Genomic DNA, 107,312 nt, shown 5'->3' on the forward strand with positions numbered 1-107,312 from the left:
GATCTGGTTGTGCAGCCCCGAAAGAAAGGCCACCACCTGCGGGTCCAAGCCCAACACCCGCGCGCACTCGGACAGGATCAGAAAGCCTGCCGACACCAGCAGGCACGGCAATATCCACAAGAGCCCTTCGCGAATCGCACGCAACGATTCGGTGCTGGCCAAGGCGGCCAGACGTTGGGTGAAGAAAAGCTTGAAAAGCGTTTGCGCCATGACCCGTCCCTCTGCCCACGCCTGCGTCCCTGGAAGGCAGGGTCGAAAACACCGAGGCTAACGCTACACGTCCTTGCACTACGAGAGAAAGCCTTTTGCCATCTATCCAGGTTTTTTTTACGCTACGGATATGGCCGCCTTAGGGGTTCCCCCGATATCCGGATTTTCAGACCTGAGCCACCCCCGAATCTGCTTCAATGGGTAGCAAAGGAATATTGCCTGCTACGGCAGCAGCCACCCAGGAGACACGCTTGATGCAAGACACGCTTTCACCGCCTGGCGAAAACCACCAACTGGCGCTGGATATATTCCTGGCGCAGCACCCCGAGGTCGCCGCACAACTGGACACGTTGAACCCCCTGGCCGCCCAGGCCAAGGGTGAAACCCAAGCGCAATACCGCGCCGAACGCCTGCATGAAGCCTTCGAAGCGGAGGCCGAACATCAGGGGCTGTTTGCTTGGGAGCTGACCCTCAAGCTGACCACAGACTCTCCCGAAGCGTTTGAAGCACAACGTCTTGAAGTGCACAAGGAAGTGGCGCAAATGGCCGGGCTCAGTTGGGTCGAATACTGCCAGCTGCATGATTTGACAGGGTGACGTCTCAACTAAAGGAACCAACGACGGCGCCCACGCGCCATGGCTTCACGCAATTCGGTGACAGATACGATTCGGCGCTCAGGGTCGGTGCTCAACGCTGAACGTAATGCTGACCAACAATGCGGGGGCAATTGCCGAGGTCTTGGTAACTGCTGGTTACACTGATGATCACCGAGCCGCCGACCATGAGCGAGTTCGTACAGCACGCAGGCGGCACCATACACATCGGTGCTGACCGACAGGTCGCCGCCGGCCATCAGTTCTGGCGCGGCATACGCCGGCGTCCAGGCATGCAGACGGCTACGACTCAAGCCAGGAAGCCCGGCCGCCGTTTTCAGCTCGGAGTGGCCCAGGCCAAAGTCGAACAGCCGCAGCCCCTGCTCACCCAACATAATATTGGCCGGTTTCACATCGCCATGCAGTACGCCTTGCTGATGGCTGTAGGCAAGAGCATCCAAGAGCTGCAAGGCCATCGGTTGCAGTTCGTGCCAAGGCAAGCCACTTGGACACTCCACCAGCAGGTTGTCCAGCGTCATGCCATGCATCAACTCCATGGTAAAGAAGGCGAGCTGGTGAGCGGTGTCGACTTCAAAAGAAAACACGCGTACCACATGTTCATGGCGCAGGCTGCGGGTCAGGGCGAATTCGCTGTACAGCAACAGGTGTGCATCAGGAGACTCCGAAAATGTCTCACTTAGCAGTTTCAATGCCACGCTGGAGTCGGGCTCTCCCAACACGTCATGCAACAGGTCGCGGGCACGATAAACGATACCCATCCCCCCTGTACCCAAGACTCGCTCAAGTTGATAGCGTCCAGCCAGTAACGTCGGTGGGCCGGCCGGCGCGCTCATGGTTGCACCACCACTGCGGTGAGGTCGTCCCCTGCGGGCCCTCGCAACACGTCGCTGAACAACCGGGCCACCACTTGCCTTGGTGTACCCGCATTCATCGCGCGCCCAAGGTCGCTGTAGCTCAGGTTTTGGTACAAGCCGTCACTGCATAAAAGAAACACGTCCCCAGGATGAATACTGAGCTCCAACACCTCAAGGCTCAGCGGCTGACGGGCACCGATTGCACGGGTCAAGGCGCGGGCACCAGGTTGAGCCCGGGCCTGCTCCAGGCTCAACTGCTGCTTATCCATGAGCTGCTGCAGCAAGGAATGGTCCCGCGACAGTTGGTACAGGCGCTGCCCTCGCCAGAGGTAGCAGCGACTATCTCCCGCCCAGATACAGGCAGCTCGACTGCCTTCGAGCAGTAAGGCAACCACGGTGCTGCCCATGATGTCCGGCATGCCACCCTGCCCCAGTCGGCTATCGAGTATCCGCAGGCATCGTCGCACCCCCTCGATACGCTGATCCAAGGTGCCGTGCCCTGACAACGAAGCCAGGCTACTGATGACCCATTGGCTTGCCACGTCCCCCGACCGGTGGCCACCCATGCCATCGGCCACTGCCCAGCAACCGCGTTCAGGGCAGTCGAGGTACGCGTCCTCATTGCGCTCACGCCTCTTGCCGCGCGTGGTTCGTCCGGCGCTACGCCACACTGGCTGGCTCATAGTTGATCCGGCAGGCGAAAACTGTGCCAGGCCGTCATTTGGAAAGGGCTGGGGCTGCGCTGACTGGTCAGCAGGTAGTTGGCACGCAATCCGGCAAGATCGGCTTTGAGTATCTGCCCTGCCCGGCCACTGGCAGGCTCGCTTTGCATCAGCTCCATCAACCGAAACCATGACCAGGCCCCGTTGTTTTTCTCGATACCCATCGGCCTATCAGTGCCGCGCTCCAACACCAGGCTGCTACGAGCGTTGCCCGCTTCGCTGGGCCAATTGAATGTCATCGGTACAATGGGCCCGTGACGGTATTCGAGCTGTTGCTCGCCAATGCGCAGGGTCGCCCGGCTGACTGCCTGATCCAGGCTGTAGGGCGCCAATGTGAAGCGCACGGCCCATTCGCCTTGATCCTCGTTAAAAAAACCCTGCCGGATCACCTGGGCCTTGCTCAGTTGGTCCAGAAACGAGCGCGACAGCGGCAGGCTACGTCCGTCCAGGCCGCGCAACCGATAACGGCCGCCTTCGGCGCTAACAAACGGCCGCAAGTACCCCTCATAAAAACGCGCGATCACGCCCCGGTCTTTGAAAAACGCCTGAAAATCACCCAAAGCAACGTCACTGCCGGCATGCGCAGTGAACGGATACCGCCGCTGGATCGCCTTGACGTAAAAGCCATGGACCTCACTTTGATAACGTTGATTCACGTAGCCGTACGCCCCCTCAAGTAAAAGGCGCCAACTGTCGTCAGCAACGGCTTCCACCCACCCCCTCAGCGGTAGCGGCAGGCGTGCGGCGGCATCACGCACATTACCCAACAGAGGCTGCTGCCCTTCCATGCGCAGTTTCACCATCTTGAATGCTGCCTGCTCCGGCGCACTCTCCCGGTGCAGCGCCGCCAGTTGCAGGTGTAACTCATCGAGCAGGCGCAATGCCTGTGTCAGCTCAGCCCCAGGATTGAGCTGTTCATCAAACAACTGATGCAGAGGTTCGAAGCGGCGCTGTAACGCACGCCGTGCAGAGTCAGGCGGCGCCAACCCAGGCAATTGACTGAGCAGCGGGCTCAACGCGGGCACGCCCACCTCACTCGCCTGCTGGCTTAGCGCCTCAAGCCGATCACCGGTAGATAGCAATCGCGTATTTTCACGCACCTGACGCAACAACTGCACCAGCTCAGACTGGGCGGAGGTGAGGCTTGCAAGCTGGTCGACGCCTTGGTTCAGGCTGTCACTTTCCACCATTCGAACCTGACCGATCGCCTGGCTCCACGTATCGGCATACTCACTGAAATAGCGCTGCTCCAACTCCAGCATCAATCGGCGCAAGTCCGCTGTGCTCAGGTCGGTGCCGGCGCCACGTACCCAGTTATCCTGGACGATCGCATTGACCAGACGAGCGCCCTGTGTCTCAAAGTACTGCACGTATTTTTTAGTGTAGAAACCAGGGATAAGTGACTCGGCGGTGGAGAATGCCCGCCCTTCGGCCAAACGCAGTGGCTCCAGGCCACGAGCCTGTTCTCGCTGTGCACGATAGACCACATCCGCCAGCGACTCGCCGCGCAATTGCAAACGCGCCTGGGCGACCAATCCGTCGCTCAGCGGCACCACGAAGGGTTGTGCAAGCAGGCGCCCAAGGTGCTCGGCCAACCGTTTCTGTACTGATGTCTGGCCTGGGTAACGTGCTGACCACTGACCTGCTACGTGCTCCGCCAACCAGGCGACGTCCCGTCGTTCTCGCAGGTTGAGCATGAGGTAGGCGCGTAGGGTTTCCAATAACCGTTCGCGGTCGTCGAGGCTTGCGTGAACCTGTTGCTCAAGCAACGTTGCCACGTGGGATAACAGTTGCCGGTGCAAAGCCTGTTCATAGGCAGCCTCCAACAACGGGCGACTCACTTCCCCTTGATACAAACCGGCACGGTCCACCCATCGAGCCTCTGCCACCGACGGGAACACCCGCGTCGCCTCCAGGCGACTATCCAGCAGCGCCAGCATTGCCTGAGTGTCGTCTGACCCCGTGTGGTCTGCCCCCTGAGGTTTGACCAGTTCGGCCAGTAGCGCCAAACGCTGGTGATTGACCCAATAACTGTGCGACCACAGCACGCCCATTGCGCCGAAGACCAACACCGCAGCCAACGCCAACAGCCCCTGTCGGCGCCGGATGCGGTGTAGCTCCGGAGCATGCAGCCCAGCGAGGCCCGCTTCGGCGAAAATCACCCGGTGAAACAATCCGTGGGCAAAATGCGTGCGTCGATCCCCAGCCCCGGCGCACGTCAAGTAGAACCCGCGCAAGCCGTTGATTCGCTGATAGCGATGGGCTGAGAAGGCAGACTCGACAAACAGGCACAGCGAGTCCCCGATGTGGGCAACCTGACGCGGGAACTCAAGCAACTGGCCGCGCTGCTCGATGCTCCGCTCCTGGTGCAGACGCTGAATCAGCTCGGCCCCCAATCTTTGCAGCAATGTCTGGAACGCCGCGCGCACTTGGCGCACTTCGGTCCCAGCCTTGCTGGTGACCAGGCACTCCCCCAGCACAGCGTCTGCGCCGTCACCCTGCTGCCCATCGAAGAATTCGGTAAACCCCGCCAACCGATCAGCCTGGGTCAGCACCAGGTAAACCGGTATATCCACCCGCAATGTCTGTTGGATGTCCTGCAAGCGGTTATGCACGTGACGCGCATGCAGTTCCAGATCATGTTCATTGCGGCTCACCAGCGTATCGACCGACAGAGTCACCACCACGCCGTTGAGCGGGTGTGCCCGGCGCCGCGACTTTAGCAAGCCCAACAGCGTCGACCAGCCTGCGGCATCCACTGCACTGTCAGGTTGATCCACGTAGCGACCGGCGGTCTCGACCACCACGGCCTCGTCGGCGAAATGCCAGTCACAGTAGGCAGTCGCGCCAGCCGCCAGGGCCTCGCTTCGATCCAACGCGAACGGCAATCCGCTGGCAGTCAACAAGCACGTCTTGCCACTGCCCTGCTCGCCTAGCACCAGGTACCAAGGCAACTCCTTGCGCCAACGCTCGCCACGATCACCATAACGACGCGAGCTCTTCAGGGTTTGCAGTGCTTCCTTGAAACGCCCCCGTACCTGCCTGCGTTCATCTTCCACCAACCCCAACTGCTGTTGATGCACCTGGTTCTCCGGTCGGTTGAGCCGATCGACGCGCCGACCGCTGACCACCACCATCGCCAGCCCCCACAGCAAAAATAGTGCGCTGATAGTCAGCAGGCGCGCGGTCGCCCCTTGCCAAAAACGATGTTCATCCACCGCCAGCAACGGCCCGAAAAACCACACCAGCAGCGCGCACGCCAAGGTCAGCAACAGGCTCCAGACCCAAACTTTGCGCAGCAGCGTGCCCGCGCTCATGAAGAATGCGTTCATTAATTTTTCCCTGCATTACAAGGGCGGCAGAAAGTTATCCAGCGCCAAGGATTGAAAAGGTTGCAGCGCGGCCAAGCGCTCGTTGCCCAACACCCAGGCGAACCCCACATACATCGCCAGCAAACCGGCAAATCCGAGCACGCTGAACCACGTGGCCCAGGACACGTGCGACCGTGGTAGACCTCCTGGTACGGCGGTCGGCGGCGTGGTCACCGAGAGGCGATCGCCCCTCACATGCCGGATCTGTCGGTGCAGGGCATCACGTACGGTTTCAAGCTGCGTCGTACCCCGCTCCATGACCCTGTATTTGCCCTCAAAACCCATGGACAAACACAGGTAGATCAACTCCAGCATGGCTACGTGCTTGACAGGGTCATGGGATAAACGCTCCAGCAGTTGAAAGAACTTTTCGCCGCCAAATGTCTCGTTGTGAAAACGGCTCAACAGGCTGCTCTTCGCCCAGTCACTGCGGCCACCCCATGCCGTGGTGGCCACCGCTTCGTCGAGGGTGCTGCACAGCACATAGCGCGCTGACATCACCTGCCCTGGGTCTGCGCCCTGATGCAAAGCGTGGGCTTCAAACGCAGTGATCGCAGCAGCGAGTCGATCATTGAGCGCCTGCAGGGGCTCACGACCTGAGCTGACCTTGAGCTGGTTTAGCTGCAACAACAGTTCCCAGGCGGCGTCCACCAGCGGGTTGGGGCCCACGTTGAAGTTCATCGCGCCCTGCAAGCGCGCGGTGTAGATCATGCGATCTTCCAGTTGCTCGAAACGCGGCGGCGATGGCGTATCCGTTAGCGCCGCCTGGGCCGGACTGCGCCCCTCATGGTCGAGCAACACGGTTTTCTCATCCTGCGAATATTCAGTGTCGGTAGTCATGGCGTTCAGTTCCTGATGGCCCAGAAGTGGAGTTCCAGCGCGGCAAATTCGCCGCTGGCATGGAAGGCAAAACCACCCGACTGTTCCAACTGGTGAATGTCACGGGCACTGAGTTCAAGGATGAAATAGGTCTTGCCGGCGTGGAATGGGATCTGTCGCGGCGCTACCGGTAGAGGCTTGATCTTGATGCCTGCCAATTGCAGATTGACCAACTCGCGGATGCGCTCCACCGACCCAATCTTGAGGTGCGCCGGCAAGCGGTGGCGTAGCTCCTCTGAGTCGCACTGGGCAGTGGCAGCCAGGATGAACGTCGCGCTCCCGAGCAATTTGGGGTCACTCATCGGGCACACCAACACCCCATACTGGCGTGGCTCCAACTTCAGCTCGATGGCGTGCTGCTCCAGCACCTGTGACAACACCTTGCGAAGACCTTCCATCAACCCGCGAAAGCTCGCGCCCTGATCGCCATGCTGGTAGCACACCTCTAACTGCGCACGTTTGCTATCGGCAGCGAACGTCGATAATTCGCCAAGGATCGACAGCAGCTCCCGAAACATTGCTTGCGGGCGAATTTGGGGCTGGCCAAGAGAGTGACGCAGGATCAACTCCGCTCGGTTGATCAATTGCAACATCAGAAAGTCGCCGATCTGCGCCCCTGAGGATGCGTTGCCGCCCTGGATACAGGCAGCAATTGCGTCGCCTCGGCTGGCCAGTAGGCTGATTACCTCCTTGATGCACGAAGACACATAACCTGACTCCTGCAGGTAAATGAACGTTGGTACAAAGTCTGTATCCAGCCGTATGCCACTTTCACTGGTGGAGTCCAGTACTTGGGCGACCTGCAATTTGACGTAGAGCGCGTCACTGGGCTGCTCCCCCAGCAGCAGGCGAAAATCGGGGCGCGCGCAGTTGATTTGGCAGCGTGAATCGGCGCCGGCATTACAATCAACCACTTCGATTTCGCGAGAGACGTAACGCGTCAGCACATCAGATTGCTCGAGTGTGCGAGCTTCAATCTGGTTACCGGCGGCCAGCGGCAACGCCAGGTATACCGCTTGCCTACCGGCGTTGGCGGGCACCTGTAACACCAAGGGTTCCATCGCTCCATTGAGCTCGAACAGGCTGCCATCCGGCAACACGCCGCTGGCCTGGTTGACCACGATCTTGCCCAGATTGAGATATTGCACGTCGACTTCCAGCACCAGGAAGCCCCAAGGATCACTGCCTAACAGGCGGGTGCGATTGAGCTGTTGATGGTAGTAGCGGTCATTATGTTGCAAGTGCTGAGGGCGCAGCAGCATGCCTTCCTGCCAGACAACTTTATCGGCGCACATGTTAATCCTCCCTCGCGATGGCATGCGTGCTGGCAGCTCGAATTCCAGTGTGATCGAGCACTAATACGACACGCGTCAGCTGCCGATGGGGCACTGGCAGCACGTACCGCCATTGCACTTGGGGCAAGTCCCGATAGGCCGCCAGCACGCCGACGTAACGACTGTGAGGTTCAACACTGAGCTTGAGTTCACGCCGCTCGCCGGGGCGTAGCTCCAACTCTTCGCTGGCCAGCCAATCCTTGGGCAACGCCTGCTCGCCACGGCCATAAAGACTGAAAAAATCAGCATTTTCGAAGGCCACTGGGTGCCGCAGTTCAAGCAGCTGCACCACAACGGGTGACGGTCGGCCATGGCGGTCGGGGTTGACCTCGTCACTGGCCGCCAGCGTCAGGTCCAGCTTGGTCAAGGCCGAGAACGGAGAAACGCTGCTGCAACCCGCCAAAAGCCCCAGTGCAACCAGCATTGATGTAACAGCGATTCGATACATGAATATCATCCCAGGTAGGCTGTATGCAGGGTCGAAACCAGGCGCAGCTGCTCGTTATAGGCATCGGAAAAGTCGTGACGAAATAACTGCTCAGTTAACGGTTGCTGGCCGATCAAGCGTTGGTAATGGCGCTGGTACGCTCGCCAATGCGCGCCGTCGAAGGTGAAAATGGACGGCTTGGCCTCACGCTCAAAACACAGCAGCAGATGACTTGGCGCAAACGCCGCCAGGGCGCTTCGCACAGTGGCGCGGCAGGCCACGACCAGAGCCAGTTGGTGGGCCTGCATATCACGGCAAGCGTGAGCAACCTCCAATTCAGCGGGCAAATGCCCCGGCTCGGCGGCCCCCAACAAGGCCGCCAACGCAGCTTGGCTATCGGCGGCCCCCCTCAAGACGTGGTGACTGCGTTGCGCAGAGGTGGTCCCGCCCAGGTTCAAGTCACGGGTCAACTCGTCGCAGGTTCGCAGGCTCTGTTGCAGCCCCTCGATACTTTGCTTGAGCAGGCTGGCGGCTTTGATCGCCAGCGCTTCACGACCCTGGGGATCGAGTGAATCAAGGGGCATTCCCAGTGCTGCACCGAACTGCAACCAGAACCCATCGGGAGCCGTCGATACAGGGGTGGCAGGTTGGGTCGCAGGTGACTCACTGACCCGCTGGGCCCATTGAGGTAAAACCAAATGGTCTCGCTCAACCCCTTCAATGCCTATCGAGTGGGCGGATTCACAGAGTCCCGCCTTCAACGCGTCCAGGTCCGCAGATGACTCACTGCGCCGCTGCTCGCGGTCCATTGCGTGCAACGGGTCGGGCCCTAGAAAGAGGTCATCGGGAATCAGCTCGCCAAGAGCGCACGCTTGCCGTACGCGCCCTGTCAGCCGGGCGCGAATACTCACCGAGCCCAACTGGTAGACGTCACCTTCTCCAATCAGGCGCACCTGCCCCCTGCACAAGCGCTCGGGGCTGCCGAGGATGCCAATACCGTTGCTGCTGATATCAGTCAAAAAGTACTGTCCGTCACGATAACTGACCAAGGCGTGATGACTGGACATCAAGCGTTGAGGGTCGGCGATGATCCAGTCACATGCCGCCCCTCGCCCGATTACACCGCCGGCGCCGTCAAACGTCTTGTCGCCCGCAGGCTCACCGCCAGCGCTATCACACACCTCAAGCACTAATTGCATGGCAAGTTATCCTTGTTCAATGGCCGCGACCACTTGCCCGGGAATCCCCCAGGGGGCGGTAGTCAGAGTCGTCAAAGACGTAATTGGCCTTACAGCCGTTCAGCAAACATAAGGCGAGCACCAGGGCTGGCCACGAACGAAGAAACATCAGGTATCTCCCAGAAAAGTGAGGCATCCACATACGGGTCATTCAGCATTCCTCCCGGATCTCGCCCAAGGGGATCTTCAAGCGGGCAAGACGGTAGAGCAGCGTGCGGCGTGCGACGCCCAGCTCCCGAGCGGTGCGGGTTCGATTGCCACGGTTCTTGTGCAGGCAGTCGATCAGGAATACCCGCTCAACCCGCTCCAACCGCTGGCGTAATGTGGCATCCACCTGCACCGCAGTGGGTGCCACCGACAAAGACAGGTGTGCAGGCACAATCACGCCGTCGTCACAGAGCAGCACTGCACGCTCCACCAGGCATTTGAGTTCGCGGACATTGCCTGGAAACCCATGGCTCGAGAGTTGATCAAGGGCGGCGTTTGACCATTCCACGGGGCGCCGGCCAAGTGCGTTGCACGCCGTTTTTGCAAAGTCCCGGGCCAGCAAGAGCACATCGCCTTCGCGCTCACGCAGGGCAGGCAACTGGATAGGGAACTGCGCGAGCCGGTAATACAAGTCTTCTCGGAAGCTGCCTTGGGCAACCATTGCGCCAAGGTCGCGATGGGTCGCGGCGATGATGCGTACATCTACTTTATGGGCCGCACTCGCCCCCAGCGGACGTACCTCACCTTCCTGCAGAACTCGCAGCAGCTTGGCTTGCAGTGCCAGCGGCATATCGCCAATTTCATCCAGCAGCAAGGTGCCGCCGTGTGCCGTGTCGAACAAACCCGTGTGGTGACGTTCGGCGCCGGTGAAAGCACCTTTGCGATAGCCGAACAACTCACTTTCCAGCAAGCCTTCGGGAAATGCTGCGCAGTTCTGCACCACAAACGCTTTGTCGCTGCGCGGCCCTGCAGCATGGATAGCGCGAGCCACGACTTCCTTGCCAGTCCCGGTTTCGCCCCGCAATAGCACGGTGTAAGGCGCGTCTAATACCTTTGCGATCAGGCGGCAGGTCTCATCCATCGCCTTGCTGTTGCCGATCAAACCAAACGCCGTACGAGACTTGACCGGGGCGATGACGTGTAAGGGGCGTTTATTTCGTAAAAGCTCAAGTTGATTCAAGGCAAAGCGGCCCAGGTGAGCCAATGAGGGCGCATAGCCTTGCAACCGTTTCGAATGCTGGCTGGCGCACAGCAGCACGCCGGCAATGTGCGCTTGCCGACTGAACAACGGTATGCATGACAATGATCGCCAGGGCGTTGCCGTCGCGGGTAGGAACCCGCTTTCGTAGAGGCTGCCGGACACATCCTCCAGTTCCAGTGCCCGTTGTTGGCTCAGCACGTAGTGCAACAACTGCTCATGCCGAAAATCGGTACGTAACACCGCCTCACAAGGCGATGCTCCCCCAGGCAAATGCTGGGCAAGCAACTCAAGCCGGCGGGTCGCCTCGTCGTATCGATACAACTGACTGAGTTCACACTGGCTTAGTTCTGCCGCCGCTGTTACACACAAATCTGGCAACGTCGCTTCGTCGCCGTCAACTCCAAGGCGGCTGAACCAGCCCAGTAAAGCATCGGCGTAAACCAAAGGGTTGGGCACGTTAGTAAACGGATGATCCATCATCAGTTGCACTCACAGACCGGCAGCCCATCGAGGCCAAGGCTGACATGCACCTGCGCTAGCGTTTCGCCAGCCGCCATACCCTCCAGCACGCGGTCGACTACTTGCGGCAGCAAACCCGTCTCGATCCATTGATCGATAGACCGCGCACCGCTGTCGCCCGGAGCACAACGTGTGGCCATCTGCGCGACCAATTCAGGGGCGTAGCTAAACCCCAGTCTGCGCTGTTGCAACCGTTGTCCAAGGCGTTCTAGCTTGAGCCTGATCAGGTCATGCAACACCTCACCCGTGACCGGGTAATACGGCAGCACTCGCATCCGCGCCAACAGCGCCGGCTTGAAGTGAGCACGCAACAGCGGGCGAATCGCTTCCTGCAGCACCGATGTATCCGGGCGTTTACCACCTGCGCATAGCTCGTCGATGCATTCAGCGCCCAGGTTGGACGTCATCAAGATCAACGTATTGCGAAAATCGATCTCTCGACCTTCGCCATCATTGGCCAATCCCTTGTCAAAGATCTGGTAGAACAGGCTCAGCACCTCCGGGTCGGCTTTCTCGACCTCGTCGAGCAATACCACCGAATACGGTCGTTGGCGCACGGCTTCTGTGAGTACGCCGCCTTCGCCATAGCCGACATACCCCGGCGGTGCACCAATCAACCGCGACAGCGAGTGTTTTTCCTGGAACTCCGACATATTGAGGATGGTAACGAAGCGCTCGCCGCCATACAGGATGTCGCCCAGGGCCAACGCTGTTTCGGTCTTGCCTACTCCACTCGGCCCCACCAGAAGAAAAACACCCACCGGCGCATCCACCTTGTTGAGTCCGGCAGCGACCGCCCGTTGGTTGCGGTCCAAGGCCTGGATGGCAGGCTCTTGACCGAGTATCCGCGAGCGCAATGCATCGCCAAAACCCAGGGCAGTTTCGTTGTGCTCTACGGCCAGTTGCTCAACGGGGATACCGGTCCATGCGCTGATCACCTGTGCCACCAAGCGTGGGCATACGTCGAGGTTGACCAACGCCTGCTTGTGCTGGTGCATGAGTAGTGCTTCGCGCTGTGTGGCCAAGGCGTGTTCAAGTTCACCAACGCCCTGCCCTGCATGTCGCGCTTCGCGCAATTGCTCGCGCAACGCAAGCACCTGTTCGATCAATACCCGCTGTTCAAGCCAGGATTGCTCAAGGTGTTTCTGCTCACACTCGAGCACCTCCAATCTAAGGTTCAGCGCCTGCAAGGCCTGTGTATCCACGAGCAGCCCCGCCTGCTTGTCACGGTCCAATGCCTGACGCTGCCGCACACCCTCAGCATGTGCCGCATAGAGGTTTTGCAATGCCTCTGGCGCCGTCACACGACTGATTCGTGCACGTGCACACGCGGTGTCCAGCACATCTACTGACTTGTCGGGTAACTGCCGCCCAGCGAGATAACGCGCACTCATCTGCGCAGCCGCGACCAGGGCGTCGTCACGTACGTACACGCCGTGACTGGCTTCATATGCCGGCACCAGGCCACGCAGTATGGCAACCGCTTGTTCTACACTCGGCTCGCCAACACGCACAGGCTGGAAGCGTCGGGCCAGGGCCGGGTCTTTTTCGAAGTACTTCTTGTATTCCGACCAGGTGGTGGCGGCAATGGCACGCAGCTCGCCACGCGCCAGGGCCGGCTTAAGCAGGTTGGCGGCGTCGGACGTACCCGCCAGGGCTCCCGCCCCCACCAACGTATGTGCCTCGTCAATAAACAGGATGACTGGTTTGGGTGAGGTTCGGGCTTCATCCATCACACCCTTAAGGCGTCGTTCGAATTCCCCTTTGATGCTGGCACCGGCCTGAAGCAAGCCCATATCCAGAGCCAGCACCCGCACGTCCTTGAGGGGTTCTGGCACCTGTGAGTTGGCAACCCGCAGGGCAAGGCCTTCGACGATAGCGGTTTTACCCACTCCCGCCTCACCGACAAGAATCGGATTGCTCTTGCGCCGGCGTACCAAGATGTCGATCAACTGGCGGATTTCGTCATCACGGCACAGCACCGGGTCGACGCGACCTTCAGCGGCCTGACGCGTCAGGTCATGGGTAAAGCGCTCCAACCACGACTCATCTACTGGAGTGCTTGGGTTTTCAGGCCCCTGACTCAACACATATTCAAGCACTCGCTGCGTATCCAACTGGCTCAACAACCGTTGGTACCCGCTGCCTGCGTTCTGCAACGGGTGACGCAACAGGGCAAGCAATAACGCTCCGTGCCCGACTTGCGCTTGCCGCAGTTCCAGGTGCGCAACCATCACCGCTTGTTGCAGCCATTGCACAAGCGCCGGGGCAAACACCGGGCTGCGCGACACGCCTGGCTCCCCTTTTAACTGTAGTGTTGCTTGCAGTTCACCGGCCTCAATCTCGGCACCAGCCAACGCCTGTACCAGCAGGCCGTCGTCATGCTCCAGCAGCGTCAGCAACAGGTCTTCCACCATGACTTCACTGCCGCCACGGCCCATGCAACGTTCTGCCGACCGTTCGAGGTCTCGGCGAGCCCCGGCGGTCAATGCCTGGATAAGTTGTTGCAAGTCCACATTCATCATAATTATTTGTCCCTATTGAACGTTGCTGGCGACGATGGCTACACCATCGGCGCACTCATGCGCCAACCAACTGGTCCAGCCCAGACGACAGAGGTTGTGCTGACCAAGGTGCAACGGCCGTATCTCGCCTGCTGCCAGCACCAGGCGCAGGTCATATTCCAACGGGTCGCGCGCCGTCAGTCGTACCAGTGAACACAACGCTTGAAAGTCCGGTCCCGTCGGCAAGAAAGCGTGAAAACGGTGCCAGTCCAAACCTTGCACATGCACCCTAAACTTGCCGCTGCGGTCGGCGACCCTGCTGCCGAGCACTTGGTCGTAGCCGAGTCTGCTGTTGGCACTTCCCAGTCGATTGCGCTGCTGGTCTGCAATCACAACCTTGCGTTCAACCCATTGTTCGATGAACAAGCGGGCGTGCTTGAAGTAGTAACGCAGCACCGTCTCGATCAAGGCGGCCGAGTGCGCCCGCAAGCTCAGTAACCCCAGATAGGGCAGTAACCGCTTGCAGTCCAATTGCGCGGCGCCGCGTATGTCTCGCCCGCCCAAGCCGATCAATGCAAACATCTGCTCTGAAAACGGGTCGCTCGCACCGGCCTGAAAACACACCCGATAGCGGTACTTGCGCCAGATTGGCAACATCAACCGATGCAAGCGGTGGTGAAACAGGTCTAGAAAGTCACAGGTGGGATTGCCATTCACGCCGTCGGCCAACGCTTGCTCACCATAAAACGCCGGCAAAGGCGAACCCGCACCACAAAGGCCCAGCACGTTGAGGCGAAGACGTGCACGCAATCGATCATGCTCAATAAAAAACTCCAACCGATCGATATCGTGCCCAGGGAACCCTAAACCCGGGTTTGCCCGGAACTCCAGCAAGTCATACAGCGCGTCGTCGTCCAGGGACGGATGGGCTTCGCTCAGGCACCTCATGACCTGCAAAACCGCCTGAAAAAGCGAGTACTCACGGATAACGCAGGACAATTTGTTTAAAGCAGGGGCTGTTGGCCCATCCGGGGTGGCCATAGATACACGTCTCCTTGTGTGCTGATGACTCGCAGTTCGTGATAAGCATTGAGGCTGGCGTACAGCGCGAAAAATTCGTTGAGCACCGACGCAAATACAAACACTTCGCCCTGTCCGAGGAAGCCCTGGCAATCCACCGTCAGATCGACCCGCACGCCTCGAAACGGCAACCCGCGGTGCAGTCGATCGACACCCGTATGGTTGATGGACCGCAAGGCATCCAAACGGCACTGGCTGATTTTCTGCGCTTGCCGGTCGTGATAACGAGGCAAGTCATAGGTTTCAAGGATCACCTTCAAGGCATTGATGTCACTGAGCGACAGGTAGTTGAGGGACATGTTGCTGATGAGTCGCCAGAGATAATCCTGGTCAAGGGGCGGCGCAAAACTGGCGGTCGGCACGCTGATATTGCGAAACGACAGGCCCTCAGGCGTCTGCTCGCAAGGCTGGTTGATCGCCCCCACTTGAAGGAGCCTGGGTAGGTTGTGATTGGTGCAGGTCAGCTCGATCGATAACGTTTCCGGTTCACGCCCTGGGAGCGTACCGAAGCCCAGCCAGGTTTCGAGTTCATCCTGCTGCGCCGATAAACGCTGACGAATGCTGTAGCTCGCCCCCCCGGCCTGCTCGCCAATACTGCCGTCATGTTCAAAGGACTCAAACGGCACATACGTCTGATGCCCCAACCCTCCTGGGCGCCAGCCGGTGACGGCGTCTACGGAAAACACACAGGCATGTCCACGGGCGTATTCCCCAGGCATCACCAAATACTCATCCTGCTTGCCATCCAGGCGAACCGGCACTGCATCCAGCTTGAACAGATTGACGATCGGCGTGCAGTAAAGCTTCACATTGTCCAACGTAGGTCGTTGGGCTTCTTGCGATTGGGTATTCAACTCGAACCGTAGCGTCAGGCTGCACACGTGTTCGAGCACTGCGGTGGGAAGCCGGTGCAGAGCATCCAGGCCGTGCACATCGACAAACAGGAATTTTTGGGGAAAAGCGAAGTACTCCTGCAGGTATCGGTAGCCTCGAAAAGTATTCGACGGGTACGGAATCAGCGCCTGCTCTTCGCAGAACCCCACCGGTTGCACCTGATCTGCACCCAGTCGCAGCGACACGGGCTGGCCGTCGACGCCGCTGACCGGCAGGCCATCGCGGCCCAGTGGCAACAATTCAATGCCCTGAAGATGGCGCAACAGGTTCAGATACAACCCCTGGCTGATGTAGCGGTCACCCGCAAAATGCAACCGCAGTTGATCGAACGTCCACTCACTGAAATTGCCCTCAGCGCTCATGTCCAGACGCAGGCACAACAACGTACGCTCGCCCTGGACGCTGTACTCCAACGCACTCAGTTGCAACGGCAGGACCTGGGTGGCATAACAGGTTCGAAAACGGTAGCGCTCGTCATTGACCGCCGCACTGTCGACCGGGGTGTCCCGGGCCACGCTCACACCAGGGCCGACATGCTTTAACGGCTCAAACTGCAACATGCTGAACGCCGGCATCGGCCTCATGTAATTGGGCCACAACAGGTGCATCAAGGAATGAGTCAACTCAGGCAACTCGTCATCCAGCTTTTGACGCAGGCGACCGGTGAGAAAGGCAAAGCCTTCGAGCAGCCGCTCCACATCAGGGTCCTGGCCTGGCGCCCCAAGAAAAGGTGCAAGTGCAGGATTGCGCTCGGCAAAACGTCGCCCAAGTTGCCTCAATGCACTGAGTTCACTTTGGTAGTACCGGTTAAACGACATCAGGCTGCACCTCGACGCGCCCGACACTGCATAGCCTCGCGGTAAATACCACGGCCTGCATGACACCCTCGACCCTCATCCTGGCCTCAATCGCAAAAGCCATGACCAAAGGGTCATGTTCACGAGGCAGTACCCTCACGCGTACATGCTTCAACCGTGGTTCGTACGCTCGAACAAACCGTTCGATCAACACCCGAGATTGGCTCAATGACTCGTGCAGGCTCTGATTCATGTCATTGAGATCAGGCAAGCCATAATCCGGCAACGTCTGGACGCTGCCAGCGCGGATGCTGAGCATTTTGCCTAGATGAGCAGCAACGGATGTCATGCCACAGGCAGGAGCGGCTGATGGGCGCTCCAGGCGTTCAAACAGACTTGAGTGATGGGTTATCCCCTGACCTTTGCTCATTCTTTATCGAGCTTGCCAACCAGGGACAGGGTGAAGTCTGCCCCCATGTACTTGAAGTGCGGGCGTACACTCAGGTTGACGCGGTACCAGCCTGGTTCGCCCTCGACGTCACTGACAACAATACGGGCCGCCCGAAGCGGACGTCGGCCGCGAACTTCGGCGCTGGGGTTCTCCTGGTCAGCGACATACTGACGAATCCACTTATTGAGCTCCAGTTCCAGGTCTGTGCGTTCCTTCCATGAGCCCAGTTGTTCACGCTGCAATACCTTGAGGTAATGGGCCAGCCGATTGACCACCATCATGTAAGGCAGCTGTGTCCCCAGACGGTAGTTCAACTCGGCTTCCTTGCCTTCGGTACTGATGCCGAAGTTCTTCGCTTTCTGTACTGAGCTGGCGGAGAAAAAAGCGGCATTGTCACTGCCCTTGCGCATCGTCAAGGCGATAAAGCCCTCTTGCGCCAACTCATACTCACGACGATCGGATACCAGTACTTCGGTAGGAATCTTGGTTTCGATTTCGCCCATGCTATCGAAGTGATGCAAGGGCAAATCTTCTACGGTGCCGCCGCTTTGGGGGCCAATGATGTTCGGGCACCAGCGAAATCGCGCGAAGCTGTCTGTCAAGCGCGTAGCGAAGGCATAGGCGGTGTTGCCCCACAAGTAGTGCTCATGGCTGTTAACCACGTTTTCCTGATAGGCAAAGGTCTTGACCGGGCACTCAACAGGATCGTAGGGAGTGCGCAACAGGAAGCGTGGTACGGTCAGCGCGATATAGCGAGCGTCTTCGCTCTGGCGAAAGCTTTGCCATTTAGCAAACTGCGGGCCCTCGAAATGGTCCTTGAGATCTTTAAGATCCGGCAGGCCGGTAAAGCTTTCCAGGCCGAAGAAACCCGGCCCGGCAGCCGCAATGAAGGGAGCATGAGCCATGCAGGCCACGCTGGACGCGTACTGCATCAGCTTCACATCGGGTGCGCTGGGGCTCAGGAAATAGTTCGCGATGATTGCGCCCACAGGCTGCCCGCCAAACTGACCGTACTCGGCACTGTAGATGTGTTTATACAGCCCGGATTGGGTCACCTCCGGAGAGTCTTCGAAGTCATCCAGCAGGTCCTGTCGGGAGACACTCAACAGTTCTATCTTGATGTTTTCGCGAAAATTGGTGCGGTCGACCAGTAGCTGCAACCCCTTCCACGCTGCTTCGAGTGCCTGGAAATCCGGGTGGTGCAATATCTCATCCATCTGCTGGCTGAGCTTGGCGTCTATCTCGGCAATCATCCGGTCTACCAACCGCTTCTTGACGGGCTCCCCGTGATTTTGCGGTTTGATCAACTCTTCGATAAACGCTGACACACCGCGCTTGGCAATGCTGTAAGCCTCGTCGTCGGCGTTGAGTAACGTGTGGGCGACAATAGTGTCGAGAATGCTGCTTTCGCCGGCGGGTTGCGCCGTCGCCAGGGCTTGCTGGGTGCTCATCGCATCAGTGTCCTTTTTCTGAAAATGTCAGGCGACGTGCTCGCCCAGTCCTAGTTCCGCCAATACGCGGGCGCGCGCCCCTTCATCGGTCAGGGCGTGTTCGATAGCCTTGCGAAAGCTGGGTGTGTTGCCCAGCGGGCCTTTGAGCGCCATCAGCGCCTCACGCAACGCCATCAGCTTGTGCAGTTCCGGGATTTGCTCGACCAGGCTTGCCGGATTGAAATCCTTCATCGAATTGATGCGCACCTGAATCGTCAGCTCTTCCACGTCCGCGCACTCCTGCAGACGATTTGGGGTGCTCAGCGTCAGGCTCAATGCCTGCTTGGCCAGCACCTCATCAAAGGTGTGCTGGTTGATGGAAATCGGCTTGCGATCTTCCAGCTTGCGCACGTCGTCACGCAGGGTAAAGTCGCCTAATACCAGCAGTTTCAATGGCAGTTCGATTTCCTCCTGAGCGCCGCCTATAGCCGGTTTAAAGGTGATATTGATGCGTTCCTTGGGTGCTACCGACCCTTCTTTGGCCATGGTATTTCTCCTTTTTCGAGTGGCTGGAAAGCCTATTCAAGTACCGCTTCAAGGTCGAAGAGGCACAACCTGCGATGGGTATCTTCCTTGCGCTCGCGCACCGCATGGCTTTGTGGCAGCAGGTCGCAGCAGCGGTACAGAAGTTGTGTCACTTGCAGCGTCAACTCCGGCTCCCATTGCTCCAGGCCTGTGCGTTGCAGTTCGTCAATCAGGTATTCGAGCTGGATCTTCGCGAGCTCATGTTTGCCGGCCTGCACACAGAGGCGAGCCTGGGCCAGCCGCCAATGAAAACGCGCGCGGTCACCCTGGGCGGCCTGCATGCCGTGCTTGAGCTCGCCAACTGCCGCCTTGAGCCCGTCTTTACGCAGCCTGGGCGCAACGCTGAGCAAAGCGGCTTCCCATGGCGCGGCATTGGCATCAACGACTTTTGTGCAAGTTTCGGGTGTTTGCAGGTGGCGGGTGACGTGCAGCGCAATCCAGTCACGGGTAATGTCGTCGGCGAACGGAGTGCCGTCGTGGAAGCGAAATTCCGGAAGGTGGGGCAAACGTTTCAGCAACAGGGCGAAGGTCACTTCCAGCTCGGTCATGGCCGGCTCGGCGTGCAGTGCCTCCAGGCACTGCCAGACCATGCGCACCCCGTCGAGCCAGAACATCGCCCCCGCGAGGCTGGCCTCGAGTTCGAGCATAAGATCAGCGTGATGTCCCTGATCGAAGCGCTCCTGATAACGCTTAAGCTTTTCGGGCGCGGGACCGCGCAAATCTGTGGTCCGTTCGGCATCGGCACCCGGATAGCTGACCAGCGCCAGCCACGCCAGCGTCCGGTTAAGGCGCAGGGCCCGCAGGTCGGTTGCACTCTGACGCAGCCACCATGCGCACAATGGGCGAGCCTGTTCCTGCAATGAGCGCAGTAATTTATGCGCGTCTTTTTCGTTGTTGATCGGCGACTCGGGCTTCAACCGTTGAAGAGTGGCGGGCTTGACTGGGTCACTCACGCCACCCAAGCCCGCGATCGCGGGGTTGCTCTGAGCGGCATGCTCCAGCCGCTGCGCCAACTGCCGGCGAATGGGCAACAATAACGGGGCTTCATCCGCCAAGTGCTCGGACCAGATTTCATCGAGACGCGTCAAGCGTTCAAGCATTACCTCGAACAGGGGTTGCTGGTTCTGGAGCGGCAGATTTTGTACGAATACTTGCTCGATACGTGAAACCAGCCAGCTGAACGCTGCGCCACGCGTGCGAAGTTTTTCAGGATAGACCGTCGACCAATGATGCTCGCAGAAATGAAGTAACAACCCGAGGCCAGCCAGCAAGCCTGGAAAAGATTCTCGCTGCTGCAGCGCCCAGGCCAACCAGACGGCGACACGCAGATCCTTGGATTGCTGGCGTAATAGGTACTCGCTGGTTTCAAGGACTTTGTGCCAATCGGGCTGTGCGTTACCGTGAATCGATTGCGCTTTACCTACCTCCGCTTCCAAGGATTCATATTCGCTTGAAAAGCGTATATCACTGCCCGCAAAACTCATTTGCGAACAGGGCAGCTGTGCAAGTTCAAGGTAATAAGCGCAACGCTTGTCTGAATAAGCCATTCGGCACCGCACAAAGCTGTTCACGACAGGACAAACTAACTAAGCACACTCAAACTGCGCATCAGAATGCCATCTAGTTGTCACGGGATTCGCCGTGACTTGCTGAACCTTAGCTATGCAAACTACATTCGGCAAGCAATGGAGCAATACTTAAGAAGATTCCTACAACCCCATAAAACATAGGCCTGCGCAATATTTTGCGCATTAAAAAGGTACTCTCATCGCTGATATACGCGCTTAACCAGACTCCATCGAAAAAATCAAAGTGAGCAACTTTATGCGCACTTGCGCGCAAAAATATCCGCACATTTTTATCAACCCAAGTGTTAACTTCTAAAACATCCACCCAATACGCATCCACACCCTTGCTTTTATTGACTTGCCTTATTTCAGGCACGCTTTTTGTAATGGCCACTGTTCCAGTCATTACTCTTCTCGGCTGGAACTACCTCTTCAATCAGACAAGGAAACCCGTCATGCCAACACCCGCCTATCTCTCTATAACTGGTGTCAAACAGGGTTTGATTACCGCAGGCACGTTTACTCAGGACTCGGTAGGTAACATTTACCAGGAAGGCCACGAGGACCAGATCCTGGTGCAGGCCTTTTCCCACCAGGTCATCATTCCCCGTGACCCTCAGTCCGGACAGCCCACAGGCCAGAGGGTCCACAAACCGCTGATGATCAGTAAGGTCTTCGACAAATCCTCACCGATGCTATTCAGTGCATTGACCAGCGGCGAGGAAGTCAAATGTCGGTTGGAATGGTTCCGGACTTCGTCTGCGGGCACCCAGGAGCACTACTTCACCATTGAACTGGAAGGGGCAACCCTCGTGGACATCCAATCGCGCATGCCCACCTGCCAGGACCCGAACAACGCCCATTTCACTCACTTGGAAGATGTGCACTTCACTTATCGCAAAATCACATGGACTCATGAAGTGTCCGGCACGTCCGGGTCGGATGACTGGCGCAACCCGGTTTCGGGTTAAGTTGGAATAATGTAAAAACGGCACCAGCAACGGTGCCGTTTTTGCTGACTGGCTAAACCATCGCCAGTGGATGCTTACGCTGGGGGGCACCAAACACCCGGTCGATAGCGTCCAGGTCATGTTCATCCAACACGAGTTTGGCAGCGGCTGCATTGAGCCTCACGTGCTCGGGCGTCACCGCTTTGGGAATGGCGATCACACCCTCTTGGCGCAGCACCCAAGCCAGGGAAACCTGAGCGGCCGTAGCGTCATGGCGCCGGGCGATTTGCTTGAGCGTGGGGCTGGACAACAGTTCGCCACCCTGGGCAATCGGGCAGTACGCCATCAATGGCAAATGGTGCTGTTGCCACCAAGGCAGCAGGTCGAATTCGATACCACGCTCTTCAATGTTGTAGAGCACCTGATTGGTTGCACAGGCCGGGGATGCGAGTTCCTGCAGATCCGCCACGTCGAAATTCGAGACGCCCCAACGGCCGATCTTGCCGGTTTCGCGCAGACGCTCGAACGCTTCGACCGTTTCTTCAAGAGGGTATTGCCCACGCCAGTGCAACAGATACAGGTCGATATGGTCGGTACCCAGACGCTCTAGACTGGCTTCACATGCACGGGGCACGCCCTTGTGGCTGGCATTATGGGGGTAGACCTTGCTCACCAGGAATACCTGGTCGCGGCGGCCGCGAATCGCTTCGCCCACTACGGTTTCGGCGCCCCCTTCGGCGTACATTTCAGCGGTATCGATCAGGGTCATGCCCTCGTCGATGCCTAGTTGCAACGCTGCGACTTCGGCGCGGTGCTGATCGGGATCTTCGCCCATGCGCCAGGTCCCCTGGCCGATGACAGGGACGGGAACGCCCGCCAGATCAATGGTTCGCATGACAACCTCCTGATGAGTTTGCAGTTTAAGAGTGTGGCATTCGCTGGACAGCAGGGTTCAATCGAAGGATGGTTGCATCCTGCCAATTTGCCAGGAAATATCTGCAATGCTGTTTGTCGTCATGCTCGGGGGCAAGCACCCACGGGCTAAAATCGAAGTGCACGATGTGGTGTTCGCTGCTGCGGATACGTTGGACGCCACCTACCCGCAATTGCGTGATGGCTGGTTTGGCAGTGCCAAAGGCCTGCATATCGACGCGTGGATGGCCGTAGACGGGGTCGACGGCTGGAAAGTCGAGCTCAGCCCTCTGGCCCCAGAGGCTGGCGCATATCACTTGTACTTCATCAACCTGGGCGGTTATGAGGCCAGCAGCTTTGGCGAGGCTCACCACTACTTGCTGGTGGTTGCCCGCAATAAACAAGAGGCAAAAAACCTGGGCAAACGACAGATGTTGCGCCACTGGTCCCAAGGCCACACCGACGCTGTACTCGATGTCGACGACTGTTTGCCCATCGACCTGGTGGACGGCCGCTACATTCACTTGGTGCAAGGTGCCCACAGGCCGATCATCCAGCAGAACGACTATATCGTGCTGCCTTGAACCTACCAGCTTCCAGAAGCCCCGCCGCCACCGCTCGAACCGCCACCACCCGACGAACTGCTGCTGGAGCTGGAGCGGCCGGAGCTCGAACGCGACCCCCCGCCTGAACTCGACCCCGCCCCCGTGCCGCTCTGGATAAACACAAACAACGCCGCAAATGAAGCCATGGGGATCGCCACTAACCAGCCCTGGGCCGTACTGCCCAGGAGCATGCCTGCCACGCCATACACCAGCGCAACCGCCAGCAAGCGCAGGAGGAAAAACCGCGGGCTGTTTTTCCAGGACGCCTTGATCAGCAAGAACAGCAACAGGTACAAGCCCAGCACCACTGCGCCGCCCAAGGGATAGCCCAGCCAGTGGATGAGATTGACCTCCACAACGCGGCTCGCCATCAGCACGCCACCGACATACGCCAGCACCCCAAGCACGCAGTAAAACGCCGTACGTGCCAACCACAACGCGCCGAATATGGCCCCGCCGATCAAGGCCGTCAGCGGCACGATCAGCAGGTACACCGGCCATTCCCGGCCCCCACCGTAAATCGCCAGCAGCACTGTAAGTGCCACCGTCGCCATCAACGCACGCCGCCATTTCAGCTTGCCGGCGGCCATCAGCACGCCAACGACAGCGCCGAACACCAACGCCAACAGCACCGCGATGGCGCCTGCGGGAAAGCCCGGTTCAGCCACCTCAGGCAAATCTCCCCCGTCCACCAGCACCACCAGATCCGTCACGCCTTGGGCGATACCCCCTGCGTAATCGCCCTGACGAAATGCCGGCGTGATGTGTTCTTCGATGATGCGATGCGCCAACAAATCCGTGACGGTGCCTTCAAGCCCGTACCCCACTTCGATGCGCACCTTGCGGTCATCCTTGGCCACGACCAGCAGGATGCCGTCATTGACGTCCTTGCGCCCCAGTTTCCAGGCGCGAAATAGTTGGTTGGCGAAGTCTTCGATGCTCGCGCCGCCGGTGCTGGGCACCAGCAACACGGCCACTTGCGAACCTTTGCGCTGCTCAAGGTCGGCGAGCTGGCTCTTAAGGCGGGTTGTAGTGACGCCATCCAGGGTGTTGGTGAGGTCGATCACCCGCTGGTCAAGGGCAACGCCTATCGGCGAAGGGTCCGCGTGGGCGGCACTCAACAGGCCGAAAAAGACCAATGCAAGCAGACTCAAGACCGATTTGCGCACAATCACCGCCATGCTTTGTTACCTGAAGTTTCTTCCTGAAGGCGCCGACTTTACCCCATCAACGCTATAACGCGTGACCCCACGGCGTTGACTATCTAAACTGCCCGCACGCATAGCAAAACGCCACGACCGAGAAACCCATGGACCTACGCCACCGCAACAACGTCAGTGTGATGGGCAACGGGGCCTCGACCCTGGTGTTCTCCCACGGATTCGGCTGCAACCAGGCCATGTGGAATTACCTGGCGCCGGCATTTTGCGAGCGTTTCCGCGTGGTGATGTATGACTTGGTAGGCGCCGGCCAGTCGGACCTCAGTGCATTCGACAAAGCCAAGTACGGCACGCTGGACGGCTACGCACGCGACCTGAACGAGTTGATCGACGCGTTCGCCATCGGGCCGGTCATCCTGGTGAGCCACTCGGTCAGCGCCATGATCGCCGCCCTCGCCGACCGTCAGGCCCCCGGACGCATCGCCGCCCACGTGATGATCGGCCCCTCGCCGCGTTATATCGATGCCGATGGTTATGTGGGCGGCTTCAAGCTCGCCGATATCCAGGACCTGCTCGACACCCTCGACAGCAATTACCTCGGCTGGTCCAGCAGCATGGCCCCAGTGATCATGGGTGCGCCGGGGCAACCGGCCTTGAGCATTGAGCTGACAGACAGCTTTTGCCGCACCGAACCTGCGATCGCCAAGCAATTTGCGCGGGTGACCTTTATGTCCGACAACCGCCAGGATGTGAGCGGCCTTGCCACCCCCGTATTGATCCTGCAATCAAGTGACGACCTGATCGCCCCGGTGGCTGTCGGCGAATACCTGCACAGCGTTTTACCCAACAGCACCTATTGCCTGGTAGACAATGTGGGCCATTGCCCGCACATGAGTGCGCCGCAAGCTTGTGCAGACGCCATGGAAACCTTCCTGGCGCCATGGATCGATGCCCATGCCTGCTGAGTTGTTCGACCGCGCCGCCTGCGCCCTGGCTGCCACGGCGGAGGACGGCACCCTGCTGCAGGTCAATGCACGCTTCAGTGAATGGCTGGGGTTCAGTAGCGCCGAACTGTGCGGGCGACGCTTCCAGGACCTGCTCACCATGGGTGGGCGGATCTTCCACCAGACCCACCTGGCTCCGATGCTGCGCATGCATGGCAGCGTCACCGAAGTGAAGCTCGACATGCTTCACCGCGATGGTCATAAGGTCACGGTGCTGCTCAATGGTCTCAAGCGCGAACGGGTTGGCGGCGCGGTGTACGACCTGGCGCTGTTTGGCACCACCGACCGCGATAAGTACGAGCGCGAGTTGCTCAACGCACGTAATTTTGCCGAAGCACTGCTGCAGGAAAAAACCGCCGCCGAACTGGCCCTCAAGCAGGCCCAGGCCGAATTGAGCGAGGCCTATGCCATCGCCCAGCGGCGTGCGATGTTTGCCGAACAGATGGTGGCGATTGTCAGCCACGACCTGAAAAACCCACTCACGGCGATCCGCATGGCGTCGGACTTTCTCAGCCGTAGCGAACGCACCGCGAAGGAACGTCAGTTGCTCGGGCATATCGGCCAGTCTTCCGAACGCGCCCAACGCATGATCGCCGACCTGCTCGACTTCACCCAAGCCCGCGTGGGCCAAGGCATCACCATCAAGGCCGCCCCGCTGGACCTGCACGCAGTGACCCACCAAGCGGTGGATGAACTGCGCGTGGCCTTCCCCAAGGCCACCCTGGAGCATCACGCCATTGGCAGTGGCGACGCCAGCCTCGATGCTGACCGCGTGCAGCAGATCATCGGCAACCTGGTGGCCAATAGCGTGGCGTACGGCGACCTGCAACGGCCAATCAGCATCACTTCCTGGTTGGGTGATGGGCATTGCGAAGTAGCGGTGCACAACCACGGCGCTGTTATTCCCCAAACCTTGCTGGCTGGGCTGTTTGAGCCTATGACACGGGGCACGGACCAGGGCAGTGAGGTACGCAGTGTTGGATTAGGGTTGTATATCGTGCGGGAGTTGGCGCGTGTGCATGGCGGGGATGTGACGGTGAGCTCCACTGAGCAGGACGGCACAACGTTCAGCGTACGTTTTCTGCCGGTGTAAAATCTTGCAATAAATTCTCAATAACGCCACCATTGAGAATCGTTTTCATTCGCCAGGTGGCGTCAACCGTGTTGATCAGTCCTTCCTCCCACGTAGCCTCGCGCAACGCCGCATTGCACCGCCTGTTTGGTGACCATCACCCTTGGCTGCTGGAACGCCTGCGAATACGCCTGGGATGCCGTGAAGATGCCGCCGACCTGGCGGCGGAAACCTTCGCCCAAGTGGTGGCGATGCCTGATCCCCATGGGATTCGTGAGCCCCGCGCTTTGTTGAGCACCATTGGCAAGCGGCTGGTCTTCGCGCGCTGGCGACGCAACGATATTGAGCGTGCGTACCTGGACGTACTGGCCACGCTACCCGAAGCCGTCGCGCCCTCGCCTCAGGACCACTGGCTGGTCATCGAGGCACTGTTGGAGATCGACCGGCTGCTCGACGGTTTGTCCACCAAGGCTCGTGCGGCGTTCTTGTATAGCCAGCTTGACGGCCGGACCTACGCCTGTATCGCCCGCGAGCTCGGCGTATCGGTAACACGAGTGCACCAATACGTGGTGCAGGGCCTGACCGCCTGCTACCTGGCCAAGTCATGAACAGCCTGTCTCCTGCCGTGGCGCAAGCCATAGAGTGGTATGCGCGCCGCGGCTCGGGGGCTTTCGACGGGCCTGCCCAATCCCAGTTCGAGCAGTGGCTGGACGCCGACCCCAGCCATCGAGACGCGTGGCACCGGCTTACCCGCCAATTGGACCGGGCACTCATGCCATTGGCGCAGCAACAGGGCTCGCGCCAGGCACTGACCAGCGTCAACCATAGCCGTCGACGCCTATTGCGGGGCGCACTGGCCGTGGGCGCCGTGGCAGTGGGCACGCCCTTGCTGAGCCTGCGCGGCGGCCCGTTGCACGAGGGCTGGGGGGCAGATTTGCGCACGGCTACCGCCGAACGTCGACGCTTCAGCCTGGAAGATGGCTCGTCTTTACTGCTCAACGCCCGCAGCGCGGTAGACCTGAGCTTCAGTGCCACCCAAAGAACCGTGCAGCTGTTGCGTGGCGCGGTATCTGCCCAAGTGCATAACGACCCGGCGCGCCCGTTTGTATTGCAGTGCCCTTGGGGCGAGGCGTGGCTCAATGGCGGGCGGTGTGTGCTCAGCGTTCAAGCAAACACCGCTCAGCTCTGGGCGTTGGAGGGTGAATTGGAATTGCGCACTCCCGGCACCCGTCAACGGGTTTTGGCGGGCCAGGGCCTGACATTCGACGGCCATGCCTGGCAACCCATTGCCAAGGGTTACATCGACGAACGCGCTTGGACGCAGGGGTTGCTGCAAGTGTATGACCAGACGCTGGGCCAGGTGATCGACCACCTCAGGCCCTACCATCCGGGGCTGTTGCAGGTTTCAGCCCGCGCGGCCCCACTGCGCATCTCCGGGGTGTTTAGCCTGGATGACAGCCGCCAAGCCCTTGCTGCGCTCAAGGATGTGCTGGCGTTGCAGGTGGTGTCCTACCTGGGTGTATGGACGCGTATCGACCGCGCGTGAATTTATTTTCACGCCCCCCTTAAAAAATCGTTCGCTCGCGCTACAGACCAGACAGAAACGCGCCGAATGCGCCCTGTCCAGAGAGTCCCACCATGCACCCGAACACGTTCTTCCCGCTATTGATCGGCGGTTGCCTGCTCAGTTGCGCCGCCCTGGCTGCCGAACCCGCGCAAGACTTCGACCTGCCCGCCGGCTCGTTGGCAACGACCTTGATCAAGATCGGTCAAGTGAGTGGGCGCCAAGTGCTGTTTATTCCAGCTGATGTCGACGGTCGCCAGGCCCATGCCGTGCGCGGTCACTTCAGTGCACCCGAAGCCGTGAGCAACGCCTTGCAAAATACCGGCTTGCGCGTGCGCATCACCACCAGCGGCGCCTTGAGCGTGCAACCGGCCGGCGGCGAAGGCGTGACCCTGGACGCGATCACGATCGACGGCCGTGCCAGCGTGCAGGCTGGCGATGACAACCAACACTTCGTCGCCCAGCGTTCCAGCGCCGGTACCAAGACCCGTACCGAGTTGGTGAAAATCCCGCAATCGGTGTCGGTGGTCACCCGCGCCGAACTCGACGAGCGCAAGAGCGATAACCTCTCGGACTCGCTCAAATACACCCCTGGCTTCAGCAGCCAGCCCAGCAGTTTCAGCCGCACAGCGGATGACTACACCCTGCGTGGTTTCAATGTGGGCGCCGGTACCGGCGGGATTTTACGCGACGGCATGAAATTGCAGTCCAACCCCTACGACGGCAGCGTCGAGGCCTATGGTCTGGAGCGTATCGAGGTGCTCAAGGGCGCCTCTTCGGTGCTCTACGGCCAACTGTCGCCAGGCGGCATGATCAACACAGTCAGCAAGCGCCCTACGGATACGCCGCTGCACGAAGTCGGGGTTGAAGTGGGCAACTACAACCGTCGCCAATACACCCTCGACCTCGGTGGCCCGTTGGATGAGCAGGGCCAGTTCAGCTATCGCCTGACTGGGCTGTGGCGTGACAGTGACACCCAGGTAGACCACGTTGACGACGACCGCCGCTACATCGCCCCAGCCGTCACCTGGAAGCCCGACGACGACACTTCGCTGACCGTACTGGCCAGCCACCAGGAAACCTACACCGGCTTTTCCCCGCCCATGAGCTATCGCATGAGCACCTACAGCAACACGCCGGGCTACAAGATCGGGCGTAATGATTTCGTGGGCGAGCCGGGTTATGACCATTTCAACAACCGCATGGACACGCTGGGGTACCTGTTCGAGCACCAGTTCAGCGATGCGTTGAAGGTGAACCACAGCTTGCGCTATTTCCAGGCCAACACCGACTGGAGCTACCTGATCCCGGTGGCCATTTCCGGCACGCAGTTGAGCCGTCGCTACAGTGATCGCCAGGAACGTTCCACCGGCTGGACCAGCGACAACAACCTCAGCTACACCTTGGACAGCGGCGCCTGGCGCCATGAATTGCTGGTAGGCGTGGACTACTACCACAAGACTTACGACTCTCATCGCTACATCAGCGCCACCGCCGCACAACTGGCACCGCCGCTGAACCTGGCCACGCTGCAGTACACCGGCGTGGGCGCCAATACCGCCGCCGACAGTGGGTCGGACTTGCACAGCACCCAAGCGGGCATCTACCTGCAAGACCAGATCACCTATAACGATAAATGGGTACTGCTGCTGGGCGGTCGTCAGGATTGGGCCGACAGTGTCACCACCACCTTTGCCACCGATGCTCGCGCCACCCGTGGCGACAAGAAAGCCACCGGCCGGGTTGGCCTGGTGTACCTGGCAGACAACGGCCTGGCGCCGTACGTGAGTTACAGCCAGTCGTTCCAGCCAGCCAGCGTGAGTAACCCGGCGTTCGGCAACGCGTTTGCGCCGCTCGAAGGCGAACAATACGAAGTAGGCCTACGCTACCAACCGCCCGGCACCGACACATTGCTCAGCGCCGCCGTCTACCGCCTGGACCAAGACAACTCCCTGAGCCTGGACAGCCTCACCAACACCTACGTGCAATACGGCAAGACCCGCACCAAAGGCCTGGAACTGGAGGCCAAAAGCGACCTCACCGACAACCTGCAACTGAGCGCCGGCTACGCCTACACCGACACCCATGTGCTCGAAGACCAGACCGTGAGCAACGTCGGTAAACGCATTGAAGGCATTCCGTACCACAGCGCCAGTGTTTGGGCGAGCTACCGCCTGGCCAGCCTGGGGCTGGAGAAGGTACGCATCGGCGGCGGCGCGCGTTACACCGGCACCACCCGTACCACGCCAAGCGTCTACGACGGCAAGCTGCCGGCCTACACCTTGGTGGACGCACTAATCAGCTACGACGTGGATGCCCACTGGCAAGTGCAGGCCAAGGCACAGAATGTGTTCGACAAGAAATACCTGTACTGCAACACCACCTGCCGCTATGGCGATGAGCGCAGCTTGCTGGGGTCAGTCACCTACCGCTGGTAAACCGTATGCGGAGCAAATGTAGGAGCTGTCGAGCGTTAGCGAGGCTGCGAAAGCGGCGGCATGGGCGATAGAGATGTTAAGCCTGAACCACCGCTTTCGCAGGCAAGCCAGCTCCCACACTTGATCGCATTTCAAGCAGGTGTACGCGATGTAAATGTGGGAGCTGTCGAGCTTTATTCAGCCAAGACCAAAGACACTGCCCTGCATCACCGGCTCCACACTCCCCGTCAACACCACGCCGCCCTCACCCGCCCAGTGCACGGTCACGCTGCCGCCGTCGCATTGCACCTGCACCGTGGTATCCAGCAACCCGCGACGAATGCCATTGACCACCGCCCCGCAACAGCATGAACCAGAGCCCAACGGCACACCGCCACCACGCTCCCAGATGCGCAGGCGGATGTGGCCACGATCGAGCACCTGTACAAAATGCACATTGGTCTTGGCCGGAAACAGTGGGTGAATTTCCAGTGCAGGGCCGACGCTCGCCACATCGATAGCATGGATGTCTTCGACGAAAAACGTGCAATGGGGATTGCCCATGCTGCACGCCGTTGGGTCGCCTTCAATCGGCAAAATCAACGTATCCATGATTTCGGCCAACGGTACCGCAGACCACTCCAGCGACGGTTCGCCCATGTTTACCGACACCTGCCGCCCTGGCTGTCGCACACAGGTCAGCAATCCACGATCAGTACGCAGCACCACCGAGTCACTACCGGTTTCATGCATCAGACGATCAGCCACCCCACGGGTGGCGCTGCCGCACGTGGCCAGTGGCGTGCCGTTGGGGTTCCAGAATTTGATGCGAGCGGCGGCGTCTTCGCAGTCCAGCACCACGGCCAGTTGATTGAAGCCAATACCGGTGTGGCGGTTGCCTAATTGCCGGGCAATTTTTGCGTTAATGGGGTCATCCAGGCCACGACGGTCGATGATGATGAAATCGTCGCCATGGGCGTGCATTTTCACGAACTGCAAGGGCATGGGCGGTCCTGACTTCAGTTGAAGTGAAGAGCAGGATACCTTCATCAAATCCTACGCACGCATTAAAAACATCCTACTTATTGATAACCATTATCAACCACAGCTAAACTCCGCGCCCTCCCACTTACCAGTCTGTGCCCGGTCGCACAGTCGCGCGCAGGCAGCTGACTCTCTTGGCGGATGAAAAACTCCAGCTTTACATAACCCACCGGGCCGCGCTGCTGGACTATGCCGCGCCCATCGTCGGCTGTCGTGCCCGCGCCGAAGATGTGGTGCAGGAAGCCTGGTTGCGTTTCAGCGGCCAGGACGCGCAGGCCGATATCCGCCACCCCGCCAGTTACCTGTACCGCATCGTGCGCAACCTCGCCCTGGACCTCACACGCCGCACCGCCACCGAACGGGTGCAGCCGGGCGGCGATGAGCTACTCAACGAATTGCCTTCAAGCAGCGCTTCGCCAGAACGTGAAGTGAGCAGCCAGAACGAACTGCACGCCATCGCCCGCGCCCTGGCCCAGTTGCCCGAGCGCACACGGCTAGCCTTCGAGATGCACCGCCTGGGCGGCTTCACCTTGCAACAGGTGGCTGCTGAGCTGGGGGTGTCGACGGCACTGGTCCATCAACTGGTACACGACGCCCTGCGCCATTGCATGGACTGCCTGGAGCCGGACGATGACTGATTTTCTGAAAAAACCCGCCGCTGCCGCGTCTTTTGCAGTCAAGGGCGATTCCATGGGAAGCTGCCCGCCGATTTTTGCTAGCGGAGATGCCCCGTTCATGCCCACCGAGGATTGCGCCAACGCCCGCCGCGACCAGGCCCTGGACTGGTTGCTGCGCGTGCAACAAGCCCCGCAGGATGCGGATTTGCAGGTTCAACTGGCTCAGTGGTGCGCTATTGACGAGGCCAATGCCAAGGCCTACCGCAAGGCCCAGCGCATGTGGCAACTGACCGGGCAACTGGCGCCGACGACAGCGCAGCAATGGCCCACACCGGTCACCCCGATCACCCGCCCAATTGCCCGCCCACGACGCACCCGCCGCTGGGTAGCCGCCGCCATCGCTGCGTGCCTGGTGGTGTCACTGGCCCCCAGCCTGTTGCTGCGCTGGCAGGCCGATTACCGCACCGGCGCCGGGGAAACCCGCGACATCACCTTGAGCGACGGCAGCGTGGTGCAACTGGACAGCCAGTCCGCCATTGCCGTGGACTTCGCCGGCACCCACCGCGACGTAAAGCTGCTCACCGGCCAAGCGTTTTTCAAGGTGATGCCGGACAAGAGCAAACCCTTTCATGTGTGGACCACAACGTTGAAGGTGACCGTTACCGGCACCGCGTTCAACGTTGACACCCAACAAGACAGCGTCGCTGTGCAACAAGGCTCGGTCAACGTGAACGAGCGCCAGGCCGGCCGCCAACTTGGTAGCCTGGTGCCGGGGCAACGCCTCACCTTGCGCATCGGACGTGGCGAACTAACCGCCTTCTCCCCCAGCCAGGCCGCCGCTTGGCGCCAGGGCCAACTGATCGCCGACGACCTGCCCATCAGCGACGTGCTCGCACAATTACGCCGCTACACACCCGGCATCATCGTGCTGCGCGACAAACAGCTCGGCGCACAACGGGTCACAGGCGTGTACGACCTGCGCAAACCCCAGGCGGCGCTGCAAGCCGTGCTGCAACCCTATGGCGCAAAAGTCACGGCCTACAGCCCCTGGCTGCTGGTCTTGAGCAAGTAATTTTGCTGATTTTAAAAATATTTCATCTTTTTCCTGAAAATTCCCCGCGCTGTCCCGTCTTCTGTCCCGCGCGCAGCAATTGAGATTTATTCGTATTCATTTGACTGGCCGGTCTCTTGATCGGCGCGGGGACTTTTTGCATGACTCACACCTTTCACCGCTTGCCTGGGCAGCGCGGCCCGTGGCCGCTGCGTCTAAAAAAAAGCGCGGGCGCCGGCTTGCTCGGCCTTTGCTGCGCATTGGCCGTGGTGCCCCAGGCGTTTTCGCAACCTCAGGCGACAGCCAGCTCAATGCGCGGCTTCAACATCCCGGCCCAATCGCTGGCCGGCGCATTGATTGCCTTTGGTCAGCAGAGCGGCCAGCAGATCAGCGTCGACCCGCAACTGCTCAAGGGTGTGAATTCGCCAGGCGTGAACGGTGACATGAGCAACGACGCCGCCCTCGCCTACTTGCTGCAAGGCACCGGTATCGGCTGGGCTTATGACAGCGACACGCTGGTATTCCATCGCCTGCCAGCCAGCGCTGCCGGTGAAACGTTGATGCTCGACAGCACCGTGGTGCTGGGCTTCACCCCGGAAAACTCGTTCCAGGGCGCCACGGTAATCGATCACAAGGCGATTCAAGCATTCCCCGGCGCCAACGGTGACATCACCACCCTGCTGCAAATGCACCCCAGCGTGCAGTTCAGCGGCTCGCAGCAAAAGTCCAACGCACCCGGCGAAATCGACCCGGCCGATATCAGCATCAACGGCGCCAAGTTCTACCAGAACAACTTCATGATCGACGGCATCTCGATCAACAACGACCTCGACCCCGGCGCCCACGGCTATGGCGAAACGCGCCAGTTCGATGCCGCCCCCAGCCGCTCCCACGGCATCGCCCTGGACGCCGACCTGCTGGAAGAAGTAAAGGTCTACGACAGCAACGTACCAGCCGAATACGGGGGGTTCAACGGCGGCGTGGTCGATGCAATCACGCGGCGCCCCACTCAGGACCTGCACGGCAAGCTGTCGTATTCGATGAGCCGTTCGGCGTGGACCAAATACCACATCACCGAGAAAGACCAGGCCAACTTCGACAATGCCTCCAACGAGCAGTACCAGCCCGAGTTCGAAAAGACCACCCTGCGCGGCCGGCTGGAAGGCCACCTGACCGAGGACTTCGGCGCGATGCTGAGCTTCTCGCAGAAGCGCTCGGTGATCCCCTTGAACAAGTACGAGGGCGGCTATACCAGCGAGAACGGTGACAACCGCGAAGACCAGACGCGCCAGCTCGATAACTACATGCTCAACACCTACTGGAACGTCAACGACCGTCTCAGCCTCGACACTACCTTTATCAAGGCGCCCCAGGAAAACACCTACTTTCGCGAAAACTACAAGAACTCCAACTTCACCAACATCAACGGTGGCTGGCAGGGTTCGCTCAAAGCCGTATGGGAAGGCGACTCGGCGCGCTGGACCCACACCCTGGCGCTGACCGACGTCAACAGCTCACGCGAGGCGGAGTCTGACAACGCCATCGCCTGGTATTACTCCAGCGTGAAGAACTGGGGCCGCCCTACCAGCGCGACCTCCCGCAGTGGCGAAGGCTCCTACGGCAGCCTCGATCAGACCCAGCGCGGTATCAACTACCGGCTCAAGACCGACTGGCAGTCATTCAACTGGGGCGGCGCCGAACACGCGCTCGTCAGCGGTATGGAGCTGACGCGCACGCAAGCTACCTGGGAACGCGCCACCGAGGCCACCTCGGCCAATATCACACGACGCGATGACGGAGTGAGTTGCATCAACGACGACCCGCTGTGCTCTGTGGGCCTGCTGATCAACGGCAACACCCGCCAGTGGGCCAACGCCCGTAACGTCTACGGCGCCGGCAAACTGGACATGGTGGAAAACAAGTACGCGTTTTACATCCAGGACACGATGCAGATTGGCAAACTGGGTCTGCGTCCAGGCCTGCGCCTGGAAGGCGACGACTACATGAAGCAGCAAAACCTGGCGCCGCGCTTCTCAGGTGACTACGACTTCTTCGGCGATCGCAGCACGGTAATGGTGTTTGGTTTGAACCGTTACTACGGACGCAACCTGTTCAAATACCGCCTGGCCGATGGTCGCCAGGGCTTCAACACCCGCTATACCCGCACCACCCAAGGCGGCGCCTGGACGGCGATAAAGACCGAAAACCTGAACAAGTTCAGCGACCTCAAAGTGCCCTACGACGACGAACTGACCCTGGGGCTGGATCAAGTCTGGCTCGACAGCGACTTTCGCCTCAAATACGTACACCGCGAGGGCAAGGACAAGATCGGCAGGGCCTCGTCCCGCGTGCTCGGGCTGGGCCCGGAGGCTGGCTTCGACAGCATCTACTACACCTACACCAACAAGGCTTCCAGCGAGAGCGATAACATCACGCTGAGCATCACCCCCAAGCATGAATTTCGCTGGCAAAACACGCGCACCAGCCTGCAGGCGGCGTTTGATTGGTCGCGCACCAAGGACGCTTACGGCACCTACGAGTCAGGCATCACCGCCGACCAATACGCCAACGAAGACGTGATGTACGACGGCAAGCAGATCGCCTACAGCGAATTGCCGGCCAGCGACTTCAACCGGCCATGGACCGCGCGACTGACCGCCATCACCGAAATCCCGCAGTGGAACCTGACGATCAGCAACTTCCTGCGTTACCGCGGGGCCTATGAGCAAATCGTCAGCACCGACGACATCGTCACCGTCAATGGCGAAGACCTTGCGGTCTATGAGGCCGCCAAGGTCAAGGCCGCCCCCACCTGGGACATGCGCATCGATTGGGAGATTCCCACCGGCAAGGACCAGGCGCTGTTCGCCGCCGTGGACATCACCAACGTCACTGACCAGGTCAACGAAATCGTCGGCAGTGGCAGCTCCACCGTCACCTATGAAGTCGGCCGCCAATACTGGCTGGAAGTCGGTTACCGCTTCTAACTCATCCCCCGTTTAGCCTGGATACCCTGATGAACAAGATTCTTGCTGGCCTGCTCGGCCCGCTGCTGCTGTGCGCCTGCGCATCGCCCGTGACCGAGACGCCGCTGCCCTGGGCACCGCACGTGGTGCGCGGGCAATTGGCCAATGGCCTGGAATATCGCTTGGTGCGCGACAGCAGCCAGGCCGGGCGCCTGGACCTGCGCCTGACCGTGCGCGCCGGCTCCGTGGACGAAGACGACGATCAAGTCGGCGTGGCCCATATGCTCGAACACCTGACCTTTCGCAGCCGCGCAGGCCAGGCCACCGACCTGCGCGCACAGATGACCGCACTCGGCTGGGTGCAGGGCCGCAACTTCAACGCCGTGACGAGCTACGACCGCACCCAATACCTGCTCAGCCCCATGGCCGGCAGCACACAAACCCCGTTGGCCCTGGAAAAGCTCGCGCAACTCGTGTTTGCCGGCGACTACACCGCCCTCGACCTTGAGCGCGAACGCCCTATCGTGATCGAAGAATGGCGCGGCGGCCTGGGGGTGGCGCAACGCATGAATGATCAGCGCGCGGCGACTCAGCGCGTGGGCTCGCGCTACCCGCAGCACCGCACCATCGGCAACGAAGCCGCGATTCGGACCGCTTCCCTCAGTACCTTGCAGCGTTTTCAACAGCGCTGGTATGTGCCGAACAACATGATCCTGTCGGTGGTCGGCGACTTCGACCCGCAACAGCTCACACAACAGATTTCACAGGCATTCGGCGGCCCCGTGGCGCAGGAACTGCCCGAGCGTGATCACCTTGAGTTGCCCCTCGACAACCGCCTGAAAATCTTCCGCCTGCAAGACCCGCAAACCGGCAGCAACCAAGTGTCGCTGCTGTTTCGCCTGCATGAGCCGCTCAGCCGTGGCTCCACCGCCCAAGCCGCCCGCGAGCGGCTGATCGACCGCATGACCCTGGCCGCGCTGTTGACCCAACTACGCCTGCAACCGCTGCAACCCGGCGTGCGCAGCCTTACCGCACAAAAAACCCTCATTGGCGAACAATCGAGCGTATTGGGTGTGGCTGCCAGCGTCGAAGGCGACCATCACGACGAAGCCTTGAAGCAAGTACTGACCGAGCTTGAACGCCTGCGCCAACACGGCCTCACCGCCCAGGACCTGGCGCGCGAACAGGCCAAGATCGGCCAGTTGGCTGACGGTATGCTGGCCAAGGATGAGTCACGCACGTTCGAGCAATGGGTAACGTCGCTTAACGACGCCGCCGTGCAGAACCGCACCGTGGTAGCACCGCATCAGATCGCCCGACGTACGTTGCAGGCCCTGGACAGCATCGACGTTGCCGCCCTCAATGCACGACTCAAGCGCTGGCTCGACAGCCCCGACCAGGTGCTGCAGTTCACCGCGCCGGGCAGCCGCGCTGTGCGTTTGCCGACGGTGCCCGAAGTACAGCAACTGCGCGCCGCCATCGCCCAGACTTCACTGGCGTCACCGGCAACCGCAGCGCCGGTAGAGCCGCCGAGCGTCACGTTCACGCCCCCGCCTGCCGCACAGCCAGGCAAGGTGCTGGGCAAACGCAGCTTCGCGGCGGAACACGTCGAGCACTGGAAGCTGGGCAACGGAGACCGCCTGGTATGGCTGCGCCGTAATGCCGAAGACGGCAAGTGGCGCCTGCAAGCAGACTCCGCCGCAGGCTTCAACCGCAGCGACGTGCCCGCCTGGCGCGTGCAGATGGCCGCGCAACTGGGTAACGAAGGGGGTGCCGAAGGTCTGGCGGCATGGCGCAAAACCCACGACGCAACCTTCAACCTCGAACACAGCGCCACGCGCCTGCAACTGAGCGCCAGCAGCCAGCCGTCTCTCAGTGCCTTGACGACACTGATGCAAAGCTACCGCCAGAACCAGGTCGGCGCGGTTATCGACGATGCATTGTTCAGCGAAGCCCGGGAGGATTTGCTGTCACGGGCAAGCACTCGTCCAGATGCCATTGCAACTGCCCGACGTCACGTACGCTACGGTGCCGACACTTGGCAGAACCCCGACCCGCAAGCACTGGAGCCACTGAAGTCGAGCACCCTGACCGAGGACTGGCAGCAACTGGTCAACGCCCCGGTCACCTTCTACCTGATGGCGGATATCGATCCGGCGCAACTGGAGACGCTGGTGCGTGAACAGTTGGCCAATATCCCGCGTGGCGCTGCTCAGCCTACCCGCCCCGCCCTGCAACAGCCCGGTCAACGCCGCGCCGACATTGCCGTCGCCCTGGAGCCACGGGTAGTACTGGAAGCCAGCAGTTTCAGTGAACAACGCTGGTCTCCCGAAGCCGCTGCCCGTGTCGCCGCCCTGCGTGAACTGGCCAACCAGAAACTTAAACAACGCCTGCGTGGCGAGGCCTCCGGTGTGTATCGCCTGCGGTTTGACAGCGAACTGAACCCGGACACCCAGCGCATCGAAAGCCAACTGAGCTTCACCTGCGACCCGCAGCGTGCCGACGAGTTGTGGGCCATGGCCCAACAGACCCTCGCGCAGTTGGGCGATTCAGTGGATGCCCAATGGGTCGCCAGCGCACGCAACGAACTGCGCCGCCAGGAACAAAAGCGCCGCACCGACCCCGCCACCCAATGGCGCCGCCTGTTACTCAGTGAACGCCAATGGCAAGACCCACGCTACCTGAGTAGCCAGACCCGACTGCCAGAGGGTATGCGCATCGAGTCGCTCAAACCCTTGGCAGGCCAGATATTCCCGGTGGCTAACCAGGTGCTGCTGCGCGTATTGCCCAAGGCGGATGCCCAGTGAAAAGCCTGCGTACCTTCTACCGCCTGGCCGCGCCGTTCTGGCGCCAGGGCTCGCAATGGCTGGGCTGGTTGATGCTCGCGGGCATCATTGGCATGGGCCTGTTGATCGTGCAGATCAACGTGTTGATCAATGCCTGGAGCAAGACCTTCTACGACACCCTCGGTGAGTTCGACACCAGCGCCTTATATGCGCTGATGGGGCGCTACGTGCTGTACCTGGGGGCCTATGTGGTGATCGTGGTCGCATTGGACTGGGTGCGCAAAGCCTTGGTGCTGCGTTGGCGCCAAGCGATGACCGAGCACTTTACCCACGCGTGGCTGGCAGACCAGGCGTTCTATCGCCTGGGCCTGGCGGGCGAGCCCGACAACCCCGACCAGCGCATTGCCGAAGACGTGAACATCGTTGCCGACCTGAGCGTGGAGTTGGTGGCCTCGTTCATCATCAACATGGCTCAGGTGGGCGCATTCATGAGCATCCTGTGGCAATTGTCCGGGGTGCAGACGTTCAGTCTCGGTGGCTACAGCATCACGCTGTCGGGCTACCTGGTGTGGATCGTGCTGCTCTACAGCCTGGCCGGCAGCCTGATCACTCATTGGGTCGGCCGCCCGTTGCACCGCTTGAATGTAGACCGCCAGCACGTTGAGGCGGACTTTCGCGCCAGCCTCTTGCGCAAACGCGAGCACGCGGAACAAATCGCCCTGTACCGGGGCGAAGGGGTGGAACGCCAGCACTTGGCCGAGCGCTTCCAGGCAATTGCCCGCAACTGGCGCCAGTTGATGGGCCGCGAGCGCAACCTCAGTTTGTTCACCGTCAGCTATGAACGGGCGAGCCTGATCGTCCCGGTGTTCGCCGCCCTGCCCGCGTTTTTGGCCAAGACCATCACGCTGGGCGGCTTGATGCAAATCCGTAACGCCTTCAGTGCAGTGCACGGTTCACTGAGCTGGTTTATCAAGCTGTACCCCAAGCTGATGCACTGGAGTTCGGCGGTGGAGCGGCTGGGGCAGTTCGAGCAGGCCATCGCCGCGAGCCGTTGCCAGGCCAAAGCCCCGGTGATCGGCGACTGCCTGTGCATCAATGGCCTGGACGTCTTGCGCCCGGACGCGGGGGTACTGCTGGGGGATGTGTCGGTGCAAGTGGCCCAAGGCGAATGGCTGTTGATTGCCGGACGCAGTGGCATCGGCAAATCGACCTTGCTGCGCACGCTGCAAGGTATCTGGCCGTACTGTCGCGGTGGCTGGCAACTGCCGCCGGGGCGCAGCCTGTTACTGCCGCAGAAGCCCTATTTGCCGAGCATACCGTTGCGTAACTTGTTGGCGTATCCGGCGGTTGAGGTGCCGAGTGCGGTGCGGTTGTTGGCGGTGTTGCAGCAGGTGGGGTTGGCGGCCCTGGTGCGACGCCTGGATGAGCAGGTGGAATGGTCGCGGGAATTGTCCGGCGGTGAGCAGCAGCGCATCGGCGTGGCGCGGGCGTTGTTGTATGCGCCGGATACCTTGTATCTGGATGAGGCGACGAATCAATTGGATGAGGTGAGTGCGCGGGCATTGCTGGTGTTGGTACGTGAGGAGTTGCCGAACTGCACGGTGATCGGCATCAGCCATCAGGCGGCCTTGGCAGCACTGTTTGACCGAACCTGGTCTCCAAAATAACGGTTCAACTCGGTCAAATGTGGGAGCTGGCTTGTCCCCGATAGCGGTGTATCAGTCACTGATGTTCTGACTGATCCACCGCTATCGGGGGCAAGCCCCCTCCCACATTTTTGACCCGATTCAGACTTATAGAACGCTGCCCATGGCTTTCATGAGCACCAAATCCCGCCCATAAATATCCGGCGCATACACCAACCCACCCTGGCGGTCGACCTCCACCGTCCAATAACTCAACAGCACCGGCACCGGCGTAGCCAACCTGAATTCATGGGTCACACCGGTGGCCAGAAGCTCATCGGTGCGCGCCCGCTCGGCCGGGCTCACCAGCAGGTCGCGCAGCAGCAACGGCTGCTCAACCCTCACACACCCCGAACTGAACGCCCGCGGCCCCTTGGTAAACAATGGCTGGCTCGGCGTGTCATGCAAGTACACCGAATACGGGTTGGGAAAGCGCATCACAATCTTGCCCAGCGGGTTGCGCGGGCCGGCCTCCTGGCGCAGCAGGATATTGCCAGGGCGCGCCCAATCGATTTGCTCGGGGGCCAACGGGTGGCCTTCGGCATCGAGTACTTGCAGGTTTTGCTGGCGCAAGTATTCGGGATTAAGGCGGATCGCCGGGAGTTTGTCCTCGCGCATGATGGTCGGCGGGATGGTCCACGTGGGGTTAAGGGTCAGCCGGGTGATGCGTGACTTGAGCAACGGCGTCTGGCGCTCGGCGCGGCCGACTTGCAGGCGGGTTTGCCACACCGGTATGCCGCTCTGGTACACGCTCAGTTGCGCGGCCGCGACGTTGACCAGCACGCCTTCGGGCTCCAGGTCCTGGGCCAGCCAACGGAAGCGTTCAAGGTTGATGCGCAATTGTTCGCGGCGGATCGCCGGGCTGATGTTCAGCTCGGCCACGGTGCCGGCACCGATCACGCCGTCGGCCTGCAACGAGTGGCTCAGCTGGAACACCTTGACGGCCTTGACGAGCTCGTCGCGGTATTGCTTGCCGCTGGGCACAGTGGCCAGGTAACCGCCACTGACCAGGCGCCGCGCCAATTCAGGTACACGGGGGTCTTCCATGCCGGGGCGCAATAGCGGGCCAGCGGTGACCGGGTCCCAGTGGGGCAACGGCTGCCGGCGTACGGTGGAATAGGCATTGCGCAGGCTGCGGTAAAGATCGGCGCTGGGGCGTGCCTGGTCGAACGCTTGGGCCATGTCTTGTAGGCCGGTGGCGGCGAACGCCAGCACCTCGATGTTAGGGTCGCGTGCTGGCGGCTGGGAATGCCACAGCGGCTCGAAGCGCGACTGTTGCAGGCGCCCGTAGTGCAGGTCCTGTAGCGCTTGCAGGTACTGGCGGCTGACGTCGATATCGCTGCACAGCACGTTGGCCGTGGCGTCTGACGCAGGCAGGCTATAGTGGGTGGGGTCCAGGCCGTCGTCGGCGAGCATCTGTACCTGGGTGTGCAAATCCTGGCGCCGATCTTCGGCAGACCATAGCGGCGCATTACCCTGCTGCTGGTAAAAGGCTTGCAAGCGCAGTTGCGCGGTGGCGTCGATGTGCGGCGCCAAGTGGGGACAAACGCTGGGCAGTTGGGCCAAAGCCTGTTGCACGGGCGCCAAATCCACGGGCGCCGGTGTCGTCACCGGCAAGGGCTCAACGGGTAGCTCGTCGGCTGTCGCGACCAGTGGTGCAACGAGCAGGCAAATGCTCAAGTAACATGCGTGTTTTTTGAACACTTGGCTTAACTCCAATCCGCAGCGGGGGGATGTACTGCAGATGCTGACTTTTTTGTGCCGGCTTGGCCTGGCTACCATGACTCTGGCGTTATTGAGCAATTCTGCGCTCGCCGCCAATGGCAACCCTCCTTCCTTGTATAGCAGCCTGGCGCGCTCTGCTCCAGAACTCAATCCCACTGTACTCAAAAGCGCCCTGAGCGCGGTGCAGTGTGCGGTCAGTAATGGCGAAGAACGTTCCGACCGCCTGGCGGTGATTGACTATTCCCAGCCTTCGACCGCCCGTCGGCTGTGGATCTTCGACCTGCGCAAGAAAACCCTGGTACTGCGTGACCTGGTGGCTCACGGCGCCAAGTCCGGGGAAAACTTCGCCACCGAGTTCTCCAACCGCGAAGGCAGCCACCAGTCCAGCCTGGGCCTGTTCCGCACCCAGGAAAGTTACTTGGGCACCCACGGTTACTCCCTGCGCATGGATGGCCTGGAGCCGGGTTTCAACGACCAGGCCCGCGACCGCGCCATCGTGATCCACGCCGCCGACTACGTGAGCCCCCTGTGGAGCAAGCGCGAAGGCCGTATCGGCCGCAGCCAGGGTTGCCCGGCCGTGCGTCCGCAAGTGGCGCGCCAGGTGGTCGATAAGCTCAAGGACGGGCAATTCATGTTTTCGTGGTACCCCGACCAGCGCTGGTTGAAGTCCTCGACGTACCTCAATTGCAAACCCCAACAGGTGGCGAGTAGTCGTACAATCCGTGGCGGATAGCCTGTCCCCATAGATTAAGAGAACCTCCCATGCTTCTACACACGTCCACCTGGATCGAGATCGGGCAGTTTCTGGAACGCAGCCGCACGGTGGTGATTCCCATTGGTTCCAACGAACAGCACGGCCCTACCGGCCTCTTGGGCACCGACTGGATGTGCCCGGAAATCATTGCGCACGAGGCGCAGAAAAACGCTGACATTCTGATCGGCCCGACCTTCAATATCGGCATGGCCCAGCATCACCTGGGCTTTCCCGGCACCATTTCCCTGCGTCCTTCCACCTTTATCGCCGCGATTGGCGACTGGGTGCGCTCGCTGGCCGGGCATGGTTTTGACAAGATCCTGTTTCTCAACGGCCATGGCGGCAATATCGCGACGATTGAAGCGGCGTTTTCCGAGCTGTACGCCGAAGCCAGTTTCGCCCGCCGCCCGGCTGGGTTCGCCTTGAAGCTGGTGAACTGGTGGGATTTGGAAGGCGTCAACGACCTGGCTCACCAGCAATTTCCCGTGGGCCATGGCAGCCATGCCACGCCGTCGGAGATTGCGGTGACGCAGTGGGCGTATCCGGATTCGATCAAGACCGCCGAGTACTCACCGCAGATCGCCAATACCGGGCCGATCCGTGAAGCACTGGATTTCCGTGCACGCTTCCCCGACGGGCGCATGGGCTCGGACCCGGCGTTGGCGACGGTGGAGAAAGGTGGGGCGTTGGTGAAGTTGGCGGCGCAGGGGTTGGTCAAAACGGTCAATGCTTTCAGCAACGAAGCCAAACCCTAGGCCGTATACAGGTCAAAATGTGGGAGGGGGCTTGCCCCCGATGGCAGTGGATCAGTCAGAGCATCTGTGACTGTCACACCGCTATCGGGGGCAAGCCCCCTCCCACATTTAGCCTCGTGTGTTACTTACATTCTTGTGCTGCCAGTTCCAGCCGCGACGGCGTGAGCGCAGACGCCAGCGGCTTGCGCTCATACAAAAACACCTTGCCGCCCTCCTGAGCCTTGTAGGCCTCCAGCACATCATCGGCCGCGATCTTGCTGGTCAGCACCACTTTGGCGTGACGCGAGTTCTGGGTCACGGTCGACGTGATCCCGTGTTTTTCCAGCTTGCCCACCACACACTGCGCATAAGCCTCAGGGGCTTTTGTGGTTTGCAGGGTCAGGGTAGGAACGTTAGGGGAAGACACACAACCGGCCAGCCACAGGGAAGCAAAGGCCAGGGCCGGTACAAAAAAAGAACGCATGAAGAAATCCTGAAGATAAAGATAAAAGTTCACATCAACCCGCACGCACCAAGGCTTTGAGCGACACATCAAACTGCTTCAAGGCATCGCGCTGCACATCACGCTGCTGCTCGATCTGCGCGGCAATTTCCGGCGCGGCCTTGTCGTGTACCCACACCGACGGCACTTGCTTGTGCACTGAGCCCTCGGCCTTGGCGATGTATTGCAGGTTCGCATCGTAGAACCGCGCAATAAAACGCGCCTCGACCACATCGTTACGCTGGGTCAGCAGTTGGTTATGGGTGTCGAGCATCACCACCACATCGGGGTGAGCCTGCACCAGGGCGTCCAGGTTGTCGTAGACCGTGACCGACAAAAAGGTGCCTTGCAGCGAACTCATCAACCAATCAATGGCCAGTTCCGGGTCGGAACTGCTGACGAACGCCTGGCGGATGCGCTCGTCGAGAGCGTCCTTGGCGCCGTTCAAGGCCATGTCGTGGTAGCGTTAAAGGTAACTGAGGTTGTCGCGGGTATTATCGCTCAACAACACACCCACTGACTGCGCATGCTGCAGGGAGTCTACGCTAGCGCCAATCGGTAGCAAATGGCTACTATGCAATTCATCCGCGATTGCGCCGTTATTGATGACGACAGTGCCCAGCATCAGGGCCATTAAAGCGAATTGGATAATCGTCTTCATCGCGCATTTCCTTGAGCTGCGTTTCGATGAAGCAATTTTGCGCTTTTCCCGAAAAAACAGAACTTGCGATCCGTGATGGTGACTATTATCTGAACCGATAGTGCACCCATAAAATCTATAAGGACCTCGCTATGAAGCCCCACCAGAAAACCTTCGACCGCATCCGCGAAGCTGTCTTGCCGGAGTTTCGCGAGCGGGTCGCCGACTACCTGGTCGACTATGAAAACGTGCTGCAAGACGCAACGGCCGACGCCGACCAAACTCTCGCCAACGCCCAGCAATTGCGCGGTTACCTGCGTGGTTTGAACACCACGCGGGTACTGGGCATGGCCGATTGGGAAGACCTGGACCGCCGCGTGGCCCAGGAATGGCTGTAAACCTTTAGAGTGTTGGCCTCGTCAGGTTGACCCACGCCTGCACCGACGGCCGTTGCCATTGGCGCTGCGCGTAGGCCACCAACTCGGCGGGTACGCTGTCACCGTTGAGGATCAGGCGATTGAGCATCACCGCCAGGTCCACATCCGCAATCGACCACTCACCGAACAGGTAAGCCGGGTTACCCACCAACAAGGCCTGCGCCGCACTGATCAACTTGGCAGCGGCCACTTCGGCCTCGGTCGACAGTGGCGGCCTCTTCTGCCCGTAGAACACCACCAGCGTCGAACGCTCCTGACGAATCGCCAGCAAGTCGCTGCGCAGCCAGGCCTGCACCTGCCGTGCCCTCGCCCGCTGCCGGGGCTCGGTCGGATAGATCGGCGTATCGGGGTAACGCTCTTCCAGGTACTCAGTGATCGCCGACGACTCCGACAGCGCAAAGTCGCCCTCCTCCAGCGTGGGCACGCGCCGGGTCAGGGACAGCGTGGCGAAGCCTGCCGTCTGGTTTTGCGCGGCATCGAGGTCCAAGGTCACGGTATCGAAGGCCAGGCCCTTTTCCCGCAGGGCCACAAACACCGACATGGCATACGGGCTGGTGAACTGGGCATCGACGTACAGGCGCAACGCGGGTGTGTTCATGGCGGGTCTCCTTGAGTGAAAGCCCACGCTACGAGATCGGCGGCGGGAAAGACAATGGCGGGTTTTTATAGGGGCATTCCCCTTGGGAATAGTGACTTAACCGGCAAACCCACCCGCATTGAGAAACGCATATTCCGCCCCGGTACTGACACGGGCCAACACCTCATTACGATGGGGAAAACGCCCGAAACGCTCGATGATGTCTGCGTGTTCCTTGGCCCAGTGGTAGGTGTTGGCGTCCAATTGCTGATTGAGGGCAAGGGAGCGCTGTTGGTCTGCCGGGTCTTCCGAATGTTCGAACGGCAGATAACAGAATGCACGCAAGGCCGGTTCGACCAATGAGTCCAGCCCGGCATCCACCATGCGCGCGGCATATAGCCGTGCCAGCGGGTCAGTGGCAAACATATGGGCGGTGCCGCGAAAGGCATTGCGTGGGTATTGATCGAGCAGGATCAACAGGGCCAGGGCACCCTCTGGCGAGTCGAGCCAATGTTCCAGCTCACGGCGGGCGGCTTGGAGGTGGGTGGTGTAGAAGGTGTCGCGAAAGCTCGCGTCAAAGGCCTCGTCTTTTGCGAACCAGCGTTTGGGGCCAGCGGTTTGCCAGAAGGTGATGACAGCGTTTGGGGTAGTCATGGTGATGGCCTGTGAAAGCGATTTTGCTGAAGTTACCAGAATCGAGCATACGACGAGCCCCCCCTTGTGGGAGCTGGCTTGCCATCTACACAACGAATCGCGGCAACGTGCAGATTAATGTTATACGATAACACTCCTTTTTCGCCCTGCCCTGTGATCATGCCCATGACCGATGCTGTTCCTTTGCGCCAACGCCTGCTCTCCATCGATGCCCTGCGTGGCTTGGTGATTCTGTTTATGTTGCTGGACCACGTGCGCGAGACCTTCCTGCTGCACCGCCAGGTCAGCGACCCCATGACCATCGACAGCACCGAGCCTGCGCTGTTTATCAGCCGTACCCTCGCCCACCTGTGCGCACCGGTCTTTGTATTACTCACGGGTTTATCCGCCTGGTTGTACGGCCAGAAATACCAGGGCCGACGCGACGTGTCGGCCTTCCTGTTCAAGCGCGGGCTGTTCCTGGTGGTGCTGGAATTCACCCTGGTCAACTTCGCCTGGACCTTCCAACTGCCGCCCAGCGTGATCTACATGCAGGTGATCTGGGCCATTGGCGTGAGCATGCTCGCCCTGGCCGCGCTGGTGTGGTTGCCGCGCCCGCTGTTGATCGGCTTGGCGATTGTGATCATTGGCGGGCACAACCTGTTGGATGGCCTGCACTTCGCACCGGGCTCGGCTGCTCAAAACCTGTGGGCGATTTTGCATGAACGTAGCTGGATCGACGTAAGCGACACCCTGCGCCTGCGCGTTACCTACCCGGTGCTGCCGTGGATCGGCGTGATTGCCCTGGGTTATGGCCTGGGGCCGTGGTTTGCCAATGGCATGCCGTCGGCGCTGCGTCAGCGTTATCTGCTGCTGGCGGGAGTGGGGGCGCTTGTGGGGTTTGGCCTATTGCGTGCGCTTAATGGCTATGGTGAGAAGCCTTGGCAGAGCTATGACAGCGGCGTGCAGACGTTGATGAGTTTTTTCAACGTGACCAAGTACCCGCCTTCGCTGTTGTTTTTGGCGCTGACACTGGGGATTGGGTTGCTGCTGTTGCTGGCGTTTGAACGTGCGGGGCACAAGCGTTGGGTTGCAGTGCTGGCCACGTTCGGGGCGGCGCCGATGTTCTTCTACCTGCTGCACCTGTATGTGCTGAAAGTGCTGTATGTGGCGTGCTTGGCGGTGTTTGGCCTGAACCATGGCAACTACTTTGGTTTTGACAGCATTGGCGCGGTGTGGCTGGTGGCGCTGTTGTTGCCGTTGGCGTTGTACGTGCCGGTGCGTTGGTTTGCGGGGCTGAAAGCTCGGCGCCGCGACCTGGCCTGGCTCAAATACCTCTGACCCAACGCAGGCCAAAATGTGGGAGGGGGCTTGCTCCCGATGGCAGTGGGTCAGCTACAGATAAGCTGACTGATCCACCGCCATCGGGAGCAAGCCCCCTCCCACATTTGAACCGTGCAAGACCTTGGAATCAGGCCAGTTCGGTACGAAGTTGGCGAGCGGCCGCAACCATGTGAATCAGCGCCGCCTCCGTCTCCGGCCAACCCCGCGTTTTCAAACCGCAATCCGGGTTCACCCACAACCGCTCGGCCGGAATCCGCTTGGCCGCTTTGCGCAGCAAGTTCGCCATCTCTGAAGCCTCCGGCACCCGTGGCGAGTGGATGTCATAAACACCCGGCCCGATTTCATTCGGGTAAGCGAAGGCTTCAAAGGCCTCCAGCAACTCCATATCCGAACGTGATGTCTCGATGGTGATCACATCGGCATCCATCGCCGCAATGCTCTCGATCACATCGTTGAACTCGCTGTAGCACATGTGGGTGTGGATCTGGGTTTCATCACGCACGCCGCTGGCGCACAGGCGAAACACCTCGGTGGCCCAATCCAGATAGTGCTGCCACTGCGCCTGACGCAACGGCAAGCCTTCACGGAACGCGGCTTCGTCGATCTGCACGATCTTGATACCCGCCGCTTCCAGGTCAACGACTTCATCACGAATGGCCAGCGCCAACTGCCGCGCCTGCACTTCGCGACTCACGTCTTCACGCGGGAACGACCACATCAGCATGGTCACAGGGCCGGTCAGCATGCCCTTCATCACCTTGCAGGTGAGGCCTTGGGCGTAGCGGATCCACTCCACGGTCATCGCCTTTGGGCGGCTCAGGTCGCCAACAATTACCGCCGGTTTCACGCAGCGCGAACCGTAGCTCTGCACCCAGCCAAAGCGCGTGAATACGTAGCCATCCAACTGCTCGGCGAAATATTCGACCATGTCGTTACGCTCGGCTTCACCGTGCACCAGTACGTCCAGGCCAAGATTCTCCTGCACCTCGACGGCGTGCTTGATCTCGCTGTGCATCGCTTCAACGTATTCGGCTTCACTCAACTTGCCGGCCTTGTACGACTGGCGCGCCAGGCGAATCGACGCGGTCTGCGGGAATGAACCAATAGTGGTGGTCGGGAACAGCGGCAGGTTCAGGCCGGCGCGCTGTCTCTCGATACGCTGGGCAAACGGCGATTGGCGCTGGCTGTCCCGGGCGGTAATCGCCGCCACACGGGCTTGTACCGCCGGTTTGTGAATACGCGCAGAGGCAGCACGAGCGGCTTGCACCGCACAGCTCTGTGCCAATGCCGCCAACACGTTTGATGCTTCGGGCGCATTGACCGCTTGGGCCAACACCGCCACTTCAGCACACTTCTGCACGGCGAAGGCCAGCCAGCTTTTCAGCTCGGCATCCAGCTTGTCTTCGCGACCCAGGTCGACCGGGCTGTGCAGCAATGAGCAGGACGGCGCAACCCATAGGCGATCACCGAGTTTTTCATGGGCGTGCTGCAAGGTGGCCAGGGCTTGTTCCAGGTCGCAACGCCAGACGTTACGGCCGTTGACCACGCCCAATGACAGCACCTTATAAGCCGGCAGACGGTCGAGGATGGTCGGGTACTGTTCCGGTGCGCGCACCAGGTCGATATGCAGCCCGTCGACTGGCAGGTTGGCGGCCAGGCCGAGGTTTTCTTCCAGGCCACCGAAGTAGGTCGCCAGCAGTTTTTTCAGCGGGTCACGCTGGATCTGGTTGTAGGCCCGTTCGAAGGCGTTTTTCCACTCTTGGGGCAGGTCCAGCACAAGAATCGGCTCGTCAATCTGCACCCATTCCACGCCCAGGTCGGCCAGTCGTTGGAAAATCTGGCCGTATAGCGGCAGCAATCGATCGAGCAATTCGAGTTTGTCGAAATCGCCGCCCTTGGCCTTGCCCAGCCACAGATAAGTCAACGGGCCGATCACCACCGGCTTGACGTTGTGACCCAGCTCGCGCGCTTCCTGCACTTCTTCGAACAACTGGTCCCAACCCAGGTGAAAGTGCTGGTCGGCGCTGAACTCCGGCACGAGGTAGTGATAGTTGGTGTCGAACCACTTGGTCATTTCCTGGGCGTGGGCACCGCCGCAGCAGCTGTCACTGACGCCGCGGGCCATGCCGAACAGGGTTTGCAGCGTGGCCTGGCCATCAGCCGGGCGGAAACGCTCAGGGACCACGCCGAACATCAGCGAGTGCGTCAGCACCTGGTCGTACCAGGCAAAATCGCCGACCGGCAGCAATTCAATGCCGGCCTGCTTTTGCAGGTCCCAATGCGCCTTGCGCAGGTCACGGCCAACGGCACGCAGGCCGGCCTCGTCGAGCTCGCCCTTCCAAAACGCTTCCTGCGCTTTTTTCAGTTCACGATCGCGTCCAATGCGCGGAAATCCCAGGGAATGAGCGACTGCCATGACTTACAACTCCAAATGTCGTTTTGTATGGCAGCTATTGTCGGCAGGTACTGATAGTGAGACAAACTCATATTATTCTAGATGATCACAAGATCTACTCATGTTGAGATCAGATGCACATAGAACGCGTGAAACATGAAATACGCACACACCGCCAGCGCGATTCCCATGCTGCGGTTGAACAAGGTGAACGCCGATGCCCCGTTGATCCGCCGCCCCAGCACCGCCCCCAGCAATGAGTAAAGCCATGGCGCACCGAACGCACCAAAGGCCAACACCGCCGAGACCGCAGCGATGGACACCCCAGTGATATGCGCCGCCGGCAACATCACACTGGTGATCGGCAACACCGCCATGATCCCCTTGGGGTTGAGCAACTGGATCACCAGGCCGTTCCAGAACGTGAGGGTTTTGGCCGGTGCGCGGGTTTCATCCACCACCGTGCGTGCGGTAAACACCTGGTAAGCCAGATACAGCGTGTACACCCCGCCGATCAACGAGATATACGGCAACGCCGCCTGGGAAATGATCGCCTCGCCGGTGTAGCCGAACACAACGAACAGCAACATCATCGCGCAGCCCACGCCGATGAAAAAGCCGGTGGAGCGGCGGAACTGACCGGTAAGCCCCGCGTTGAGCCCCATGAAATTCACGGGGCCGGGGCTGTACATGACGCTGAAGGCGTAGAGGAAAATGTCCATGGAAGACCTGCATGAGAGAAAGTGCAATGAGTCTACGCAGGCGGTTGGTGGGCAATCTTGTACGTTTGTGGTCGAGACAAATCTCTGTATTGCACGTCATTTTCTGCTCATGTAGTACCTGACTTGAAAGAGCACAGACTGATGCCATAATGCCTCTACCTCTTCAAACTCATATTGATCAGGTCATTTAGCCGCCATAGAGCGCCCCCCGAAAAAGGACTTTCCCGGTGAACATACGCTGCCTGCTATTCCTGCTTGTGCTACTCACAGGTTGTGCGCAAATCCAGCCTCGCGACGCAAAAATAGAAAATGCGTCTGACGGCGCGGTCATGGTTCAGATTCTGGTCAACAGCGAACACGTCAGCTTTTTCTTCAAGAACTGGCAAACCATCACGCTTGAGCGCGTGAGCGGCCCCAACGGTGAGCACGGCGACAAATTCTCCCTGTCTAAAAACGAAGAAGCCTCCTCCAGATCCGCCCTCTACGCGGGCTCACTGCCTGCGGGCAGCTATCGGTTGGTACAGTTCAACGCCGGTCAATGCGGCGCAATGTGTGTCAGCAATGAAGCGAATATCGGTGCGAACTTCAGCCGTTTTACCGTACAAAGCGGTCAGTTGACCGACTTGGGGGTGATTGTGCAGACCCCGGTAAAAGATCGCCTGTTATCCGCACATAGCCTGGCGCCCTCCGCCGAGTCGACGCGCGAGCGGGTCGTTGAGTTATTGCCGGGGCTGGCGCCACTGCTCGCAAAACCTGTGCTGTCATGGGACAGCCAAACCGTACCGGCTGATATGACGAGCGCGTTTGAACTGAGTAAAAGCGCCAGCTTTGGCGCCATGTCCCTTCAGCAGACCACCCACGACACGTTCATCTACGGCAGTGCCAACGGCGTAGTCTATGAGTGGACGCCAGGTCAGGCCGCCACCGCGCTTGATGTGGGGGTACGCAACGCGCTTGAAGCGACGCTCGTCACATCCTCGGGCAGTTGGCTGGCGGGGGGAGAATTGGGCACCTTGTTGCAATCGGACGACCAGGGAAAACACTGGCGATCCATCCGCGGCAATTTACCTTTTGGCGTGGTCGGCAACCTGCATCAATGGAAGGACCAGGTCATAGCAACCACGCTGCGTGGCAAAAGCATCTTCATTCATAGCGCCGCCCTGGGCAGTAATCACTGGACGCAGTTGGCACGTTATGAACAGCAATCATCCATGCGCGCACTGACCTATCTGTTCCCGCCGAGATCCTACTTGCTGGGCAACGAATTGGTCAGCTCGGTGCCAGGCGTTCAGGTTGGCGTGCTGAACCTTGAAAGCCGCCAGTCCACGCTGTACCCACTGCCGGGTGGCATTTCTCTGTTCTGGGCATCCAACGATGGCGTGCTGCATTGCAGTTGCGCGGCAACCATGATCTACAACCCCTACGAGAGCCATGACCGCGGCAAGACCTGGCAAGACTCGACACACACGCGGTATATGTTTGCCTCCAACTTCAGGGACAAGAACAACGGCGTCGCCCTGCACTATGTGCTCTATTCCGATATGCGCATGGCCTACACGCAAAACGCGGGGGCGACCTGGACTGAGACGACCACGCTCTCACCGACCTTTGTTAATGAGTTCTTCTACAGCCGCGACGGCAAATGGGTGTTCGCCTCGCTGGTCAATGGCCGTCTGCTGCAATCCAACGATGACGGGCGTAGCTGGACCACGGCCGTGCGTTAGTCAGGCGACATCTCTAGGGGCAGCGCAGCCGCCCCTTTCCACAGAAGAGCGAGACATCGTTCAGTCAATCAAGCCATAGGCGTCATAGAACGGGTACGGCCCCGGATACTCCCCAAATACGCCGTTATGGCTGACCAACCCTTGCTGCACGTCCCAACGATGTAACAAATAACCTGCCGGCTCCAGGTTGAAATGCGCTGGCGCAGCCTCCTGCAAATCCAGCACGATCTGGTGGGAGGTGCCCGGGCACACACAACTCATACTGCCGCCGAAACGCCGCTGCATCGGCCGGTGCAGATGCCCGCAGAGCAGACGCTCGACTTGCGGATGACGGGCGACGACGCGCTCCAGCGCAGCTGCGTTGAGGAACGGCTCGCGGTCCATATGGCCGATACCGCTGATAAATGGCGGGTGATGCAGGATCAGCAAGGTCGGCGCGTCAGGGTGCAGCGCCAATTGCTCATCCAGCCAATGCAATTGGCTGTCCAACAACTGCCCGCCGTGGCCACCGGGGATGGTGGAATCAAGGCCGATCAGGCGCAGCGGATACTCGTCCACCACCCAATCCAGCGGGCCGTCTGCCGAGGCCGGCAAGTAGCGGTGGTCACGGAACGCATCGAGCAACGGCCCACGTGTGTCGTGGTTGCCCGGCACCAAGTAGCACGGCATGTGCAGGCGTGCGAGTTCGGGGTGTAGCACGGCGTATTCATCGGCGCGACCGAAGTCCACCAGGTCGCCGCTGATGACCACAATGTCGGGGCGTGGCTGGCTGGCATTCAGGTGGTCTACAGCGCGGCGCAATGCGCCCAAGGTATCGACCACGCCGTAAGTGAGGCGCTGACCGGCTTTAAGATGCAGGTCGCTGATCTGGGCAACGAGGAACGGGCGATTCAACATAGATTCTCAAGCATTCAGGGTGAACAACATGTGCGGCGTAATCGCCAGGGCAATCGGCGCGCCAACGGCGTACAACTGGTTGTCGCTGCTGTCCACCAGCAGCGGTTGCGGGGCGCCTACATCCACCAGCAGGCGGCTTTGCGCGCCCTGGAAAAACTGCGCGACGAGATGCCCGTGAAGGTGCCCCTCGCTTTCCATCACCCGCAGATGTTCCGGACGGCAGTACAGGGTGTTGGGCAGGCTCGCTTCGTGCCACGGCAACTCACCGCCGCACACTTTCAAGCCATGGGCTGACGGCGCGATCACCGCAAAGGCATTGAGGTTGCCGACAAAGCCGGCGACGAAGGCGTTGGCCGGTTTCTGGTAGATGTCGCGCGGGCTTGCGAGTTGGGCAACCCGGCCTTGCTCCATCACCAGGATGCGATCACCGAGGGCCATGGCTTCGCCCTGGTCGTGGGTGACGAAGACCGAGGTGATGCCCAGACCGCGCAGCAACTCATTGAGCTCACTGCGCAGGCGTTCACGCAATTGCGCATCGAGGGCTGCCAACGGTTCATCCAGCAGCAACACCTTGGGGCCCGGTGCCAAGGCGCGGGCCAGTGCCACACGCTGGCGCTGGCCGCCGGACAACTCATGGATGCTGCGTTTGCCGTGCGCCTGCAAGCCCACCAGTTCCAGCAGCTCATCGCAGCGCTTGTTGCGCTCAGGCTTGGACATGCCGCGAATCTTCAAGCCATAAACGATATTCCCCGCCACATCCAGGTTGGGAAACAGCGCGTAGTTCTGGAACACCATGCCTACATCACGGCGCTCGATGGGCAGGCGGGTGACGTCCTGGTCGCCGAAAAACACCCGGCCCACCTCCGGGCGTTCCAGGCCGGCAATCAGGCGCAAGGTGGTGGTTTTGCCACAACCGGACGGACCAAGAATCGCCAGGGTTTCGCCGCCTTCGACGGTCAGGTCCAGGTCATGCACGGCCACGGTGCCATCGGCGAAAGCCTTGCGGCAGCCTTGCAGGCGGATAGTGATAGCGGTCATCGACGCTCTCCACGGGACAAACGGGCGCTGATGGCCTGCAACGCAATCAGCAGCGGCACGATCATCAACAAAAAGATAAGGGTGTAGGCGCTGGCGATTTCCAGGCGCGCCGAGGCGTAGCTATCGGCCAGGCCAACGGGCAAGGTCTTGGTCATCGGCGTATGCAGCATCCAGGTCAGGTTGAATTCACCCAGGGACAAGGTCACCACCATCAGCACACCGGCCAGTATTCCTGCGCGGCAGTTGGGCACCACCACGCTGAAAAAGCGCTTGATCGGCCCGGCGCCCAAACTGGCAGCGGCCTCTTCCAACACCGGCAGTTGCTGGCGTTGCATCACCGCCATCACCGGGCGCACCAAAAACGGCAAGGTGAACAGCACATGGCCGACAAGGATGAACAGCCAACTGCTGCGAAAGCTGCCGAACTGGCCGTAGGTCAGCAGCAACGCCAACGCACTGGCCAAGCCCGGCATGGCCACCGGCAGCACCATCAACTCTTCGAAGGCGCGACTGAAGCGATTGTTCATGCGCACCAGGGCGTAGGCCGCCGGCACCCCAATCACGCAGACGCATACCGCGCAGGCCAGGGCCAGTTGCAGCGACAGCCACACGGTCGGCGAGTAGGCCTGCCACACCTGCACCAACCAATCGAACGTCAAACCACTCGACACGCCAACAAAGAAGTTGCGAGTCAAACCGGCCAGCAGCGACATCAGCACCGGCACCAACATGAAGGCGCACACCAGCAAGGTGAACAGCAGTTGCATTACAAACAGCGATGAGCGTTTCACAAGACAGTCCCCGCGTTTTTCACCAAGCGTCGGGTCAGCAGCAGCACCGCCCAGGTCAGCGCGCCGAGTACCACCGACAGCGCGGCGGCCACGGCAAAGTTGGCGTAGTTGGTTAACACGTTGTAGATCGCCACCGGGGTCACATTCAGCCGTGTGCCCAAGGTAAAGGCCGTGCCGAACGCGCCCATGGAGGTGGCAAAGCAAATCGCCCCACACGAGGCCAGCGCCGGTGCCAGCCCCGGCACGATGACGTCGCACACCACACGCCAGTGCCCTGCGCCCAGTGAATGCGCAGCTTCTTCCAGGCTGCGGTCGAGGCTTTCGCAGGCGGCCATCACCGTGAGAATCACCCTTGGGATCGAGAAATACAGGTAACCCACAAACAGCCCGGCCAGCGAGTAGGCGAAGATCCAGCGCTCACCGGCCAGTTGCAGGCCCAATGATGCGAACAGGCCTTGGCGACCTGCCAAGAGGATCACCAGGAAGCCCACGACTACGCCAGGAAACGCCAACGGAAACGTGAGCAGCGCGACCAACGCCGAGCGTCCAAAAAACTGCTGACGCGCAAGGAATACGCCACTGATCCCACCCACCAACAACGCCGCCAGCGTGACGACAATGGCGAGCCCACAGGTTTGCGCCAGGCTGCCCAAATACTGCGCACTGCCAAGCACCTGCCAGTAACCGCTACCGTTGCTGTCGCGGCTCTCGGTACCGAGCAGTACAAGGTGCGCCAGCGGCAACAGCCAGAATGCGAGCAGCACCGCAAACGCCGGGGCCAGCGCCCAGGCCGCGTGTTTTGCCGATGCAGCCACTTACTTGACCTCGTTCAGATAACGGGCGGCGAAGGCTTCCTGCACGGCGGCCATTTTTTCGTAGTCCACGACACCGGCACGGGCGTAGTCGCTGTCGGGCAGAAACTGCGCGGCGACTTCTGCCGGCATCTGCATCGGGCGTACCGGACGCAGGTAGGCCTTGGCCCAGAGCGCTTGGCCTTGTTCCGACAGCACGAAGTCGAGGACTTTTTCTGCGTTGGCGCGGTGCGCAGCGTTGGCCACCAGGCTCATCACGTAGGGCACGCTGATGCTGCCTTCCTGAGGGATCACAAAGGCAACGTTGGCCTTGTCTTTGTAGCGGGCGCGGTAGGCGTTGAAATCGTAGTCCACCAGGATCGGCAACTCACCGGACAACACCCGCGCATAAGCCGTTTGCTTGGGCACGATGGGGGCGTTCTTCGCCAGCTTCTGGAAGTAGTCGATGGCCGGGGCGAAGTTGTCGAGGTCGCCGCCGAGGGCGCGGTTGATCGCCACTGCCGACACGTAACCGACAAACGCGCTGGATGGGTCGAGGTAGCCGACCATGCCTTTGTATTCGGGCTTGAGCAGGTCAGCCCAGCTCTGTGGCACCGGCAGGCCGCCGAGGGCGTCGACGTTGACCATGATGCCCAAGGTGCCGGAGTGGATCGCAAACCAGTGCCCGGCCGGGTCTTTCAAACCGGCGGGAATTTGGTCCCAGGCTTTGGGCTTGTAGGTGCCAACCACCTCGGCTTTTTGCGCTTGCAGGCCGAAGGTCACGCCGTAGTAAACGACGTCGGCCACCGGTGCGGCTTTCTCTGCCACCAGTTGTGCCAGGGACTGGCCGGAGTTCTTGTTGTCCAGCGGCACCTGCACGCCCGTGCTGGCGGCGATGGCCTTGAGTTGGGAGCCCCAGTCGGCCCAGTCCGGCGGGCAGTTGTAGCAGATGGCGGTTTCGGCGGCCTGGGCCAGGCTGGCCGCGCCGCACAGGAACACGGCGGCCAGGGTTTTACTGAATGCGCGCATCAAGGGTCTCCTCATGGGGTTGAGTACTTTCGCCCGGCCGGATGTGGCAAGGCAGGCAATGGGAAATCGGCTCGTTGCCGGCGATCTGCGCCAGCAGTTGGTCAATCACGGTGCTGGCCAGCAGCGCGATGGGTTGCACCACGCTGCACAGCGTCGGGTGCATCTGGGTGCCAAGGCTGATGCCGTCGAAGCCCATTACCGAGAGTTGCTCGGGCACGCACCAGGCGTTGCGACGCAGCTCGGCGATCAGGCTGATGGCCAGGAAGTCGTTGGAGCACACCAGTGCGGTGGGTGCATCCGGGCCTTGGAGAAACGCAGCGATAGCGCTGAAGTCAGCCTGGGTGTGGGCTGGCATTTCGATCACCGGACGGCTGTCCAGTGCGTATTCGCGCATGGCATCGCAATAACCGGCGTAGCGCAGGCGCGCACGGTCTGATTGCAATGCGGGGCCAGCGACCATGCTGATGCGCCGGTGCCCCGCTTCCAGCAGGTAACGCGTGGCCAGGGCCATGCCCGCGCGGTTGTCCACCGACACGGCGCTGTAGTTGGGGTTGCTCGGTTGGTGATAGGCCAGCACGAACGGGGTTTGTTCGGTATTCAGGCTGCTGAGTACGGTGTTGCTTTCGGCATCGGTGACCGTCAGCACCAGGCCATCGACGCGTTGGCGCAGCAGCTCTTCGACCACGATGCTTTCGCGCTCGCTGTTGTAGTCGGTGGTGGCCAGCACCAGGCTGTAGCCACGCAAGCGAGCGGCGCGTTCCATGGCCTGGAACTGCTCGGCAAATACCGGGTTGAGCAGGTTGGGCACCACCACCCCGATCAACTGGGTGGTCTGCAGGCGCAGTTGGCGGCCCAGAAGATTGGGCCGAAACCCCAACTCACGGGCGGCGGCGAACACCTGCTCACGGGTGGTCGGGCGCACCTGGTCCGGGGAAGCAAAGGCCCGGGCGGCGGTGGCGCGGGATACACCGGCCAGTCGGGCAACGTCTTTGAGGTCAGTCATTATTACTCGCTTGAGATCGATCTCATTGGCGAGGACAGTAGCGAGGGAATGTGGCAGTTCGGTGCTGAACAAATGACGTTTTCATGGCAGTGCGGATCCCCCCCTCTACCGCCAAGTGGAGATCAAATGTGGGAGCTGGCTTGCCTGCGATAGCGGTGTATCAGCCGACACTGCTGCCTCTCACCCACCGCTATCGCAGGCAAGCCAGCTCCCACATTGATCCGGGGTGTACCTATGGATAGTCATACTCAGCAGGTAGAGTTGAAAACTGGCGCAGCAAATTCCGCCCACTAACCTTTCGATTCGCCCCAAGTGCGGGCACAATGCGTGTCCTTTTTTGGCAGGCACCGCCGCAGGCTCTCAAAAATGATCAAAACGCCGTACTACCTCATCGATAAACAGAAGCTTCTGGTCAACATGCAGAAGATTGCTTACGTGCGCGAGCAGTCCGGCGCCAAGGCGTTGCTGGCGCTCAAGTGCTTTGCCACCTGGTCGGTATTCGACCTGATGCAGCAATACATGGACGGCACCACGTCGTCGTCGCTGTATGAGTTGAAGCTGGGCCGCCAGAAGTTCGAAGGTGAAGCGCACGCCTACAGCGTGGCCTGGGCCGACGATGAAATCGAAGAGATGCTGGATAACTGCGACAAGATCATCTTCAACTCCATCAGCCAACTGCAGCGCTTTGCCGAACGCTCCGAGGGCAAGACCCGCGGCCTGCGTGTCAACCCGCAGGTGAGCAGCTCGGACTACCTGCTGGCCGACCCGGCGCGCCCGTTCAGCCGTTTGGGCGAGTGGGACCCGGTGAAGATCGAAGGCGTGATCGATCAGATCTCCGGTTTCATGTTCCACAACAACTGCGAGAACGGCGATTTCAGCCTGTTCGACAAAATGCTCGGCACCATCGAAGAACGCTTCGGCGCGCTGTTGCACAAGGTTGAGTGGGTCAGCCTCGGTGGCGGCATCCACTTCACCGGCGAAGACTATGCCGTGGACGCGTTCTGCGCCCGCTTGAAGGCGTTTTCCGAGAAGTACGGCGTGCAGGTCTACCTGGAACCTGGGGAAGCGGCGATCACCAACAGCGCCTCCCTGGAAGTCACCGTGCTCGACACCCTCTACAACGGCAAAAACCTCGCCGTGGTAGACAGCTCCATCGAAGCCCACCTGCTGGACCTGCTGATCTATCGCCTCAACGCCAAGCTGGCGCCGAGCGATGGCGAACACACCGTGATGGTGTGCGGCAAATCATGCCTGGCCGGGGACATCTTCGGTGAGTACCAATTTGATCGTCCGCTGGCCATCGGCGATCGGCTGTCGTTCATCGACACCGCGGGCTACACCATGGTCAAGAAAAATTGGTTCAACGGCCTGAAAATGCCGTCCATCGTAGTGAAACAACTCGACGGTACAGTCGAGGTGGTTCGTGAATTTGGTTACGACGACTACCTGTCCAGCCTTTCGTAAGCTGGCGGATAAAGGAGAGATAAAGCAATTGAAAAAGAACGTTCTTATCATTGGTGCAGGAGGTGTCGCCAAGGTGGTGGCCCACAAGTGCGCGCAGCACAACGACGAACTCGGTCGTATTGCTATCGCGTCGCGCAACATCTCCAAATGCCAGGCCATCATCGACAGCGTCAAGGCCAAGGGTAGCCTCAAGGTACCTGCGGACATCACCGCCTTCGCGCTGAACGCCATGGACGTGGAAGCGACCAAGGCCCTGATCCGCGAGACCGAGTCGCAGATCGTCATCAACGTCGGTTCCTCGTTCCTGAACATGTCGGTACTGCGTGCCTGCATCGACACGGGCGTGGCGTACCTCGACACCGCCATCCACGAAGAGCCGGGCAAGGTCTGCGAGACCCCGCCGTGGTACGGCAACTACGAGTGGAACCACCTGGAAGAGTGCAAACAGAAGAACATCACCGCCATTTTGGGTGTGGGCTTCGACCCGGGTGTGGTCAACGCGTATGCCGCGCTGGCACAGCAACAGCATTTCGACCGCATTGATTCGATCGACATTCTCGACGTCAATGCCGGCTCCCATGGCAAATACTTCGCCACCAATTTCGACCCGGAAATCAACTTCCGCGAGTTCACCGGACAGGTGTGGAGCTGGCAGAACAGCCAGTGGACCAGCAACACCATGTTCGAAGTCAAACGCACCGACGACCTCCCGGTCGTCGGTTCGCAGAACCTGTACCTGACCGGCCACGATGAAGTGCACTCGCTGTCGAAAAACCTCGACGTGCCCAACGTGCGTTTCTGGATGAGTTTTGGCGAGCACTACATCAACGTGTTCACCGTGCTCAACAAACTCGGCCTGCTCTCCGAGAAGCCAGTGACAACCGCCGAAGGCCTGGAAGTGGTGCCGCTGAAACTGGTCAAGGCCGTACTGCCCGACCCATCTTCGCTGGCCCCTGGCTACACCGGCAAGACCTGCATCGGCGACCTGGTCAAAGGCACCAAGGACGGCAAGGCGCGTGAGGTGTTCATCTACAACGTAGCGGATCACGAAGAAGCGTTTGCCGAGACTGAAAGCCAGGGCATCTCCTACACCGCAGGCGTTCCGCCGGTAGCAGCTGCGCTGCTGGTAGCGCGTGGCGAGTGGGATGTGCAACGCATGGCCAACGTCGAGGAACTGCCGGCAGAGCCGTTCCTGAAGGCGCTGGACGTGATGGGGTTGCCGACTCGGATCAAAGACGAGCACGGTGATCGTGCCTGGGATGCGATTGCCTGATAGGCGATAGCTTGCCGAACAAAAAAATGCGCCCTCAGGGGCGCATTTTTTGTATGGGCTCAAATAAAGCCCAAAACCAATGAAAACCCAATGTGGGAGGGGGCTTGCTCCCGATGAGGGCCTGTCAGTCGATGCATCTTTGCCTGACCACCGCAATCGGGGGCAAGCCCCCTCCCACAGGTAGATCGGTGATGCTGCAAGTCCATGTGTCTGATTGGCGATACCTGCCCGCCCACCTATCTCCAAACCACCAAAAATCCAATGTGGGAGGGGGCTTGCTCCCGATGAGGGCCTGTCAGTTGATGCATCTTTGCCTGACCACCGCAATCGGGGGCAAGCCCCCTCCCACAGGTAGACCGGTGGTGTAGCAAGTCCATGTGCCTGATTGGCGATACCTGACCGCCCGCCTATCTCCAGACCACTAAAAATCCAATGTGGGAGGGGGCTTGCTCCCGATGAGGGCCTGTCAGTCGATGCATCGTTGCCTGACCCACCGCAATCGGGGGCAAGCACCCTCCCACAGGTAGATCAGTGATGCTGCAAGACCCAATGCCCGCTCAAAACACCGACCACCCAATCCGCTCACTCAACAATTCCAACGCCTTGATCCCCGCCAACGAGTTCCCCGCCGCATTCAACTCCGGCGACCATACGCACACCGTAAACTGCCCCGGCACCACCGCGACGATCCCGCCGCCGACACCACTCTTGCCCGGCAACCCCACGCGATAGGCAAAATTGCCCGCCTCGTCATACAGCCCGCTGGTGGCCATGATCGAGTTCACTTGCTTGGTCTGGCGCGCGGTCAAAACTTGCTCGGCGCTGTGAGCGCTCACCCCTTCGTTGGCCAGGAAGCTGAACGCCTTGGCCAGGTCCAGGCAGCTCATCTGCAACGCGCAGTAGTTGAAGTAGCTGTGCAGCACCGCATCGACATCGTTGTGGAAGTTGCCGAAGGACTTCATCAGGTACGCCATGGCCGCATTGCGCGCACCGTGTTGGGCTTCTGACTCGGCGACGACGCTGTTGACCAGAATCTGCGGGTTACCCGACAGGCGCCGTACAAAGTCACGCATCGACAAGATCGGCACGGCAAAACGCGATTGGTTGATGTCGCAGATCACCAACGCACCCGCGTTGATAAATGGGTTACGCGGGCGCCCGCGTTCGAACTCCAACTGCACCAGCGAGTTGAACGGCTGCCCCGAAGGCTCATGGCCCAGGCGTTCCCAGATGGTTTCGCCACCGTGGTCAATGGCCTGCACCAGGCTGAACACCTTGGAAATGCTCTGCACCGAAAACAAAGTGTTGGCATCACCGGCGCAGTAGGCGGCGCCATCGTTGCCGTATACCGCGATGCCAAGTTGGTTGGCCGGCACATCGGCCAGCGCGGGGATGTAGTCGGCGACTTTACCGAGGCCGATCAGTGGACGAACTTCGTCAAGGATCGACTCCAGCAACGCCTGCATGTCTTGTCCAGTCATCTGTTTATTGAATCGGTGATAAACGGGGCGCGGAGGATACCTGATCAGCGCTGCACCGGAATACGGATATCACCGGGACGGCACTGGGTTTTCACGCTTTTGGGGCAGCCGGCAAAGCGCAGCTCCTTGCTCAGGCACACCCGCACCTCGGACAGCACCTTGCCTTTGCAAATCACCGCCACGCTGTGGTCACCCATGGCCGGGTTGCTCTGGCGAAACAGCTGTTCGATATCCCGTGCTTGCAAGTAATTCGGCACGTTGAATGGCTGCAACTGCTGCGGTATTTGCACCGCACTCAACGCCGTATCGGTGGCGTCCAGGTAGCGTGAGGCATCCAGGCCACTGCAGGTGCCATGCTTGCGCCACTCATGTGTAAGCAGCTTGCGCGTGGGGAACATCAACGCGCCCTTGGCCATGTCTTCGGCCGACAGCCGCGATTGCGGGTCACACGAGGCCGGCCACCCTCCCCGTGCGTATTGCGGCCACAGGCCATGCAACACAAAGCCATAACCTTTGCCCGAGCATTGTTCGTTTTCCGGGTGCGCCAGGCAGAACGTCGGCGACCACGACAACGACAATACATAAAAATCAAAATCCCCCGCCGGTCGCTGCTCCCTAGGTGCAGCCAGTGCACTTGTGGCTATGACCAGCCACAGCATCATCAGGTACTTCATGCGTCTATTCCTTGAAAAATGTAGAGCACCAACCTATCGCGACTAGCCTGGATAAAAGGGGTTACGTTGCAGCACCTTGTCCAGGATCCGATCTGTCTTCAGCGCCTCGATCGCCAGCGACGGATGCTCTGCCTCGCCACGAATATGTGCGTTCATGGCCAATACGTGGTGCCACTGGATGTGGGCGTGGCACGGCACGTCGAGTACCTCATTAACCTCGCCCTCCAGGCGCAATGGCTGGTCGTCGAACACCGCAAAGGTGATGCGCCCCGTGCTGCCGATCAGTTCAACCTTGTCTTCGCGGCGGTCCGCGACGAAGTTCCAGCAGCCCATGCCCAAGGCTCCTGAGCTGAAGGTCCAGCAGGCCGTCACGGCATCCTCGGCGGCATAACGCCCGGCCTGTCGTGCGGTAAAGCCCGAGACCTCGATGATGTCCCCGGCCAGGTACTGGAACAGGTCAAACCCGTGGCTGGCGAGGTCGGCGAAATAGCCGCCACCGGCGATCAGCGGGTCGGTGCGCCAATTGGCGGCGCTGGCGTCTACCGCGGCGGGTGGCTTGCACAGGCTCCAGGTCAGTTGACGCAGTTGGCCAATGCGCCCTTCGTGCAGCCAGGTACGCACTTGCGCAAAGCGCGGCAGCGAACGGCGGTAGTAGGACACAAACAAGTGCAGCCCGGCACGCTCGAACGTGCGCTGCATCAACGCACTCTGCTCGGCATTCAGGGCCATGGGTTTCTCGACGCAGCAATGCTTGCCGGCAGCCGCTACCATGAGGCTGTATTCAAGGTGACTGTCAGGCGGCGTGGCGATGTACACCGCGTCCACTTCGGGGTCGTTGATCAGTGCCTGGGCGTCGGTGTAGTAACGGGCAATGCCGTGACGTGCCGCATAATCACGCACGGCGGCTTCTCGGCGCCCCATCACGGCCACCAGCGCAGAACCTGGCGCTTTGTAGAAAGCCGGTCCACTCTTTAACTCAGTGACACTGCCACAGCCGATCATGCCCCAGCGTACGGTGCTCATCTGCTCTCCTCGTGCGTTTTTGATCAATCGGGCAGTATCCACATCCCCACTCGTCTACGCCACAAGCAGTTAGCATGACAATTGCATTACACTTTTATGACAATCATCTCACTGCGGGGGCACAGACGATGAAAATACGCGCAACGGTCATTTGCGAACACGAGGGGCATATCCTCTTCGTGCGCAAGGCCAGATCAAAATGGGCACTGCCAGGGGGCAAGGTCGAGCGCCACGAGCGCCCGGTCGGCGCGGCCGAACGCGAGCTGGAAGAAGAAACCGGATTGAACGTGGACGGCTTGCTGTATTTGCAGGAGCTCAAGGCCCGCGACACCGTTCATCACGTGTTCGAAGCGTCAGTGGTGAACATCGCCGACGCCAAGCCTTGCAATGAAATCATCGATTGCCAGTGGTACGCGTTTGGCGCCGTGGATGAGTTGGACACAACCGACGCCACCCGCCACATCGTCAAGTCCTTCCTACGTCGGCTGTAGTAACAACGCCACCAGCGCACTCCATCCGGTCTGATGGGACGCTCCCAGCCCACGCCCGGTTTCCCCATGGAAATACTCATGGAACAGCACCAGGTCACGACTGGCAGGGTCTGCCTCCAACTGCGCGTACCCCGCCATCGACGGCCGCGAACCGTTTTCATCACGCAGGAACAAACGCGTCACACGCTGACTAAGGCTGTCGGCCACTTCTTCAAGCGATGACAGATAACCACTGCCGGTCGGGTACTCCACCGAGAAGTCTTCTGCGTAGTAGCGGTGAAATTCGCGCAACGATTCGATCAACATGTAGTTGACCGGCATCCACAACGGCCCGCGCCAGTTGGAGTTGCCACCGTATAACCGCGAGTCGGATTCGCCGGGCTGATAGCGTGCACAGAGCGTGTCGCCGTTCATCTTCAACGCCAGGGGTTGCTCGGCGAACGCTTTGGATAGGGATCGCACCCCGAACGCCGATAAAAACTCGCGTTCATCCAGCATGCGCCGTAGCAGGTCTTTGGTGCGCTCACCACGCAGCAGCGCCAGTAACAGACGGTTGCCCTGGCCAGGCTCGTTCCAGCGCGAAACCAGTTTAGCGAGATCCGGCCGGTGCTTCATGAACCCTGACAAACGCTCGCGCAACCCCTGCAAACCTTCGTGCTCGCGCTGCTCCAGCACCAATACGGCAAACAGTGGCATCAGGCCGACGATAGAGCGCAGGCGTACCGGCTCGTTCTGGCCATCAGGGCGGTGCAGCACATCGTAGAAGAACAGGTCCTGCTCATCCCACAACCCTTCGGCGCTGTCATCGACGCGGTTGATGGCGCCCGCGATGTACAGGAAATGCTCGAAAAACTTCACGGCGATATCGACATACACGACGTTGCGCTTGGCCAGCTCCAGGGCAATACGCATCAGGTCCAAGGCATAGGCCGCGACCCACGCCGTACCGTCCGCCTGATCCAACTGGTAACCCGGCGGCAGCGCGGCTGAGCGGTCGAACAAGGCGATATTGTCCAGGCCCAGGAAACCACCCTGAAACAGATTGCGCCCCTCGGCGTCCTTGCGGTTGACCCACCAGGCAAAATTCAGCAGCAGCTTATGGAAAATACGCTCCAGAAAATCCATATCGCCTACGCCAGTCAGCGCCTTGTCCTGCTGATATACCCGCCAACTGGCCCAGGCATGCACCGGCGGGTTGGCGTCGTCGAAGCGCCATTCATAAGCCGGTAGTTGGCCATTGGGGTGCATGAAGCGGTCCTTCACCAGCAGCAACAGTTGCTGCTTGGCATACGCAGGATCAATCAGCGCAAAGGCGACGGCCTGAAAGCCCTGGTCCCACGAGGCGTACCACGGGTATTCCCAAGTGTCGGGCATGGATAGGATGTCGAAATTGGACAAGTGCCGCCAATGGGTATTGCGGATATGCAGGCGCTCGGGCGGCGGCGCTGGTTGGGCAGGGTCGCCGTCGAGCCATTGGTTTACATCAAAATAGTAGAGCTGCTTGGACCACAACAACCCGGCCAATGCCTGGCGTTGCACATTGCGCGCGTCGTCGTCGGCGACGCCGTGTTGTAACGCGGCGTAGAAGTAATCGGCCTCCTGGCGGCGTTGCTCGAACAGCTTGCGGGCGTTGACCTGCGGCGCATCGACGGGGGCAAAACGAAGGTACAGTGTTTTGCTTTCAAGGCCTGCCAATTCGAGGATGAAGCGCGCCGCAACTTTGGTGCCGCGGTCACGCTGAATCGCCGATTGAACACCCTTGACCACGTAATCATTGATCCCGTCCTTGAAGGGCCCTGGCGCCGGTTGCCCATCTAGCTTGGCAACGTTGGTTTCGTTCTCGCAGAACAGCCACTCGACGCCGTCCTGGCCCCACGCGCTGATATGCCGATCAGGCAGTTCGTGGTGGCGCGCCAGCACCCGTTGCCCATCCCGCATCAACTGCGGCTTGGGCGCGTCAAAGGTCCAGCTCCAGTCATTGCGTGCCCACACCTGTGGCAGCACGTGCAGCCGCGTCGGTTGATCCGAACGGTTATGCACGGTGACGCGCATAAAAATATCGTCGGGCTGGTGCTTGGCGTATTCGACGCTGACGTCGCAATAGCGGTTGTCTTCGAACACGCCGGTATCGAGGATTTCGTACTCGGCATCCTCCAGGCCACGGCGGGCGTTTTCGCTGATCAGGTCGTCGTAGGGAAAGGCCGCATGGGGGTATTTATAGAGCATGCGCATGTAGGCATGGCTGGGTACGCCATCGACAAAAAAGTACAGTTCCTTGACGTCTTCGCCGTGGTTGCCCTCGGCGTTGTTCAGGCCGAACAGGCGCTCTTTGATGATCGCGTCGCGCTCGTTCCACAGGGCCAGGCCCAGGCACCAGCGTTGCGCTTTGTCACTGAACCCCGCCAGGCCATCCTCACCCCAGCGGTAGGCGCGGCTGCGCGCATGCTCATGGGGGAAGTACGCCCAGGCATCGCCATCGGCGCTGTAGTCTTCGCGCACCGTGCCCCATTGGCGTTCGCTTAGATATGGGCCCCACTCGCGCCAGCGCTCGACCTCTGGGGTTGCCAGGCGCTGGCCTTCGAGTGTGTCGAGCATTCGGTTTACGGGCGTGGCCGTCATGGGGTACTCCGTCGCCTACACAATGAGCAGCAGTGTAGAGCCCATCCACGCCCGCGTGCACATGAAGGTTTAGAAGATCGCGTAGGTGTAGTTGAAGATCAGCCGGGTCTGGTCCTGGTCGGCGGTGCCGGTGTTTTTGCCGTGATAGGTACCGGTGCGCAAGGTGGTACCAAAGCCTTTCAGGGGGCCGGCTTGCACCACGTAGTCCAGGCGGAAGTCGGTTTCGTTTTCTTTCTGGTCAGGGCCACCGGCAACCTTGGACTTGATGTCCGAACCGTCCAGGTAAGCCACGGAAGCCTTGAGGCCAGGCACGTAAGCCTTGAAGTCATACGTGTATTGGCCGAAGTTGACTTGCTCACCTGCGCGGGAGAACTGGCCGACCACAGCGTCGGTGAACAGGTAGAAGTCACTGCCACCGGCGCCTTGGGCGTGCGGGTCGGCAAGGCTGCCCTGGTTGACCCACACAAAGCCGCCGTCGTCACCCACGCCGATGTGGCCGAGCATCAGGCTGCTGCCGCCCAACTGGTAGGTGAAGGCCGCACTGTAGGTTTTGTTGTCCACTTCGCCTGCGTGCCTGGCGTAGCCGCCGTTGTTGTTGAACTGGTAGCCGCTCTCGCCGTTCTTGCCGTCGCTGGTGCTGTCGAAGTAGCGCAGGTCGGTCTTGAAGGATTGGTCATTGCCCAGCGGCAATACGTGGACCAGGCCGAAATAGTTTTGTTTGTAGAAGTCCTGCAATTGGGCGTAGTAGTACTGCAACGTCAGGTTTTTCGCGATGATGTTGTCGGAAGAACCAAAGGGTTTGTAGTCCAGGCCACCAAACTTGAAGCTGTCGCTGTCGCGGGTGCCACCGGCAACGCTCAGGCCGGTGGAATTGCTCGATGCACGGCCTTCGGCGCGGTTAAGTTCACCGCCGGTAAAGGTGACGTTGGGAATATCGTTCGACGTCAGGATACCGCCGTCGAAGGTTTGCGGTGCCACGCGGCTGTCGTTGGAGACCAGGATCGGCAACACCGGTGCCAGGCCGCCGCCCACGTGCAACTCGGTCTGGGAAATGCGGAACTTCACGTTGCCCGCCGCACGCCCAAAGGAGTCGGCAGGTTCAGTGCCGTTGTTCCTGGTCGGGAAGAAACTGTTGCCGTTACCCGACAGGCCTGCGCCTGCGGTGTGGCCGTCGCCACCATCGAGGCGCAAGGCACCGAACGCCATCACGTCGAAACCGACGCCAAGGGTGCCCTGGGTGTAGCCGGACTTGTAGTCAAACCGCAACGCTGTGGCGGTTTCGCGCAGGTCATTGTTGGTGCCCGAACGGTTATCGGCGCTGTAGTACATGGTGCGCGAACTGACAGACGCATGGCTGTCTTCAAGGAAACCGCTGTGACCGGTGCCTGTGCCCAGCGAGCCGAGCCCAAAATCATCAGCGTAAGCCTGTTGTGCAAGAACGGCGGCGGTGATCGACAACGCCAGTGTAGAAATTTTCATTAACGACGGCCCCTAAACATTTTTTTATGTGTGTGATGTGCATAACGGCGTTTTCATCCTTGCAAACGTGACGATTCTTTCATGCCGAGCGGGGCGAACTCCGTGAAGAATTAGTTAGTAAAACCGGGGCTAACATGAAATTTCGGGGCCGCTGGTTTTTGTCATATTTGCGTCATTTCATTCATTTGAAGAATGAAGTCCTGAAGATTCTTCGTTTGCGCGCAGAGCGCCGGCCCAACAAAATCCGGGCATAGGCCACGTCCAGTGCCGTCGTCATCAGGAATTTTTCTATGCACAGCAGCGCACATGTCAGCCCCGATGAGATCCGCAAGGGGTTTTCCAAGGCCATGTCCGATATGTACCGCGATGAAGTCCCGCTTTACGGCGCGCTGATGGAACTGGTAGCCGAGACCAATACCCGCGTGCTCGACAGCGAACCCGGCCTGACGCAGCAGTTGCAACGCACCGGTGAAATCCAGCGCCTGGACATGGAGCGCCACGGTGCTATCCGCCTCGGTACGGCTTACGAGCTGGCCACCATCGGCCGCCTGTTTGCGGTGATGGGCATGCAGCCGGTGGGTTACTACGACCTGACGCCGGCCGGCGTGCCGGTGCATTCCACCGCGTTTCGCGCCGTGCATGAACGGGCGCTGCAAACCAGCCCGTTTCGCGTGTTCACCTCGTTGTTGCGCCTGGAACTGATTGAAAGCCCCGATCTGCGTACGTTCGCCGAAACCGCCCTGGCCCAGCGGGCGATCTTCACCCCTGATGCCCTGGCGCTGATCGAACAAGCCGAAACAGAAGGCGGCCTCAACGCGGTCGATGCCGACGCATTTATTCGCCAAGCCCTGGAAACCTTCCGCTGGCACCCCACCGCAACCGTCACCAGCGCCCAGTACCAGCAGCTCAGCGACCAGCATCGCCTGATCGCCGACGTGGTGGCCTTCAAGGGCCCGCACATCAACCACCTCACACCGCGCACCCTGGACATTGACCTGGTGCAGGCCGCCATGCCAGGCAAAGGCATCACCCCCAAGGCGGTGATCGAAGGCCCGCCGCGCCGCCGTTGCCCGATACTGCTACGCCAGACCAGCTTCAAGGCCCTCGACGAACCCATCGCCTTCACCGATGCTCAAGGCAGCCACAGCGCACGCTTCGGCGAAATCGAGCAACGCGGCGTGGCGCTTACACCAAAAGGTCGCGCCCTGTACGACCAATTGCTCAATGCCGCACGTGATGAACTCGGTGCGTTCCCCAATGAAGGCAACGCGGCGCGCTACGTGCAATTGATGGCGCAGCACTTCGAGGCTTTCCCGGATACCTACGCACAGATGCGTGAGCAGGGCCTGGCGTACTTCCGCTATTTTCCTACCGAGCAGGGTTTGGCGGCGCAGGGCAGCGCCGATCAACCACACACGCTAGAGGCGTTGATCGCGGCGGGCCATGCGGCGTTTGAACCGTTGGTATACGAGGATTTTCTGCCGGTGAGCGCGGCGGGGATTTTTCAGTCGAATCTGGGGGATGGGGCGCAGAGCCACTATGCGGCGAATTCCAACCGGACTGAATTTGAGAATGCGCTGGGGCGGCGGACGATTGATGAGCTTGGGCTGTACGCCGAGACTCAGCAACGCTCTATCGATGAATGCACGCAGGCGCTGCTGATATAACCGTGTAGGTGGTGAGGGAGCTTGCTTGCGCTGGACCGGGCTGGCGCTCCAGTGCGCAGCGCTCCCGTTTTTTGGGGCCGCTTCGCAGCCCAGCGGGAGCAAGCTCCCTCGCCACAGTCGTGCGCTTAACCCAGCCGCGCCACAATCTCATCCTTGACTAACAAACGTTTTTTCTTGAGTTTCTCAACGTCCTCATCACTGGCTTTGGCCGACTCAGCAGCCAGCACCTCCCCATCAGCAGCATCATATTTATCGAGCAGCGAGTCCAAGCGTTTGTCGCTCGCCCTGCGTTCGTGAACAACTTCCTTGCTCAACCCCAAATCCTGATACAGGTCGTGTTTCACTGGCATGGCGTACCTCCGCACGTTGATCAATGGCTTACCCCTTGAAGCTAGACCATTGCGAGGGGTCTTGTCATGTTTAAGGTCAATTCACATGAGTGAGCACTGAACAATGTTTGGGGCGACAATCAAAAGTATCTACACAAGCTTGACCATTGCGCTGAACCTGTGGCGAGGGAGCTTGCTCCCGTGACGGCTTGTCCTGAGACCGAGTTTTACCGGGTGTAGGAGCTGGCATTAGGGCTGACGGCGAAAGCTATAGTCCAGCCACCCCATCTCTATCGCCAATGCCGCCGCCTTCGCAGCCTCGCTAAAGCTCGACAGCTCCCACATTTGTACCGCGTGCGCCCGCTTGGAATGCGATCAACTGTGGGAGCTGGCTTGCCTGCGAAAGCTGTAGTCCAGCCACCCCATCTCTATCGCCAATGCCGCCGCCTTCGCAGCCTCGCTAAAGCTCGACAGCTCCCACATTTGACCGCGTCCATCCTGTTGAAATGCAGTCAAGTGTGGGAGCTGGCTTGCCTGCGAAAGCTTTAGTCCAGCCACCCCATCTCTATCGCCAATACCGTCGCTTTCGCAGCCTCGCTAAAGCTCGACAGCTGCCAAAGGTGCCGAGTGCGGTCCTGTGAAATACAGCACTCAACGGTCAGGTCAGCGATCGAGCCAGAAACGGGGCGGTACGACTGGTTTTGCTTTTGGCGACTTTCTGCGGCGTGCCGCAAGCAACGATTTTGCCTCCCAAGTCCCCGGCCCCAGGCCCGATATCGATCACCCAATCACTCTGCGCCACCACGCGCATTTCATGCTCGACCACGACCACCGTATGCCCCGCGTCCACCAGGTGGTTGAGCTGATTGAGCAAGCGGTCCACATCCCGTGGGTGCAACCCGGTTGTCGGCTCATCCAGCACATACAGGGTGGCGCCCCGCGCATTGCGTTGCAGTTCCGTGGCCAACTTGATGCGTTGCGCTTCACCGCCCGACAGCTCAGTGGCCGGCTGCCCCAGGCGCAGGTAACCCAGGCCGATGTCCCGCAGCACCTGCAATGAGCGCAGCACCCCAGGCTGTTCGGCGAACACGTCAACCGCCTGCTCAACCGTCAGCCCCAGCACCTGGGCGATGCTCAGGCCTTGCCATTTAATCGCCAATGTCTCGGGGTTGTAACGCGCCCCATGGCAGGTCGGGCATGGTGCATAGACGCTGGGCATAAACAGCAGTTCGACGCTGACGAAGCCTTCGCCTTCGCAATTGGGGCAACGGCCCTTGGCGACGTTGAACGAAAACTGCCCGGCGTCGTAATGCTGTTTTTTAGCAGCGGGTGTACCGGCAAACAGTTTGCGCACGTTATCGAACAGCCCGGTGTAGGTCGCCAGGTTGGAGCGCGGCGTGCGGCCAATGGGTTTCTGGTCCACCTGCACCAGGCGGCGGATGTGCTCCAGACCGGCACTGATATGCCCACCGCTGGCTTGCGGCGCATCATCTTCCAGACTCGGTTCTTCGTCGTTTTCCACCAGGCGACCGAGGCCCATCCCCACCAACTCCAGCAGCGCCTGGCTAACCAGGCTGGACTTGCCCGACCCCGAAACCCCCGTCACTGCCGTGAAGCAACCCAGTGGGTAATCCACGTTCAGGCCCTTGAGATTATTGCGCGTCACACCCTCCAGTTTCAGCCAACCGCTGGGCTCGCGGTGCGCCTGATTCGATACGCGCCTTTCGGCGAACAAATACTCACGGGTCTGCGACGCCTCAACCTGTGCCAGGCCCGCCGGTGGCCCGCTGTACAACACTTGCCCACCGTGCTCGCCCGCCGCCGGGCCCACATCGATCAGCCAATCGGCGCGGCGCATGGTTTCCAGGTCATGCTCTACCACAAACAGCGAATTACCTGCCGCTTTCAAGCGTTCCAGCGCCGTAAACAGCGCTTCCCCATCCGCTGGGTGCAAACCCGCCGACGGCTCATCCAATACATAGATCACGCCAAACAACTGCGAGCCCAACTGCGTGGCCAAACGCAAACGCTGCAACTCGCCGGACGACAAGGTAGGCGTACTGCGCTCCAGCGACAGATAGCCCAACCCCAACTCAGTCAAGGTGCTGACCCGCTCCAATAGATCCTGAGCGATGCGCTGGGCGGCCAGGCGTTTCTCCACCGACAGTTTCATCGTGTCCTGCCCCGCCGCTACCGGCCGCAACAGCTCAGCCAGCTGGGACAATGACAGCTGCGACAACTCGCCAATATCCACCCCGGCAAACTTCACCGACAGCGCCGCCTTGGTCAGGCGCTTGCCCTCACATAACGGGCAAGCGCTGCCCTGCATAAACTGCGACACGCGTTTTTTCATCAGCGCGCTTTGGGTGTGGGTGAAGGTGTGCAGGATGTAGCGCCGCGCACCGCTGAAAGTGCCCTGGTAACTCGGTTCAAGCTTGCGTTTTAGCGCATCGCGGGTCTGCTCTGGGTTAAAGCCGGCGTAGACGGGGACGGTTGGGGTTTCTTCAGTAAACAGAATCCACTCGCGCTGCTTTTTGGGTAGATCGCGCCAAGGGATATCCACGTCATACCCCAGGGTCACCAGGATGTCCCGCAGGTTCTGGCCCTGCCACGCCAACGGCCAGGACGCCACCGCACGCTCGCGAATGGTCAGCGACGGGTCTGGCACCATCAACGCCTCGGTCACTTCATATGCGCGGCCCAAGCCATGGCATTGCGGGCAGGCGCCTTGGGGCAGGTTGGGCGAGAAATCCTCGGCATACAGCATCGCCTGGCCCGGTGGGTAGCTGCCGGCGCGCGAATAGAGCATGCGGATCAGACTCGACAAGGTTGTGACACTGCCCACCGAGGAGCGCGCACTCGGCGTGCCACGCTGCTGTTGCAAGGCTACGGCCGGCGGCAGGCCTTCGATGGAGTCCACATCCGGCACGCCCACCTGGTCGATCAAGCGTCGCGCATAGGGCGCCACCGACTCGAAATAGCGCCGCTGAGCCTCGGCATACACCGTGGAAAACGCCAACGATGATTTGCCCGAACCCGACACGCCGGTAAACACCACCAGTGCATCCCGAGGGATGTCCACATCGACGTTACGCAGGTTGTGTTCACGGGCGCCGCGCACCTGAACGAAACCAAGGTGTTGAGGGAGGTTGCGTTGTGAAGTCATGGTCAACCTTATCGTGCGGTGAGCACGCTGCGCACCCGTTGCGTCAGGGCTTCGGGGCTGTAGGGCTTGCTCAGCAGATGAATATCGGCACTCAGCAGGTGATTGCTGGAAAGAATGTCGCGGGTGTGGCCGGAGGTGAACAGTACCGCCACGGGAGGCTGTTGCGCCCGAGCCCAGTGGGCCAGGTCGGTACTCTTGACGCGCCCGGGCATGATCACGTCGGTAAAGATCAGGTCAGGCAATGCACCGCCTTGCAGCGCTTGCATGGCGCGGTCGCCGTCTTCGGCGGTCAGCACGGTGTAACCCGATTGTTGCAGCAATTCGACCACGGTCAGACGCACGCCTTCATTGTCCTCGACCACCAGGATGGTTTCCTGCCCGCCGGTATGAGGCACCTGGTCGATATGCACATCGAGGCTTTCAGGCTCAAGGCTATGGGGGAAGTACATTTGCACCACCGACCCTTTGCCCTCCTCGCTCCACATCTCCACATGCCCGCCGCTCTGGCGCACAAAGCCAAACACCATGCTCAGCCCCAGGCCGGTGCCGTGGCCTTCGCGCTTGGTGGTGAAAAAGGGCTCGAAGACTCGCTTGAGGATCGCCTCAGGCATGCCGATGCCTGAGTCGGTCACGGCAAGGCGTACGTACTCGCCAGGCTTGATGCTTTTACCCACGCAGTCGGCAGGGTTAAGGATGATGTTTTCACCGCTGATACGAATCACACCTTCGCCTTTCATGGCGTCGCGGGCGTTGATCGCCAGGTTGAGCAGCGCGTTTTCCAGTTGGTTGCGGTCGACGTTGATAAGCCACGCATCCTGGGGCATTTGCACATCGATATGGATGGTCTCACCCAGCGCCCGCTGGAGCAGTTCACCCAAGCCGGCATAGATGCGTTGCGGGTTATACACCGCAGGCGACAGCGGCTGACGCCGGGCAAACGCCAACAGTTGCGCCGACAACTTGGCGCCCCGCTCCACCGCCGCGATGGCCGCCGCAACGCGGCGCTGTACCTGGGGGTTGTCCGGCTCATGGCGGGCCAGCAGATGCAGGTTGCCGGCGATCACTTGCAGCAGGTTATTGAAGTCATGGGCTACGCCGCCGGTGAGGCCGCCAATGGCTTCGAGTTTTTGCGACTGCCGCAGTTGCTCTTCGGCGGCATAACGCGCCTGCACTTCCGCGGCCACGCGTTGCTCAAGATTGTGGGTGAGCTCCTGACGTACCTGCTCGGACTTCACCAGTTCGGTGGTCTCGACCACAATCGCCAGCACCCCGGCCGGTTGCTGGTTGTCACCGGCGACCGGGCTGTAATAGAGGTCCAGCCACACCGTTTCGGGTTTGCCGTTGCGCAGCAGCACCAGGTCCTTGTTGTTGAACGACAAGGTGCCGCCCGCCAGGCAGGTGTCCACCACATGCCGGTTGAACTCGGCGACTTCCGGCCAGCCCAGTTCCACCGGCGTACCCAGCAAGTACGGGTGGCGACCGCCGGCAAATACCGAATAACTGTCGTTGTAGATCATGTAGCCCAGGCGCCCCCACAGCATCACCATCGGCACGGGCGACGCCAACATCATCTGCACGGTGCAGGCCAGGCTGGTGGACCAGCGGTCGAGCGGCCCCAAGTCGGTGGTCGACCAGTCAAACGCGCGAATCCGCTGGGCCATTTCACCGGCCCAACCTTCACAGCCGTGGGAATTGGATAAAAATTGCATCGTTTGGCTCTGCGCAAAAAAAGACGGTCGCAAAATTTGGAGCGCGTCAGGGGCGGATCGTTTCATCTTGTATAACTTAGGCGGTTACGACAGGAGTAGCCACTGGCCTTAGTGAAAATCCCTGCTGCGTACGTTAATCCCGTCCAACAGCGGTGTCAGGTCGGTCAAACGCCCCGCTATCAGGTGCCGCACCTCGCCCACTGCCTCCCAGCGCCCGTCCACTTTCAGCAGTCGCGAGCCCACCAGCGCCTGGCGCTGACGCTCGGCCAGGTCGCGCCAGACCACCACATTGAGGTTGCCGAACTCATCTTCCAGGGTCACGAAGGTTACACCACTGGCCGTGCCCGGGCGCTGGCGGCCCGTCACCAACCCTGCGACGCTGACATTGCGCCCATGCTCCACCGCCATCAGCTCAAGAGAACTGCGGCAGCGCCGCTTGCGCAACTCGGCGCGCAGCAACGCCAACGGATGAGGCCCCAGGGTGGTGCCCAGCGTGGCGTAGTCGGCGAGTAAATCCTCACCCACCGTCGGTGCTGGCAGCTGCACCACCGCTTCATCGGGGCTGGGCTGGCCAGCGAACAGCCCAAGCTGCTTGTGTACCCCGGCCACGTCCCAACGCGCCGTGTGGCGGTTACCGGCCAACGCACGCAAGGCGCCCGAATCTGCCAGCAATGCCTGGGCGCGGGCATCCAGGCCGGCGCGTTCGTCGAGGTCGGCGATGTCGCTGAATGCCTGACGTTGGCGCGCCGTTTCGATGCGGCGCCCATCCTCTTCGCGTAACCCCGAGATCATGCGCAGGCCCATGCGGATCGCCGGCTGAGCACCTTCGATGGGTTCCAGGCTGCAATCCCAGTCGCTGGCCTGCACGTCCACCGGGCGGATCTGCAATTGATGGCGGCGAGCATCCTGAAGAATCTGGTCCGGGCTGTAGAAACCCATGGGCCAACTGTTGATCAGCGCACAGGCGAAGGCCGCCGGTTCATGGCATTTGAGCCAGCAACTGGCGTAGGTCAATAAAGCGAAGCTGGCGGCGTGGGATTCGGGAAAGCCGTAACTGCCAAAGCCCTTGATCTGCTCGAAAATTTCAGCGGCAAACGCCTCGCTGTAGCCGTTCTTGAGCATGCCGGCACGCAGGCGTTCCTGATGCGGCTCAAGCCCGCCATGACGCTTCCAGGCGGCCATGGAACGGCGCAACTGGTCAGCCTCGCCGGGGCCATAATCAGCGGCGACCATGGCGATTTGCATCACTTGCTCCTGAAACAACGGGATGCCTAAGGTGCGCTCCAGCACGACCTTCAATTGCGGCGAGGGGTAGGTGGTCGCCTCCTCGTTGTTCCGCCGGCGCAGGTACGGATGCACCATGCCGCCCTGGATCGGCCCCGGCCGCACAATCGCCACTTCGATGACCAAGTCATAAAAGGTCTGGGGCTTGAGCCTGGGCAGCATCGACATCTGCGCCCGCGATTCGATCTGAAACACGCCAATGGTGTCAGCCTTGCTGATCATCGCGTAGGTAGCCGGGTCTTCCTTGGGGATCGTCGCCAGGGCCAGGTCACGGTTGCGATGGCGACGCAGCAGGTCGAAGCAACGACGGATTGCGCTGAGCATGCCCAAGGCGAGGATATCCACCTTGAGCAGGCCGACGGCGTCGAGGTCATCCTTGTCCCACTGGATGATGGTGCGCTCGGCCATGGCGGCGTTTTCCACCGGCACCAGGGTGTCCAGCGGGTATTCGGAGATCACGAAGCCGCCAGGGTGCTGGGACAGGTGCCGAGGGAAGCCGATCAGTTGCTGGGTGAGCGTGAGCACGCGGCGCAGCAGCGGGCTGTCGGGGTCGAAGCCGCCTTCGCGCAGGCGCTCAAGGGGCGGCGCATCGTCGCTCCAGCGCCCACAGCAGTCGGCCAGGGCGTTGATCTGGTCCGGCGGCAAACCCAGGGCCTTGGCCACGTCTCGCACTGCGCCAGCGGCGTGGTAGCTGCTGACCACCGCCGTCAGCGCGGCGCGGGTGCGACCGTAGCGCTGGAACACGTACTGCAGCACTTCTTCGCGGCGCTCGTGTTCGAAGTCCACGTCGATATCCGGCGGCTCGTTGCGCTCGCGGGACAAGAAGCGCTCAAACAACATGCTCGTCAGGCTCGGGTCAATCTCGGTGATGCCCAAGGCAAAACACACCGCCGAGTTGGCCGCCGAGCCACGGCCCTGGCACAAAATTGCGCGGCTGCGGGCAAAGCGCACGATGTCATGCACCGTGAGGAAATAGCTTTCGTAGCCCAGCTCGCTGATCAGCTCCAGCTCGTTGTCGATCTGTTGCAGGGTCTTCGCATCCACGCCTTGGGGCCAGCGCTGGGCGATGCCCTCTTCGGTGACCGCACGCAGCCAGGTTTGAGCGTCGTGGCCGGTCGGCACCAGTTCGCGTGGGTAGTGGTAGCGCAACTGGCTGAGGTCGAAGGTGCATCGGCGGGCAATGGCGTGGGTTTCATCGAGCAAGCCTTGCGGATACAGCGCAGCCAGCGCGTCGAGGCTGCGCAGGTGCCGCTCGCCATTGGGGTGCAGGCGCGTACCGGCTTCGGCCACCGGCACGTGATGACGGATGGCGGTCATGGTGTCTTGCAGGGCGCGGCGGCCACGGGCGTGCATATGCACGTCGCCACAGGCCACGGCGGGAATCTGCAGGCTGGCAGCCAGTTGCAGGCGCTGCTCCAGGTGACGAGCATCATCCTGGCCGCAGTGCAGGTGCACGGCCAGCCACAAGCGCCCGGCGAAGGTATGGCGCAGCCATTGGATGTCGGCTTGAGTGTTGCTGTCTTCGGCGACCCAAAGCACCAACAGGCCGGGCAGCGGCTGATCGAAGTCTTCTTGCAGCAGGCGATAACGGCCTTTTTCGGCACGGCGTCGGGCCAGCGTGATCAAGCGGCACAGGTGCTGGTAGCCGCTGAGATCCTCCACCAACAGCACCAGTTTCGGGCCGTTTTCCAGGCGCATCTCGCTGCCGATAATCAACGGGAGTTCCACCGCCTTCGCAGCCTGCCAGGCACGTACGATGCCCGACAGCGTGCACTCGTCGGTGATCGCCAGGGCGTTGTAGCCTTGGCGTTTGGCGCGTTCGAACAACTCCAGCGCACTCGACGCGCCGCGCTGGAAGCTGAAATTGGACAGGCAATGCAGCTCGGCGTAGCTCATGCAAACCAGCCTTGCAGCCAAAGCCCATCACTCTGCCCCACCGTACGGAAAGCCCACCCTTGTTGGCCGGCGCGGGTCTGCACCAGGTAGTAGTCGCGGCGGATATCCGCGCCGTCCCACCAGCCGGACTCGATGCGTTCCGGGCCCATCAGGATCTGCACGCCGTGCTCGGCCAGCAAGGTCGGCTCACGGAGCAGCCAGCCTGGGCGCTGGGCTTTATTCAGGGTTGGGCATGGGGTTTTATCGGTTGCGGCTTGCCAGGCGCATTCGGGGCGGTGGTCGGCGTGAAAGCGCAGGCCTTGCACGGCTTCGTCCCCCAAGCGGGCGCGCAGGCGCTCGCGCAGTTGCTCCCAGGGCAAGGTCTGTTGCGGGCGGTCATCGAACAGGTCTTGGCGCTGTGGCACGAACACCGGCAGGTCCTGGGCTACCAGGCGAAAACCGCGAACGGGTGAAGTGACTTGCACCTGCTCCAGACGGCCACGGGCCAGTTCGAACAACATCGCCGGTTCGCGCTCGGCACTGAGCAGGCCGACCTTGATCACGCTGTCGGGCGCCTGCGCATGTTCTAGGTGCAGGTCAAAGCGCTGCACGCCACTGTCGCGACCACACAGGAATGCAGACAGATCACCGGTCAAGCGGCGCAGGGGAAACAACAGCGCCTGGTGGGATTGCACGTCGTAATTCAATTCGATGCGTACATCGAACTGGTCCGGCGGCTGGTAATACGCCAGGGCCAGCGGGCGTTGCCCGGTCAGTGCGTCCAGATGCTTGAGCAAGCCAGCCTCGAAGCGCCGCGCCAGGGTATGCCGGGGCAACGCCTGCACCTGGGCCAGAGTGCGCAGGCCCATGCGCGACAGCGCGGTGGCGGCTTGAGGGTCAAGGCCGGCGCGGTCGATGGGCAATGGCGCCAAGGCGTGCATCAAGCGTTCGTCATCGGCCACGGCCAGCCCATCGTGGATATTCGCCAGCACCCGCGCCGCCGCCGGATTGGGCGCAGCGACGATACGGTGGCGAAAGCCCAACTCGGTCAATTCCTGGCGCAAACGAGCCTCAAGCTGCGGCCACGGCCCAAACAGGCCCAAGCTCGATTCGATCTCGAACAACAAGGCACGCGGGTAATACAGGCTGACCTGGGAACTGAACCGGTAGGCCCAGGCGGCGAGAAACTGTTGCCAACGTTCGATCTCGGCGGGGTCGTATTCGGCGCTGGCGAAGGTCTTGGTCAAGGCATGGGCGGCGGTCAGGGATTGGCCGGGGCGCAGGCCCAAGGCGCGGGCGGCGTCATTGACGGTTTGCAATACGCGACGCTGCGGCGTACCGGCCAGCAAGGCCAAGGGTTGGTCGGGCTCGGGGTGCACACGCTGCACCCCATCCAGCGCCAATTGCGGGAAGACAATACACACCCAGCGCATGGCAACCTCAGTGCCCCGCCAGGGCAATCGGCGCCGGGTGAGCCAAGCCGCCCCGGCACTTGATCACCCGCACTTGCGCAGGTTTGGCCTCGACAGCCAGGCGCAGGGCGGCCGGCGATGAGTTGATCGCCTCACCCAAGGCGCGCCAGGCAAACGCCAGGGTCTGCCCGGTTTCTGCCGCCACCTGCAAACGCCGCAACGCTCGGTCATCGGCCTTGCGCGGCCAGCACAACACCGCGCCGCAACTGCCTGAACGCAGGCATTGCTCCACGGCCCACAGTGCATCGCGCTCTTCAGCCTGGATCACCGAGAGCAGGCGCAGATCCACCCCGGCGTTCTGCCAGGCATGGGGGTACGGCGTGTATGGCGGCGCCACCAGCACAATGCGCTCGCCAGCCTTGGATAAACGCGCCAGGGTGGGCAGCACCAGTTGCAGCTCGCCCACGCCCTCCTTCGCCATCAGAATTTCACTCAAGGCCGACTCCGGCCAACCGCCGGTGGGCAACACCGCGTCCAGCGCCTTAAGCCCGGTGGGATGGGCACTGACCATTGGCGCGGCAGGCCGGCCCTTCCACACGCGGCCGCCATTGAACAGCGTGTCCAGTGCAACGACGGCGCCCATCAGCCTTGCCTCACCAGGCCGCAGAACACCCCTTCGATGGCCAGGTCCTGGTCGGCGCCTACCACGATGGGTTGATACGCGGGGTTGCGTGGCAAAAGGCGCACGCTGTCGCCGTGGCGTTCAAAACGTTTGATGGTCACTTCGCCGTCCAGGCGCGCCACCACAATCTGCCCGTTCAAGGCCTCGGCACTGCGGCGTACGCCCACCAGGTCACCGTCGAGGATGCCGTCCTCGATCATCGAGTCACCCTGCACCCGCAATAGATAATCCGGGGTTTTCGCAAAGGTGGCTGGGTCGAGTTGCAAACGGCTGTGCACTTCGGCATCGGCGCCGATGGGCAAACCTGCGGCCACACGGCCAAGCACCGGTACATCCAGCCACTCCGGACGCGCTGGCTGATTGAGCAAACGAATGCCGCGGGCCTGGTTAGGGTTGACCTCTATAAAACCGGCGTCGGTCAACGCCAGCACATGCTTGCGCGCCACGCTGCGCGAGGCAAAACCGAACGCCTCGGCGATCTCGGCGAGACTGGGGGGCTGGCCTTGTTGCGCGATACGGTCGCGGATAAAGGTCAGGATGGCGGTACGGCGTGGGGTTAGAGTCGTCATGGAGTACATTTGTACTCCTGTGGGAAATTTCTGACAATAGCCGCCAGTCGAGTGGCCGATGACCCGCTCTATCGAAACTTCCCACACGACCACCGGATAACCTCTACTCCCCGCCCCTGAAAACCTCTGCAAAGTCCCTCGCCTGACTACACGGTGCGAGGGATTGCAGATGGACTTTCTGATTGACGGGTTGATCGCTTGATCGCCTTTACCAGCCAAACCATTGGCTACCTGGTGCTGGCCGCCATGGATTCGAAGACGCGGGATGTCGAATCCGTCATCCGCGATTTCAATGGTTGCCTGAATACTTTCGACGAGTGGGCGTCGAGCTTTTTCAGCCTGTCCGCGCTGGAGGTGGAGCAAGTCTTCAAGGTGGGCGATGACGTGGCGCTGGTGGCGCCGATCAATCCCTCCCTGCTCCCCAAGACCACTACCGCAACGTGTAGCGCTAACGGCACGCTGACCCTGGTGCATCTGTTCCAGAGCTCCCGGTTCGTGCCCATTGGCAATACGCCGGTGATGCTGCAAAGGGTCGATCCAAACGGCGGCCCGCTGGGCGACCCCATCCATCAAACCATCGGCCCCAGCGGCATTCTTGAAATCAAGGAATGTGATCGCAACCGGCAGTACCGGGTCAGTTTTTACCCCAACGTTTCCGAGCTGCATTACCAGGCGCTCTATGGCTCTTACCAGTCGGTGATCGCTTCGCAGGCAGATTGGCTGCGCAGTGAATGGGGCAACACATTCGCGCCGCTGTGGCAGAACTACTCCGAAGCGAATTTCCTCAAGCGTTATCTCTCGCTTCATCAAGCCTATGCACGCGGGTTTGGCGAATCGCTGTATGCAGTCTGGGACACCATCAAGCAGTTGCTTGAGTGGCTTTCAGCCCCCTTGGTACATGCCGAAAAACTGCTGCATTACCTGTCCCAGGCTGCGTTTGAACAGTTGCTTGTAGCTGGCGCCGAAAGCATTGCCAAGGGCTTGCTGGTGCTTAGCGATGAACCGCTGTTGTTCATCTATCTGTCGGCAATGGTCAGTTGGATGCGCATGTTGCCGCCGCCGTACATGAACGAATTGCTCGGGGAAATCAGCGCCGACGTCCTGATCAATCTCTTGCTGTGCCTCGCCACTGCCGGAATGGGGATGGCGATACGCATGAGTGCGCAGGTGCTGGGTGGCATCAAGTCTCGTCGTGCGCGTCAGTGGCTGGAGCAACTGGCTCGGCAGTTTGGGAAAGCTCGCGTGGAAGAGCATGCGGAGCTGGCCAAACCGGTTTTGCTGAGCAGTGCTGCGACGCCGATCAGGACGATTCCGGATGTGCCGTTGAAGGCTGGGGATCAGTTGGTTTCAAACCCGGTGGCGATGGTTCGGGGTAAGGGTCGGCAGCGGACGGCGTTGGTTCGGCAAGAGTCTGTGGATGATGTGCCGGCTTCGGGTAAGAACCCGAATGGGGATGCCGCTTCAAGTTCGGATAAAACGGCTACTGACGGCTGCCCGGTTTCGATGGTTACCGGGGAGGAATTATTGACTTTGGTTGATGGTTCGCTGGACGGGATTTTGCCGTTTGAGTGGACCCGATTGTACCGCACCAGTGCCGTGGAAGTGGATTGCGGGTTGGGGTTTGGTTGGAGCCACTCGCTGGCGCATCGACTTCAGGTTTCCGGTGAATCGGTGGTGTGGACGGACCATGAAAATCGGTCGATTGTCCTGCCCTTGCCCTCTTCTTCTCGGCCTGCGATTACCAATAGTTTGGCCGAAGCGGCGATTTATCTGGGCGAGAAGCCGGATGAGTTGGTGCTGGCTCAAGCCTCACGTTTCTACCATTTCGTTCACGGTTCGCTGACGGCGATCAGTGATGCGTATGGCAATCGGCTGCGCATTTCCCGGGACGTTTTGGGGCGTATTGAGCGGGTGGATAACGGTGTTGGGCGCTCGTTGTTTTTGCGCTACTCGGCCGATCGCATCGTGGCGGTGGATTACCAGATTCAGCGGGCCAAGGGTTATGAGCCCTACGTCTGGGTGACCGAGCAGAACGTTGTTTCCTACGCCTATGACTCACTTGGAAGGTTGGTTTTAGCGACCAATGCTGTAGGCGAAACTGAGACTTATCGCTACGACGATCAGCACGTCATTCTTGAGCGTGGTTTGGCCGGTGGGGCGAGTTTCTTCTGGGAGTGGGAACGGTCTGGCAAGGCGGCGCGATGTGTCCGGCATTGGGCCAGTTTTTCGCAAATGGACACGCGCTATGCCTGGGATGGCAACGGCCGCGTCACGGTGTTTAACGCCGATGGCAGTCAGGAAGTCTACGTGCATGACCAGCGCGCAAGGCTGGTGCAGCGGGTGGATCCGGACGGTGCTGAGCACTTCAAATCTTACGATGAAAAAGGCCGGCTGACGGTTGAGCAAGACCCGCTGGGGGCGGTGACGGCGTATCAGTACGACGACGCTGGGCGGCTGGTTGCGCTGTTTCCCGGGGATGACGAGCCCACATCCTACGAGCATGACAACGGCTTCGTACGGGTTGTACGGCGGGGTGACGCGGTTTGGAAGTATGAGCGTAATGATCAGGGCGACGTCACGCGCAAGATCGATCCTGACGGGCATATCACCGATTACACCTACAACAAACACGGGCAGCTGATTGGGGTTTGGTACCCGGATCACAGCTCGCAGCGACTGGTCTGGAATTCACGCGGGCAGCTGACTGAAGAACAACTGCCCAATGGTGGGATCAAGCGCTATCGGTATGACGATATTGGTCGGCAGATTGCGCGTGAGGATGAATATGGCGCGCTGACCCAATATCAGTGGGACAGCGTTGGGCGCTTGGTTCGGGTAGTCCTACCGGGCGGTGCGTGCAGGGAATACAGCTACAACCCCTACGGAAAAATCACCGCCGAGCGCGATGAACTCGGGCGCGTTACGCGCTACGAATACGCGGATGGGCTGCATCTGATTAGCCGTCGCATTAATGCCGATGGCACGCAGGTTAAATACCGTTACGACAACGTGCGGCTGTTGCTGACTGAAATCGAAAACGAAGTCGGCGAAACCTACCGGTTGCAGTATCACCCCAACGGCCTGATCCAGCAGGAAACCGGGTTTGATGGACAGCGCACTGCCTACGTCTACGACCTCAACGGAAATCTGCAGGAAAAGAACGAGCATGGTGATGATGGTAGTCAGCTAGTCACCTGTTACGAACGCGACTTCGCCGGGCGACTCGTACGAAAAACCCTTCCAGATGGAAAGTCTGTCGACTATGCCTACGACCGCCAAGGCAACCTCCTTAGCGTCGACGACAGCCACTGGTTTTTAGCCTACGAATACGATCAACAAAACCGCCTCACCGCTGAACACCAAGGCTGGGGCACCCTGCGCTATGGCTATGACGCCTGCGGCCAACTCAAAAACCTGCGCCTTCCCGACAACAACCGTGTTGTTTTTAATCATGCAAAGGGCGGCCACCTAGCTACCGTCGAGTTGAATGGTGAAGTTCTCACCTCACACCTATTCAAATCCGACCAGGAACACCAACGCCAACAAGGCCAACTCCTCAGCCATTACCACTACGACGACCAACAGCGCCTCCACGCCCACGCCGTCACCCAACAAAATCACTACCTCTACCAACGCCAATACGACTACGACAAATCCGGCAACCTCACCCGCCTGCTCGACACCCGCAAGGGCGAACAGCGCTACCAGTACGACCCACTCAACCGCCTAACCCGCGCCGACCATTCCCAAGACCTGCAAGAACGCTTCGGCTACGACCCGGCTAGCAACCTGCTCATGCAAGACCGCCCTGGCCCCGACATCGTGGCTGGCAATCGTCTGTTGATGCAGGGCGATTACCACTACGACTATGACGCCTTCGGCAACCTCATCCGCGAACGACGCGGCAAAGGCCATCAACTCGTCACCGAATACCGCTACGACTGCCAGCATCGGTTAGTCGAAGTCAAAAAACTCAACGGCCAAACCGCTAGCTACCGCTACGACCCATTCGGCCGACGCATCAGCAAAACCGTCGACAACATCACCACGGAGTTCTTCTGGCAAGGCGACAAACTCATCGCCGAACACCACAAAGATAAACACCGAAGCTACCTCTACGAACCCGACAGCTTCCGCCCGCTGGTACTACTGGAAGGCTACGGCCCCAAAGCCACCAAGCCCTTCCACTACCAACTCGACCACCTCGGCACCCCACAGGAACTCACCACGCCCGAGGGAGAAATTGTCTGGTCCGCGCATTACCGTGCCTACGGAGAAATCAGCCGTCTCGACATCGGAAAAGTCGACAACCCACTACGTTTCCAAGGCCAATACTTCGACGAAGAAAGCGGCCTGCACTACAACCGCCATCGCTACTTCAATCCGGATATCGGCCGCTACCTGACGCCTGACCCGGTGAAGTTGGCGGGTGGCGTCAACGCGTACCAATACACCATTAATCCGACAGGCTGGATAGATCCCATAGGTTTTTCCTGTGAGCGCGGTAATTGTCCTGGCCAACGTAGCAGTACACAAAAAATGCGGAGTGAGGAGGCTCCACCTGAAATAGGTAATGCCATTCATTCATCCACTTACGAGCAAGCATTAAACAAAGCTCTGGATTGGTTGCTGGGTTATGATTTTCGAGCTGAAAAACCAAAGCTTGGAAAATTCGGAAATCGCGTGGGAGAACCTGTAGGCATGCAAACATCTGATAACAAAACAGGCTATCGCGTAGAGCATGATGCAAAGAGTGGTGCACACATCAATGTTTGGACACACAGAAAAAACGGACCACACTTCACCTTTGAAGGCTCCCCAAAAATGGTTTACCAAATCACAAAGAGATTTGCGAAAAAATGAGCTACCTTGACGACGAAGTAATAGAAGACTTTAAAAAAAATGATATACCGCTCACGATTTTACCAAAACAAAAACACGACCTGATTGTAAAAGAAATTAATAACTCCATTCCGTTTCACACATGCAATATCGCTTGGGAGCTACTAGAAGGCAGCACTTACCTAGGAGATATAACATCAGACACCTCAATAGACTCACTTGCAGAAAAAATCAAGAAAACAACTGACAACCATGTAATTATCCTAGGCGACTCAACAGACAACGCTTACTCAATAAATGTCAAGGATATCTATCCGGCACTACAAATTTTTTCGACAATACCACAGCACACCTTTATAACTTTTATACGCCTGGGAAAAATAAAATGGATCGCCGGCTTATCTTTCGAAGGCAATATGTACTTTTCAAATCTATGAACCTTGCAAAACACTCATGCACACACTAGATACAAATAACCAATATCACTACATAAACAACACAAAAACTCATAGCCTCACTCACAACAGCCGATTGGCGGCTGCTTCGCAGCCCAGCGCGGGGCAAGCCCGCTCACCACGGAGTTACCAGCCTTCCTTCAGCATACGTAATTAGAGATGCTGCAACAGCATAATGGTCTTACCATCCACAATCTCGCCACTCTGCACCATCGCAAACGCCTGCTCAAACCCCAGCTACAGCACTTCAATATCCTCACCCCCTTCCTCCAACCCACCGCCGCCGCCGACCCGCCCCCAGCCTGATACTCCCCATAAAAAAGTGAACCCCCATGAGGAGACATGGACGCTGGAGCTTAAATCCAACATCATGAATGTAGATAACACTGTTGTAAGAGTTCCATTACCGAAGAAATGAAATGAAGATACGAGTTACCGAGGTGCTTACGATCGAGGACACACTACGCGTGGGTTTCCTCTCGCCTGCTGGAAGTGGCACCGCTCTATGGATCGGACTTAAGCCGACAGCAGGTCAAGAACTGGACGTAGAGTTTGACTTGGATGAGGTTTTTTATTTTGGTGAAAACCTCAAATCTTCGTCCAGCACATCCCCGCATATCACCGTCGAAAACGGCGCAATCTATATAACAGCTGAAATAATCCAAAACGCCGACGAGGAATGGGTAGCACTTAAACTCGAGGACTCGATAATCCTCATTGAGCTCGAGGTGCCAATCGCTCAACGATCAGGATTTGTTGAGCTAAGAACAAACAGCATCCGTTTGTATCCAACAAATATTTGAGTTAACCCTGGATAACCAAGGCTTCACAAACCGGGTTTAACTCCACCATACCGGCCCAGGTTGGGGCTGCTCCGCAGCCCAGCGCGGGCGGTGCGACGATTGGGCAAGCCCACTCACCACAAAAGCAGGGTTACCAGCGTTCTTTCAACAGGCGCAATTCGAGATGCTGCAACAACATAATCGTCTTCCCATCCACAATCTCCCCACTCTGCACCATCGCAAACGCCTGCTCAAACCCCAGCTCCAGCACTTCAATATCCTCACCCTCCTCCTCCAACCCACCCCCACTGCCAACCCGATCCCCCGGCTGATACTCCCCCATGAAAAAGTGAATCCGCTCCGTCACCGAGCCCGGGCTCATAAACGCCGCAAAAACCTTCTCCACCTGCACCACGCGGTAACCTGTCTCTTCTTCGGCTTCAAGACGAATGCGCTCTTCAGGGCTGGCGTTATCCAGCAAGCCCGCCGCCGCTTCGATGAGGTAGCCGTGGTAGTCGTTGACGAACGTGGGCATGCGGAACTGACGGATCAGCAGCACGGTGCGTTGTTCGCAGTTGTACAACAGGATGGTCGCGCCGTTGCCACGGTCGTACACCTCACGGGTCTGGTTTTGCCAGCTGCCGTCGCGGCGGCGCAGGTCGAAGCTGTATTTTTTCAGTAGGTACCAGTTGTCCGAGAGGGTCTCTTCGGCGGTGATGCGAACGGGGCTGTGGTCCATGGGTGAGGGTCTCAAGTCAGAGGGTACGCTTGTTTGATGCGGTCCCAGGCAGCGGCGACTTCTTCGGCGGTGCCGGCTTTGATGCGGGCGAGGTCGCGCGGGTAGTCGACGCCTGGGTTTTCTGTGAAGCGTGTGGCGGTGAATTGGCCATTGCTGGCGCGCAAAATGTAGCCCGTGTCTTTGCAGTGCGTCGATGCCAAAAACAGCACGCCGGGCGTTACCCAGTCGGGCTTGAGTTCGTCCGGCTCCTCGGTGACGCCCCACATGCGGGTCTTGGCCACCGGCGAGATGGCATTGACCAGAATCCCGGCCTGCGCCCCCTCATGGCCCAACGCGTTCATGATGCCCAGCTGCGCCATCTTGCCGGCGCTGTAGGCCACCAGGCCAGTCTGCTCGTACTGCGCGTACATGGCGCGGTCGGAGGTGGTGAGGATGATGCGCGGCGCAGAGGAATGCAGCAGGTGCGGCCAGGCGTGCTTACACAGCCATAGCGGTGCGTAGAGGTTGATGTCCATGGCGCGTTGCAAGAACGCGGCGTCGAGGTCTGCGATGTTCTGGTAGCCCACCCAGCCGGCGTTGTGAATCAGGATATCGAGTTGACCAAAGGCCTCGATGGTCACGCTGATCAGTTGCCGGCAGCCGTCATCCGTTGACAGGTCGCCGCCGTGGCCGATCACCGTCAAACCTTCGGCCTGCAAGGCTTCGGCCGCCGCCTGGGCCACTGTTGCATCACGGCCTGCACCGACGGTGTCAGCGCCAATATCACTGATGACCACCCGTGCTCCAGCGTGGGCCAGTGCCCGTGCGTAGCTGAGCCCCAACCCGCGTGCACCACCGGTAACGATGGCTGTCTTGCCGGTAAAATCCATGTACTTGCTCTCCTGTTTGGCCGCCCACCCTAACAACCCCTGCACGCTTTGTTCAATGCTGTAACACTTTGCAAGCTATCCACGTAGACGGCTGTCGAATTAATTCCTGCCTGCGCGGGCCATCTGTTAAAACCCGTGCTTCACCTTTGTTCTGGAACCCTCATGTCTTCACGTTTTATGTCGCGCCTGAGTCTGCGCTGGTTTCCCCTGTTGTGCATGGCGCTGCTAATCATCGGCTTGCCGGTGGGTTGCGCGGTGTTGCAACACAAAGAGCGCGAGCTGGTGTTTCGCATTGAGCCGGGCACCGCCGGTTGGTACACCGGCCTGCCCAAAGCCGTGCAGGAATTCGAGCTCAAACCCAAGAGCTTTAAATCGGGACAGAACATTCATGGCTGGTGGTACCCGGCAGACAAGAAGGACGCGCCGGCGATCCTTTACCTGCACGGCGTGCGCTGGAACCTCACAGGCCAGTTGTTTCGCATCGAACAATTGCACGCACTGGGTTATTCGGTGCTGGCCATCGACTATCGCGGCTTCGGCCAGAGCCACGGCGATCTACCGTCGGAAACCACGGTGTACGAGGACGCGCGTATTGCCTGGGAGCGCTTCCAAACCCTGCAACCCGACCCGAGCAAACGCCTGATCTACGGGCACTCCCTGGGCGGTGCGGTCGCCATCGACCTGGCGGCGGAGTTGGGCAAGCAGGTGCCGCTGCCGGTACGCGGGCTGGTGATCGAGTCCACCTTTACCTCCCTGGCGGATGTGGCCACGGCGGTGGCCAATACGTCACTGCCGGTGCGCTGGTTGCTGTCGCAGAAATTCGATTCGATCGACAAGATCGCTGATATCCATATGCCGCTGCTGGTGGTGCATGGCCTGGATGATCGCTACGTGCCGCCGCGCTTCAGCCAGCAATTGTTTGAGGCCGCACAGGAACCCAAACGGCTGTTACTGGTGCCAGGCGCCAGCCATAACAACAGCATGAGCCTGGCCGGTCGCAGTTATGGCCAGGCGCTGGACAAGCTGATGCAAGCCAAGATGCCGGCCCAGGTTGTGACGCACTCCACAGGTCGCATCGGCGACTCATAAAATGCTTTTCGGCACTGGGTTCGCGCTTGCGTGTCAAGCGCAAACCCTGCCCATACTGGCCCTCGCCGGCAGTTGATCAAATATTAACCTTTGGTTAAATCGCCATACCCGCCGGGGTCTCGCAAAGTTATCCACAGAGATACCCACGGTTTTCGTGGACAACTCTTTTTATTTTTTTACGATTTTTTTGCTCAGTAAAGGCTTTCAGGAAATGTCCCTGGCAACAAAATCTCGCGATTCACATCGCGTATATCGTTATACCCACACAGCGCCATCGACACGTCCAATTCCCGCGCAATGATCTCCAGCGCCTTGGTCACCCCCGCTTCGCCCAGCGCGCCCAAACCGTACAAATGCGGGCGGCCAATCATGGTGCCTTTGGCGCCCAGCGCTATCGCCTTGAGCACGTCCTGGCCGGAGCGAATGCCACCGTCGAGCCATACCTCGATACGCTCGCCTACGGCTTCGACAATCGCGGGTAACTGGCTGATGCTCGACGGTGCGCCATCCAACTGACGACCACCGTGGTTACTCACCACCAGCGCATCGGCACCGGAATTGGCGGCCAGTCGCGCGTCTTCCACATCAAGGATGCCCTTGATGATCAACTTGCCGCCCCAGCATTTCTTGATCCATTCGACATCATCCCAACTCAGGCGCGGGTCGAATTGCTGAGCCGTCCAGGACGACAGCGAACTCATGTCTGCCACGCCTTTGACATGCCCGACGATATTGCCAAAACTTCGGCGTTTAGTGCCGAGCATGCCCATTACCCAACGCGGTTTAGTGGCCATGTTGAGGATATTGGGCAGGGTCAGTTTGGGCGGTGCCGACAGGCCATTGATCAAGTCTTTGTGCCGCTGACCGAGGATCTGCAAGTCCAGCGTCAACACCAGCGCATCCACGCCAGCCGCCTTGGCGCGCTCGATCAATTGCTCGACAAAGGCACGGTCACGCATCACATACAGCTGGAACCAGAACGGCTGGCCGACCTGTTCGGCGATGTCTTCCAACGAGCAAATGCTCATGGTCGATAAGGTATAGCGCAGCCCGAACGCGGCGGCGGCGCGGGCGGTGAGAATCTCGCCATCGGCGTGTTGCATGCCGGCCAGCCCGGTGGGTGCCAAGGCCACCGGCATTGCCATGTCCTGTCCGATCATGTTGGCGCGGATAGAACGCTCATCAATGTTACGTGCCACCCGCTGGCGGAACTTGATCTGGGCAAAATCGCTTTCATTGGCCCGGTAAGTACTTTCAGTCCAGGAACCGGAATCGGCGTAGTCGTAGAACATCCGTGGAACGCGTTTTTGCGCCAGCTTGCGTAAATCTTCGATGGTTGTAATCAACGACATCTGAGTTACCTCTCCCTGAACTGAGCCCAGAGAGTAACCGCCCATCGGCTGCGCAACCAGCCATTGCGTTTAAGTCGGCGGCGAACTAATCTCGCACAAACCCGCAAAAAGACGCACAACCATGCACAGCACCCATCAAACCATCGACCTGCCTTCTTTGCGCAAACAGAAGATTCTGTTGCTGCTGGAGCGCGACGGTAAAGTCACTGCCGCAGAATTGGTGGAGCACTTTGCCGTGTCCCAGGACACCATCCGCCGCGACCTCGGCGAACTCGCCGCCGCGGGCCTGCTACAGCGCGTACACGGCGGCGCCCTGCCCCGGCCTAAAGATACCGGCAAGGATTTCTTCACCCGTGTCGGCGAGACCAACGATGCCAAGCGCCGCCTCGCGCAAATGGCCGCCGACCGTGTCGAGGATGGGCAAATCGTGTTGTTCGATTCCGGCTCCACCACGCTGCAAATTGCGCAGTCACTGCCGCGCTCGATCCGCCTGACCGTGGTCACACCGTCGCCGATGATTGCCATTGCATTGGCTGATCATCCAGACGTTAAAGTGATCCTGGCCGGTGGCCAACTCAACCCTGCCACGCTGTCTACCAGCGGCGAGGAAGCTGTGCGATTGATTCGAAGCGTCAAGGCGGATGTGCTGTTCACCGGTGTCTGTGCGCTGCACCCCGAAGTGGGCATCAGCTCGCTGCATTTTGATGAAGTGGCGGTCAAGCAAGCGCTGCTCGACAGTGCGTCCCATGTGGTGGCAGTCACCATGGCTGACAAGCTCGGTGCGGTGGAGCCGTTTGTGGTGGCGTCGTGCGGGCGTATCCATACGTTGATTACGGAGTGGCATGTGCCGAGTGTGGAGGCGTATGAGCAGTTGGGTTTAGAAGTAGTGCGCGTTGAAGTGTGAGTGCGCATTTGTGGGAGCGGGCTTGTGTGGGAGCGGGCTTGCTCGCGAAGGCGGCGTGTCAGTCGCTACACAGGCTGACTGACACGCCGCCTTCGCGAGCAAGCCCGCTCCCACAGGTTTAGCCCCTGCGGTGTTGTGGCATCTCGCGCTTGGGGCCGAATATCGCCCACGCAATCAACCCAAACAACGGCACGAAAATCAGGATCACCAACCACAACCCCTTGGTCTCCCAGCCGCTGGTGCTGCGTAATACGACATTGATCGCCCACAGCTCCAAGAGCAGCAGAATCACTGCCAAACCGATCCACACATAGTCTATTTGCATGACTCACCTCCTGAGGTCTTATGCATTAGGTCTAGCATCGGCGCTGAGGGTTCATTAAAGTTTCAGCCGGGTGCTGACAATGTGCCTATCAATAGATGGTCAATTTCCGCCGCAACGACTCGTTAAGGTCTACCGCACGCGCCCGAGTGAACCCGGTAGAAATCACATAATAGATTTCCGGTTGCAAGCCTTTGAACATCTGTAAATGTTCCCGGTTGATCACCCGTCTGACAGGCGCACCTGCCGGCACGGACGGCCCGACGACTTGTTTATCAAGGTGGACAACGACATCGCCCAGCGCCCGAACATAACGCAGGATCAATGAGATCTGATCAGTGGCATGCCGCCACGCGTAATAGGGAATAGAAGCGATCACATAGTCTGGGTTATCTGCAATAACGTCGGTGGGGTACTCCTCAATAAAAGGCGCCTCAAGGCGCACGATGCTGCCCTTCACCTGGGCGGTGGTTTTTTTGGAGTAGATCTCGAACGGGGCATTAGACCGTCTCAAGATAAAGCTTGTGTCTATTCGTCCTTCTGCCGCCGCGCGGACGTCCAGGTAGTCGAAGAAAACCGAATGCGGCCTGCCGGCAGTCGTGATAGGGACAAACTTATGAACCACCTTCAATCCACCTTTGGGTGGATAGAAGCGGCAGGTGACATCGTACATATCGCCCACTAGGCCAACGTTGCGCGGCGTGTACACTTGCAACTCCAGCGGCCTCTCAGCCAAAACCTCCAAATCGACATAACCCAATGGCCCTGCATTGACGAGCACAGGCCCATCGTATCTGGACTCATCAAGCGTCACCGACACGAAGACGCTCGCCGAGCCGGGCGTTGACACATTGCCCACCAGATCGATGACCTCGAACCAGACCTCAAAGCGATCACTGTCGCCACCGTCGACAATATCCTGATACGTCACGGCAATGACCGTCGGCAACAGTGCACCTGCGACTTGCTGGGTAATGACAACCTGCCCCCAATGAAGAATGATTTTGTCTGTCGGGTTCAGATTCTCGTAGGGCTGGACACTGACTTTCACGCTATGGGCGTTACCCGGCACAATCACCGATTCGGACACACTAAAATGTAGCCCTGAATGCCCAGGCTCTATTTGATCCTTATCTTCTCCGGCAGGAAGGTCTGTTTTCACGAGTGTTTCCAGCGGGTACGACATGTCGTACTGCGCGCCGCCGCCATAATGAACGACGTAGACGAGTGCGTACGGACCGTCACGCAGGTCCTTCTGATCAACCGAAAAGAAGTAATGGTTGTGGGCTTCTTCGCCAGGCTCCAGCTTTTTGATTGCGAGCGGTTCGACGGTCGTAGGGTTGATCAGCTTACCTACCGTGATCAGGTCGCCCGGCTGGGCAACCCAATTTTTGTCTACCTGGATCGTCACACCAAAAGCAAACAACCAAGCCGCGATGCCGGCATCGTAGTGCTCGATATCTTCAGTCATGCCGGGGATGTACAGACGGTCAAGATTCTTGGGGTTTTTCTTCGGTTTGAGCGTCAACAGCGTTTTCGCAGCGGCAGTCTTTTTCGGCGTTGCCGTTGACTTGGGTTTAGCCGTGGTTTTAAGGCTGGCCTTGGTTTTCGCAGCCGTGGCTTTTGTGACGGCCGTATCTACGGCAGGGGACTTTTTGGCTGGCATGACTGATCTCCGGGTAGAGGCTGCGGCAGGTGATCGGTATTCACATGCCCAGGCAGTATCAAACACGCCTATAAGATCGATGACTACTGTCAGAGTTAACAGGTACTGAGCAGTGATAAGTGTTAGCGAGCGTACGACTCTACCGTTCGTCGGCACCTGTTAACTCTGACAGTAGCCGGCAGGAGATGCTTGGCGTTTGATGGCGTAAATCCAGCGAAACCGCGCAAGGACCCTCGCCATGGCCAAGAAAAAAACGCCAAAAAGCCTCCTTCTTTCCCCGGTGTTCATTCCCGATATGGAGCCCGTTTTCCAAGGTGATGGCGAGGGTGCGCACGGAGGTATTGGCCTGCGAAATATTGAGAGCCCGTTGGTGGTCTACCTCATCAACCCCAAAGACAACGTTGGCGCAGGGAGCGTTGCGACGCTGTATTGGACCAATACCAATATACCCGTGGCCTCGACACACATTCGTGAAGAGGACAAAGACCAGGCCCTCATCCCGCTCACGGTACCGCAGCACAACGTCGTTGAATTCTGGGCTAACCCGGTGCGCGCCAAGTTAAGGCGCGCCAGTGGCAATGAGTCCTTTACCGAGGAAATCAAAGTACGCGTGCGCCTGAACCGCCCCGGTGGCGATCCGGGGCCAGGGCCCGGCCATAAAGGTTTGCAGTATCAGGTCCCGCCCGAGATCCTGCTTCAGGGGGTCAGCGAAGCGACGGCGCAGGCTGGCGTCAAAATCACCATCCGGTATTGGCAATACATGCGCGCCTACGACCTGATCAGGTTGGTGTGGGGCTCCCGTACGGTTGAGCGTCGTGTGCTGCCCGGTGAGGAAGGCCGCGATATCGTTGTCACTGTTGACTATGAAACCATCAAGGCGGCGGGCAACAACCCGCTTACCCGCGTGGCGTATCAGGTTCGTGACGCAGGCGGCAACCTCCCGGCAGAAGGGGCACGCTGGTCGGCGTCAACCTGGATTGACGTACACCTGAACGAGAAACGCCCGGATGAGCCCTGGCTGAAGTTTCCAGGCACTTACCCCAATCGCCTCGACTTGTCCGAGCTGGGCAGCTGGGATGTGGAGATTGAAGTATGGGTCACCAGCGCCGAGACCGGCGCGTACTCTCATGTGACGTTGATATGGGATGCAACGGACAGCGAGGGCAACGCTGTGCCACACACAGAGACCCGCCCATTGAATGGGAATGGGGGCTATATTTTTACCATCGCCAATGCCCTGGTGGCGGCCATCGCGGGCGGTATCTCCAACGTGCATGCCCTGTACCAGCGGGCAGGCGGCGAACTGCCCTCGCAAAAACTCTCCCTGGAAGTTTTCGGCCAAATCGTCCGCTGGCCCGCCCCGCAGATCAAGGAAGACCTCGGCGGGCATATAGACCCAGACTTTGATGCGACGGTTTACTTTCCACTTCAAGGCAGTTGGCCGGACAACGGCCTTATCGAAGTGATTTTCCGGGTAAGTAGCCCGGACAACAGCATCGAATACCGGGTCGGCCGCGAAGTGGATGATGTACCACCCACACCCGCCGGGAATCTGGAATTCACCGTACCTTCCGCCGAACTGAAACGATTTGATGGGCATCTGGTTGAAGTGTTTTATGCACACACTCGGCCGGGCAGCAAACCCCAGGAGTCCCTGCGCCTGCACATCATTGTGGGCGTACTCGAACGCACGATGCCTGAACCGTTGATTGACAAGGCCATTGGCGGCCAGTTGAACCCCGATGATATCGGCGCTTATGCCAAGGTGTTCTCGACATTCACCGAGACCCAACGCCTGGACTGGATCAGGATGTTCTGGATCGGCCCGCGTGGCCGCACCGAGGTGCCGGTGCAAGTGGCGGTGAATGGTGCCACCACCGAGCATGACATCGACAAGTCCTATCTGACAGACAACTTGAATGAAACCGTGGCGGTTTTCTACTCGTTGAAACGTGGCGATCAGTTTCCGCGCTATTCACAAATCACTGAGGTGCTGATCAGTCGCAACCTTGGCGATCTGCCAGCGCCGACATTGTTGGGGGCCGACGTGACCGGCCCAGGTATCGCCGAGTTGGAACCGCTGAAGGTACAAATGGGCACCACGCTGGTAGTGGTCTATGTCGGCATGCGCGATGAAGACTCCATTAAAGTGACCATGGCCGGTTCCGGTAACGGGGGCTCGCCGGATATTGCGGCCAAACCGGGTAACCAGGCTTTGCAAAAAGTTGAGTTTGACATCACGGCTGCAGCCATCGCGGCTAACGTTCGCGATCACGCCACCACAGTCAAATTCAACTATGTAGTCACCCGTGCGGGAACCCCAAAAACATCGGGGACATTGACGGTAACGGTGAAACCGATTCCGCTGGCTGAGCTGGCGAAGACGGTTATCAAACTCAATCAAGCCAATGCCGCCACCAAAGTGCTCAGCCTGAGTTCCTTCACAGGCAATGCGACCGCTCATGTTGGTGTCTGGGCGTTTATTGCCAACACCCGGCCTGTCTGGCTGAGGTTTTTAGGGAAGACGTCCAGCAATGTCGCGCACGATTATCTGCTGTTCAACGGCGCTGGCAGCGCCAGCGTCAATCAGGCATGGATTAACGATGAGAAATATGAGTGGCCACTTCCCCGTACGTACCTGGAAGGGCTAGGGAATAACACAGAACTGGTCATGGAGTTCAAGGCCGCGCTCAGCAGCAGCAAAGTTGAAACTGACGCGGTTGCCTTTCCGCTCGTGAAGTACAGCGTCAACACCGTTCAGATACCCGATCAGTTCCCAGTGCCGACGCTGATCCAGGCCACGGTAACCGGCGCAGCCACTGCGACACTGGCCCCTCTGAATGCACAAACCGGCGCCACCGTATCGGTAGCGTTCGCACCGATGGACTCCACCTACAGCATCAAGGTCACGATGCTCGGAACAGCGGGTGCAGGCTCGCCGCCCATTGCCGCCAAGCCTGGCTCGACCAGCGGCGTGGTGACCTTCGATATTCCCAAGGTGGCGATTGCTGCGAACATTGGCAATACGAACAAAACGTTCACCTTGAAGTATGAGGTCACCCATAACGGTGTGACCCGACCTTCGGTGGTGTTGACGGTCACGGTCACGACGATTCCCAACTTGCCATACCCGCTGATCCATGGCACCCCCCATAATCAAACCCTGACCATTGCCGACTTACCTGCAAACGCGCAAATCACCGTTGCACAATGGCCTTTGCAATACTCAGGCATGAAAATTTGGCTGAGTTACTACTGTTCAGGCGCTAACCCTGCCCACAATATCGTTTGGGCAGGGGCTCATTATAATTATGAAATTCCGTTGGCTTACTTAGCGCCGCTCAGTTGGTTAGCTACTTGCCCGCATGGTCAGAAGGTCAGTGTTATATTCAAGGTAGCCTATGACCCGAATGCGGATGAGGCGGGCGCGGCGAATTTCCCGGTGACGGAATACATCATCAACAACGAGAAATTCAGCGACTTTACCAACTTCGAAAACAACACACTTAACGGATGGACGCTAGGTCCAGCGGGAAGAGAAATGTTTATAAGAGTCGCACAGGGTGCGAATGGACAAAAAGTACTATTCAATAACACTAGCCACGGGGGAGATACACACGCAGGAATAGTAATGTCAAAAACAATACCCACAACCATAGGGAAAAACTATGTATTTACCATCATAGCAAGAAGAGTTCTCGAAGGTTCGGAAAACTTTCCAATCATCAGCCTGAGAACCCCCGAAAACCCATCTACAGGAGGACCTCTAACGCTGCAGTTTGGGCCGGTATCTCGTACATTCACGGCAATTAATAGCTCCACGACATTCATCGTATATAATGCAAGAGCACAGTGGAACGGTAACGACTTTGAAGTTGACACATTAGAAATTAAACTATTGTAGGGTCAACTAAAAAAACAAGTACTTTTAGCACCCTACATCGCCGACAGGGGGGGGGGGATCAATACAGCGGCGAATACAGATCCGACTGCGAACGCCGGATCTGTACGCATTACAAAATACACCCCCTTTACGCCACGTCTCATCCAACACCCGCCAATGGAGGCGCTAGACTCCCCACGTGCTTAGACAATTACCCCGGGTCTACTCCATACAGACATCGCGAAAGACTGTCGCTGCGGAGAACACTGCACCACAAGAAACAAAGGTAAAAAATGCTCAAATCGCAGAGTGCACCGGAACTCATATCCGGCGCCCTACAAGTGCACGAACCTTGATACCGATCAGAGCGTTACATCAACGCGACGCTTTAGCTGCCGGGCAGTGCTGCATTCCACGAGAACGCCCGCAGCGTAGACTGCGTCGCACGGGAACAATCATTCTTTTAGGGGTTGCGTAACAATCTCAGGACACTGGCAACCAACCATTGAACCTTCCCCTAGCATTCAGCGTAGACCAGGCAAAATCCTGCTCCGCGCCCGGCAACGCCTGGCGTTCGACGTCCGCCAATGCTGCGCCCTTCCAATCAAAAACCGTCGAACCCTGCCAAGCCACGACCACGCCATAAGCCTGACTCTCATCCGTGTTTACCCAGCACGCCGCCGCAGCCGCCATAAATGCCTCAATCAGCTCATCATCAATGTGCGTGCGGTACTGCGATCCCAACAACCACCGACACACGTTCAAGTGATACGTCCAATCCTGCGGCGGCTTGTTGCGATACGCCCACGTCATGAAGCTGCGAAACATATTCAGCCCCTCCGGCGGGTCGAGCTTGAGCAGCGCCGGGCAGATATCGAACAAGGCGTGCCAATACGGCAACAGGCGTGCATCCAAGTGCACGAAACATCGGGAATTGCTCGGGTAATCAGGCCGCAAAGGTTCCGCGCGCAGGCGGCGCGACGCCTTGCTGACCAGGCGGCTGGCGCCGGCGGGCAATGCAGGATTCATAAAAGGCACTCGCAGTCGTGACGAGAGAACGCCTCCTGGTCTCAGGAGGCCCAGGGCACACGTCAGATTGCGGGGGAAGCGCGGGGGTTGGCCGAGGGCCAGGCATAGCGCGGCGGCGCCTTGTTGCGCCGTTCATGAGCCGGCCGCGGAGATTGCCCAAGCCCCAATAACCACGCCAACCCGATCAAAAACACCAGGGCAACGGTCAGTGCGATGCAAACCGGGCAGGCAAAGTAGTTCGAGATGTTGCTGGAAGACGGGCTGCCCAACCCTTTGTCGGAAAGTGGCGCCTGCTTGCCATCCACCGAACAGAACTCGCCACCGATGCCATTGAGCACCTGCCCCGTCATCTGCCCATGCCCCAAACCGCAGACAAACAGGTTCATCAGCACGCAGAAGTACAGGCTCCAGGCGATCAGCGAACGGTCGGGGTGGCTCAATTTCATGGCGGCGACTCTACCATCCCAAGTGCTCCAAGATGAAGCACGGAGCGACCCTGTGGCAGAACGTCGCACATTACGCAGGCGTGCCGGGGTTGGTAGACTTGGCGCCCTCCTCGTTACTCCTTTTTCAGGCTTGGGTTGTTGATGTTGCGCAATGCAGGCGTTTCACAGGATGCACAGTTGATGAGTACGTTATTCACCCGCCGCAAGGTGCTGACCGGCATGGGCCTGTTGGGCCTGGGCAGCCTGTTGGGCGGTTGTGACAACAGCCCCAAGTTGAACTTCAAGTACGGCAAGGACTTGAGCGACAAGATCATGGGCCGCACCTTCAAGCTCAAGAACACCGAGGGCGACACGGTCACCCTCAGTTCCTACCGTGGCCTGATGCCGGTGGTGTTCTTTGGCTTCACCCAGTGCCCGGCTGTGTGCCCGACCACCCTGGCCCGCGCCGCCCAGGCCAAGAAGCTGATGGGCCGCGATGGCGAGATCATGCAGGTGATCTTTATCACCCTGGACCCGGAGCGCGACACGCCAGAGATTCTCGACAAGTACGTCAAGGCCTTCGACCCCAGCTTCGAAGCGCTCTACGGCACCCCGGAAGAAATCGCCGTGGCCGCCAAGGAGTTCGGGATCTTTTATGAAAAGATCCCCGCCGGCGACACCTACACCCTGTCCCACACGGCTACCAGCTTTGTGTTCGACACCCGTGGCAACCTGCGCCTGGGCCTGCAGGCATCCCTTACCGCTAAAGAGTGCGCAGAAGACCTGCTCACCGTCATGGAGGTCTGCTAATGACTGCCGTTCAACACCTCAAGCGTTTCACCTTCGGCCTGACCCTACTGGGCCTCGCGGCGCACGCCAGTGCCCAGGTGCAAGTGAGCGACGCGTGGGTACGCGCCACCGTGCCGGGCCAGCCGAGCAGCGGCGCGTTCATGACCGTTACCGCCGACAGCGACAGCAAGCTGCTGCGCGTGGCGTCGCCGGTGGCCAAGGACGTGCAAATCCATGAGATGAGCATGAAGGATGATGTGATGCGCATGGGCCCGGTGGACGCGGTCGCCCTGCCCGCCGGCAAGACCGTGACCCTCGACCCCAACGGCTACCACGTGATGCTGATGGGCCTGACCGGCCAGATCAAGGAAGGCGACCAGGTGCCGCTGACCCTTACCGTCGAAAACGCCAAGGGCGAGCAACAGTCGATTGAAGTCAAAGCCCCGGCCCGAGGGCTGGATGGTATGGACCACAGCAAGATGCATTAAAACGCTGCATCTCTATCGCCAGCACCGCCGCCTTCGCAGCCTCGCTAAAGCTCGACAGCTCCCACAGGTGACCGCATTCATCCTGTTGAAATGCAGTCGAATGTGGGAGCTGGCTTGCCTGCGAAAGCTATAGTTAAGCCACCCCATCTCTACCGCCAGCACCGCCGCCTTCGCAGCCTCGCTAAAGCTCGACAGCTCCCACAGATGACCGCATTCATCCTGTTGAAATGCAGTCGAATGTGGGAGCTGGCTTGCCTGCGAAAGCTGTAGTTCAGCCACCCCATCTCTGCCGCCAGCACCGCCGCCTTCGCAGCCTCGCTAAAGCTCGACAGCTCCCACAGGTGACCGCGTTCCCCCTTTGGAATGCAGTCAAAGGTGGGAGCTGGCTTGCCTGCGAAAGCTGTAGCACGGGCACTACATCTCTATCAGTCCACAATAAACAACGTTGCCCCGGTGGCGGTCGATGAGCGATGGCCTTCCATGTCATTGCCTACGTGGTAACTCATGCCGGCCGCCAGGGTGAATTGGCGGCCGTCCTCCAGTTCGGTGTGCAACTCGCCCTCAAGGCAAAGCAGGATATGCCCACGCCAGCACCAGTGATCCGCCAGGTAGCCGGGGGAGTATTGCACCCTGCGCACACGGGTGGTGCCAAAGTGGCAGGTGCGCCAAGACGCATTGCCCGTGACGCCTGGGTGGAGTGTGGGTTCGACGATGGACCAATCGGTGATGCCAAAGGGGACGCCAGTGAGATCCATGATGCGCTCGATTGTGTGAGGAAGGGAGGGGTCAGGCTAGCCAGTGGGTGTCTGGCGCGGTAGACACAGATCGCTGGGTTTTGCGGGATACAGGCAGCACCCTCATCTCGCATCGACATTGCCGGGTTAGCTAGGCTGCGAAGGCGGCGGTATGGCCGGTAGAGATGTGGTGCCTGAGCTATAGCTATCGCAGGCAAGCCAGCTCCCACAGGGGGCGCGAGGTTGGCCAGTCAATACCGCGCACTGTCAAAGCACCCAGGGTCTTCATCCAGGTACTTTTTCATCCGCCGCCACAAGGTGGTAGTGCTGATGTGCAAGCGCTTGGCGGCCTCTTCGCGGTTACCGCGTACGCTGCTGAGTACATCGTGCAGCAACGCCAATTCGCTCTTGATGGGAGCGCCCTGCTCAACCGCCACATCGGTGGACAGATCCTCCAATACCTCCTCCAGCCACGGCTGCGCAAACGGCCGCCCTTGGCTCATCACCGCCAGGCGCTCGACGACATTACCCAATTGCCGAATATTGCCCGGCCACGCATAACCGCTAAGACGCACCAACAAATCATCCGAAGGCTCGGCCGTGTCCATCGGCAAGCTTAGTAACAAGTAGCGCACCAACTCGGAAATATCCCCACGGCGCTCACGCAACGCCGGCAGGTGCAACTTGAGCACGCAGATGCGGTAGAAGAAGTCCTCACGAAACAGCCCCTGAGCCACCAACTGCGGCAAGCTTTTGTTGCTGGCGGTGATGATGCGGATGTCGATGGGCGTGACTTTGTCATCACCAATGCGCACCACCTTGCGCTCTTGCAAGGTGCGCAGCAGTTTCACCTGGATGTCGGTAGAGGTTTCGTTGATTTCATCCAAAAAGATGGTGCCGGTGTGCGCCAGTTCGAACACGCCCGCCTTGCCTTCGTTGAGTGCGCCGGTAAAGGCGCCTTTGACGTAGCCAAACAGTTCGCTCTCCAGCACACCGGGGGCAAACGCTGCGCAGTTGATCGCCACGAACGGGCCGTTTTTGCGGCGCGAGGCGTTGTGAATGCTCTGGGCGAACAGCTCTTTGCCGGTGCCGGTTTCGCCTTCGATCATCACTGTGCTGTCTACCGCCGCATAGGTCAGGGCCAGGCGCTTGGCCTTGGCCAGCGCCGGGCTGCTGCCGATGATGTCGTCGAAGGTTTTTTCGGCCAGGTGCAGGCGTGCCAATTGGCGCCGCATCTTACGTTCGATGGCGGTGATTTCGGTCTGGCTTTGCAGGGTGGCCACGGCGCCGATCACCTGGTTGTCGAGGGTGATCGGGGCGATGCTCAACGTCAGCGACAAACGCCCCAGACTGATCAGCGCACCGCGCACCGGGCGGCCGTGGTTGAGTACCTGGCTGAAATAGTCCTGGGTCAGCAGGCCATTGATGCTGTCACCAACCCCCAGGCTGCCCAGGTAACCCGTGGCCACGCTGTTCATGTTGGTGAGGGTGCGCTGGCTGTCGACACTGAATATGCCTTCGGACACGCAATTTAGGATCGACTGGATCATCTCGTAGCGGCTCTGCAATTCCACGCGTTTGAGCCGCCGCTCCTCCTCGATCTGCAACAAGTGCAAGGCTTCATCGATGGCCTCTTCGGCCGCATCTGGGTCGGCCTCGGACATGATGTAGCGCATGCCCCGCGCCATCACTGCCTGGCGCGATGACAAACCACCAATCGCCACTTCAATGCCTTGCGCCTGCAAGCGGTCCAGCTGCGCCTCGGTGGCCTGGCTGCTGCCCAAGGGGTCGATCAGGCAGATCGACACCTGCGGCATAAACGGCCGCGCTTTTTCCAGAATCGTCGCATAGCCCTCGGACGTGGCCAGGAAGGCGACCTTGTCCGACACCTGCTGCGCCTTGTGATAGGCATTGATGCAGTCGAAAAACGTGTGTTTGACCTCGACGATGGGCACCCGCAATTGCTCGCGCAACACACTGGCGGTGCGGCCGCGGCTGATGATCACGCTGACGCCGCTGTCGAGCAGTTGGCGTGCCTTGAGGGTTGCGTCGTGCTGGGCGGCTTCCACCACTAGCAGCGATAAACCGCGCTGTTGGAGGATGCCGCGCATCACCGAGGTCAGGGTGCTGGAGGGGGAAATCACGGCGATGGTGCCTTGCATGGTAGACCTCAGCAGCACGGGTAGAGATTGCAGATTATTGCATGGCGCAATTATTTGAAATGCCATGCAACGCAGCATTTCAACCTTAAAATCCTAACCCATTGTTTTACATAGAGTCGAACGCAGTGGCACAGCCCTTGCTCTTCCTTCATCAATAACAAAGACAATGAAGGAAACACTGGATGGATATCGTCTTCATCGGGTTTGGCGAAGCCGCCTACCACCTCTGCACGGGCCTACGTACCACCGGCGATCTACAGATCGGCGCCTTCGACGCCCACGTCAGCCCCACCCTGCAACAACGCGCCGAGCAACTGCACGTCACCCTCTTCGACTCCCTGGAACACGCTTGCCGCGATGCCCGCTTCGTGGTGTGCCTCACCAGCGCCAGCAGCGCGTTGGCCATTGCACAAAAAGCCCTGCCGCTACTGGTCGCCGGGCAAACCTATGTTGATATGAACTCCGCCGCGCCCACCGTCAAACAAGCCATAGACCAACTGCCCCGCCCCGCTGGCGTAGGCTTTTGCGACAGCGCCGTGATGGGCACCGTGCCCGGCAATAACCACCGCGTACCTATGCTGCTGGCAGGCGACGGCGCGGCTGCATTTGCCGAGGCCTTCACGCCACGGGGCATGCAATTGACCGTGCTGGACGCCGAAGCCGGCGCCGCCTCCGCCATCAAGATGCTCAAGAGCGTGGTGATGAAAGGCCTGCCGCAATTGCTGCTGGAAGCCTTCCAGGCCGGTGAAAAGTTTGGCGTGCTCGACACACTGGTGGCGTCTCTGGGGGATTCGCTCAATGGCAAGACCATCGAGCAACTGGCCAACACCTTCACCGCCCGCACGCTGATTCACGCCAAGCGCCGCAGCGCGGAAATGGACGATGCGGTCGCCACCCTCGAAGCCGTCGGCGTCGACCCGGTAATGACCCGCGCCACCCATGCCCAGCTCGAAAATCTTGCCGCCACCGACTGGGCCAGCCTGCTCGGCCCCGGTGGCAGCGACATGGATTTTCGCACCGCCATCGCCCACTTTGCTGCCCACGCCTGAGGCCCTGCCATGAACACTGAACACTACTTCCCCCTGCCCGACCTGATCCCCGCCGACCTGCTCGCGCGCTTTCGCAAACTCAGCCCGGCGCAACTGTGCGACGGCATGCAAAGCCTCGGCATCCCGCGTAACGGCTGCATGGATGCCGACCTAATGCCCCTGGATGAGAGCAAGGTGATGCTCGGCACCGCCTACACCGTCGACACCGAAGACGGCGACAACTTCCCCATCCACGTCGCGGTATACCAGGGCCAGCCCGGCTACGTGCTAGTGGTGGCCGGCAAGGCCTACCCCGGCCGCGCTTATATCGGCGACCTGATGGCCGGTGCCGCCCAGGCCGTTGGGTTGGCCGGCATGGTCATCGACGGTTGTGTGCGCGACAAGGTGCCATTGGCCCAACTGGACATCCCGATCTACGCCAAGGGCTTCATGCAACGCAGCCCCGGCAAGCAAGGCCCGGGCAAGATCAACGCCACCGTGACCTGCGCCGGTGTCGAGGTAGCACCGGGCGACCTGGTGTTCGGCGACTACGACGGCGTCACCGTGGTACCCCGCGCACGCTTGGTGGAAGTGCTGGAAGCCTCGGAGAAAAAAAGTACCTACGAAAACCAGCGCCGCGACGTGATCGATGCCTACACTCGCGCCCGAGACAGCGGCCAGCCCTTGCCGGCGCTGGCCCCGGCGTGGGTCACCCAACTGCTGGAAGGCCAGTAACGTTCAAGGCTGTATCCGGGGCGCTTGGCGCCCCACCTGCTGCGCTCACTATAAAAATAAAATTGTGGAGACGTTCAGATGCTGACAGTTCTGGGCTATGTGTTGATCACCTTGTTTTTGGTGCTGGTCATCAAGCAAAAACTATCGCCGTTTACCGGCCTCATCGTGGTGTCGCTGGCCGTGGGGGTGCTGGCGTGCCTGGTCAATGGCGTGCCGATGGGCACCATCATTCAATGGGTGCGCGAGGGGCTGTTCTACTCGCAGAACGAGGCTGGCAAGGTCTCCCTGGGCACGGTCAACCCCACGGTGATGATCCTGTTTGCCGTGTTGTATTTCAGCCTGATGATGAACGTGGGGCTTTTTGATCCGCTGTGTACCTTCCTCATCCGCAAGGCCAACGGCGACCCGCTGAAAATTATTTTGGTCACCGCGTTTACCTCGGCCGTGGTCACGCTGGATGGCGACGGCACCACCACCATCCTGATCATCACTACCGCGTTCCTGCCGCTGTACAAACAGATGGGCATGAAGCTGTCGAACCTGGCGATGCTGATCATCCTGCCCTGCGGCCTGGGCAACTGCCTGCCCTGGGGCGGCCCGTTGGCACGGGCGGCGGCGGTATTGAATGTGGAGGTCAACACGCTGTTCGTGGCGATCCTGCCGATCCTCGGCGTGTCGTTTCTCTATGTGTTCTTTATGGCCTACCTGATGGGCATCAAGGAACGCAAACGCCTGGGCTTTGTAAAGGGTGCCAACGGTATCGTGACGCCTGAACAGATCGTGCAGATGGTCAACGTGATCAAGGACCATGACAAGGAACTCAAGCGCCCGCGTCTTTTCCTGTTCAACCTGGCGTTAACCCTGGGCATGCTGGTGATCCTGATTGCCGGCTGGGCCAGCGGCGCCGTGGTGTTCATGCTTGGCACCGCGATTGCACTGACGGTCAACTACACCGCCGTGGAGCAACGCGAACGCATCACCGCCAACGGTGGCGACGCCGTGGCCGTGGCCTCGATCATCCTCGCCGCCGGCTGCTTCTTGGGCATCTTCAACGGCAGCGGCATGGCCGGCGCCGTGGCCGAACACATGGCCAGCCTGATCCCAGACTCCATGGGCAGCCACACCGCACTGATCTTCGCCTTCCTCGGCGCCCTCGCCTGCTACGCCTTGCCGGTGGACGCGTACTACTTCGGCATCCTGCCGGTGGTGGCGCCCATCGCCTACAAGTTCGGCATCAGCCCCACCGAGATCGGCGTGGCGTCGTTTATGGGTCAAGCGTTGCGCTATGCCAGCCCGACGGTGGCGTGGTTGTTTTTGCTGATGAACCGTACGGAGATGACGTTTGGGGAGTATCAGAAGGAATTCTTCAAGTGGTCGATCCCGATGTTTTTCATCTTCATCGTGACGGCGATTGTGACCGGCGAACTGCCCATCGGCTGACCCCAACCCTGTAGGAGCGAGCTTGATCTGGCCTAATGATTTTGGACACTTTAATCGGGCGCTATGATGGCGCCTAAATTTGAGGTGTTTTGAATATGCGCAAATCTTATTCCAGTGAATTCAAACTCAAGGCAGCCAGTATGGTGC

General features: G+C 59.8%; 86 protein-coding genes and 2 pseudogenes (1 of these 88 only partly in view). 33 read left to right on the plus strand and 55 right to left on the minus strand.

The features are described 5' to 3' along the window. A protein-coding gene (locus ICY20_RS26085) for an EAL domain-containing protein (RefSeq protein WP_194939006.1) crosses the window boundary here: on the minus strand, positions 1-210 show its start. The gene continues 1,866 nt to the left of window position 1, outside the view; only the first 210 of its 2,076 coding nucleotides appear in the window; its start codon is at positions 208-210; its stop codon lies off the left edge, out of view. Positions 211-464: 254 nt separating this feature from the next. On the opposite strand from ICY20_RS26085, the gene ICY20_RS26090 reads away from it, so the two are divergent. Next, positions 465-806, plus strand: coding sequence for a DUF6388 family protein (locus ICY20_RS26090; RefSeq protein WP_194939007.1), 342 nt, complete (start codon positions 465-467; stop codon positions 804-806). Positions 807-814: 8 nt separating this feature from the next. On the opposite strand, the gene ICY20_RS26095 is transcribed toward ICY20_RS26090, so the two are convergent. The 16 genes from ICY20_RS26095 to ICY20_RS26170 all read right to left on the minus strand — a co-directional run bounded on the left by ICY20_RS26095 (position 815) and on the right by ICY20_RS26170 (position 21,072). Next, positions 815-1,657 carry a serine/threonine-protein kinase gene (locus ICY20_RS26095; RefSeq protein ID WP_194939008.1) on the minus strand — a complete coding sequence of 281 codons (843 nt, stop codon included), beginning with the start codon at positions 1,655-1,657 and terminating at the stop codon, positions 815-817. Further along, positions 1,654-2,361 (minus strand): PP2C family protein-serine/threonine phosphatase, encoded by a 708-nt coding sequence (locus ICY20_RS26100; protein ID WP_159961948.1) that lies wholly within the window; start codon positions 2,359-2,361, stop codon positions 1,654-1,656. The genes ICY20_RS26095 and ICY20_RS26100 overlap by 4 nt, the downstream gene beginning before the upstream one ends. Next, complete coding sequence (gene tssM / locus ICY20_RS26105) at positions 2,358-5,732, minus strand: type VI secretion system membrane subunit TssM (RefSeq protein ID WP_194939009.1); 3,375 nt, start codon at positions 5,730-5,732, stop codon at positions 2,358-2,360. The genes ICY20_RS26100 and tssM overlap by 4 nt, the downstream gene beginning before the upstream one ends. A 15-nt stretch (positions 5,733-5,747) precedes the next feature. After that, positions 5,748-6,611: a type IVB secretion system protein IcmH/DotU gene (gene icmH / locus ICY20_RS26110; RefSeq protein WP_159961946.1), complete on the minus strand. Its 864-nt coding sequence runs from the start codon at positions 6,609-6,611 to the stop codon at positions 5,748-5,750. Between the two features lie 5 nt (positions 6,612-6,616). Next, entirely contained in the window at positions 6,617-7,945 is a 1,329-nt protein-coding gene (gene tssK, locus ICY20_RS26115) for a type VI secretion system baseplate subunit TssK (RefSeq protein ID WP_159961945.1), read from the minus strand. A 1-nt stretch (position 7,946) separates the two neighbouring features. Further along, positions 7,947-8,432 carry a type VI secretion system lipoprotein TssJ gene (gene tssJ, locus ICY20_RS26120; RefSeq protein WP_194939010.1) on the minus strand — a complete coding sequence of 162 codons (486 nt, stop codon included), beginning with the start codon at positions 8,430-8,432 and terminating at the stop codon, positions 7,947-7,949. 5 nt (positions 8,433-8,437) lie between these two features. Further along, positions 8,438-9,610: a type VI secretion system-associated FHA domain protein TagH gene (tagH, locus tag ICY20_RS26125; RefSeq protein ID WP_194939011.1), complete on the minus strand. Its 1,173-nt coding sequence runs from the start codon at positions 9,608-9,610 to the stop codon at positions 8,438-8,440. Between the two features lie 190 nt (positions 9,611-9,800). After that, positions 9,801-11,318: a sigma-54 interaction domain-containing protein gene (locus ICY20_RS26130; RefSeq protein ID WP_194939012.1), complete on the minus strand. Its 1,518-nt coding sequence runs from the start codon at positions 11,316-11,318 to the stop codon at positions 9,801-9,803. Then, positions 11,318-13,882 (minus strand): type VI secretion system ATPase TssH, encoded by a 2,565-nt coding sequence (gene tssH, locus ICY20_RS26135; protein ID WP_194939013.1) that lies wholly within the window; start codon positions 13,880-13,882, stop codon positions 11,318-11,320. Before tssH ends, ICY20_RS26130 begins: the two co-directional genes overlap by 1 nt. Positions 13,883-13,894: 12 nt before the next feature. Beyond that, positions 13,895-14,902, minus strand: coding sequence for a type VI secretion system baseplate subunit TssG (gene tssG, locus ICY20_RS26140; RefSeq protein ID WP_159961940.1), 1,008 nt, complete (start codon positions 14,900-14,902; stop codon positions 13,895-13,897). Then, positions 14,866-16,653 (minus strand): type VI secretion system baseplate subunit TssF, encoded by a 1,788-nt coding sequence (gene tssF, locus ICY20_RS26145; RefSeq protein ID WP_194939014.1) that lies wholly within the window; start codon positions 16,651-16,653, stop codon positions 14,866-14,868. The genes tssG and tssF overlap by 37 nt, the downstream gene beginning before the upstream one ends. Further along, positions 16,643-17,044 carry a type VI secretion system baseplate subunit TssE gene (gene tssE / locus ICY20_RS26150; RefSeq protein WP_194939059.1) on the minus strand — a complete coding sequence of 134 codons (402 nt, stop codon included), beginning with the start codon at positions 17,042-17,044 and terminating at the stop codon, positions 16,643-16,645. The genes tssF and tssE overlap by 11 nt, the downstream gene beginning before the upstream one ends. 14 nt (positions 17,045-17,058) lie before the next feature. After that, entirely contained in the window at positions 17,059-18,534 is a 1,476-nt protein-coding gene (gene tssC / locus ICY20_RS26155) for a type VI secretion system contractile sheath large subunit (protein ID WP_194939015.1), read from the minus strand. Positions 18,535-18,561: 27 nt separating this feature from the next. Next, the gene (gene tssB, locus ICY20_RS26160; RefSeq protein WP_194939016.1) at positions 18,562-19,059 is read right to left on the minus strand and encodes a type VI secretion system contractile sheath small subunit; all 498 of its coding nucleotides are present in this window, start codon (positions 19,057-19,059) and stop codon (positions 18,562-18,564) included. Between the two features lie 32 nt (positions 19,060-19,091). Continuing rightward, a complete protein-coding gene (tssA, locus tag ICY20_RS26165) occupies positions 19,092-20,645 on the minus strand; it encodes a type VI secretion system protein TssA (RefSeq protein WP_194939017.1) in 1,554 nt (517 codons plus the stop codon). 109 nt (positions 20,646-20,754) lie between these two features. Continuing rightward, the gene (locus ICY20_RS26170; protein ID WP_194939018.1) at positions 20,755-21,072 is read right to left on the minus strand and encodes a hypothetical protein; all 318 of its coding nucleotides are present in this window, start codon (positions 21,070-21,072) and stop codon (positions 20,755-20,757) included. A gap of 49 nt (positions 21,073-21,121) precedes the next feature. Between ICY20_RS26170 and ICY20_RS26175 the strand changes: the two genes are divergently transcribed. Continuing rightward, positions 21,122-21,637 (plus strand): Hcp family type VI secretion system effector, encoded by a 516-nt coding sequence (locus ICY20_RS26175; RefSeq protein WP_159961934.1) that lies wholly within the window; start codon positions 21,122-21,124, stop codon positions 21,635-21,637. Between the two features lie 52 nt (positions 21,638-21,689). On the opposite strand, the gene ICY20_RS26180 is transcribed toward ICY20_RS26175, so the two are convergent. Beyond that, the gene (locus ICY20_RS26180) at positions 21,690-22,511 is read right to left on the minus strand and encodes an aldo/keto reductase (protein ID WP_194939019.1); all 822 of its coding nucleotides are present in this window, start codon (positions 22,509-22,511) and stop codon (positions 21,690-21,692) included. Between the two features lie 106 nt (positions 22,512-22,617). Here ICY20_RS26180 and ICY20_RS26185 point away from each other — a divergent pair, with 106 nt between their 5' ends. Further along, entirely contained in the window at positions 22,618-23,112 is a 495-nt protein-coding gene (locus ICY20_RS26185) for a DUF1543 domain-containing protein (protein WP_159961932.1), read from the plus strand. A gap of 2 nt (positions 23,113-23,114) precedes the next feature. Here the strand turns inward: ICY20_RS26185 and ICY20_RS26190 are convergent, their stop codons facing one another. Continuing rightward, positions 23,115-24,314 carry a TPM domain-containing protein gene (locus ICY20_RS26190; RefSeq protein ID WP_194939020.1) on the minus strand — a complete coding sequence of 400 codons (1,200 nt, stop codon included), beginning with the start codon at positions 24,312-24,314 and terminating at the stop codon, positions 23,115-23,117. Positions 24,315-24,442: 128 nt separating this feature from the next. Here ICY20_RS26190 and ICY20_RS26195 point away from each other — a divergent pair, with 128 nt between their 5' ends. The 5 genes from ICY20_RS26195 to ICY20_RS26215 all read left to right on the plus strand — a co-directional run bounded on the left by ICY20_RS26195 (position 24,443) and on the right by ICY20_RS26215 (position 30,371). After that, positions 24,443-25,258 carry an alpha/beta fold hydrolase gene (locus ICY20_RS26195; protein ID WP_194939021.1) on the plus strand — a complete coding sequence of 272 codons (816 nt, stop codon included), beginning with the start codon at positions 24,443-24,445 and terminating at the stop codon, positions 25,256-25,258. Continuing rightward, entirely contained in the window at positions 25,248-26,390 is a 1,143-nt protein-coding gene (locus ICY20_RS26200) for a PAS domain-containing sensor histidine kinase (RefSeq protein ID WP_159961929.1), read from the plus strand. The genes ICY20_RS26195 and ICY20_RS26200 overlap by 11 nt, the downstream gene beginning before the upstream one ends. A 74-nt stretch (positions 26,391-26,464) precedes the next feature. After that, positions 26,465-26,977 (plus strand): sigma factor-like helix-turn-helix DNA-binding protein, encoded by a 513-nt coding sequence (locus ICY20_RS26205; RefSeq protein WP_159961993.1) that lies wholly within the window; start codon positions 26,465-26,467, stop codon positions 26,975-26,977. Next, positions 26,974-27,915, plus strand: coding sequence for a FecR domain-containing protein (locus ICY20_RS26210; protein WP_228758596.1), 942 nt, complete (start codon positions 26,974-26,976; stop codon positions 27,913-27,915). Before ICY20_RS26205 ends, ICY20_RS26210 begins: the two co-directional genes overlap by 4 nt. Positions 27,916-28,007: 92 nt before the next feature. Beyond that, a complete protein-coding gene (locus ICY20_RS26215) occupies positions 28,008-30,371 on the plus strand; it encodes a TonB-dependent siderophore receptor (protein ID WP_194939022.1) in 2,364 nt (787 codons plus the stop codon). Between the two features lie 177 nt (positions 30,372-30,548). Here ICY20_RS26215 and dapF read toward each other — a convergent pair whose 3' ends face one another. Continuing rightward, positions 30,549-31,355 (minus strand): diaminopimelate epimerase, encoded by an 807-nt coding sequence (dapF, locus tag ICY20_RS26220; RefSeq protein ID WP_194939023.1) that lies wholly within the window; start codon positions 31,353-31,355, stop codon positions 30,549-30,551. Between the two features lie 173 nt (positions 31,356-31,528). Here dapF and ICY20_RS26225 point away from each other — a divergent pair, with 173 nt between their 5' ends. From ICY20_RS26225 to ICY20_RS26245, 5 genes are all read left to right on the plus strand, one after another. Continuing rightward, positions 31,529-32,032 carry a sigma-70 family RNA polymerase sigma factor gene (locus ICY20_RS26225; protein ID WP_194939024.1) on the plus strand — a complete coding sequence of 168 codons (504 nt, stop codon included), beginning with the start codon at positions 31,529-31,531 and terminating at the stop codon, positions 32,030-32,032. Continuing rightward, positions 32,025-33,083 carry a FecR family protein gene (locus ICY20_RS26230; RefSeq protein ID WP_228758597.1) on the plus strand — a complete coding sequence of 353 codons (1,059 nt, stop codon included), beginning with the start codon at positions 32,025-32,027 and terminating at the stop codon, positions 33,081-33,083. The genes ICY20_RS26225 and ICY20_RS26230 overlap by 8 nt, the downstream gene beginning before the upstream one ends. Before the next feature lie 140 nt (positions 33,084-33,223). After that, entirely contained in the window at positions 33,224-36,049 is a 2,826-nt protein-coding gene (locus ICY20_RS26235; protein ID WP_194939025.1) for a TonB-dependent receptor, read from the plus strand. A gap of 29 nt (positions 36,050-36,078) precedes the next feature. Beyond that, positions 36,079-38,835: an insulinase family protein gene (locus tag ICY20_RS26240; RefSeq protein ID WP_194939026.1), complete on the plus strand. Its 2,757-nt coding sequence runs from the start codon at positions 36,079-36,081 to the stop codon at positions 38,833-38,835. Continuing rightward, entirely contained in the window at positions 38,832-40,481 is a 1,650-nt protein-coding gene (locus ICY20_RS26245; protein WP_194939027.1) for an ABC transporter ATP-binding protein/permease, read from the plus strand. The genes ICY20_RS26240 and ICY20_RS26245 overlap by 4 nt, the downstream gene beginning before the upstream one ends. A 126-nt stretch (positions 40,482-40,607) precedes the next feature. Here ICY20_RS26245 and ICY20_RS26250 read toward each other — a convergent pair whose 3' ends face one another. Beyond that, on the minus strand, positions 40,608-42,203 hold the full coding sequence (locus ICY20_RS26250) for a L,D-transpeptidase family protein (RefSeq protein ID WP_194939028.1): 1,596 nt from the start codon (positions 42,201-42,203) through the stop codon (positions 40,608-40,610). Between the two features lie 40 nt (positions 42,204-42,243). On the opposite strand from ICY20_RS26250, the gene ICY20_RS26255 reads away from it, so the two are divergent. Together ICY20_RS26255 and ICY20_RS26260 are read left to right on the plus strand one after the other, a co-directional pair. Then, positions 42,244-42,957, plus strand: a complete 714-nt coding sequence (locus ICY20_RS26255) for a murein L,D-transpeptidase catalytic domain family protein (RefSeq protein WP_159963309.1) — start codon at positions 42,244-42,246, stop codon at positions 42,955-42,957. 29 nt (positions 42,958-42,986) lie between these two features. Continuing rightward, a complete protein-coding gene (locus tag ICY20_RS26260) occupies positions 42,987-43,733 on the plus strand; it encodes a creatininase family protein (protein ID WP_194939029.1) in 747 nt (248 codons plus the stop codon). Between the two features lie 121 nt (positions 43,734-43,854). Here ICY20_RS26260 and ICY20_RS26265 read toward each other — a convergent pair whose 3' ends face one another. Both ICY20_RS26265 and ICY20_RS26270 read right to left on the minus strand, forming a co-directional pair. After that, positions 43,855-44,196 (minus strand): hypothetical protein, encoded by a 342-nt coding sequence (locus ICY20_RS26265; RefSeq protein ID WP_159963307.1) that lies wholly within the window; start codon positions 44,194-44,196, stop codon positions 43,855-43,857. 34 nt (positions 44,197-44,230) lie between these two features. Next, positions 44,231-44,875, minus strand: a pseudogene (locus tag ICY20_RS26270) (ATPase). A 131-nt stretch (positions 44,876-45,006) separates the two neighbouring features. On the opposite strand from ICY20_RS26270, the gene ICY20_RS26275 reads away from it, so the two are divergent. Continuing rightward, positions 45,007-45,252, plus strand: coding sequence for a hypothetical protein (locus ICY20_RS26275; RefSeq protein ID WP_159963305.1), 246 nt, complete (start codon positions 45,007-45,009; stop codon positions 45,250-45,252). 4 nt (positions 45,253-45,256) lie between these two features. On the opposite strand, the gene yfcF is transcribed toward ICY20_RS26275, so the two are convergent. Continuing rightward, entirely contained in the window at positions 45,257-45,889 is a 633-nt protein-coding gene (gene yfcF, locus ICY20_RS26280; protein WP_194939030.1) for a glutathione transferase, read from the minus strand. Positions 45,890-45,985: 96 nt separating this feature from the next. After that, a complete protein-coding gene (locus tag ICY20_RS26285) occupies positions 45,986-46,522 on the minus strand; it encodes a DUF924 family protein (protein WP_194939031.1) in 537 nt (178 codons plus the stop codon). A 165-nt stretch (positions 46,523-46,687) separates the two neighbouring features. Here ICY20_RS26285 and ICY20_RS26290 point away from each other — a divergent pair, with 165 nt between their 5' ends. Continuing rightward, positions 46,688-47,842: a DUF1624 domain-containing protein gene (locus tag ICY20_RS26290; RefSeq protein WP_194939032.1), complete on the plus strand. Its 1,155-nt coding sequence runs from the start codon at positions 46,688-46,690 to the stop codon at positions 47,840-47,842. 130 nt (positions 47,843-47,972) lie between these two features. Here the strand turns inward: ICY20_RS26290 and metE are convergent, their stop codons facing one another. Both metE and ICY20_RS26300 read right to left on the minus strand, forming a co-directional pair. Further along, a complete protein-coding gene (gene metE, locus ICY20_RS26295; protein WP_194939033.1) occupies positions 47,973-50,261 on the minus strand; it encodes a 5-methyltetrahydropteroyltriglutamate--homocysteine S-methyltransferase in 2,289 nt (762 codons plus the stop codon). A gap of 98 nt (positions 50,262-50,359) precedes the next feature. Continuing rightward, positions 50,360-50,962 carry a LysE family translocator gene (locus tag ICY20_RS26300; RefSeq protein ID WP_159962763.1) on the minus strand — a complete coding sequence of 201 codons (603 nt, stop codon included), beginning with the start codon at positions 50,960-50,962 and terminating at the stop codon, positions 50,360-50,362. 329 nt (positions 50,963-51,291) lie between these two features. Here ICY20_RS26300 and ICY20_RS26305 point away from each other — a divergent pair, with 329 nt between their 5' ends. Further along, positions 51,292-52,686 carry a WD40/YVTN/BNR-like repeat-containing protein gene (locus tag ICY20_RS26305; protein WP_194939034.1) on the plus strand — a complete coding sequence of 465 codons (1,395 nt, stop codon included), beginning with the start codon at positions 51,292-51,294 and terminating at the stop codon, positions 52,684-52,686. Between the two features lie 60 nt (positions 52,687-52,746). On the opposite strand, the gene ICY20_RS26310 is transcribed toward ICY20_RS26305, so the two are convergent. The 6 genes from ICY20_RS26310 to ICY20_RS26335 are packed head-to-tail and all read right to left on the minus strand — an operon-like array spanning position 52,747 to position 58,235. Next, a complete protein-coding gene (locus tag ICY20_RS26310; protein ID WP_194939062.1) occupies positions 52,747-53,580 on the minus strand; it encodes a phosphodiesterase in 834 nt (277 codons plus the stop codon). Between the two features lie 9 nt (positions 53,581-53,589). Further along, positions 53,590-54,621 carry an ABC transporter ATP-binding protein gene (locus ICY20_RS26315; protein ID WP_194939035.1) on the minus strand — a complete coding sequence of 344 codons (1,032 nt, stop codon included), beginning with the start codon at positions 54,619-54,621 and terminating at the stop codon, positions 53,590-53,592. Next, a complete protein-coding gene (locus ICY20_RS26320) occupies positions 54,618-55,412 on the minus strand; it encodes an ABC transporter permease (protein ID WP_194939036.1) in 795 nt (264 codons plus the stop codon). Before ICY20_RS26320 ends, ICY20_RS26315 begins: the two co-directional genes overlap by 4 nt. Then, a complete protein-coding gene (locus tag ICY20_RS26325; protein WP_194939037.1) occupies positions 55,409-56,227 on the minus strand; it encodes an ABC transporter permease in 819 nt (272 codons plus the stop codon). Before ICY20_RS26325 ends, ICY20_RS26320 begins: the two co-directional genes overlap by 4 nt. Next, a complete protein-coding gene (locus ICY20_RS26330) occupies positions 56,228-57,232 on the minus strand; it encodes an ABC transporter substrate-binding protein (RefSeq protein ID WP_194939038.1) in 1,005 nt (334 codons plus the stop codon). It abuts the gene before it with no gap. Next, a complete protein-coding gene (locus ICY20_RS26335; RefSeq protein ID WP_159962769.1) occupies positions 57,216-58,235 on the minus strand; it encodes a LacI family DNA-binding transcriptional regulator in 1,020 nt (339 codons plus the stop codon). The genes ICY20_RS26330 and ICY20_RS26335 overlap by 17 nt, the downstream gene beginning before the upstream one ends. 366 nt (positions 58,236-58,601) lie before the next feature. Here ICY20_RS26335 and ICY20_RS26340 point away from each other — a divergent pair, with 366 nt between their 5' ends. Then, positions 58,602-59,699 carry a carboxynorspermidine decarboxylase gene (locus ICY20_RS26340; RefSeq protein ID WP_159962774.1) on the plus strand — a complete coding sequence of 366 codons (1,098 nt, stop codon included), beginning with the start codon at positions 58,602-58,604 and terminating at the stop codon, positions 59,697-59,699. A gap of 28 nt (positions 59,700-59,727) precedes the next feature. Next, the gene (locus tag ICY20_RS26345; RefSeq protein ID WP_194939039.1) at positions 59,728-60,972 is read left to right on the plus strand and encodes a saccharopine dehydrogenase family protein; all 1,245 of its coding nucleotides are present in this window, start codon (positions 59,728-59,730) and stop codon (positions 60,970-60,972) included. 557 nt (positions 60,973-61,529) lie between these two features. Here the strand turns inward: ICY20_RS26345 and glsB are convergent. From glsB to ICY20_RS26360, 3 genes are read right to left on the minus strand one after another with little or no spacing between them, the layout of a single operon-like run. Beyond that, complete coding sequence (gene glsB / locus ICY20_RS26350; RefSeq protein ID WP_159962798.1) at positions 61,530-62,438, minus strand: glutaminase B; 909 nt, start codon at positions 62,436-62,438, stop codon at positions 61,530-61,532. Positions 62,439-62,497: 59 nt separating this feature from the next. Next, complete coding sequence (locus tag ICY20_RS26355) at positions 62,498-63,127, minus strand: ribonuclease T2 family protein (protein ID WP_194939040.1); 630 nt, start codon at positions 63,125-63,127, stop codon at positions 62,498-62,500. A gap of 42 nt (positions 63,128-63,169) precedes the next feature. Then, entirely contained in the window at positions 63,170-64,150 is a 981-nt protein-coding gene (locus ICY20_RS26360; RefSeq protein ID WP_194939041.1) for a Gfo/Idh/MocA family protein, read from the minus strand. A gap of 128 nt (positions 64,151-64,278) precedes the next feature. On the opposite strand from ICY20_RS26360, the gene ICY20_RS26365 reads away from it, so the two are divergent. Further along, positions 64,279-64,641 carry an NUDIX hydrolase gene (locus ICY20_RS26365; RefSeq protein WP_159962778.1) on the plus strand — a complete coding sequence of 121 codons (363 nt, stop codon included), beginning with the start codon at positions 64,279-64,281 and terminating at the stop codon, positions 64,639-64,641. On the opposite strand, the gene ICY20_RS26370 is transcribed toward ICY20_RS26365, so the two are convergent. Both ICY20_RS26370 and ICY20_RS26375 read right to left on the minus strand, forming a co-directional pair. Next, a complete protein-coding gene (locus ICY20_RS26370) occupies positions 64,627-67,260 on the minus strand; it encodes an MGH1-like glycoside hydrolase domain-containing protein (RefSeq protein ID WP_194939042.1) in 2,634 nt (877 codons plus the stop codon). The two genes, ICY20_RS26365 and ICY20_RS26370, sit on opposite strands and share 15 nt — an antisense overlap. Positions 67,261-67,329: 69 nt before the next feature. Then, positions 67,330-68,739, minus strand: a complete 1,410-nt coding sequence (locus ICY20_RS26375) for an OprD family outer membrane porin (protein WP_194939043.1) — start codon at positions 68,737-68,739, stop codon at positions 67,330-67,332. Positions 68,740-69,029: 290 nt separating this feature from the next. Here ICY20_RS26375 and hglS point away from each other — a divergent pair, with 290 nt between their 5' ends. Next, on the plus strand, positions 69,030-70,406 hold the full coding sequence (gene hglS / locus ICY20_RS26380) for a 2-oxoadipate dioxygenase/decarboxylase HglS (RefSeq protein WP_194939044.1): 1,377 nt from the start codon (positions 69,030-69,032) through the stop codon (positions 70,404-70,406). A 125-nt stretch (positions 70,407-70,531) separates the two neighbouring features. Here hglS and ICY20_RS26385 read toward each other — a convergent pair whose 3' ends face one another. The 7 genes from ICY20_RS26385 to lexA form a co-directional block, all read right to left on the minus strand. After that, positions 70,532-70,756: a DUF465 domain-containing protein gene (locus ICY20_RS26385; RefSeq protein ID WP_159962782.1), complete on the minus strand. Its 225-nt coding sequence runs from the start codon at positions 70,754-70,756 to the stop codon at positions 70,532-70,534. Positions 70,757-71,393: 637 nt separating this feature from the next. Next, positions 71,394-73,901, minus strand: a complete 2,508-nt coding sequence (uvrA, locus tag ICY20_RS26390; protein ID WP_194939045.1) for an excinuclease ABC subunit UvrA — start codon at positions 73,899-73,901, stop codon at positions 71,394-71,396. An 8-nt stretch (positions 73,902-73,909) separates the two neighbouring features. Beyond that, positions 73,910-75,610, minus strand: coding sequence for an ATP-binding protein (locus ICY20_RS26395; protein WP_194939046.1), 1,701 nt, complete (start codon positions 75,608-75,610; stop codon positions 73,910-73,912). Between the two features lie 108 nt (positions 75,611-75,718). Beyond that, on the minus strand, positions 75,719-78,811 hold the full coding sequence (locus ICY20_RS26400; protein ID WP_228758599.1) for an error-prone DNA polymerase: 3,093 nt from the start codon (positions 78,809-78,811) through the stop codon (positions 75,719-75,721). After that, entirely contained in the window at positions 78,787-80,202 is a 1,416-nt protein-coding gene (locus tag ICY20_RS26405) for a Y-family DNA polymerase (protein WP_194939048.1), read from the minus strand. The genes ICY20_RS26400 and ICY20_RS26405 overlap by 25 nt, the downstream gene beginning before the upstream one ends. Positions 80,203-80,209: 7 nt before the next feature. After that, positions 80,210-80,824, minus strand: a complete 615-nt coding sequence (imuA, locus tag ICY20_RS26410; protein WP_194939049.1) for a translesion DNA synthesis-associated protein ImuA — start codon at positions 80,822-80,824, stop codon at positions 80,210-80,212. Next, positions 80,824-81,441 carry a transcriptional repressor LexA gene (lexA, locus tag ICY20_RS26415; protein ID WP_159962788.1) on the minus strand — a complete coding sequence of 206 codons (618 nt, stop codon included), beginning with the start codon at positions 81,439-81,441 and terminating at the stop codon, positions 80,824-80,826. Before lexA ends, imuA begins: the two co-directional genes overlap by 1 nt. A 237-nt stretch (positions 81,442-81,678) precedes the next feature. Here lexA and ICY20_RS26420 point away from each other — a divergent pair, with 237 nt between their 5' ends. Both ICY20_RS26420 and ICY20_RS26425 read left to right on the plus strand, forming a co-directional pair. Then, positions 81,679-86,295: an RHS repeat-associated core domain-containing protein gene (locus tag ICY20_RS26420; RefSeq protein ID WP_194939063.1), complete on the plus strand. Its 4,617-nt coding sequence runs from the start codon at positions 81,679-81,681 to the stop codon at positions 86,293-86,295. Then, positions 86,292-86,711 (plus strand): hypothetical protein, encoded by a 420-nt coding sequence (locus tag ICY20_RS26425; RefSeq protein WP_194939050.1) that lies wholly within the window; start codon positions 86,292-86,294, stop codon positions 86,709-86,711. Before ICY20_RS26420 ends, ICY20_RS26425 begins: the two co-directional genes overlap by 4 nt. A 171-nt stretch (positions 86,712-86,882) precedes the next feature. Here ICY20_RS26425 and ICY20_RS28210 read toward each other — a convergent pair. Then, positions 86,883-87,057: pseudogene (locus ICY20_RS28210) on the minus strand (GDP-mannose pyrophosphatase); the annotation flags it as partial. A gap of 91 nt (positions 87,058-87,148) precedes the next feature. Between ICY20_RS28210 and ICY20_RS26430 the strand changes: the two are divergent. Next, entirely contained in the window at positions 87,149-87,532 is a 384-nt protein-coding gene (locus tag ICY20_RS26430) for a hypothetical protein (protein WP_159962791.1), read from the plus strand. Between the two features lie 130 nt (positions 87,533-87,662). On the opposite strand, the gene ICY20_RS26435 is transcribed toward ICY20_RS26430, so the two are convergent. Next, positions 87,663-88,250 (minus strand): NUDIX domain-containing protein, encoded by a 588-nt coding sequence (locus tag ICY20_RS26435; RefSeq protein ID WP_194939051.1) that lies wholly within the window; start codon positions 88,248-88,250, stop codon positions 87,663-87,665. An 11-nt stretch (positions 88,251-88,261) separates the two neighbouring features. Further along, complete coding sequence (locus ICY20_RS26440; RefSeq protein ID WP_194939052.1) at positions 88,262-89,119, minus strand: SDR family NAD(P)-dependent oxidoreductase; 858 nt, start codon at positions 89,117-89,119, stop codon at positions 88,262-88,264. 162 nt (positions 89,120-89,281) lie between these two features. On the opposite strand from ICY20_RS26440, the gene ICY20_RS26445 reads away from it, so the two are divergent. Continuing rightward, entirely contained in the window at positions 89,282-90,208 is a 927-nt protein-coding gene (locus ICY20_RS26445) for an alpha/beta hydrolase (protein WP_159962794.1), read from the plus strand. A 191-nt stretch (positions 90,209-90,399) separates the two neighbouring features. On the opposite strand, the gene ICY20_RS26450 is transcribed toward ICY20_RS26445, so the two are convergent. Then, positions 90,400-91,560 (minus strand): alpha-hydroxy acid oxidase, encoded by a 1,161-nt coding sequence (locus ICY20_RS26450; protein WP_159962795.1) that lies wholly within the window; start codon positions 91,558-91,560, stop codon positions 90,400-90,402. 121 nt (positions 91,561-91,681) lie between these two features. Between ICY20_RS26450 and ICY20_RS26455 the strand changes: the two genes are divergently transcribed. Beyond that, positions 91,682-92,464, plus strand: a complete 783-nt coding sequence (locus tag ICY20_RS26455) for a DeoR/GlpR family DNA-binding transcription regulator (RefSeq protein ID WP_159962796.1) — start codon at positions 91,682-91,684, stop codon at positions 92,462-92,464. A gap of 118 nt (positions 92,465-92,582) precedes the next feature. On the opposite strand, the gene ICY20_RS26460 is transcribed toward ICY20_RS26455, so the two are convergent. Both ICY20_RS26460 and ICY20_RS26465 read right to left on the minus strand, forming a co-directional pair. Further along, entirely contained in the window at positions 92,583-92,789 is a 207-nt protein-coding gene (locus ICY20_RS26460; RefSeq protein ID WP_159962998.1) for a PLDc N-terminal domain-containing protein, read from the minus strand. A gap of 88 nt (positions 92,790-92,877) precedes the next feature. Continuing rightward, positions 92,878-94,452, minus strand: coding sequence for a hypothetical protein (locus ICY20_RS26465; protein WP_159962999.1), 1,575 nt, complete (start codon positions 94,450-94,452; stop codon positions 92,878-92,880). Positions 94,453-94,690: 238 nt separating this feature from the next. Here ICY20_RS26465 and ICY20_RS26470 point away from each other — a divergent pair, with 238 nt between their 5' ends. Continuing rightward, a complete protein-coding gene (locus ICY20_RS26470; protein ID WP_194939053.1) occupies positions 94,691-98,356 on the plus strand; it encodes a hypothetical protein in 3,666 nt (1,221 codons plus the stop codon). Between the two features lie 462 nt (positions 98,357-98,818). Here ICY20_RS26470 and ICY20_RS26475 read toward each other — a convergent pair whose 3' ends face one another. Continuing rightward, positions 98,819-99,364 (minus strand): putative natural product biosynthesis protein, encoded by a 546-nt coding sequence (locus ICY20_RS26475; RefSeq protein ID WP_159963001.1) that lies wholly within the window; start codon positions 99,362-99,364, stop codon positions 98,819-98,821. Between the two features lie 62 nt (positions 99,365-99,426). Continuing rightward, entirely contained in the window at positions 99,427-99,810 is a 384-nt protein-coding gene (locus ICY20_RS26480) for a DUF2946 domain-containing protein (RefSeq protein ID WP_159963002.1), read from the minus strand. 180 nt (positions 99,811-99,990) lie between these two features. Between ICY20_RS26480 and ICY20_RS26485 the strand changes: the two genes are divergently transcribed. Continuing rightward, complete coding sequence (locus ICY20_RS26485; RefSeq protein WP_194939054.1) at positions 99,991-100,599, plus strand: SCO family protein; 609 nt, start codon at positions 99,991-99,993, stop codon at positions 100,597-100,599. Further along, positions 100,599-101,066: a copper chaperone PCu(A)C gene (locus ICY20_RS26490; RefSeq protein ID WP_194939055.1), complete on the plus strand. Its 468-nt coding sequence runs from the start codon at positions 100,599-100,601 to the stop codon at positions 101,064-101,066. Before ICY20_RS26485 ends, ICY20_RS26490 begins: the two co-directional genes overlap by 1 nt. Before the next feature lie 425 nt (positions 101,067-101,491). Here ICY20_RS26490 and ICY20_RS26495 read toward each other — a convergent pair whose 3' ends face one another. Continuing rightward, positions 101,492-101,821: a DHCW motif cupin fold protein gene (locus tag ICY20_RS26495; RefSeq protein WP_159963004.1), complete on the minus strand. Its 330-nt coding sequence runs from the start codon at positions 101,819-101,821 to the stop codon at positions 101,492-101,494. A 230-nt stretch (positions 101,822-102,051) separates the two neighbouring features. Beyond that, the gene (locus tag ICY20_RS26500; protein WP_194939056.1) at positions 102,052-103,962 is read right to left on the minus strand and encodes a sigma 54-interacting transcriptional regulator; all 1,911 of its coding nucleotides are present in this window, start codon (positions 103,960-103,962) and stop codon (positions 102,052-102,054) included. A gap of 182 nt (positions 103,963-104,144) precedes the next feature. Between ICY20_RS26500 and ICY20_RS26505 the strand changes: the two genes are divergently transcribed. The 3 genes from ICY20_RS26505 to ICY20_RS26515 all read left to right on the plus strand — a co-directional run bounded on the left by ICY20_RS26505 (position 104,145) and on the right by ICY20_RS26515 (position 107,165). Continuing rightward, complete coding sequence (locus tag ICY20_RS26505) at positions 104,145-105,011, plus strand: NAD(P)-dependent oxidoreductase (RefSeq protein ID WP_159963006.1); 867 nt, start codon at positions 104,145-104,147, stop codon at positions 105,009-105,011. Between the two features lie 9 nt (positions 105,012-105,020). Further along, positions 105,021-105,725 (plus strand): RraA family protein, encoded by a 705-nt coding sequence (locus ICY20_RS26510; RefSeq protein WP_159963007.1) that lies wholly within the window; start codon positions 105,021-105,023, stop codon positions 105,723-105,725. A gap of 78 nt (positions 105,726-105,803) precedes the next feature. Beyond that, complete coding sequence (locus ICY20_RS26515; protein WP_159963008.1) at positions 105,804-107,165, plus strand: CitMHS family transporter; 1,362 nt, start codon at positions 105,804-105,806, stop codon at positions 107,163-107,165. Positions 107,166-107,312 lie beyond the last annotated feature (147 nt).

The organism is Pseudomonas pisciculturae (genome assembly GCF_015461805.1).
Classification (GTDB): domain Bacteria; phylum Pseudomonadota; class Gammaproteobacteria; order Pseudomonadales; family Pseudomonadaceae; genus Aquipseudomonas; species Aquipseudomonas pisciculturae.

What these genes read in the sequence shown, in the direction of transcription:
- tssA (WP_194939017.1), bottom strand. Translation starts at nt 20,645, where the DNA reads ATGGCTTATTCAGACAAGCGTTGCGCTTATTACCTTGAACTTGCACAG.
- ICY20_RS26265 (WP_159963307.1), bottom strand. Translation starts at nt 44,196, where the DNA reads ATGCGTTCTTTTTTTGTACCGGCCCTGGCCTTTGCTTCCCTGTGGCTG.
- ICY20_RS26180 (WP_194939019.1), bottom strand. Translation starts at nt 22,511, where the DNA reads ATGCGAACCATTGATCTGGCGGGCGTTCCCGTCCCTGTCATCGGCCAG.
- yfcF (WP_194939030.1), bottom strand. Translation starts at nt 45,889, where the DNA reads ATGAACACACCCGCGTTGCGCCTGTACGTCGATGCCCAGTTCACCAGC.
- ICY20_RS26440 (WP_194939052.1), bottom strand. Translation starts at nt 89,119, where the DNA reads ATGGATTTTACCGGCAAGACAGCCATCGTTACCGGTGGTGCACGCGGG.
- ICY20_RS26490 (WP_194939055.1), top strand. Translation starts at nt 100,599, where the DNA reads ATGACTGCCGTTCAACACCTCAAGCGTTTCACCTTCGGCCTGACCCTA.
- ICY20_RS26300 (WP_159962763.1), bottom strand. Translation starts at nt 50,962, where the DNA reads ATGGACATTTTCCTCTACGCCTTCAGCGTCATGTACAGCCCCGGCCCC.
- tssJ (WP_194939010.1), bottom strand. Translation starts at nt 8,432, where the DNA reads ATGTATCGAATCGCTGTTACATCAATGCTGGTTGCACTGGGGCTTTTG.
- metE (WP_194939033.1), bottom strand. Translation starts at nt 50,261, where the DNA reads ATGGCAGTCGCTCATTCCCTGGGATTTCCGCGCATTGGACGCGATCGT.
- ICY20_RS26215 (WP_194939022.1), top strand. Translation starts at nt 28,008, where the DNA reads ATGCACCCGAACACGTTCTTCCCGCTATTGATCGGCGGTTGCCTGCTC.
- ICY20_RS26200 (WP_159961929.1), top strand. Translation starts at nt 25,248, where the DNA reads ATGCCTGCTGAGTTGTTCGACCGCGCCGCCTGCGCCCTGGCTGCCACG.
- ICY20_RS26355 (WP_194939040.1), bottom strand. Translation starts at nt 63,127, where the DNA reads ATGAAGTACCTGATGATGCTGTGGCTGGTCATAGCCACAAGTGCACTG.
- ICY20_RS26470 (WP_194939053.1), top strand. Translation starts at nt 94,691, where the DNA reads ATGGCCAAGAAAAAAACGCCAAAAAGCCTCCTTCTTTCCCCGGTGTTC.
- ICY20_RS26305 (WP_194939034.1), top strand. Translation starts at nt 51,292, where the DNA reads ATGGTTCAGATTCTGGTCAACAGCGAACACGTCAGCTTTTTCTTCAAG.
- ICY20_RS26260 (WP_194939029.1), top strand. Translation starts at nt 42,987, where the DNA reads ATGCTTCTACACACGTCCACCTGGATCGAGATCGGGCAGTTTCTGGAA.
- ICY20_RS26480 (WP_159963002.1), bottom strand. Translation starts at nt 99,810, where the DNA reads ATGAAATTGAGCCACCCCGACCGTTCGCTGATCGCCTGGAGCCTGTAC.
- ICY20_RS26445 (WP_159962794.1), top strand. Translation starts at nt 89,282, where the DNA reads ATGTCTTCACGTTTTATGTCGCGCCTGAGTCTGCGCTGGTTTCCCCTG.
- ICY20_RS26190 (WP_194939020.1), bottom strand. Translation starts at nt 24,314, where the DNA reads ATGGCGGTGATTGTGCGCAAATCGGTCTTGAGTCTGCTTGCATTGGTC.
- ICY20_RS26360 (WP_194939041.1), bottom strand. Translation starts at nt 64,150, where the DNA reads ATGAGCACCGTACGCTGGGGCATGATCGGCTGTGGCAGTGTCACTGAG.
- ICY20_RS26395 (WP_194939046.1), bottom strand. Translation starts at nt 75,610, where the DNA reads ATGCAATTTTTATCCAATTCCCACGGCTGTGAAGGTTGGGCCGGTGAA.
- ICY20_RS26435 (WP_194939051.1), bottom strand. Translation starts at nt 88,250, where the DNA reads ATGGACCACAGCCCCGTTCGCATCACCGCCGAAGAGACCCTCTCGGAC.
- ICY20_RS26505 (WP_159963006.1), top strand. Translation starts at nt 104,145, where the DNA reads ATGGATATCGTCTTCATCGGGTTTGGCGAAGCCGCCTACCACCTCTGC.
- ICY20_RS26425 (WP_194939050.1), top strand. Translation starts at nt 86,292, where the DNA reads ATGAGCTACCTTGACGACGAAGTAATAGAAGACTTTAAAAAAAATGAT.
- ICY20_RS26335 (WP_159962769.1), bottom strand. Translation starts at nt 58,235, where the DNA reads ATGACTGACCTCAAAGACGTTGCCCGACTGGCCGGTGTATCCCGCGCC.
- ICY20_RS26510 (WP_159963007.1), top strand. Translation starts at nt 105,021, where the DNA reads ATGAACACTGAACACTACTTCCCCCTGCCCGACCTGATCCCCGCCGAC.
- ICY20_RS26230 (WP_228758597.1), top strand. Translation starts at nt 32,025, where the DNA reads ATGACTGATTTTCTGAAAAAACCCGCCGCTGCCGCGTCTTTTGCAGTC.
- ICY20_RS26285 (WP_194939031.1), bottom strand. Translation starts at nt 46,522, where the DNA reads ATGACTACCCCAAACGCTGTCATCACCTTCTGGCAAACCGCTGGCCCC.
- ICY20_RS26465 (WP_159962999.1), bottom strand. Translation starts at nt 94,452, where the DNA reads ATGCCAGCCAAAAAGTCCCCTGCCGTAGATACGGCCGTCACAAAAGCC.
- ICY20_RS26365 (WP_159962778.1), top strand. Translation starts at nt 64,279, where the DNA reads ATGAAAATACGCGCAACGGTCATTTGCGAACACGAGGGGCATATCCTC.
- ICY20_RS26175 (WP_159961934.1), top strand. Translation starts at nt 21,122, where the DNA reads ATGCCAACACCCGCCTATCTCTCTATAACTGGTGTCAAACAGGGTTTG.
- ICY20_RS26240 (WP_194939026.1), top strand. Translation starts at nt 36,079, where the DNA reads ATGAACAAGATTCTTGCTGGCCTGCTCGGCCCGCTGCTGCTGTGCGCC.
- imuA (WP_194939049.1), bottom strand. Translation starts at nt 80,824, where the DNA reads ATGGGCGCCGTCGTTGCACTGGACACGCTGTTCAATGGCGGCCGCGTG.
- ICY20_RS26290 (WP_194939032.1), top strand. Translation starts at nt 46,688, where the DNA reads ATGACCGATGCTGTTCCTTTGCGCCAACGCCTGCTCTCCATCGATGCC.
- uvrA (WP_194939045.1), bottom strand. Translation starts at nt 73,901, where the DNA reads ATGACTTCACAACGCAACCTCCCTCAACACCTTGGTTTCGTTCAGGTG.
- tagH (WP_194939011.1), bottom strand. Translation starts at nt 9,610, where the DNA reads ATGCAATTAGTGCTTGAGGTGTGTGATAGCGCTGGCGGTGAGCCTGCG.
- ICY20_RS26375 (WP_194939043.1), bottom strand. Translation starts at nt 68,739, where the DNA reads ATGAAAATTTCTACACTGGCGTTGTCGATCACCGCCGCCGTTCTTGCA.
- ICY20_RS26340 (WP_159962774.1), top strand. Translation starts at nt 58,602, where the DNA reads ATGATCAAAACGCCGTACTACCTCATCGATAAACAGAAGCTTCTGGTC.
- ICY20_RS26385 (WP_159962782.1), bottom strand. Translation starts at nt 70,756, where the DNA reads ATGCCAGTGAAACACGACCTGTATCAGGATTTGGGGTTGAGCAAGGAA.
- ICY20_RS26430 (WP_159962791.1), top strand. Translation starts at nt 87,149, where the DNA reads ATGAAGATACGAGTTACCGAGGTGCTTACGATCGAGGACACACTACGC.
- ICY20_RS26370 (WP_194939042.1), bottom strand. Translation starts at nt 67,260, where the DNA reads ATGACGGCCACGCCCGTAAACCGAATGCTCGACACACTCGAAGGCCAG.
- ICY20_RS26455 (WP_159962796.1), top strand. Translation starts at nt 91,682, where the DNA reads ATGCACAGCACCCATCAAACCATCGACCTGCCTTCTTTGCGCAAACAG.
- ICY20_RS26235 (WP_194939025.1), top strand. Translation starts at nt 33,224, where the DNA reads ATGACTCACACCTTTCACCGCTTGCCTGGGCAGCGCGGCCCGTGGCCG.
- ICY20_RS26100 (WP_159961948.1), bottom strand. Translation starts at nt 2,361, where the DNA reads ATGAGCCAGCCAGTGTGGCGTAGCGCCGGACGAACCACGCGCGGCAAG.
- tssH (WP_194939013.1), bottom strand. Translation starts at nt 13,882, where the DNA reads ATGATGAATGTGGACTTGCAACAACTTATCCAGGCATTGACCGCCGGG.
- tssC (WP_194939015.1), bottom strand. Translation starts at nt 18,534, where the DNA reads ATGAGCACCCAGCAAGCCCTGGCGACGGCGCAACCCGCCGGCGAAAGC.
- ICY20_RS26330 (WP_194939038.1), bottom strand. Translation starts at nt 57,232, where the DNA reads ATGCGCGCATTCAGTAAAACCCTGGCCGCCGTGTTCCTGTGCGGCGCG.
- lexA (WP_159962788.1), bottom strand. Translation starts at nt 81,441, where the DNA reads ATGTACTCCATGACGACTCTAACCCCACGCCGTACCGCCATCCTGACC.
- ICY20_RS26405 (WP_194939048.1), bottom strand. Translation starts at nt 80,202, where the DNA reads ATGCGCTGGGTGTGTATTGTCTTCCCGCAATTGGCGCTGGATGGGGTG.
- ICY20_RS26095 (WP_194939008.1), bottom strand. Translation starts at nt 1,657, where the DNA reads ATGAGCGCGCCGGCCGGCCCACCGACGTTACTGGCTGGACGCTATCAA.
- ICY20_RS26515 (WP_159963008.1), top strand. Translation starts at nt 105,804, where the DNA reads ATGCTGACAGTTCTGGGCTATGTGTTGATCACCTTGTTTTTGGTGCTG.
- ICY20_RS26170 (WP_194939018.1), bottom strand. Translation starts at nt 21,072, where the DNA reads ATGACTGGAACAGTGGCCATTACAAAAAGCGTGCCTGAAATAAGGCAA.
- tssF (WP_194939014.1), bottom strand. Translation starts at nt 16,653, where the DNA reads ATGTCGTTTAACCGGTACTACCAAAGTGAACTCAGTGCATTGAGGCAA.
- ICY20_RS26500 (WP_194939056.1), bottom strand. Translation starts at nt 103,962, where the DNA reads ATGCAAGGCACCATCGCCGTGATTTCCCCCTCCAGCACCCTGACCTCG.
- ICY20_RS26275 (WP_159963305.1), top strand. Translation starts at nt 45,007, where the DNA reads ATGAAGCCCCACCAGAAAACCTTCGACCGCATCCGCGAAGCTGTCTTG.
- tssB (WP_194939016.1), bottom strand. Translation starts at nt 19,059, where the DNA reads ATGGCCAAAGAAGGGTCGGTAGCACCCAAGGAACGCATCAATATCACC.
- hglS (WP_194939044.1), top strand. Translation starts at nt 69,030, where the DNA reads ATGCACAGCAGCGCACATGTCAGCCCCGATGAGATCCGCAAGGGGTTT.
- tssG (WP_159961940.1), bottom strand. Translation starts at nt 14,902, where the DNA reads ATGGCCACCCCGGATGGGCCAACAGCCCCTGCTTTAAACAAATTGTCC.
- ICY20_RS26495 (WP_159963004.1), bottom strand. Translation starts at nt 101,821, where the DNA reads ATGGATCTCACTGGCGTCCCCTTTGGCATCACCGATTGGTCCATCGTC.
- ICY20_RS26450 (WP_159962795.1), bottom strand. Translation starts at nt 91,560, where the DNA reads ATGTCGTTGATTACAACCATCGAAGATTTACGCAAGCTGGCGCAAAAA.
- ICY20_RS26195 (WP_194939021.1), top strand. Translation starts at nt 24,443, where the DNA reads ATGGACCTACGCCACCGCAACAACGTCAGTGTGATGGGCAACGGGGCC.
- tssM (WP_194939009.1), bottom strand. Translation starts at nt 5,732, where the DNA reads ATGAACGCATTCTTCATGAGCGCGGGCACGCTGCTGCGCAAAGTTTGG.
- ICY20_RS26420 (WP_194939063.1), top strand. Translation starts at nt 81,679, where the DNA reads ATGGATTCGAAGACGCGGGATGTCGAATCCGTCATCCGCGATTTCAAT.
- ICY20_RS26460 (WP_159962998.1), bottom strand. Translation starts at nt 92,789, where the DNA reads ATGCAAATAGACTATGTGTGGATCGGTTTGGCAGTGATTCTGCTGCTC.
- dapF (WP_194939023.1), bottom strand. Translation starts at nt 31,355, where the DNA reads ATGCCCTTGCAGTTCGTGAAAATGCACGCCCATGGCGACGATTTCATC.
- ICY20_RS26210 (WP_228758596.1), top strand. Translation starts at nt 26,974, where the DNA reads ATGAACAGCCTGTCTCCTGCCGTGGCGCAAGCCATAGAGTGGTATGCG.
- icmH (WP_159961946.1), bottom strand. Translation starts at nt 6,611, where the DNA reads ATGACTACCGACACTGAATATTCGCAGGATGAGAAAACCGTGTTGCTC.
- ICY20_RS26255 (WP_159963309.1), top strand. Translation starts at nt 42,244, where the DNA reads ATGCTGACTTTTTTGTGCCGGCTTGGCCTGGCTACCATGACTCTGGCG.
- ICY20_RS26475 (WP_159963001.1), bottom strand. Translation starts at nt 99,364, where the DNA reads ATGAATCCTGCATTGCCCGCCGGCGCCAGCCGCCTGGTCAGCAAGGCG.
- ICY20_RS26090 (WP_194939007.1), top strand. Translation starts at nt 465, where the DNA reads ATGCAAGACACGCTTTCACCGCCTGGCGAAAACCACCAACTGGCGCTG.
- tssK (WP_159961945.1), bottom strand. Translation starts at nt 7,945, where the DNA reads ATGTGCGCCGATAAAGTTGTCTGGCAGGAAGGCATGCTGCTGCGCCCT.
- ICY20_RS26315 (WP_194939035.1), bottom strand. Translation starts at nt 54,621, where the DNA reads ATGACCGCTATCACTATCCGCCTGCAAGGCTGCCGCAAGGCTTTCGCC.
- ICY20_RS26185 (WP_159961932.1), top strand. Translation starts at nt 22,618, where the DNA reads ATGCTGTTTGTCGTCATGCTCGGGGGCAAGCACCCACGGGCTAAAATC.
- ICY20_RS26130 (WP_194939012.1), bottom strand. Translation starts at nt 11,318, where the DNA reads ATGATGGATCATCCGTTTACTAACGTGCCCAACCCTTTGGTTTACGCC.
- ICY20_RS26485 (WP_194939054.1), top strand. Translation starts at nt 99,991, where the DNA reads ATGAGTACGTTATTCACCCGCCGCAAGGTGCTGACCGGCATGGGCCTG.
- glsB (WP_159962798.1), bottom strand. Translation starts at nt 62,438, where the DNA reads ATGCAGGCGTTGCTGGAGTCGATCCTTGACGAAGTTCGTCCACTGATC.